The 87,005-nt window shown below is 48.5% G+C and carries 85 protein-coding genes, 1 tRNA gene and 1 pseudogene (1 of these 87 running past the window's edge); 41 read left to right on the top strand and 46 right to left on the bottom strand.

The genetic code is table 11. The features are described 5' to 3' along the window. The first annotated feature begins 307 nt into the window (after nucleotides 1-307). Nucleotides 308-808, top strand: coding sequence for an RNA recognition motif domain-containing protein (locus tag CWE09_RS13235; protein ID WP_126804530.1), 501 nt, complete (start codon nucleotides 308-310; stop codon nucleotides 806-808). 183 nt (nucleotides 809-991) lie between these two features. Then, a complete protein-coding gene (gene trmA, locus CWE09_RS13230) occupies nucleotides 992-2,092 on the top strand; it encodes a tRNA (uridine(54)-C5)-methyltransferase TrmA (protein ID WP_126804529.1) in 1,101 nt (366 codons plus the stop codon). On the opposite strand, the gene CWE09_RS13225 is transcribed toward trmA, so the two are convergent. The 3 genes from CWE09_RS13225 to efp all read right to left on the bottom strand — a co-directional run bounded on the left by CWE09_RS13225 (nucleotide 2,089) and on the right by efp (nucleotide 4,197). Continuing rightward, nucleotides 2,089-2,514, bottom strand: coding sequence for a MerC domain-containing protein (locus CWE09_RS13225; RefSeq protein WP_126804528.1), 426 nt, complete (start codon nucleotides 2,512-2,514; stop codon nucleotides 2,089-2,091). The genes trmA and CWE09_RS13225 overlap by 4 nt on opposite strands. An 81-nt stretch (nucleotides 2,515-2,595) precedes the next feature. After that, on the bottom strand, nucleotides 2,596-3,567 hold the full coding sequence (epmA, locus tag CWE09_RS13220) for an elongation factor P--(R)-beta-lysine ligase (RefSeq protein ID WP_126804527.1): 972 nt from the start codon (nucleotides 3,565-3,567) through the stop codon (nucleotides 2,596-2,598). Nucleotides 3,568-3,627: 60 nt separating this feature from the next. Then, nucleotides 3,628-4,197, bottom strand: a complete 570-nt coding sequence (gene efp / locus CWE09_RS13215; protein WP_126804526.1) for an elongation factor P — start codon at nucleotides 4,195-4,197, stop codon at nucleotides 3,628-3,630. Nucleotides 4,198-4,309: 112 nt separating this feature from the next. On the opposite strand from efp, the gene epmB reads away from it, so the two are divergent. Then, nucleotides 4,310-5,323, top strand: coding sequence for an EF-P beta-lysylation protein EpmB (gene epmB / locus CWE09_RS13210; RefSeq protein WP_241974376.1), 1,014 nt, complete (start codon nucleotides 4,310-4,312; stop codon nucleotides 5,321-5,323). On the opposite strand, the gene CWE09_RS13205 is transcribed toward epmB, so the two are convergent. From CWE09_RS13205 to CWE09_RS13185, 5 genes are all read right to left on the bottom strand, one after another. Beyond that, nucleotides 5,320-5,502 (bottom strand): hypothetical protein, encoded by a 183-nt coding sequence (locus CWE09_RS13205; protein WP_126804525.1) that lies wholly within the window; start codon nucleotides 5,500-5,502, stop codon nucleotides 5,320-5,322. The two genes, epmB and CWE09_RS13205, sit on opposite strands and share 4 nt — an antisense overlap. Before the next feature lie 98 nt (nucleotides 5,503-5,600). Next, nucleotides 5,601-6,116: a DUF3016 domain-containing protein gene (locus tag CWE09_RS13200; RefSeq protein WP_126804524.1), complete on the bottom strand. Its 516-nt coding sequence runs from the start codon at nucleotides 6,114-6,116 to the stop codon at nucleotides 5,601-5,603. 147 nt (nucleotides 6,117-6,263) lie between these two features. Beyond that, nucleotides 6,264-7,901 carry a chaperonin GroEL gene (gene groL, locus CWE09_RS13195; protein WP_126804523.1) on the bottom strand — a complete coding sequence of 546 codons (1,638 nt, stop codon included), beginning with the start codon at nucleotides 7,899-7,901 and terminating at the stop codon, nucleotides 6,264-6,266. Nucleotides 7,902-7,936: 35 nt separating this feature from the next. Beyond that, the gene (locus CWE09_RS13190; protein WP_126804522.1) at nucleotides 7,937-8,227 is read right to left on the bottom strand and encodes a co-chaperone GroES; all 291 of its coding nucleotides are present in this window, start codon (nucleotides 8,225-8,227) and stop codon (nucleotides 7,937-7,939) included. Nucleotides 8,228-8,354: 127 nt separating this feature from the next. Continuing rightward, complete coding sequence (locus CWE09_RS13185; protein WP_126804521.1) at nucleotides 8,355-8,897, bottom strand: FxsA family protein; 543 nt, start codon at nucleotides 8,895-8,897, stop codon at nucleotides 8,355-8,357. A gap of 84 nt (nucleotides 8,898-8,981) precedes the next feature. Between CWE09_RS13185 and cutA the strand changes: the two genes are divergently transcribed. From cutA to purD, 11 genes are all read left to right on the top strand, one after another. Further along, the gene (gene cutA / locus CWE09_RS13180) at nucleotides 8,982-9,305 is read left to right on the top strand and encodes a divalent-cation tolerance protein CutA (protein ID WP_126804520.1); all 324 of its coding nucleotides are present in this window, start codon (nucleotides 8,982-8,984) and stop codon (nucleotides 9,303-9,305) included. Then, complete coding sequence (locus CWE09_RS13175) at nucleotides 9,305-11,050, top strand: protein-disulfide reductase DsbD (RefSeq protein ID WP_126804519.1); 1,746 nt, start codon at nucleotides 9,305-9,307, stop codon at nucleotides 11,048-11,050. The genes cutA and CWE09_RS13175 overlap by 1 nt, the downstream gene beginning before the upstream one ends. A gap of 137 nt (nucleotides 11,051-11,187) precedes the next feature. Next, entirely contained in the window at nucleotides 11,188-11,640 is a 453-nt protein-coding gene (aroQ, locus tag CWE09_RS13170) for a type II 3-dehydroquinate dehydratase (protein ID WP_126804518.1), read from the top strand. A gap of 27 nt (nucleotides 11,641-11,667) precedes the next feature. Continuing rightward, a complete protein-coding gene (gene accB, locus CWE09_RS13165; RefSeq protein ID WP_126804517.1) occupies nucleotides 11,668-12,129 on the top strand; it encodes an acetyl-CoA carboxylase biotin carboxyl carrier protein in 462 nt (153 codons plus the stop codon). 21 nt (nucleotides 12,130-12,150) lie between these two features. Continuing rightward, nucleotides 12,151-13,494 carry an acetyl-CoA carboxylase biotin carboxylase subunit gene (gene accC, locus CWE09_RS13160; protein WP_126804516.1) on the top strand — a complete coding sequence of 448 codons (1,344 nt, stop codon included), beginning with the start codon at nucleotides 12,151-12,153 and terminating at the stop codon, nucleotides 13,492-13,494. A gap of 3 nt (nucleotides 13,495-13,497) precedes the next feature. Then, on the top strand, nucleotides 13,498-14,376 hold the full coding sequence (gene prmA, locus CWE09_RS13155; RefSeq protein WP_126804515.1) for a 50S ribosomal protein L11 methyltransferase: 879 nt from the start codon (nucleotides 13,498-13,500) through the stop codon (nucleotides 14,374-14,376). A 173-nt stretch (nucleotides 14,377-14,549) separates the two neighbouring features. Beyond that, complete coding sequence (gene dusB, locus CWE09_RS13150) at nucleotides 14,550-15,539, top strand: tRNA dihydrouridine synthase DusB (protein ID WP_126804514.1); 990 nt, start codon at nucleotides 14,550-14,552, stop codon at nucleotides 15,537-15,539. Next, on the top strand, nucleotides 15,532-15,828 hold the full coding sequence (fis, locus tag CWE09_RS13145) for a DNA-binding transcriptional regulator Fis (RefSeq protein WP_126804513.1): 297 nt from the start codon (nucleotides 15,532-15,534) through the stop codon (nucleotides 15,826-15,828). Before dusB ends, fis begins: the two co-directional genes overlap by 8 nt. 133 nt (nucleotides 15,829-15,961) lie before the next feature. Further along, nucleotides 15,962-17,533 (top strand): bifunctional phosphoribosylaminoimidazolecarboxamide formyltransferase/IMP cyclohydrolase, encoded by a 1,572-nt coding sequence (purH, locus tag CWE09_RS13140; RefSeq protein WP_126804512.1) that lies wholly within the window; start codon nucleotides 15,962-15,964, stop codon nucleotides 17,531-17,533. 53 nt (nucleotides 17,534-17,586) lie between these two features. Further along, nucleotides 17,587-18,522 (top strand): class I SAM-dependent methyltransferase, encoded by a 936-nt coding sequence (locus tag CWE09_RS13135; protein ID WP_126804511.1) that lies wholly within the window; start codon nucleotides 17,587-17,589, stop codon nucleotides 18,520-18,522. Nucleotides 18,523-18,532: 10 nt separating this feature from the next. Then, nucleotides 18,533-19,825 carry a phosphoribosylamine--glycine ligase gene (purD, locus tag CWE09_RS13130; RefSeq protein WP_126804510.1) on the top strand — a complete coding sequence of 431 codons (1,293 nt, stop codon included), beginning with the start codon at nucleotides 18,533-18,535 and terminating at the stop codon, nucleotides 19,823-19,825. A 34-nt stretch (nucleotides 19,826-19,859) separates the two neighbouring features. Here the strand turns inward: purD and CWE09_RS13125 are convergent, their stop codons facing one another. The 9 genes from CWE09_RS13125 to CWE09_RS13085 form a co-directional block, all read right to left on the bottom strand. After that, entirely contained in the window at nucleotides 19,860-20,225 is a 366-nt protein-coding gene (locus CWE09_RS13125) for a MaoP family protein (protein ID WP_126804509.1), read from the bottom strand. A gap of 93 nt (nucleotides 20,226-20,318) precedes the next feature. After that, nucleotides 20,319-21,833, bottom strand: coding sequence for a response regulator (locus CWE09_RS13120; protein WP_126804508.1), 1,515 nt, complete (start codon nucleotides 21,831-21,833; stop codon nucleotides 20,319-20,321). Nucleotides 21,834-21,913: 80 nt separating this feature from the next. Then, a complete protein-coding gene (locus CWE09_RS13115) occupies nucleotides 21,914-22,318 on the bottom strand; it encodes an OsmC family protein (RefSeq protein ID WP_126804507.1) in 405 nt (134 codons plus the stop codon). Between the two features lie 67 nt (nucleotides 22,319-22,385). Beyond that, nucleotides 22,386-23,282, bottom strand: coding sequence for a hypothetical protein (locus CWE09_RS13110; RefSeq protein WP_126804506.1), 897 nt, complete (start codon nucleotides 23,280-23,282; stop codon nucleotides 22,386-22,388). A 103-nt stretch (nucleotides 23,283-23,385) separates the two neighbouring features. Then, on the bottom strand, nucleotides 23,386-25,659 hold the full coding sequence (locus CWE09_RS13105; RefSeq protein ID WP_126804505.1) for a fimbria/pilus outer membrane usher protein: 2,274 nt from the start codon (nucleotides 25,657-25,659) through the stop codon (nucleotides 23,386-23,388). Further along, nucleotides 25,660-26,424, bottom strand: a complete 765-nt coding sequence (locus tag CWE09_RS13100; RefSeq protein WP_157982862.1) for a fimbria/pilus periplasmic chaperone — start codon at nucleotides 26,422-26,424, stop codon at nucleotides 25,660-25,662. A gap of 82 nt (nucleotides 26,425-26,506) precedes the next feature. After that, on the bottom strand, nucleotides 26,507-26,992 hold the full coding sequence (locus tag CWE09_RS13095; protein ID WP_126804503.1) for a hypothetical protein: 486 nt from the start codon (nucleotides 26,990-26,992) through the stop codon (nucleotides 26,507-26,509). A 202-nt stretch (nucleotides 26,993-27,194) separates the two neighbouring features. Beyond that, complete coding sequence (locus tag CWE09_RS13090) at nucleotides 27,195-27,692, bottom strand: hypothetical protein (RefSeq protein WP_126804502.1); 498 nt, start codon at nucleotides 27,690-27,692, stop codon at nucleotides 27,195-27,197. Nucleotides 27,693-27,845: 153 nt separating this feature from the next. Further along, nucleotides 27,846-28,517, bottom strand: a complete 672-nt coding sequence (locus CWE09_RS13085; RefSeq protein ID WP_126804501.1) for a response regulator transcription factor — start codon at nucleotides 28,515-28,517, stop codon at nucleotides 27,846-27,848. Between the two features lie 725 nt (nucleotides 28,518-29,242). Between CWE09_RS13085 and CWE09_RS14185 the strand changes: the two genes are divergently transcribed. Together CWE09_RS14185 and CWE09_RS13080 are read left to right on the top strand one after the other, a co-directional pair. After that, nucleotides 29,243-29,410 carry a hypothetical protein gene (locus CWE09_RS14185; protein WP_157982861.1) on the top strand — a complete coding sequence of 56 codons (168 nt, stop codon included), beginning with the start codon at nucleotides 29,243-29,245 and terminating at the stop codon, nucleotides 29,408-29,410. 63 nt (nucleotides 29,411-29,473) lie between these two features. Then, complete coding sequence (locus CWE09_RS13080; RefSeq protein ID WP_126804500.1) at nucleotides 29,474-30,082, top strand: DUF938 domain-containing protein; 609 nt, start codon at nucleotides 29,474-29,476, stop codon at nucleotides 30,080-30,082. On the opposite strand, the gene CWE09_RS13075 is transcribed toward CWE09_RS13080, so the two are convergent. Next, nucleotides 30,079-31,227, bottom strand: a complete 1,149-nt coding sequence (locus tag CWE09_RS13075; RefSeq protein ID WP_126804499.1) for a GNAT family N-acetyltransferase — start codon at nucleotides 31,225-31,227, stop codon at nucleotides 30,079-30,081. The genes CWE09_RS13080 and CWE09_RS13075 overlap by 4 nt on opposite strands. A 150-nt stretch (nucleotides 31,228-31,377) precedes the next feature. Between CWE09_RS13075 and CWE09_RS13070 the strand changes: the two genes are divergently transcribed. Further along, nucleotides 31,378-32,025, top strand: a complete 648-nt coding sequence (locus CWE09_RS13070; protein WP_241974375.1) for an SDR family oxidoreductase — start codon at nucleotides 31,378-31,380, stop codon at nucleotides 32,023-32,025. Between the two features lie 124 nt (nucleotides 32,026-32,149). Here CWE09_RS13070 and CWE09_RS13065 read toward each other — a convergent pair whose 3' ends face one another. Next, entirely contained in the window at nucleotides 32,150-33,358 is a 1,209-nt protein-coding gene (locus tag CWE09_RS13065; protein WP_126804498.1) for a glycerophosphodiester phosphodiesterase family protein, read from the bottom strand. A 186-nt stretch (nucleotides 33,359-33,544) separates the two neighbouring features. On the opposite strand from CWE09_RS13065, the gene CWE09_RS13060 reads away from it, so the two are divergent. After that, nucleotides 33,545-35,863 (top strand): TonB-dependent receptor, encoded by a 2,319-nt coding sequence (locus tag CWE09_RS13060; RefSeq protein WP_241974374.1) that lies wholly within the window; start codon nucleotides 33,545-33,547, stop codon nucleotides 35,861-35,863. A 63-nt stretch (nucleotides 35,864-35,926) separates the two neighbouring features. Here the strand turns inward: CWE09_RS13060 and CWE09_RS13055 are convergent, their stop codons facing one another. The 3 genes from CWE09_RS13055 to orn all read right to left on the bottom strand — a co-directional run bounded on the left by CWE09_RS13055 (nucleotide 35,927) and on the right by orn (nucleotide 38,427). Next, on the bottom strand, nucleotides 35,927-37,612 hold the full coding sequence (locus CWE09_RS13055; protein WP_126804496.1) for an alkaline phosphatase D family protein: 1,686 nt from the start codon (nucleotides 37,610-37,612) through the stop codon (nucleotides 35,927-35,929). A 109-nt stretch (nucleotides 37,613-37,721) separates the two neighbouring features. Then, nucleotides 37,722-37,797, bottom strand: a tRNA-Gly gene (locus tag CWE09_RS13050). A gap of 84 nt (nucleotides 37,798-37,881) precedes the next feature. Then, nucleotides 37,882-38,427, bottom strand: coding sequence for an oligoribonuclease (orn, locus tag CWE09_RS13045; RefSeq protein ID WP_126804495.1), 546 nt, complete (start codon nucleotides 38,425-38,427; stop codon nucleotides 37,882-37,884). Nucleotides 38,428-38,524: 97 nt separating this feature from the next. Between orn and rsgA the strand changes: the two genes are divergently transcribed. Genes rsgA through CWE09_RS13030 form a run of 3 tightly spaced genes read left to right on the top strand, consistent with a single transcriptional unit; the run spans nucleotide 38,525 to nucleotide 41,160 of the window. Then, the gene (gene rsgA / locus CWE09_RS13040; RefSeq protein WP_126804494.1) at nucleotides 38,525-39,550 is read left to right on the top strand and encodes a small ribosomal subunit biogenesis GTPase RsgA; all 1,026 of its coding nucleotides are present in this window, start codon (nucleotides 38,525-38,527) and stop codon (nucleotides 39,548-39,550) included. 10 nt (nucleotides 39,551-39,560) lie between these two features. Then, entirely contained in the window at nucleotides 39,561-40,430 is an 870-nt protein-coding gene (gene asd, locus CWE09_RS13035) for an archaetidylserine decarboxylase (protein ID WP_126804493.1), read from the top strand. A gap of 1 nt (nucleotide 40,431) precedes the next feature. Further along, a complete protein-coding gene (locus tag CWE09_RS13030) occupies nucleotides 40,432-41,160 on the top strand; it encodes a glycerophosphodiester phosphodiesterase (protein ID WP_126804492.1) in 729 nt (242 codons plus the stop codon). A gap of 12 nt (nucleotides 41,161-41,172) precedes the next feature. Here the strand turns inward: CWE09_RS13030 and CWE09_RS13025 are convergent, their stop codons facing one another. The 4 genes from CWE09_RS13025 to nudC all read right to left on the bottom strand — a co-directional run bounded on the left by CWE09_RS13025 (nucleotide 41,173) and on the right by nudC (nucleotide 47,439). Continuing rightward, nucleotides 41,173-44,316, bottom strand: a complete 3,144-nt coding sequence (locus CWE09_RS13025; RefSeq protein ID WP_126804491.1) for an efflux RND transporter permease subunit — start codon at nucleotides 44,314-44,316, stop codon at nucleotides 41,173-41,175. A 3-nt stretch (nucleotides 44,317-44,319) separates the two neighbouring features. Next, a complete protein-coding gene (locus CWE09_RS13020) occupies nucleotides 44,320-45,327 on the bottom strand; it encodes an efflux RND transporter periplasmic adaptor subunit (protein WP_241974373.1) in 1,008 nt (335 codons plus the stop codon). Between the two features lie 162 nt (nucleotides 45,328-45,489). Then, nucleotides 45,490-46,560: a uroporphyrinogen decarboxylase gene (gene hemE / locus CWE09_RS13015; RefSeq protein WP_126804489.1), complete on the bottom strand. Its 1,071-nt coding sequence runs from the start codon at nucleotides 46,558-46,560 to the stop codon at nucleotides 45,490-45,492. Nucleotides 46,561-46,632: 72 nt separating this feature from the next. Continuing rightward, entirely contained in the window at nucleotides 46,633-47,439 is an 807-nt protein-coding gene (gene nudC / locus CWE09_RS13010; RefSeq protein WP_126804488.1) for an NAD(+) diphosphatase, read from the bottom strand. A gap of 122 nt (nucleotides 47,440-47,561) precedes the next feature. Here nudC and rsd point away from each other — a divergent pair, with 122 nt between their 5' ends. Beyond that, nucleotides 47,562-48,038 (top strand): sigma D regulator, encoded by a 477-nt coding sequence (gene rsd, locus CWE09_RS13005; protein ID WP_126804487.1) that lies wholly within the window; start codon nucleotides 47,562-47,564, stop codon nucleotides 48,036-48,038. A gap of 73 nt (nucleotides 48,039-48,111) precedes the next feature. Here the strand turns inward: rsd and CWE09_RS13000 are convergent, their stop codons facing one another. After that, entirely contained in the window at nucleotides 48,112-48,837 is a 726-nt protein-coding gene (locus CWE09_RS13000) for a BamJ family beta-barrel-assembly machinery protein (protein WP_126804486.1), read from the bottom strand. 84 nt (nucleotides 48,838-48,921) lie between these two features. On the opposite strand from CWE09_RS13000, the gene CWE09_RS12995 reads away from it, so the two are divergent. The 3 genes from CWE09_RS12995 to CWE09_RS12985 are packed head-to-tail and all read left to right on the top strand — an operon-like array spanning nucleotide 48,922 to nucleotide 51,019. After that, complete coding sequence (locus CWE09_RS12995; RefSeq protein ID WP_126804485.1) at nucleotides 48,922-49,914, top strand: WD40 repeat domain-containing protein; 993 nt, start codon at nucleotides 48,922-48,924, stop codon at nucleotides 49,912-49,914. Further along, complete coding sequence (locus tag CWE09_RS12990; RefSeq protein WP_126804484.1) at nucleotides 49,911-50,126, top strand: SlyX family protein; 216 nt, start codon at nucleotides 49,911-49,913, stop codon at nucleotides 50,124-50,126. Before CWE09_RS12995 ends, CWE09_RS12990 begins: the two co-directional genes overlap by 4 nt. A gap of 11 nt (nucleotides 50,127-50,137) precedes the next feature. After that, complete coding sequence (locus tag CWE09_RS12985) at nucleotides 50,138-51,019, top strand: phosphoribulokinase (protein WP_126804483.1); 882 nt, start codon at nucleotides 50,138-50,140, stop codon at nucleotides 51,017-51,019. Here the strand turns inward: CWE09_RS12985 and CWE09_RS12980 are convergent. The 6 genes from CWE09_RS12980 to CWE09_RS12955 all read right to left on the bottom strand — a co-directional run bounded on the left by CWE09_RS12980 (nucleotide 51,016) and on the right by CWE09_RS12955 (nucleotide 57,175). Next, nucleotides 51,016-51,369, bottom strand: coding sequence for a DUF3802 family protein (locus tag CWE09_RS12980; protein WP_126804482.1), 354 nt, complete (start codon nucleotides 51,367-51,369; stop codon nucleotides 51,016-51,018). The two genes, CWE09_RS12985 and CWE09_RS12980, sit on opposite strands and share 4 nt — an antisense overlap. A 41-nt stretch (nucleotides 51,370-51,410) precedes the next feature. Continuing rightward, on the bottom strand, nucleotides 51,411-52,889 hold the full coding sequence (gene astD, locus CWE09_RS12975) for a succinylglutamate-semialdehyde dehydrogenase (protein ID WP_126804481.1): 1,479 nt from the start codon (nucleotides 52,887-52,889) through the stop codon (nucleotides 51,411-51,413). Nucleotides 52,890-52,900: 11 nt separating this feature from the next. Next, entirely contained in the window at nucleotides 52,901-53,935 is a 1,035-nt protein-coding gene (astA, locus tag CWE09_RS12970) for an arginine N-succinyltransferase (protein WP_126804480.1), read from the bottom strand. Beyond that, on the bottom strand, nucleotides 53,928-55,139 hold the full coding sequence (locus tag CWE09_RS12965) for an aspartate aminotransferase family protein (RefSeq protein WP_198679802.1): 1,212 nt from the start codon (nucleotides 55,137-55,139) through the stop codon (nucleotides 53,928-53,930). Before CWE09_RS12965 ends, astA begins: the two co-directional genes overlap by 8 nt. 194 nt (nucleotides 55,140-55,333) lie before the next feature. Continuing rightward, the gene (locus CWE09_RS12960) at nucleotides 55,334-56,518 is read right to left on the bottom strand and encodes an HDOD domain-containing protein (protein ID WP_126804478.1); all 1,185 of its coding nucleotides are present in this window, start codon (nucleotides 56,516-56,518) and stop codon (nucleotides 55,334-55,336) included. Nucleotides 56,519-56,524: 6 nt separating this feature from the next. Further along, nucleotides 56,525-57,175 (bottom strand): anthranilate synthase component II, encoded by a 651-nt coding sequence (locus CWE09_RS12955; RefSeq protein ID WP_126804477.1) that lies wholly within the window; start codon nucleotides 57,173-57,175, stop codon nucleotides 56,525-56,527. 227 nt (nucleotides 57,176-57,402) lie between these two features. Here CWE09_RS12955 and CWE09_RS12950 point away from each other — a divergent pair, with 227 nt between their 5' ends. After that, nucleotides 57,403-58,308, top strand: a complete 906-nt coding sequence (locus CWE09_RS12950) for a sensor domain-containing diguanylate cyclase (protein WP_198679796.1) — start codon at nucleotides 57,403-57,405, stop codon at nucleotides 58,306-58,308. Here the strand turns inward: CWE09_RS12950 and cydC are convergent. From cydC to CWE09_RS12930, 4 genes are read right to left on the bottom strand one after another with little or no spacing between them, the layout of a single operon-like run. After that, nucleotides 58,305-59,951, bottom strand: a complete 1,647-nt coding sequence (gene cydC, locus CWE09_RS12945) for a thiol reductant ABC exporter subunit CydC (RefSeq protein ID WP_126804475.1) — start codon at nucleotides 59,949-59,951, stop codon at nucleotides 58,305-58,307. The two genes, CWE09_RS12950 and cydC, sit on opposite strands and share 4 nt — an antisense overlap. After that, nucleotides 59,941-61,605, bottom strand: coding sequence for a thiol reductant ABC exporter subunit CydD (cydD, locus tag CWE09_RS12940; RefSeq protein WP_126804474.1), 1,665 nt, complete (start codon nucleotides 61,603-61,605; stop codon nucleotides 59,941-59,943). Before cydD ends, cydC begins: the two co-directional genes overlap by 11 nt. Next, nucleotides 61,606-62,613, bottom strand: a complete 1,008-nt coding sequence (gene cydB, locus CWE09_RS12935) for a cytochrome d ubiquinol oxidase subunit II (protein WP_126804473.1) — start codon at nucleotides 62,611-62,613, stop codon at nucleotides 61,606-61,608. Further along, on the bottom strand, nucleotides 62,606-64,009 hold the full coding sequence (locus CWE09_RS12930; protein WP_126804472.1) for a cytochrome ubiquinol oxidase subunit I: 1,404 nt from the start codon (nucleotides 64,007-64,009) through the stop codon (nucleotides 62,606-62,608). Before CWE09_RS12930 ends, cydB begins: the two co-directional genes overlap by 8 nt. A 323-nt stretch (nucleotides 64,010-64,332) precedes the next feature. Here CWE09_RS12930 and CWE09_RS12925 point away from each other — a divergent pair, with 323 nt between their 5' ends. Beyond that, nucleotides 64,333-65,214, top strand: coding sequence for an MBL fold metallo-hydrolase (locus CWE09_RS12925; protein ID WP_126804471.1), 882 nt, complete (start codon nucleotides 64,333-64,335; stop codon nucleotides 65,212-65,214). Nucleotides 65,215-65,271: 57 nt separating this feature from the next. Here CWE09_RS12925 and CWE09_RS12920 read toward each other — a convergent pair whose 3' ends face one another. Further along, entirely contained in the window at nucleotides 65,272-66,135 is an 864-nt protein-coding gene (locus CWE09_RS12920) for a TraB/GumN family protein (protein WP_126804470.1), read from the bottom strand. 121 nt (nucleotides 66,136-66,256) lie between these two features. On the opposite strand from CWE09_RS12920, the gene CWE09_RS12915 reads away from it, so the two are divergent. Beyond that, entirely contained in the window at nucleotides 66,257-67,057 is an 801-nt protein-coding gene (locus tag CWE09_RS12915; protein WP_126804469.1) for a TlpA disulfide reductase family protein, read from the top strand. Between the two features lie 26 nt (nucleotides 67,058-67,083). On the opposite strand, the gene trpS is transcribed toward CWE09_RS12915, so the two are convergent. Continuing rightward, nucleotides 67,084-68,091 carry a tryptophan--tRNA ligase gene (gene trpS / locus CWE09_RS12910; RefSeq protein ID WP_126804468.1) on the bottom strand — a complete coding sequence of 336 codons (1,008 nt, stop codon included), beginning with the start codon at nucleotides 68,089-68,091 and terminating at the stop codon, nucleotides 67,084-67,086. A 23-nt stretch (nucleotides 68,092-68,114) separates the two neighbouring features. After that, a complete protein-coding gene (gene rpe / locus CWE09_RS12905; protein WP_198679795.1) occupies nucleotides 68,115-68,789 on the bottom strand; it encodes a ribulose-phosphate 3-epimerase in 675 nt (224 codons plus the stop codon). A 131-nt stretch (nucleotides 68,790-68,920) separates the two neighbouring features. Between rpe and CWE09_RS12900 the strand changes: the two genes are divergently transcribed. Continuing rightward, a complete protein-coding gene (locus CWE09_RS12900) occupies nucleotides 68,921-69,232 on the top strand; it encodes a hypothetical protein (protein WP_126804467.1) in 312 nt (103 codons plus the stop codon). After that, on the top strand, nucleotides 69,229-69,447 hold the full coding sequence (locus tag CWE09_RS12895; protein ID WP_126804466.1) for a DUF2970 domain-containing protein: 219 nt from the start codon (nucleotides 69,229-69,231) through the stop codon (nucleotides 69,445-69,447). The genes CWE09_RS12900 and CWE09_RS12895 overlap by 4 nt, the downstream gene beginning before the upstream one ends. 22 nt (nucleotides 69,448-69,469) lie before the next feature. Here the strand turns inward: CWE09_RS12895 and prlC are convergent, their stop codons facing one another. Next, complete coding sequence (prlC, locus tag CWE09_RS12890) at nucleotides 69,470-71,515, bottom strand: oligopeptidase A (RefSeq protein ID WP_126804465.1); 2,046 nt, start codon at nucleotides 71,513-71,515, stop codon at nucleotides 69,470-69,472. Between the two features lie 127 nt (nucleotides 71,516-71,642). On the opposite strand from prlC, the gene CWE09_RS12885 reads away from it, so the two are divergent. The 8 genes from CWE09_RS12885 (at nucleotide 71,643) to CWE09_RS12850 (ending at nucleotide 81,442) form a co-directional block, all read left to right on the top strand. Next, on the top strand, nucleotides 71,643-73,916 hold the full coding sequence (locus CWE09_RS12885; protein WP_126804464.1) for a S9 family peptidase: 2,274 nt from the start codon (nucleotides 71,643-71,645) through the stop codon (nucleotides 73,914-73,916). Between the two features lie 252 nt (nucleotides 73,917-74,168). Then, nucleotides 74,169-75,314: an iron-containing alcohol dehydrogenase gene (locus CWE09_RS12880; RefSeq protein WP_126804463.1), complete on the top strand. Its 1,146-nt coding sequence runs from the start codon at nucleotides 74,169-74,171 to the stop codon at nucleotides 75,312-75,314. Nucleotides 75,315-75,332: 18 nt separating this feature from the next. After that, nucleotides 75,333-76,730: a hypothetical protein gene (locus tag CWE09_RS12875; protein ID WP_126804462.1), complete on the top strand. Its 1,398-nt coding sequence runs from the start codon at nucleotides 75,333-75,335 to the stop codon at nucleotides 76,728-76,730. Continuing rightward, nucleotides 76,717-78,093 carry a sigma-54 interaction domain-containing protein gene (locus CWE09_RS12870; protein WP_126804461.1) on the top strand — a complete coding sequence of 459 codons (1,377 nt, stop codon included), beginning with the start codon at nucleotides 76,717-76,719 and terminating at the stop codon, nucleotides 78,091-78,093. Before CWE09_RS12875 ends, CWE09_RS12870 begins: the two co-directional genes overlap by 14 nt. After that, on the top strand, nucleotides 78,093-79,547 hold the full coding sequence (locus CWE09_RS12865) for an NAD-dependent succinate-semialdehyde dehydrogenase (protein ID WP_126804460.1): 1,455 nt from the start codon (nucleotides 78,093-78,095) through the stop codon (nucleotides 79,545-79,547). Before CWE09_RS12870 ends, CWE09_RS12865 begins: the two co-directional genes overlap by 1 nt. Nucleotides 79,548-79,579: 32 nt before the next feature. Beyond that, nucleotides 79,580-80,608 (top strand): cyclase family protein, encoded by a 1,029-nt coding sequence (locus tag CWE09_RS12860; RefSeq protein WP_126804459.1) that lies wholly within the window; start codon nucleotides 79,580-79,582, stop codon nucleotides 80,606-80,608. A 138-nt stretch (nucleotides 80,609-80,746) separates the two neighbouring features. Next, on the top strand, nucleotides 80,747-80,947 hold the full coding sequence (locus CWE09_RS12855; protein WP_126804541.1) for a DUF2061 domain-containing protein: 201 nt from the start codon (nucleotides 80,747-80,749) through the stop codon (nucleotides 80,945-80,947). Between the two features lie 105 nt (nucleotides 80,948-81,052). Further along, entirely contained in the window at nucleotides 81,053-81,442 is a 390-nt protein-coding gene (locus tag CWE09_RS12850; protein WP_126804458.1) for an SEL1-like repeat protein, read from the top strand. 24 nt (nucleotides 81,443-81,466) lie between these two features. Here the strand turns inward: CWE09_RS12850 and CWE09_RS12845 are convergent. Together CWE09_RS12845 and CWE09_RS12840 are read right to left on the bottom strand one after the other, a co-directional pair. Next, nucleotides 81,467-82,271, bottom strand: a pseudogene (locus CWE09_RS12845) (NAD-dependent protein deacetylase). After that, nucleotides 82,272-82,928 carry a DsbA family oxidoreductase gene (locus CWE09_RS12840; protein WP_126804457.1) on the bottom strand — a complete coding sequence of 219 codons (657 nt, stop codon included), beginning with the start codon at nucleotides 82,926-82,928 and terminating at the stop codon, nucleotides 82,272-82,274. 145 nt (nucleotides 82,929-83,073) lie between these two features. Here CWE09_RS12840 and CWE09_RS12835 point away from each other — a divergent pair, with 145 nt between their 5' ends. Further along, nucleotides 83,074-83,745, top strand: a complete 672-nt coding sequence (locus tag CWE09_RS12835; protein WP_126804456.1) for a DNA-3-methyladenine glycosylase I — start codon at nucleotides 83,074-83,076, stop codon at nucleotides 83,743-83,745. On the opposite strand, the gene CWE09_RS12830 is transcribed toward CWE09_RS12835, so the two are convergent. From CWE09_RS12830 to gorA, 3 genes are all read right to left on the bottom strand, one after another. After that, on the bottom strand, nucleotides 83,746-84,042 hold the full coding sequence (locus CWE09_RS12830; protein WP_126804455.1) for a YciI-like protein: 297 nt from the start codon (nucleotides 84,040-84,042) through the stop codon (nucleotides 83,746-83,748). A 10-nt stretch (nucleotides 84,043-84,052) separates the two neighbouring features. Continuing rightward, the gene (locus tag CWE09_RS12825; RefSeq protein ID WP_126804454.1) at nucleotides 84,053-84,301 is read right to left on the bottom strand and encodes a DUF6868 family protein; all 249 of its coding nucleotides are present in this window, start codon (nucleotides 84,299-84,301) and stop codon (nucleotides 84,053-84,055) included. A 229-nt stretch (nucleotides 84,302-84,530) separates the two neighbouring features. Further along, nucleotides 84,531-85,886, bottom strand: coding sequence for a glutathione-disulfide reductase (gorA, locus tag CWE09_RS12820; protein WP_126804453.1), 1,356 nt, complete (start codon nucleotides 85,884-85,886; stop codon nucleotides 84,531-84,533). Nucleotides 85,887-85,973: 87 nt separating this feature from the next. Between gorA and CWE09_RS12815 the strand changes: the two genes are divergently transcribed. Both CWE09_RS12815 and CWE09_RS12810 read left to right on the top strand, forming a co-directional pair. After that, nucleotides 85,974-86,693: a M48 family metallopeptidase gene (locus tag CWE09_RS12815; protein WP_126804452.1), complete on the top strand. Its 720-nt coding sequence runs from the start codon at nucleotides 85,974-85,976 to the stop codon at nucleotides 86,691-86,693. 81 nt (nucleotides 86,694-86,774) lie between these two features. After that, a protein-coding gene (locus tag CWE09_RS12810; RefSeq protein ID WP_126804451.1) for a hypothetical protein crosses the window boundary here: on the top strand, nucleotides 86,775-87,005 show its 5' end (the start). The gene runs 759 nt beyond the window's last position; the window shows 231 of its 990 coding nt (coding positions 1-231); its start codon is at nucleotides 86,775-86,777; its stop codon lies off the right edge, out of view.

Here is an 87,005-nt window from a genome sequence, read left to right as displayed (position 1 = left end):
GTGTAAGTGTCAACGGCTTTTTGCAAAGTTTTCGCTATCGTTTTAACTTGTTAGCGAAGAGTTAACACCTACTTTTAATCTATTCCCGCTCTTCTCGAGCTGGGAGCGCCATTTTAGGGATTTATTTGCTCCCGTCAAGAGCTTCAACCGCATTTTTTTGTCCTCAAACAAAGTAAGTTACGATTGGTATGCTTTACTATACTTTGCTGCAACCCGATTTAATCGTTAAGATAGGTAAGTGCGTTATAGCTTTATTCATTTTTGCGCACTTTTTTTCAGACTCATATTTTACATAAAGGATTTTTTCATGACTCGTGTAACACCAGGCTTCCAAATTCTCATCGCTGCTGTAATTGCTTTTATATTTGGTCTTATTGCCTCATTCACATTAGGACAAGCAGAGCTTTCCTTCATAGTATCTTTTGTCGGCCTTGCTACCTTCCTCGGCGGTATACTTAGCCCCTGGATCGCTGGCTTGCTAGCTAATAGAAAGCCGAAACCCCGGACTAAAAAAGCAGCTAAAGCAACACCAGTACAAAATGCTGATGGTAGCGATGCCGTTACCTTATATGTAGGAAACCTTCCTTTTAAAACAAGTGAAGATTCGGTGCAGGATGCTTTCGAGCGTTATGGTGAGGTTTTTGCCGTACGTTTAGTTAAAGACCGCCGTACCGGTAAACGCAAGGGGTACGGTTTCGTAGAAATGGAGTCCGTAGGTGCAGATCTGGCATTAGCTAAATTAAACGATTCAGATTTCGAGGGTCGCACCCTTAAAGTACGAGCTGCAAACTCAGATCGTAAAGACTAACTTTATAATAAAATCAAAAAAGGGCCGGTCGTCATCGTGCGACCGGCCCTTCTTATTTCAGTATCTTGCAAATTCAGAAATTAATGCGTGGAGTTAACCTCACCTGTACAGTCGTCATAAACGGCTGCGCTCACGCGGCTGATGCGATAAAATGACAGGTAGAATCTTATTACCAGGAATTACATGGCCGACTCAGATACCACTCAAGCTTCATATGACGAACAGCTCGCAGACAAAGTAAATGCTTTGCAGCAAAAACTGGCTCCTTTCAACCCACCGGCACTGGATGTCTACCCGTCACCACCCATGCATTATCGTATGCGTGCTGAATTTCGGGTGTGGCATGAAGGAGATGACCTTTATTACATCATGTTTGATAAAAACACTCATGATAAATACCGTGTCGATCAGTTGCCAGCGGCAAACCAACTGATAAACCAACTTATGCCTGCACTATTGGAATACCTTAAACCTCGGGAAACTCTGAGACGCAAACTTTTCCAGGTCGATTTTTTAACCACAACAACTGATGAAGTGGTGATCTCACTGCTCTATCATCGTCAACTGGATGAAAGCTGGAAAACAGAGGCTGAAAAACTACGTCACGCGCTTGGTGATTATGCCAATATCAACCTCATTGGGCGAGCTCGCAAACAAAAAGAAGTCTTAGGTTCAGATACTCTGGTCGAGCGCATTCAGGTTAACCAGCGAAATTACGAATTCGAACAGGTGGAAAATAGCTTTACCCAACCTAACGCCTATACCAATAAGCGCATGCTGCACTGGGCGCATACTCTAACCTTAGGTTCACAAGGCGATTTATTAGAGCTGTATTGTGGTAACGGAAATTTCAGTCTGCCGCTGGCTGAGAATTTTAATCGCGTACTAGCCACGGAAATTAGTAAAAGTTCGGTGAACTCGGCAAACAACAACATTGCCCGCAACAAAATCGAGAATGTGACCGTGGTGCGTCTGGCAGCGGAAGAAGTCACCCAGGCAATAAATGGTGAACGGGAATTTCGCAGGTTGCAGGGAATAGATCTTACCGGGTATGACTGCCAGACCGTTCTGGTAGACCCACCTCGAGCAGGACTCGATGACGATACTTTACAAATGGTTAGCCAGTATAGATATATTCTCTATATATCCTGTAACCCCGATACCCTGGCCCGAAACCTGGAAGTACTATCACAGACCCATGATGTAGAACGGGCTGCGTTGTTTGATCAGTTTCCGTTTACAGAACATACCGAAGCTGGAGTTTATCTCCGACGCAAAACTTAAGCGCTTGTCTCTGGTGCCGGATCTGCACTGATTTTATCGTCAACTGCGCTGCACTCAGCGACTCTATGCACCCGGCACAGATGAAGATTCATAACATGTGCTGAAATAATGAGAACAGAACCCAATATAATCATGACATATTCAATTTCGTGACTAAAAGCATGTTTATTAAAATAAAGCAGGCCGCCAGCACTCAACATCACTAGTGGAATCAGGCTGCGATGGTGGCGCATCCCTATAACCACAGCGATACCACCAATCAAAAGGCTCACAGTCAGCACCATACGTTCTAGCCAAAGCATGCCTAGAAACGATAAACCCATTAGCGACAAGGTCGGCAGCAAGACCGGTACCAGTAAGCAATGCAACGCGCAAAAAAGCGCGAGCCAGATGCTGGTTTTATCGAATGGTTTATGATTCATATGCTGAGAGTACCTAAGATTTAAAACAAGAATACACTGTAATAATATAACATACGATACCTAAAAGCTAGTGCTCTCTCCTCAGGCCCGCAAAATTGGGAACGCCAGTACCTTGTCTATATGGGAAACCCCGGTATGCAGCATTAATAGACGATCCAACCCAAGCGCAACCCCAGCGCAGGCGGGCAATCCATGTTTCAGAGCTTCTAACAGCCGATTATCTACCACAGACTCTGGCAGGCCCAACTGCTGACGCCGGATATTATCCTGCTCAAAACGTAACGCCTGTTCCTTAAAATCAGTTAGTTCATCAAATCCATTAGCTAGCTCAATGCCCTTATAGTACAGCTCAAAACGCTTTGACACTCTGGGGTCTGCGTTATCTAGTCGAGCAAGAGCTGCCTGTGACGCTGGAAAATTATAAATAAAACAAGGCCTCAGTTGACCAATCACAGGTTCAATCAAGTGAGTCATTGCTAACTGAAGCAATACATCGGTATCCTTTTCGTCCGCTGCGATATGCTTAAAGCCTTGTACACACAGATAGCTGCGCAACTTTTGCAAGCCTTCATCCGTTAACGGGTCTATACCCAGGTTATTCATAAAAACCTGCTGATAACTAACCCTCTCGGCATTCTCAGTTTGCAAAATACATTGCAGCAACTCATCAATTTCGTGCATCAATTGCTGATCATCAAACCCTACCCGGTACCACTCCAGCAGACTAAATTCAGGATTGTGAAAACGCCCTATTTCGTCATCTCTGACTACTTTAGTTATTTGAAAAATACACCCCGAACCCGACGCGAGTAGGCGCTTCATAGCGTATTCAGGGGAGGTCTGTAGACAGAACTCAGTAGCCTGTGGCAAGCCAGGCCCCCTTAAACAAGTGGTCGCATTGGCTAGATAGGGATCGGTCACCCCTGCACGGCCCAGCAGGGGAGTTTCCACTTCCATCACTCCACGCTCAGCAAAGAAATTGCGAATAGTCTGTTGCATCAACGAGCGCTTTCGCATCATGGCAATATCGGCGCTGGGCTTCCAATCGGTCATTTTAATGCCCCCAATAAAAAAGCGGTGTCTAAAACACCGCTTTCAGTTTAATTATGCTTTCTACTTCTGTACGCGGGACACATACTCACCATTGCGCGTATCAACTTTAATAACTTCGCCTGTTTGTACAAATAACGGAACCCTGACTACAGCACCAGTGCTTAAGGTCGCAGGCTTCCCACCAGTGCCTTGCGTATCACCTTTCAGGCCAGGATCCGTTTCAGTAATTTCCAGCTCTACAAAATTAGGTGGCGTCACGTTAATAGGTTTTCCGTCCCAAATAGTCAAAGTACAGGTATTTTGCTCAACCAACCACTTCTCAGCATCGCCGATCGCGGCTTTATCAGCAGGAATCTGTTCAAAAGTTTCGTTATTCATAAAGTGCCAGAATTCGCCGTCATTGTACAAATAGTCCAGATCGATATCGATCACATCGGCCGCTTCTACCGACTCTCCGGACTTAAATGTTTTTTCCACCACTTTACCGCTGATCAACTTACGAATTTTAACACGGTTAAAGGCCTGCCCTTTGCCTGGTTTTACCATTTCATTTTCGACAATGCTACACGGCTCTCCGTCCTGCATGATCTTCAGACCGCCTTTAAATTCGTTAGTACTATAAGTTGCCATTTTTTCCTCTCACATTTGAGATCATATACATTTTGTCCCAATAATAAACCAAAGCGGCGCCTATTTCAGGTAAAATAACGGCTAAACTCACGTATTCTTTGATGGCCGCATTTTGTCCTTAATTCAGCAGCTTGAAACACAAGATAACTGGCAACGCCAACTGGCACAGGCGTACAAAGATCCCTGGCAACTGGCCAGTGACCTGCAACTGCCCGAGTCGTGGGTAAAAGAGCATGCTCCGGCACGCCAACTCTTTGCATTACGTGTACCTAAAGCTTTTGCTGCGCTCATGCAGCCCGGCAACCCCGATGACCCTTTGCTACGCCAGGTTTGGCCTCATAGTGATGAGTTTAAAGAAACCGAAGGATACACTGCAGATCCATTATTGGAAGATAATGCCCAGGCTGGCCCTGGTCTGTTACATAAGTACTCATCCAGAGTCCTTATTATTCTGCGCGGCGGTTGCGCAGTGAATTGCCGTTATTGCTTCCGCCGCCATTTTCCTTATCAGGAACATAAGGTAGATCAGCAAGCGTTAGCGAAAATCTGCGAGTACATACGTTTGCACCCGCAAATTAATGAAGTCATTTTAAGTGGCGGCGACCCGCTGATGGCGTCTGACAATCAGTTAGATAAAGTAATAACAGAAATTGAATCTCTACCCCAAGTAACGCGCTTGCGCATTCATTCCCGTTTACCCGTAGTTATTCCGGATCGTCTTACTCAGAAACTTTCCAACCGTCTAGCCGCCAGCCGTCTGCAGTGCCTGCTCGTTATTCATGCTAACCATCCGCAGGAAATCAGTAACAACTTACAAGTTCAACTTGCTTCCTGGCGACAACAAGGTATTTGGTTATTAAATCAAAGTGTGTTGTTAAAAGGAGTAAACGACAGTGCGGATTGCTTAGCCGCCTTAAGTGAGCAGTTATTTGAAAGCAATGTGATGCCATACTACCTGCACCAGTTGGATAAGGTGGCTGGGGCAGCGCACTTTGCTGTCAGTGATGCCAAAGCCAACCTGATAATGGCGGAATTACTAAAACGCTTACCTGGCTTTCTGGTGCCCAAGCTAGTTCGTGAAATAGCTGGAGAAAGCAGTAAAACGCCTATCAATTTACAGCTTTAAGCTGTGGTATTGATGTTATTTCCGACCGCAGCACTGGGTGCTGCATTGCCGACGCTGGTCTCTACAGCAGCAGCTTCCAGTAACTGTAACGTTGCCTGGCCATCTGCTTTCTGTTGATTACTCGCCATCTGAAGGCCTTTGATTTCAAGCGCTTGCTGGCCATTCATTGATACTTCCATGAACCCTCCTACGTGTTAAACCACGTATTCAAGTGAGTGAATAAGGTACTTAATTATAAATAGACCTCGGCCTTTTATCGCCCACAGCCGGCAAAACTTTAATCTTGCAGATAATCAGCAAAGGTAGAACGGAACCAGCGCTCTATCATTTCACTTTCAAAACGAACATGCTCACGATCCTGTGAGGCAATTATCCGGCCATGATCCATGTGGCCACGCCCACGAAGGGATTCTGTACCTTCCTCAAGAACACTACCATCGCTCGCCTGGAGCTGGTATTCCAGGCTCATACGCGGCTGATGCAAAGAGCGAATTACACGCACTCGTTGCAACCCGGCACCTGTACGCATCGGTTCCACACGACCAGCCAGATCAACATCTGTAACTTTGATAACAAGAACCTGGTCCTCAGGAAGCCATTCCGCCAACTGATTAAATTTACTTTCTAACGCGTTTAAAGTACGTTCTCTAAAACGATTCCGATGCTCATCTGCTTCTTGTAAGTCAGTATAAGACTCCGGGTTTTCCCAGGTTAAATCAAGCTCCGCGCTGAGCGCAGAAAAAGGATAAATCAGCATCCCTGCCATTACACCAAGTAATAATTTGGAACGCATATTAACCTCCCAGCTCAAGTTTCAAAAAGTGTTGCTTATTAACACTATAGGATTAGCCGCAAATTACATCAATAAAACTGTAAATTCTGTTAAAAAAAAAGCCGCACTGTGAAGTGCGGCTTCTTGTTTGTTAAGCAGACAGCAGGATTACATCATGCCGCCCATGCCCATGTCTCCACCAGGCATGCCACCACCGGCAGGCTCATCTTGCGGGATATCCGCAATCATAGCTTCGGTAGTAATCATCAATGCGGCAATAGAAGCTGCGAACTGCAGTGCTGAACGGGTCACCTTAGTTGGATCCAGGATGCCCATTTCCAGCATGTCACCATAAGTGTCATTACCAGCATTGTAACCATAGTTACCTGTGCCTTCTTTGACCTTATTAGTCACAACAGAGGCTTCTGCACCAGCGTTGGTCGCGATTTGACGTAACGGAGACTCCATCGCACGTAAGGCTACTTTAATGCCTACGTTCTGGTCTTCGTTGTCGCCACGCAGGTCTGCCAGCATGCTTGCTGCACGAACCAGAGCAACACCACCACCAGGTACAACGCCTTCTTCAACCGCAGCGCGTGTTGCATGCAGAGCATCTTCAACACGTGCTTTTTTCTCTTTCATTTCCATTTCGGTGGCAGCGCCAACCTTAATGACAGCAACACCGCCAGCTAACTTAGCCAGACGTTCCTGCAATTTTTCGCGGTCATAATCAGAGGACGTGTCTTCAATCTGCTTACGAATCTGCTCAACACGCGCTTCAATAGTCGCTTCATCGCCAGCACCGCCAACGATAGTAGTGTTGTCTTTATTGATCACAACACGCTTAGCACTACCTAAATCTTCCAGCTGCGCTTTTTCCAGTTCCATACCAACTTCTTCAGAAATAACGGTAGAACCGGTCAGTACTGCGATGTCCTGCAGCATAGCTTTACGACGGTCACCAAAACCTGGTGCTTTCACAGCTGCAACTTTAACGATGCCGCGCATGTTGTTGACTACCAGTGTCGCTAAGGCTTCGCCTTCTACATCTTCAGCGATAAGCAACAATGGCTTACCTGACTTAGCCACGGCTTCTAAAGTTGGCAGCAGCTCACGGATGTTAGAGATTTTCTTATCTACTAACAGGATATGCGGGCTTTCCAATTCAACCTGACCAGCTTCCTGGTTGTTCATGAAGTAAGGAGACAGGTAACCACGGTCAAACTGCATGCCTTCAACCACATCCAATTCGTCCTGCAGGCCCTGGCCTTCTTCTACAGTGATAACGCCTTCCTGACCTACTTTGTCCATTGCCTGAGCAATGATTTCACCGATAGTTTTATCGGAGTTGGCAGAAATAGTACCTACCTGAGCGATCGCTTTACTGTCAGCGCAAGGCTGAGAGATTTTTTTCAGTTCTTCAACGGCCGCGATGACTGCTTTATCGATACCGCGCTTCAGATCCATTGGGTTCATGCCCGCTGCAACTGATTTCAGACCTTCTGAAACAATAGACTGCGCCAGCACTGTTGCTGTAGTTGTACCGTCACCCGCTTCATCGTTGGCTTTAGACGCAACTTCTTTAACCATTTGCGCGCCCATATTTTCGAACTTATCTTCCAGTTCGATTTCTTTAGCTACGCTGACACCATCTTTAGTGATGGTTGGAGCGCCAAATGATTTGTCCAGCACTACGTTGCGGCCTTTAGGGCCCAAAGTAACTTTTACTGCGTCGGCCAGAACATTTACGCCTTTCATCATTTTTTGACGTGCTGTGTTACCAAACTTAACTTCTTTAGCTGCCATGATTCTTATTCCTTACTTAATTCGGTTAACCAAAATTACTCTACGATAGCCAGAATGTCTGATTCACTCATGATCAGTACTTCTTCACCATCCAGTTTCTCGGTTTTCACGCCGTAACCTTCGCTGAACAACACTTTGTCGCCAACTTTAACGTCCAGAGGCTTCACTTCACCGTTATCCAGAATACGGCCATTACCAACGGCTACAATTTCACCACGTGTAGACTTCTCGGCTGCTGACCCTGTCAACACGATGCCGCCCGCTGATTTACTTTCCGCTTCAGCACGCTTAATAATCACGCGATCATGCAAAGGACGAAGTTTCATTTTGTAAGTACTCCCATACTCTTATGTTGATATAACGAAAGACCTGAAATCAGGCCGGTGTTAAATTTCAGATGTATGCAAAATGGGGCCTGCGTGCAGGAATCCAAGGGGCATACGAAAAAAAAATCTATTTTTCATCGTCTTTATCAGACAATTGCGAATTCGTCTCATGTTTACGTTCGTACTCACCGTCAATCACAGTGCCGTCTTTATCCTGCTGTCCCGGCTGACGCCCAAACGGAGACTGCTGTCCGCTCTGACGGCGCTGTTGAAACTGAAAGTGAGCAAAACCACCTGCACCGGGCTGTCCACCGCGCACTAGCAGTTTTTTCATCAGTGCTCTGGCGATCGGTGCACGCGTAACAGGAAGCAACAACAGCAGGCCTACAGCATCAGTCACAAAACCTGGTGTTATAAGTACAATACCCGCCACAAATATAAGAATGCCATTTGCCATTTCGATGCCGGGCATTTCACCACTGGCCATGCGCTGCTGCGCCCGCATCCAGTTCTGCATACCCTGCTGGCGAACCAGAGAAGCCCCCGCGACCGCTGTCAGGATTATTAAAAATAATGTAGTCCAGCCACCCAGCCAGCTACCAATTTGCAGCAGCACGGCGATTTCAATGATCGGCAGAACGATAAATAGTAGTAATAATATTCGAAACATATAAAAATCCTGACTTGGTGTTATTAAACAGATGGGGCATCATATCCCTGGTTTCAACCGGTAACGAAAAACAGGTAGCAATATATGAGTAGCGACACGCAACTGGTTTTATGCACGGTTCCGGATCAGGATACCGCCAGTCAGCTTGCCCGCCTGGTGGTGGAACAAAAGCTGGCCGCCTGTGTCAATATAGTGCCGCAACTGGTATCTGTATATGAATGGGAAGGTAAAATTGAGCAGGACAATGAAGTACTGCTGTTAATTAAAACACAGGCGCCTTGTTTCGAAGCTCTGCAGAACCTACTTCAGCAAGCACACCCATATGATGTTCCAGAGATTATTGCGCTCGATATCAACGCAGGTTTGCCCGCGTATCTCAACTGGATAAAGGACGTAACTGAAAACTAATGAAGTATTTACGCCCCCTGTTACTGACCTGGCTGTTTCTATTCGCTGCAGGCAGTCACGCACAAAATTTCAATCCGGGTAATGTCACTAGTAACAGTGACTTTCTGCCTGTCGACCAGGCCTTTCAGTTTGATTACGAGCAGCAGGACGACCTCCTGATCATACGCTGGCAGATTGAAGAAGGTTACTATCTGTATCAGCACCGTTTCTTTTATGAACCTGAATACAAAATAGCAGAAGTTCAGCCGTTACCCCGGGCTGATGAATATAGCGATGAATTTTTTGGCGATGTTTTTATTTACCGGGATTCAGTGGAAATCACTATCCAACTGGCATCAGTCAATCAGGGCGACACTTTATACATACGCTATCAGGGCTGTGCCGATGCGGGCTTATGTTATGCCCCTACCGTAAAAACCGTTTACCTCAATCAGGTCGGCGATGGCGTTAGTGAGCGTGAGCCGGGGCAATTACAGGACTTCTCTGAAGCGCAGAGTTTTGACAGTGGCGGGCTTTTTTCCATTTTGCAGGGTGACAACCTAATCTGGGCCCTGGCGCTGTTTTTCATTTTGGGTGTAGGCCTGGCTTTTACCCCCTGCGTTTTCCCCATGTATCCGATAGTTGCCGCCATTATCGGTGGCCAGAAAGGAAAGCTCACAGCAAGCCGTGGCTTCTTACTTTCTTTTGTTTATGTGCAGGGCATGGCCGTTACTTATACCGCACTGGGTATCCTGGTTGCTCTGGCGGGTATGCAATACCAGGCGTATATGCAACACCCAGCCATTCTGCTTACCCTGGCCATCATTTTTGTGGTACTGGCGCTGGGCATGTTTGGCCTTTATACCCTGCAACTACCGGCCAGCGTGCAAAATAGGATCAATACCTTAAGTCAAAAACAGAAAGGCGGTGCCTACCCCGGCGTATTTGCCATGGGCGCACTGTCTGGAGTGATAGCTTCTCCTTGCACTACAGCGCCGTTATCCGGTGCATTGCTGTTTATCGCTCAGTCAGGCGATGTTTTCACCGGCGGTATAATTCTCTATGCACTCAGTATCGGCATGGGGATTCCGTTGATGATCATCGGTGCTTCGGGGGGCAAACTGCTTCCTAAGGCTGGCCCCTGGATGAATAGCGTCAAACTGATCTTCGGTCTGCTGCTTTTAGCCGTCGCGCTGTTTTTACTAGAACGACTCATTCCCATGTATTGGGCTGCTGCGCTTTGGATTGCGTTCTTCCTGTTTAGCGTGATTTTAATTATACGGAGTCTGTGGCCGCACCTGAGAAACCCTGGCCGCATGCTAACCGCCGTCATACTGGGCGCCCTGCTTACAGCAGGCATCCTCTGGCAGAAACCTTATCTGGATGGTTCTTATGCCAATCATCTTGAATTTGAACCTGTGACTGATCTTGCTGAAGTTCAGCAAGTAGTCGCAGAAGCCACAGACAATGGTCAGTGGGTCATGCTGGACTTATATGCAGACTGGTGTGTAGCCTGTAAAGAGCTGGAAATTTACACTTTCAGTGACCCGCAGGTACAACAACAATTAGCAGACATGCGTCTTATCCAGGCCGATGTCACCCGCACTAATAGCATTAACACCGAATTACTTAGCGAATATCAGGTATTAGGTTTGCCTACTATTTTATTCTTCAACCCTGAAGGGGAAGAAGTCAGCCAACAGAGAGTCACTGGCTTTATGAATGCAGCCGACTTTACGGAGCACCTGAAAAAACTGAGTAATTAATAGATTTTGCAGCGAAATGCAGTGATAAGACCAGTATTTTACTGCCATTTTAAATTTAAGCCTTATAATGGCAATAATTAATCTATTGGTGGGCACGTTTTTAGGTTCTCACCTGTTTCGCGGCAGATAGCATCAATATGGCTAAAGAAAAGCGAGTTTTAGTACTACACGGCCCTAACCTGAACATGCTGGGGCAACGTGAACCAGAGATATATGGTACAGACACTCTGGATGACATTAACCAACGCCTTACTGCGCAAGCAAAAGAAGCGGGGGTCGCTTTAACCTGCCTGCAAAGCAACGCAGAGCATGCGCTTATTGATGCCGTGCAACAGTCCCGTGGCCAGTATGACTTCATTGTCATAAACCCGGCAGCTTTAACCCACACCAGTATTGCGCTGCGTGATGCTTTTCAGGCTGTTAAAGTGCCTTTCATTGAAGTTCATTTGTCTAACGTACATGCCCGCGAGGCTTTCCGTCAGCATTCTTATCTGTCAGATTGCGCACAAGGTGTTATCTGCGGACTGGGCGCTGCTGGATACGAATTTGCGCTTGCAGCTGCTATTCAGCAGCTGCAGGCTTCCCGTTAAATTTTAACCAGAGTAAAGATACGAGCTATGGATATTCGCAAAATAAAAAAACTGATAGAGCTAGTTGAAGAGTCCGGTATTGCCGAGCTGGAAATCACCGAAGGTGAAGAGTCTGTGCGCATCAACCGCCACAGCCCTGCGCCCGCACCGGCATATCACTACCCACCACCTGCGGCGCCAGCGCCAGCTGCACCAGCAGCTCCTGCCAGTACATCTGCCAGCAACGAAAGTGCACCTGCTGCAGCTGAGGAAACCGGACATATCGTTCGTTCTCCTATGGTGGGTACTTTTTATGAGTCACCAGCACCGGGCTCTAAAGCTTTTGTTCAGGTCGGTCAGCAGGTTAATGTTGGCGACACACTGTGTATCGTCGAAGCTATGAAAATGATGAACCAGATAGAAGCAGATGCCAGCGGCGTCGTGAAAAAGATACTGGTTGATAATGAAGCGCCGGTTGAATTTGATCAGCCTCTTTTCCTAATTGAATAATCGATTTAAGCAGGCCTTCTTATGTTAGATAAAGTTGTTATAGCCAACCGAGGCGAGATTGCCCTGCGCATATTGCGTGCGTGTAAAGAGCTGGGCATTAAAACCGTCGCCGTCCATTCTACGGTTGATAAAAACCTGAAACATGTGCTGCTGGCAGATGAGTCCATTTGCATTGGCCCACCTTCAGCGACTGACAGTTACCTTAATATTCCTCGCATCATCAGCGCTGCTGAAGTTACCGATGCTGCCGCTATTCATCCCGGTTATGGTTTCTTAGCCGAAAATGCTGACTTTGCCGAGCAGGTCGAAAACTCAGGCTTTATTTTTGTCGGTCCAACGCCGGAGCTGATCCGCATGATGGGCGATAAAGTGTCTGCCATCGAAGCCATGAAAAAAGCCGGTGTACCTTGCGTACCAGGCTCCGGGGGCCCTCTCGACGACAACGACGAGAAGAACCTGAAAATAGCCAAACGCATTGGCTACCCAATCATTGTCAAAGCTGCTGGCGGTGGTGGTGGTCGTGGTATGCGCATGGTGCGCGAAGAAAAAGACTTACTGAGCTCTATCGTTGCTACGCAAAATGAAGCCCGGGCTGCATTTGGCAACCCCGTTGTCTACATGGAAAAGTTTCTCGAGAATCCACGCCATATCGAAATTCAGGTGTTGGCGGATGGTCAGGGCAACGCTGTACATTTGGGAGAGCGAGACTGCTCAATGCAGCGTCGGCACCAAAAAGTGGTGGAAGAAGCACCCGCACCAGGTATTACCCCTGAAATGCGTAAGAGCATTGGCGAGCGTTGTGCGCGCGCCTGTGTTGAACTGGGTTATCGCGGCGCTGGTACCTTTGAGTTTCTGTATGAAAACGGTGAGTTCTATTTCATTGAAATGAACACGCGTATTCAGGTAGAGCACCCTGTTACTGAAATGGTAACGGGCATCGATCTGGTTAAAGAACAATTGCGTATTGCTGCCGGCCGGCCACTCTCCTTTAGCCAGGAAGATGTTGTCGTTCGCGGTCATGCCATTGAATGTCGTATCAACGCTGAAGATCCGGAGCGCTTTGTGCCTTCGCCTGGCACTATTACCCGTTTCCACCCACCAGGTGGCATGGGTGTGCGTTGGGACTCCCATATTTATGCAGACTACCGGGTACCACCCAACTACGACTCCATGATAGGTAAACTTATCACCTATGGTGACAATCGTGACGTTGCCATTGCCCGCATGCGCAACGCCCTCAGTGAACTGATCATTGAAGGCATTAAAACCAATACGCCACTGCAAAAGAAGATCATGGCCGATGAAAACTTCCAGCATGGTGGTACTAATATCCATTATCTGGAGAAGAAACTGGGTCTTTCCTAAAACATGGCCTGGATTCAATTAACGCTGTCCAGCAATGAAGCACACGCCCGCCAGTTGGGCGATGTGCTTATGGCTAATGGTGCGCAGGCGGTTACCTACCGGGATGGAAAAGATGCACCTATCTTTGAACCTGGCCCTGGCGAAGTACAACTCTGGGAACATACCCTGGTTACCGGGCTCTTTGATGCTGCGCATAATATGCCAGCCCTTATCAAACGGCTACGCCAGGTCCGCTACTTAGGTGCCGACTTCAACTACAAAACCGACCCATTAGAAGATAAAGACTGGGAACGGGAATGGATGGATAACTTCAAACCTATCCAGTTTGCCGACAATTTGTGGGTAGTTCCGTCCTGGCATGAAGCACCAGACCCCAATGCAGCGAACATACTGCTTGATCCGGGAATGGCCTTTGGTACCGGTACTCACCCAACAACGGCTTTATGTCTGCAGTGGCTGGCGGAACAAGACTTAAGCGGAAAAACCATCGTTGATTTTGGTTGTGGTTCAGGCATTTTAGGCATTGCAGCGCTAAAACTCGGTGCAGCACGTTGCGTCGGTATTGATATTGATCGCCAGGCCTTGATCGCGACCCGGGACAACGCCGAACGTAATGGTGTTGCCGATCGTTTTGAAGTGTATTTACCTACCGAACAACCTTCATTGGCCGCTGACTTAGTGGTCGCAAATGTACTGGCGGGCCCTTTACAGGAACTCTCTGACGTTATTCTTGCTTACGTCGGTGACTCTGCATTGATTGCCATGTCAGGCATTCTGGAACGTCAGGCTGAACAAGTGATACAAGCTTACCAACCTACCATAAACTTTGCTCCGCAACGGCAAAGCGAAGAGTGGGTTCTGCTGCATGGTCAACGACAATAAAGCGACAGCACTTACAGCTTGTTAACATAGCCTTTGCCCGACAAGGGCTGTAGAGAATTAAAGTCAAGGGCGAAAAGTGAAAAAAAAAGATAATTTTGTTCACTTTATCGCCTTTTCTTTATCCCCCAAATTCCATAAAATTCTCTCCCCTTTCGCTGCACAGTTTTTGACCGATGCGGATTGGACCATATACCTTAAGCAACAATGTGATTTTAGCGCCGATGGCTGGTGTGACTGATGCTCCTTTTCGCAACCTCTGTGTGCGTCTTGGCGCTGGCATGGCCGTATCGGAAATGTTGTCGAGCAATCCCAGAGTCTGGGACACTGCAAAGTCACAACATCGCATGCTACATCAGCAGGATATTGGCATCAGGGCTGTCCAGATTGCAGGCTCCGATCCACAACTGATGGCAGACGCGGCTATACACAATGTAATGCAAGGCGCCCAAATCATCGACATTAATATGGGCTGTCCAGCGAAGAAGGTGAATAAAAAGCTAGCTGGATCCGCGCTTTTACGGGATCCACAGCTGGTTACTGAAATTTTACATGCAGTAGTTGCAGCCGTTTCAGTACCCGTTACGTTAAAGATCCGGACCGGTTGGTCCCCTGAACAACGTAACGGTGTTGAAATAGCACAGATAGCGGAGCAGGCAGGCATACAGTCGCTGGCCGTACATGGCAGAACCAGAACATGCATGTACAAAGGTCAGGCCGAGTACGAAACGATCCGGTCTATTGTCCGGGCCGTGTCTATTCCGGTTGTGGCTAACGGCGATATCAGAACGCCTCAGCAGGCACGTGACGTTCTGGAGTACACCGGGGCCAGTGCCATTATGATTGGCCGCGGTGCGCAAGGAAATCCATGGCTGTTTCGGGAAATTGTACATTTTTTAGAAACTGGCCAGCAAATGGAAGCTCCGCCGATGAGCGAGGTCGCAGAAGTCATGCGCCAGCACTTGCAGCAACTGCATAATTTTTACGGTGACTTTAAGGGTTTGCGTATAGCCCGAAAACACATTGGTTGGTATTTACAGGCCATTGAAGATCCTTTGAGTTTCAGAGCTTTCTTTAATTCGCTGGAAAGTGCCTCGGCCCAAACCGATGCTTTGGACCAATATTTTGTAAACTTACAAGAGAGAAAAGAGCGCTACTATGTTTGATCAGAACGTAAATCGTGATGCAGTAAACACGCCCCTGATGACTCCGGGCCCAAACGCTAACCCTAAACCCTTGCGTAACTCCGTAAAGCAGGCACTAAACAACTTTCTGACTCAGTTAGAAGGTGAAGATCCGCAAGAGCTTTACGAACTGGTATTGTCTGAAGTGGAAGCGCCTTTATTGGAAGAAGTTATGACCTTCACCCGTGGCAACCAGACTCGCGCTGCCACCATGTTGGGTATCAATCGCGGTACTTTACGCAAAAAGTTAAAAAAATACGGTATGAACTAATATGCCACCCAGGCCCCGCCATTCAGCGGGGCTTTTTTTTACCTGCCATTCTATTCAGGCTACAGTTAGCGTATAATTTCCCCCCTTCCAGACGAACATTAATGTCCTCAAATTTAATACGAGAGTTTTTGCCATGAGCCAGAGTCGCCCAATCCGTCGTGCCTTATTAAGTGTTTCAGATAAAACCGGTATTCTTGAGTTTGCCAAAGCGCTGGCAGCGCAGAATGTGGAGCTGCTTTCCACCGGAGGCACAGCACGACTGTTGCAAGAGAATGGTCTCCAGGTAACTGAAGTATCTGAACATACAGGTCACCCGGAAATCATGGATGGCCGGGTGAAGACACTGCACCCTAAAGTTCACGGTGGCATTCTCGGCCGTCGCGATACCGACTCTGCGGTTATGCAGGAACATAATATTAAACCCATTGATCTTGTCGTAGTAAACCTTTATCCCTTTAAAGCGACGGTAGAAAAACAGGGCTGTACCTTACCTGACGCTATTGAAAACATAGATATCGGCGGCCCCACTATGGTTCGCGCGGCGGCTAAAAACCATAACGACGTGGGCATCGTGGTTAATGCTAATGACTACCCCCGGGTGATAGAAGAAATGACCGCCAATAACGGCAGCCTGACGCAACAAACCCGCTTTGATCTGGCGGTAGCCGCTTTCGAGCACACTGCCGAATACGATGGCATGATCGCTAATTATTTAGGACAACGAGTGTCTGGCGCTGAACCTCAGCGTTTCTCACGCACTCTGAATCTCCAATTTGAGAAAAAAGAAGACCTGCGTTACGGTGAAAACAGTCATCAAGAGGCTGCCTTTTATACCGAGAAAGGAGTGACCGCTGCTTCTGTTGCTACCTCGACCCAGTTACAGGGCAAAGCGCTTTCGTTCAACAATATTGCCGACACCGACGCGGCACTTGAGTGCGTAAAATCATTCTCTCAGCCAGCCTGCGTCATTGTAAAACATGCCAACCCTTGCGGTGTGGCCGTTGGTGAAACTATTATGCAGGCTTACGAGCGCGCTTTTAGTACCGACCCGACTTCAGCCTTTGGCGGCATCATCGCATTCAACCGAGAATTGGATGAAGCCACTGCCAACGCCATCATCACCCGCCAGTTCGTAGAAGTTATTATCGCCCCGGGTGCTAGCCGTAAGGCACAAACCATAGTAGGCAGTAAGAAGAATGTGCGTTTACTGACAACTGGCGACTGGCAACAAACCACACCGCAAATGGATTACAAACGCGTACAAGGTGGTATTCTGGTACAGGATAGTGATAGCGCCGTTGTCACCGAATCTGAACTCAAGGTGGTCAGTAAAAAACAGCCTACGGCCAAACAACTGGAAGACCTGCTATTTTGCTGGAAAGTAGCCAAATTTGTTAAATCTAACGCCATTGTATATGCCAGAGACGGCATGACCGTAGGTGTAGGCGCTGGCCAGATGAGCCGCGTCTACAGTGCTAAAATTGCAGGAATTAAAGCTGCTGACGAAAACCTTGAGGTTGCCGGCTCAGTTATGGCATCAGATGCCTTTTTCCCTTTCCGTGATGGCATTGATGCCGCTGCGGAAGCCGGAATCAGCGCTATAATTCAGCCTGGTGGCTCCATTCGTGATGAAGAAATCATCGCCGCCGCAGACGAGCACGATATGGCGATGGTCTTCACCGCGATACGCCACTTCCGTCATTAATATCAATTTACTGCTACGCTTATGCTTTTAGCAGCGAAAAGAGGATGTTAACGATGAATACATGGCTTATCACTTCAGCCCTGGCAGCCAGCCTAATGGCAGGCGCTGCCTATGCTCTGCCGCAAACAGCGGCAGAGGAAGCTCTGGAGCAGCAGGAAGCAGAAGAAGAAATACTGACTGACCCTGATCACGAGCTTCTGCTAGACGAAGGACACGAACCTTTTATCAATGTCGATGAGCCTCCGACCTTGCAACAGGCTGTGGATGCGGCGTCACGGGACCCTGACAATCGTGCTCGTGATGAATTTCGTAATCCTGCAGAAACGCTCGAGTTCTTTGACGTTCAGCCGCATATGACGGTTGTCGAAATATGGCCAGGGGCTGGCTGGTATACCGAAATACTGGCCCCGTATCTATATGCTACAGGAACTTACTATGCCGCCCATTTCCCGGAAGACACTGAATCAGCTTATTTTAGTGAGGCTCGAGGCCGTTATGCCCAATTTCTGCAAAGCAGTGCCATATACGAAAATGTGCAGGTAACCTCTTTCATGCCAGGCAGTGAACATGAAATAGCACCGGAAGGTTCAGCAGACCGGGTTCTGACATTTCGTAACTTACATAACTGGTACATGCGCGATGGTGAAGAAGGCATGGAAAATGCCTTTGATGCTTTTTATGCAGCACTTCGTCCAGGTGGCATTTTAGGTGTAGTAGATCATCGTTTGCCTGAAGACCGGGATGACGATGAAGTAAGTACTAGTGGTTACATGAAACAAAGCTGGGCCGTGAAATACGCTGAAGAGGCTGGTTTCGAACTGGTTGCCAGTAGTGAAATAAATGCCAACCCTGCTGACACCGCGGATTACGCTGATGGTGTGTGGACTCTGCCACCAACCATGCGCCGGGGCGATGAAGATGCCCAGCGTTATCTGGACATTGGCGAAAGCGACCGGTTTACCCTGAAATTCCGAAAACCTGAAGAGTAGAGAGAACTAAATGAAAGTATTGATCATTGGCGGCGGTGGCCGCGAACATGCATTAGCCTGGAAAGTGACTCAATCCTCGCGCGTAAGCCAGGTTTATGTTGCACCAGGTAATGCTGGAACCGCCTTAGAGCCCATGATAGAAAACATTGCCGTCAACGCTGACGATATTCCTAATCTGCTTTCCTTTGCCCAGGCAAAGGATATTGATTTAACTATTGTCGGCCCCGAAGCACCTTTAGTAGAGGGCATCGTCAATACTTTCCAGGCGCAGGGTCTGGCCATTTTTGGACCTAGTCAGGGAGCGGCTCAACTGGAGGGTTCGAAGAAATTCTGTAAAGATTTTTTACAGCGTCATCACATTCCAACAGCAGCCTATGAAACTTTTACGGATATCCCTCCTGCTAAAGAATATGTGCGCCAGCACACTATGCCCATAGTTATTAAAGCAGATGGACTAGCTGCGGGAAAAGGCGTCATTATCGCTGAAACGCTGGAGCAGGCCGATGAAGCTATTGACGATATGCTGGCGGGTAATAAGTTTGGCAGTGCTGGCGCTCAGGTCGTAATTGAAGAGTTTTTATTCGGCGAAGAAGCCAGCTTTATTGCCATGGTCGATGGCGACACTATATTGCCTTTTGCTTCCAGCCAGGACCACAAAGCCCGTGACGACGGAGACATCGGACCCAATACAGGCGGTATGGGCGCCTACTCACCGGCTCCGGTTCTGACTCCCGAAATCAATGACTGGGTAATGCAACATATTATGCGCCCAACGGTTGAAGGCATGCGCACAGAAGGTAATACCTATGTGGGTTTCCTCTACGCCGGGCTGATGATTGCCGAGGATGGGAGCGCCAAGGTGCTCGAATACAATTGCCGTTTTGGCGACCCTGAAACTCAGCCTATTATGATGCGTTTGCAATCCGATCTGGTTGAGCTATGTCTGGACGCACTATCTGGCCGCTTAGGCCAGACACCTATTGAATTTGATTCACGAGCCGCGGTTGGCGTGGTTCTGGCAGCAGGCGGTTATCCCGAGTCTTATCAAAAAGGAGACCCTATCGAAGGATTAGATGAGGTCGAAAATAGTCTGCAGGCAAAGGTTTTCCATGCGGGTACTCAGTTAGACAGCAACCTGGTTAAGACCAATGGTGGCCGTGTCTTATGCTGCACCGCTTTGGGTGATGATGTGACCAGTGCCCAACATGCGGCCTATGCCCTGGTTGATAAAATAACCTGGCCCAATCTTTATTATCGACGGGACATTGGACACCGGGCCATCACCCGGGAACAAAACTCCTGATCATGTACAAAGAAGCCGGCAAACGCCGGCTTCTTTAATCCTCAAGCACCAGGTCATCATCTTCAGTAGAGCTGGAGTAATAATCCTCATCCGCTATTTTACTACGCCCATACATACTGCCTACTTTAGGGCGATTAATGCGGCTTTGATATTTAACCCAAGCCTTCTCAACAGCTGTAGTCGCTGCTTGTTCGCCCCGGGCCACTGCGAGCAAACTTATATCTTCGTCACTTTCTGCTACCAGTTCGCCAGCAAGCATGGCGCTGATTAAACACCCATAATGCAGTAAAGCATCGCTTTCCCGAATAGAGAAATCACCTGACCGCGCAAAACCATAGGGGTAGTTGCGAAAGTCATTGAAAGGTTTTCTTAATAAAATATCGCGGTTTAAAGCGGCCATGATGTCCTCACCAAAATCAGTCTGATTACAATACAAACGATATAGAGGTGAGTCTTGATTTTGTCAACACATTTCGCTTCGTAAAAGCTATTTTTAACTCTCAACGTTACCAGTCAAGATAACTTCATGGCCAAGAAACTGCCGCACATCCAGGTGTCTCATGCATGCCTGCAGGTTGTTACTCATCTTTTGATTATCAGGCTGTAAGCTGACGCCTCTGGTAAAAGTCATAGCCGCTAAATCAGCTCGCCCCGACTTAAATAACATTTTACCTAACTGATTGGATAAAAATGCCCGTTGCACTGGTTTCTTTAAAGTGAATTCAAGCACTTTTTGCAATAATAGCTGGTTGGTAGCAGCGCGACTCGTAGAGCCCTGACGCTCAATTGCGAGAGCACACTGGTACACAGTGGGTACAGAAGCTTTGCCTTCCTCCAGCCATTTCACTATATAGCGCAGGATGTAAACGAACGGCGAATTGTCCCCGCCTTCCATGTCATCCATGATTAATCCGCTTGTTTCCTGCTCCCGGAGCTTTCCGCACTGCAGGGCTTGCACCAACGCTGGCAACAGCTCCTGGAATAATTCTAAGTCCCTCGTTTGACAATCCTGCTGTAACAGCTGAGCGTGAAACTCCAGATGTTTTTCCAGGTGAATATACGATTCATTATCCGTTTCCTGAAACAATTCAAGACAAAGGTTTTTCACAATGGCAACAGAATAGAAATAGGCTTTGTGTGATCGTTTCGGCGCACGTTTCTGCTTATTCGCCAAATAACCCAGAGCCTTCAACCAATTACCACTATTGGTCAGCAACGCTGCTTTATACTCACATTCAAACAAAGACAAGTCAGAATCTTTCAAGTGGGCAGGCATAAAAGACTCGGGGTCACTGTGCGACGTCACCGCCAGCTGATTTACCACCGCCAGGCTGGCGCTAAAGTAAGGGTCCTTTTCATCGTAGGTCGAAAAAAGCTGCTTACACTTTTCGTACTGCCCCAGTGCCGCCAATGCCCTTACTCGTATATAAGGTGCCCAACTCAGTTCTTTAACTGACTGCACCCTGCGTAATAAGTGACTATAGGAGCCTTGCTGAACATTCAGCATAAACTCAATCAACAAGGCCTGCTCTTCTAGTTCTGCCGGGCACCCCTGCTTGCAAAGCTGCAGGCTTTTATAGGCAGCAGCCCACTTCTGCTTATCAATCATATAGAAAACAGACGAGAAGTAATCACGGTTACGCCGCGCAAACTTAACGATAGTCGCCACATGAGCCAGGCTTACCGGTTTATTATAGAAGTTACTTACGGTAAACCGGAGTGGCGCCTGCCGACGAGCCTGCTCTATGGTATTGGAGACAAAAACAACCTGGGTTTTCGCCGAAATCCGGTGGCTCCACTCCAGATAACTTAATAACTCAGTCCCCGTCACTGAAACACCCAGATCATAGCCCAGAATCAGAATATCAGCAGCCACTACAGCATCGCCTTCAAGCAGCGAATTGCCGTTAGTGTAGGTCTGAATTGATGCTGAGGTATCAACTGAACGAAAAAAGTCCCGTAGCACGCCTAGCGTTTCCGGGTTGTCCTCTATAATTATTATATCCATTAATTCCGTTTACCTGACTAAACGCCAATAGATGCTTTATTTAGTATACCTGTACCTAACAGAATTTAAACCAATTCAAATTAGCTACTTTTTACTTCATAGCTGTGACTGATTTCCACAGAGTGCCCGAGCATAATGGAAACTGAACAATACTTTTCTGCTGAGAGTTTTACCGCCCTCTCCACATGAGACTCGCCGACATTAGCGCCGCTAACTATGAAATGCAGGTGAATAGCGGTAAACACAGCGGGTACCGAATCCGCACGCTGCGCTTTGATCTCCACTTCACAACCATTAACGGCCTGGCGGGCTTTTTCTAAAATATTAACCACATCCACAGAAGAGCAACTGGCTGTAGACAGTAATACCATTTCCATTGGGCTTGGGGCCTTTCCGCCACTATTACCATCCATAACGACCTGATGACCGCTATCAGAAGTACCTAAAAAAGTTAAATCCCCACACCAACGAACTTTACCCTGCATGCAATTTCTCCGATTGGAAATGACCTATAATATTAACATAACAGATTGTTAAAAATTAGTAATAAGTTTATTCCTGAGCATAAGCATTTATAGTAATAACGTCACTATACTCTCCGGCGAGCGCAAAATCAGAAACATAGGGGACCGACACCTGCATAGGAACCCGCCAGTTATTGCCCTGGCGAGGTAAGTGCACCATGCCTACACCGGTCAAATCAACTGATTGCCAGTTGACCCTGAGTTGATAGGGAATAGTCGCGCTGTAGCGCTCAGTATGACGCAGCAGGCCAAGGTTCTGACTACTAATTTCCAGTGAAACGTCAGTGTTGCTATTCAACACGACATCAAACTCTCGTGTCAGACCGCTATGCAAAACCCCTAATCCAACCCGAAAATATGAGTTTTTCCCTCCACTCCAACCACCGTTGAGCGAATCCAAATGCAGTGAAACACGAGGTTCAACTACAAATTCAAGCGCAGTAGATTCCCTTAACAAAGGCATATGAGAAATTCGCCGGCTACCTGGCTCGCTTTCAATTAAACCGCGGTAAACTCCGGGTACGGCTTGTCTGGCATTCGCCACCCGCAACCAGAAAGAATGCTGTTCCTGTTGCCCCGGCAACGGCAGCAACCAACCATCGCCTTGTCGTGGGATCAGTAACGGATTGCGCCTCGCATCATAAGGTGTGACTTCAAGTCGCTCAAAACCACTATCAATCCACCAGGAAGATCCATCCCCTGGGCCTATCAACATATAGTCGACACAGTCTACCAGTGCCCCGCTCAACCTTAATTCAGCGGGAAGCCACGCGGCGACCTCATTTCCAGCGGTAAACTCAGTTCGCGTTTCATGAACCGTTATCAACCAGCTTCCCGAACACTCGTTGTCTTTTGTTGCTCCAGCGTCTGATACCATCAGCAATAATATTGCCAATGCCAGGTATGCTTTATATCGGACTATCATTGTAATCACCTCGCCATCTCAGCAGGAGTTAATTCGCCAACCCGATAAAGGGTGTCCGCGTCCTCCGGAATATGCAGACGGTAGTTCACCTCGGGCTGTTGAGTCAGTTGGATTGTATAGTTCCCTGGGCGCAGCCCTTCTGCAATAAAACGCCCCCACTATTGGTAAAAATAGTCATACTTAACTCTTCTCCAGACAGACGCGCTGCCTGCAACTGTATAGGCTCACCTTGCGCATCTTTGAGAACCCCCAGCACCGAATAATAAGCATCTGAGCCTACTGTAATTAAAGTTCCGGTTACCGCTCCGGCGCCAGCATGATGCTGGCCACTTCCCCAGTCATAACCTATGGGCGCGTCTGGTACGTTCACCATCAGGTTGTTGCCTCTATGACGTGGCCTTGCAGTGAGTAAAGCCCCGGCAAAAGGTTTAGCTATAGCTTCTGGTCCATAGGGCGTTTCATTAACGAGTACCGGCGCCTTTTGCAATGATTCATGCGATGAAACTATCGTAAAGGGTCCTGTGCCAGCCCGTCCCCAGCCAAAGTGACCATCAGCCCAACCCATTGCAGTATTAAACTGTGCTCCTGCGTATCCTGAGTCACCACTATTGGTATTTTCATACTGACTAAAGACCCCCATACGAGCTCGGTTTGCAATATAGTCGGCGCGGCCATAGGTGGTACTTGATAACGGGTTTTCCACGTGAGCGAGACTGAATGCGGAAGCTCCAGTGACTTCCCGGGACACTTTAGCGATAGCAAGCTGAGCCTGTTCATCATAAGAGTCATAGGTCGCTCGATACCGCATCCCGGAATGGGGCCTGAATATGTTAATATCTATGCTCAGGAAGCCTTCATACTCATCGCTATCGGTCATTAAAAAGTTACTTCGCCGCACACCTCCGCCGACACGTACTCCACGCCATCGGTAAACCGCTCTGACTTCACCTTCACGACGAACCAGGTCATCACGAGACCGATTATCCTGATAACTAAAACGAAGCTCAATATTGTCTCCCATATAGGCACTGTAACTTGCCAGCACCCGACTTCCGTCCAGCATCCGGTTATTCAGCCAGGGGGTGTTATTAAATGTTTCATAATTATCGTAGGCGAGTCGCAAGTTAGGCGCGCCTGAACGATGAGCTCCAAAAACCCGGTGCTGCCATTCTCCGCTTGCTGCATTCCCGGTTACTCCTTCGGCTTCACTTTGCGAATATCGAAAACTAAAGCTACCAAATGGAGTGCCCAATACCGTGCTCAGCCCAACCACGTTTCCAAGTTCATGGTGCTGCGCGTTCGCTCCCAGGGTTAACCATCGGGTCATGCCTCGATCAATGGCGGCACTTACCAGGGAGTCCTCACTGTAAACAATTCCCTCGTCAGGCGAAAATTCAGATCGATAACCGCCAGCCAGCGAGAAATTGACAATCCCGGGGTCCAATAGCTGCGCATTATAAAACTGCGTAAAACGCTGAACTTCGTATTCGCCAGAGGCATAAAACAAAAAAACCTCTATTTCATTACTGCCCTGATTTAACGGCAGGTCAGTTAGATCATAACGACCCGGTGCCAAACGCAAACGCTGCAATCCGCGGCCATTAATATAAATCTCGATATCGGCTCGCTCACGAACCACCAGTTGCTGACGGGTACCCGGTGAAATACGCCGGGTCGGCTGCAGTTCATAATAGGCGGTGTCAATTGAGAAACCTCCCAACGGACTGCCGGCGAGATGCCCTCTGGGTTGCGTAGTAATATCACCCACGGCCAGGCGCAAAGGTACCGCTGGCATATCATGAAAGGCGGTTACTTCGCCACGATACAGGTTGGTGGTCTCCGTTGATGATATATAGTCACCGGTTGCAGACCAGATAAGATTCAAGCCCCTAACCCCGCCCAGGTTTAACGACCCCAGCCAGTCAGCATTGGCCCGTTTATCCTCGGTGTTTAATTCTTGTTCAGCAGCCACATTAAAATTATTCAAAAAAGCCCAGGATGCGGGGGCAACCATGTTCCCTCGCACCGGCTGGCGGGTGTTAAGGCTGATATCAGAAGTTCCAAACACGTCTGAGCTCAGGCGAGCTACCAGATCCATAGTTCTGGGCCTGAACGAAATTTCAATACCAAATTCCTGTAGCTCTTCCGCCGATAGCATACTCATATTTTTTAGTCGCTCACGCAGGCCACTCTCCAGCCGATACTGCAAAGACTCAGCAAGGCCAGCCCCATCTACAGCCACAACCTCACTCCCAACCATTTCGATGAGAACGAACCCAACCTCATGCTCATCATAAATCAGAGGAACCTCAAAAATAGCTGACTGGGCCACAGGTGAAAAAGCCAGCAAGAACAGTAACGCAACAGTAGAGCGCATTTATTCTGTACTTACAAAACGTACCGACGCTAATTTACCCTCGACTTCCAATCCCAGACCCTCCACCGGAATTCTGCTTTCTCCCCCTGGTAGTAAATAACGTACGAAAACACCTCTCGAAAACTCGCTCCAGGGTAATGATAATGTTTCCCCGTGCTCAGAGGTGACTTCCAGCCGACCCAATGACAAGTCCTGCATGCCATCGCCGTGATTCGTCAGCACTATGACTCCGTCCTCATTGGCAACATCAAAATAACCTGGGTCAAAACGTGTTTCATCGTGCAAAGGCGTGAAATCGATAGTACTGCTGATACGAGGCTCCACCCCCACAGGTGAAACAAACACCGGAGCATGTACATGCATGACAAAGCGTACCCCGGACCCTTCCAGAGGCCCCAGGTCAACTGGCAGTTGGCGGAATATAATTCGATAACCAGCAGACTGATTGAGTTGTGTTTCACCCAGGTAACGCACTCGAAACACCTGAAATTCACCCGGCTCTATGTATGCCTGGGGCGGCATAATAAGAAAGTCGTCCTCTGCAGGTTCGGTCTCGTTATAATAACCATCCTCAAATAAACGACGGGCAGCAGTTACTTCAATGGTTAGTGGTCTCTCATTAGTATTCTGCAAGCGAAAAACACCGGCGGATCCCCTACCCACCTCATCCAAAGTTAAACTGATAGGAAATAACTCGTAAGCCCATAAGGGTTGAGTCAAAGAGATAATAAACAGAAAGGCTAAATATTTTATTGTTTTTAACATAACCAACCTCGGATCCAAAAAGGCGGCCTGCGCAGGCCGCCATAACTTATATCTGGAGTACATATAACTTAAGCAATCCAACTTATTGAGGTGCAACACTTATATCGATAACGCCGGTATAAGTATCCGCAGGCTCAAAACCGTTGGTAAGAGGCTGAATTTCCAGGTCTGAATAAACATGGTTACCGGCCATGTCATTGCCCGCAGGCTGACTCAATGTAGCACCTGTGAAAGGTGGTACAGATACAGGGCCACCGACACCTACAACCTGTCCGTCATAAGTAATTTCATGGCCGCTGGAAGCGCCTATCAGGCCATCACCACCAGTAGAGTAAGTGACATCAGCAAAACCAAGACCATCGTTACACCAGATACCTACACCCGCTACCTTCTGGAAAGGTGCGCCAGCCGCAAGGTCTAATGCGCCCGGGGCTAACAGGTCATTCAGGTTCAATGTACATACAGCGGGGATTGAGCCGCTAAAGGTTACTGTGTCACTGGTTTGTGCTACGGCTGAAGAGCCAGCAACTAATGCTGCTACTCCCAGCGCAAGTGTTAATTTTTTCATGATTGTATTCCTTAACAGATAAATAAGTGATTGTTCGTTTTACTGTCTCTTGTTGCAGTCAACTAACTGCCCCGTAAGGATAGAAAGCAACCATCAATTATTAATCGAACAAGAGTGGTAAATTAGAGAACAACTCAGTACTAATTTCGGGTTAAAAAAAAGCGGCCAACGCTGGTCGCTTTTAATTCATAACTATCGATTTTTACTGTGGTGCGACACTGATATCAATGACACCAGTATAAGTATCTGCAGCTTCAAAACCGTTCGTGTTTGGGCGAATTTCCAGGTCCGAATAAACATGATTGCCAGCCATGTTGTTACCCGCGATCTGACTTACCGTAGCACCGTTAATAGGGGGTACATATACAGAACCACCAATGCCCTGCACACGTCCTTCGTATTGAATGGTGTCGCCAGTAACAAGGCCAATCAGTCCATGGCCACCGCCAGGAGTATTGGTTGTATAGGTGACGTCAGCAAAACCAAGGCCGTCGTTACACCAAATACCAACGCCTGCTACTTTCTGGAAAGCTGCGCCAGCTGAGAGGTCTAATGCACCGGGAGCCAGCAGGTCATTTAAATTAAGCGTGCACATGGCAGGTATGGAGCCACTGAAGGTTACTGTGTCACTGGTTTGAGCCAACGCAGAAGAACCAGCAACTAATGCTGAAACTGCCAAAGCTAATGTTAATTTTTTCATGGTCGTATTCCTTAATTGTGATGCCAATAATTATTTGTTTACAGCAGCGTTCTACGCCGTCAGACTACTCAAATATTTTATGCAACAGACTAAGGTTTAGTTATCAGACCGACAGGGTAAAATTTAAAGCCCTGCGGTATTAGTTCAGGGTTATCAACTTGCGAGCGATAGTCCTGCAGGTCTCTTTAACCTCCGATTAACCGCAGCTAATATTTCATGCCTGGAATTAATATCGAGCTTGCGATAAAGACTGGTTACATGACACTTCACTGTATGTTTGCTAATAAAAAGTTTATTGCCAATTTCACAGTTTTTATCGCCTTCTATTAAAGCCATACACACTTGTTGCTCACGCTTACTAAGGTTATACGCCGCAGCTAACTCATACACTACCTGTTCCTGTGTGGTGCTGCTTGCCTGATAATCCCTAACAGCTTGTTCGACAATACGCCGCGGAAACCAGGACTCATGGCGGGAAAGACTTTCCAGTGCTTTTAGCGTTACCTCCGGCTTTTCTTCTCCTTTAATAACGCCATTGAAACCAATTTTTAAAAAGTGTAATAAGCCGTTATCCGGCAAAACTCCTGTATTAACCAGCACAAAGCTGCAACTACTCAGAGCGGGGCTCGGGTTGTAAGGCAAATACTGCGGCAACCCGACCGACTTGCAGTCAATATAGATGACTGTCCTTTCTTCCAGTTCAAGTTTTGCCAGCTCTGCCAAGCTACTGCAGTACAGATGCTTACGTAAAGGGGCCACGAGTTGCAGCAGTGACACCCACTGTGTTCTCCACTTTTTATCTAACGAAACAATTATATAGGTCATATGTAGTTCCACTCTTTGAATCTAGTTGACCAATAGGTGGCGTAACCACCAGGTATGAATTTATGACATTTTAATGCGAAGCAACGCTGATAATTATAGTATCTGAATACTCACCCACCGGTTCTATTCCGCTCCCCTGTGGCCGCACTCGTAAAAAATTAACTCTCGGCACAGCCCTTTGCTCCACTACCCAGGGCCCAGCACTAGCCAGACTTCCCCCCTGAATGCCAGTTAAGTCAGTAAGGTAATCTATTACAGTACCTGTTGAGTTTCTTAACCCCCCGTTTTGCGAGTGATAAGTTACCATAGTACTTCGCTGTGCTGCGTTACAGTGTAATTGGATAGCGGCAACTATCTGGGGAGGAGCATTTGCTCGAAGTGCCAGGTTCATAGGCCGGGCGGCGGGATGACTGGCGTTGACTCCCAACCGACAGTTTGGCTCTATAATCCCGCTAAAACTTAACGTTTGTCGCTCCACTCTGCTATCTTGCGCTAGCGAAGGAGGAACAAATATTAAGATGCCTAAACTAAAGACCGTCTTAAATGCTGCCATAAGCCTTGCCCTGATATGTTTCATAAGTTGACCCACAGAGTATAAATGTTAGTTTTGGGCATAAGATCAGACCTTATTCTGAAATTCAGCGCCTAAAAGGTACTAATTTCAGGCTATAGCAAGGCTAGATCGCTTATCCAGTGCGATTAGGTACCCGCGGTTTCATAACCCAGTGTTGTTCATTATAGTCGCGCTTTTTACCGCTGCATTTTTTATAAATGCGCTCGACTTACCGGCTGAATCTATGGATATAAGTATCGATGAAATTCGTAGTATTGCAGACTTTCTTGATGGCGACTTAGCTGAGGAGTTCGTACACATGCAGGAAGCTTTTTTGTAGCAGGCACCAGTATACTGTTAGTATCCACCTTATTCATGCCACGTTCTAAGAATCCAAAAATATATGCTGTTGCCGTTTTCACAAGCCTGCGAAAATAATAAGTCGCCTATTCTGGATGTTTTGCAACCCGCTTTTTCTGACTCTTCCCGAGTATTAGAAGTCGGCAGCGGTACCGGCCAGCATGCTGTTTATTTTGCTCAGCATATGCCTCACCTGACCTGGCAATGCAGCGATCAGGCAAGGTATCTGGAAGGTTTGCAGCAACGGATTGAGCAGGCAGCCTTGCCTAATTTACCACCTCCTATTGAACTGGATATTACAAACAACAGTTATAACCAACCGCCAGTCGATGCGATATTTAGTGCCAACACCCTACACATTATGAGCTGGCCAACAGTGCAACAGTTCTTTCAACGACTACCTGATTTTTGCAACCTGAATTCAGGTAATACTAAAGCAGCTTTGTGTATTTACGGACCTTTTAATTACAACGGCGCCTTTACCAGCGACAGTAATCAGGCTTTTGACCGGTCGTTGCGTGCCCGCGATCCGCAAATGGGCATTCGTGATATTGAAGACATCCAGCCACTGGCCAAAGCTCAGGGCTTTCATCTGCATAAAGACCACAGTATGCCCGCTAATAATCGTTTATTGCACTTCCTGCGTGATTAACTTTTACGAAAAGGTAATTGCTGCTCAGCCTGAGCCCGGTACTGAGCTAGCATTTGCCGTTCACGTGTGCAGAAACCTTCAATCGCCGGAGTCAAAGGCGATTCTGTAAAGCGATAAACGCCATGTCGCACAATCGGTTCAAAGCCCCGTTTTAATTTATGCTCTCCCTGAGCCCCCGCATCAAAAAAAGAAAGCCCTCGTTCAATACAGAACTCAATACCCGCATAATAGCAGGTCTCAAAATGTAGAAAATCAAATTCCTGCTGGCATCCCCAGTAGCGCCCATACAAAGTATTGTCGGAGTAAAAGTACAACGCAGCAGCCACCATTTTCTGCTCACAAAAAGCTGCGGTAACCATAATGCTATCTGCCAAAGCCTCGCCCAGGCGCATGAAGCTATCGGGGGTCAGGTAACCATGGTGCCCTGACCGCTTCAAATAAGTAAGCTGATAAAGTTGTGCGAACTCGAGCCAGAACTGCCGGTCCAGTTCACCTCCCAGTAATACTCTAACCTCAACGCCTTGTGCTATAACTGCGTGGCGCTCTTTACGGATCTGCTTACGTTTACGTGAGGTCAGCTGAGCCAAAAAATCATCAAAGCTGGAATAATCGTGATTAAGCCATTGAAACTGAACATCATCCCGCTGCCACCAACCGCGCTGTATAAACTCCCCTTTCAGATCATCTTCCAGGTACAGGCACTGGCAGTTAGAAACCCCATAGGCAATCGCCAGTTCATCCAGCTTCTTTTCAATCGTTGGTAACACCTGCTCTGCCTTCCAGCCCGCCGCCAGCCCCAGGCGTGCCCCTGAACTGGGGGTAAACGGAATAGCACAAACCAGCTTGGGGTAATAATCCAGATTATAGCGCTCATAGGCCTCTGCAAAGGCCCAGTCAAAGAAGTATTCGCCATAAGAGTGAGACTTAAGAAACCAGGGGATCGCAGCTATCAGTTGTGTTCTCTGATACACCAACCCGTAACGCGGCACCCAGCCACTGAGCGCACCTATACTGCCACCTCGCTCCAATGCGTCAAAGAATGCATGACGAATAAAAGGATACGGGATCGGGAAAAGCGCATCCCACTCCTCGGCGGAAACTTCACTTATACTGCTGACAAAGTCTACTGTAAGGTTTTCAGTCATTACTACCTGGTTTCATTTCACTATGCGTTAAGAATACTTGATTGAGCTACCTAATGTCTTTAAATAGTCGATTGGTACGATTCATAAACTGCATCCATACTTTCTCTTTAAACAGCTATGCTTATCATCATATATTTGACGTAAGGAGTTATGATGCAAGTAAGTGTAATTGGAGCCAATGGCAAAATCGGTAAACAACTGGTCGCTAAGCTGCACCAGGACCCTCAGCACGATGTTGTTGCCCTGGTACGCAAACAGGAGCAACTGGACAAATTAGGTGAGCAGGGCATTAACGCCTGCCTCCTGGACCTCACCGCTTCTGTAGCAGATATTGCAGCAGCCTTAAGCGGCAGTGACGCGGTGGTATTTGCAGCAGGTTCAGGCGCCAGCACTGAAGACGATATGACTTTGCGTATCGACCTGGATGGCGCCGTGAAGTCGATAGAAGCTGCACAACAGGCGGGCATCAAACGTTTTGTGATGGTCAGTGCCATGCAGGCACACAACCGTGAAAACTGGCATCCTGATTTAGTGCCTTACTTTGTCGCCAAACATTACGCGGACCGCGAACTTATCCGTTCCGGCCTGGCTTATACCATAGTGCGCCCCGGCGCTTTAGTGGACGAAGAAGCTACCGGCAAAGTTAGCATCGCCGGCGATTTAGAACCCGGCAGCATTACGCGAGCCGATGTCGCCAGCGTTGTGCATCAACTTATCGACAAACCCAATACCGCAGGCAAGGCCTTTGATCTGATCAACGGAGACAGCCCCATCGAAGAAGCCATCAACAAACTTTAAAATAACCGGGGTCAGAGCTAAAATTCACCACCACGAAAAAGAGATAACTCATTGTTATTAAGTTATTTTTAAAAAGAAAACCGGTGGTTAAAAAATGGTGAGTTTTAGCGCTGACCCCATCTTTTTATTCATTGCAGTGGCTAAAAAACGAAGTGGTTGCGGGCCAGTCGGAAAATACGCCCAGTACACCTACATCATTGGCTAATACATCCAGTAGCTGCAACACCATAGCATCGCTATTAGTAAGTTGCTGAATACTCAGATAATACCAGCCTCCCCCCTGATCCAGGGGCCCGGAACGCTCAAGTGTCCAGGTAATGATTTCAAGCCCTGCTGCCTTTGCTTTGCGGGCATATTCAGAAGGTACCACCTGACCATCCCTCTCTGTCACCAACATCCACAAAGGTGGTCCGATAATATTCACGCCCTGCTCTTTTAATTCACTCATCGATGGCCGCCAGCTGTCTGCTTGTCCAGGATCAAAATCCTGCAGCGTATAACGACCATCCAGCCATACAGCCTGACGGGCAAAGTCAGGTGCAGTTTCTATCCAGCACAAGATGTCCTCCAAATGAAAAGACTGCAGATACACTCGCTCCGGGCTCACGCCTGCCGCAGTGTACTCCTCGATTATCTTATCCGCGAAGTCTTCCCGACTAAAACCAGAGAACGGCATAGTAAGTTCAGGCTCCTTGAGCTCCGGAGTCATTTTCAAACCATAGCTATCAATCAAAGCAATGCTATCGGCATGCGTCATGACCTGCTCACAGTGGCCATACAGCTCAGTTCTCCATTCCGGCGTGCCTTGTATATAGTCTTCTACGTTAGTAGCTTGCGGGTCAACACCATCCATACGCGCACACAGCTGCTGATACTGCTGCAAACTGATGTCACTGGCACAACAGCTTGCGGTTGCTGGCTTACCTTCGCTTGCCGGAGTAAATGGTTGAGAGCAGGCTGGGGCTATTTCTGGGCGTAACAGAATATCCGTAGTCTGATGCAAATCACACTGCGCATGCCGACAGACCAGTTCGTGATCTTTAGTAAAAGTGACATCGCACTCGATAATGCCGGCACCTGAACGCACGGCGGCCAAATAAGATGCTTTTGAATGTTCGGGATAAAATAAAGGTGCACCGCGGTGGGCAATGGAAAAATTCTGCGCCTCAAGCTCGCTCAAATCGCAATTTTCTAAACGCTGTTGCAGTGCGCCTGGCGGCAATTGGTCGAGTAAATAAAATGGTCGGTCGCCAAACTGGATCGCCACATCTCTGGCTACTGTAGCCTCGCTCGCGGTGCTTAGCATAAGGCCTATATAAAGCGCGACTATCATTTCTTTTCTCCCTTTTTAAATAACCACTTACTTTACCTCAGCTATATGACTTTTTTGCGACTAGCTGAGTAAATCTGAAGTTTAATAAAACCGTCAATAAAAGTTCACCGAATTGCCGCGAAGCATTTCTATTCTCGTAGGGCTTTCCACTATCAGGATCAACTCGGAACCCATATGAAAATAAAAATGAAAAGACTCTCCTGTCTGATTGCCGCGGCTTTAACCTCCACCAGCGTCTGGGCATTGGAAGAAGATACTGAGATAGAACGTATAACGGTAACCACGCAAAAGCGAACACAATCGATTCAGGATGTGCCAGCTACAATTAGCGCCTATACCGGCGACTTTTTGCAGGAACTGGGCATTATGGAGCTGGATGTGGTCTCGGATATCACGCCGGGCCTGGTGATTCAGGAGCAAAGCCCCAACAATCCGGGTTTTGTCATTCGCGGCATTACCTCTGACAGTGGCTCCGCTCAGGCAGCCCCCAGAGTTTCGGTTTATTATAACGGCGCTGACATTTCCCGGTCTCGGGGCTCTTATTTTGAGCTTTTTGATATAGAACGGGTGGAAGTGGTGCGTGGTCCGCAATCGACACTCTTTGGCACCGCAGCGGCGGTTGGCGCCCTGGCGGTGTCGACCCGCAAACCTGAAGAAGATTTTTCTGCAGAAATACGACTGGGCGGCGGTGATTACAGTGCCCGTAATACGGAAGGTTTTATTACCGGTGGTAATTCACTGGCTCAGGGGCGGCTCGCCTTCAGCCACCGTGAACGTGACGGTTATATTCGCAATATTGCCGGAACAGATGCTGCGCAAAACCCGCAAGGTACAAGACAGCACGATATGAACGGTATTCAGCGAACCGGTATTCGTCCTTCATTACGCCTCACACCAACGCCTGATTTAACCCTGGACCTGGTCTATACATACGAGAAAAATGAAGACACAGGGACCTCTTTTAAGAACGGATTATTCGCACCTACAGGCGGCGATACCAGTCCTTATAGCTTCGTTGAAATGACCGGCAGTCCTTTTTCCGCAGAAGTGCTTGGTCGCGACAAGTTAGGCCTCGACCGCACGGTTGAAGATATCAATCTGACCGTGAACTGGGAATTATCCGATAACCTGACATTCACCTCCATTACAGCGCACCGCAGTTTTGACTCGCTGGAAGTCTTTGATGCCGATGGCACACAGGCCTGGTTCCTTGAGTTTGGAGAAGATGCGCAGGGCGATCAATTCAGCCAGGAGCTCCGCTTTAGCCATATCGGTGACCGCACTGCTACCCTGTTTGGCGTAAGTTACTTCACCGAAGACGGTTTTCAGCGAGTTCCTTTCAGTACTGAAGAGTCTATTTTTCTAAATTGCGTAGGCCAACTTGGCTCAGGGCTCCCCTGCATTAATGCAGATGGTTCAGTCAACCTGTTAACACCAACATTAACCGGCGGTGCCTTTGACATGCTGCCGTACCAGGCTGAATTCACTAATTTTGGTGAAAACGAAGCTTACTCTGCCTTTGTTGATGTCGCCTACCAGGTCACTGATCGCCTGGAACTGACTTCTGGTATTCGCTATGTGACAGAAGACCGTACCAGTGGTTTCAGTTCCCAGATTGGTAATTCAGTGTTAGCAGGTGTGCCTCTGCTACCGCTTATCAGCACCGAAGGGCAACAACTCACCGCCAATAACAGCTTTGATGCCTGGCTGCCTCGCTTTAATGCGCTCTATCAGCTAACCGACCATACCAATTGGTATGCCACCATAGGTAAAGGAAGACGCTCTGAAGTCATGGATGTCTCACCGGGGCTGGACGCCGGAGGCAACCTGATAACAAATGTCAGCGAGGTGCCTGCAGAAATCATCTGGAATTATGAAACCGGTCTTAAAGGCACTTTATGGAATAACAAAATCAATTACACAGCTTCTATTTTTTATCAGGATTATTCGGATTTTCAGGTTACTTTGCAGGACGAAGCTGGAAATTTTTATACCGACAATGCAGGCTCGGCCTCTAATGTAGGTGTAGAAGCGGATATCAGAGCCCGGGTAAGTAATAACTTACAGCTGTTTACAAATATGGCCTATATAGACGCTGGCATTGACGACAACAGCAGCAATGGCGACCTGGCCGGGAATCGCTTCCGGCTGCAGCCTGAATGGACTTTCAGTGCCGGAGCTTTTTATAACCGACCACTGAATGGTACCTACAACCTGACCAGCTCTGTGGTGTATAGCTTCCGTTCAGATGTGTTCTTTGAGCCGGAAAATGAGCCTGTAGTGGGTCTCGATATACGCCAGGGTCCGGTGCAATTGACCAGTGCTCGTATTGGCATCGAAAACACGCGCCACGACTGGACGTTAAAACTCTTTGCCAACAACCTGTTTGATAAATCTTATCTGGTAGATGCGGGCAATACAGGTGCCAGCTTCGGTAATCCTTCATTCATTGCCGGGCCACCGCGCATGATAGGGGCCGAGTTCAGCAAGCGCTTTGGCATGTAAAACAACATAAAGCACAGAAAAACGGCGCCTTCACGGTGCCGTTTTTCTTTTTAAAGCCCTGTATTAAGCTCTATGCGTCACTTTGTGCCGCCCAACAACTTCATAGTCCTCGCTCAGAATGTTATCGATAAAGACCCATTCCACTTCCATGTCTTGATGAGTTATGGTCAGATTCATAAAGCCACGCTGATGCAGATTACAATACTGCAGGTCATCGATTAACAGTGTAAAAGCCTCTGCTACACTTGGTGCTCGTTCGTCATCCAGTTGCAGATAATGCTCAATACCTGGTGAACTGACACTTGATGTCGCAAATTCAACTCCCACCTGTTTCCCCTGAGCATTGAGTAGATTGTTGTGCCAGGCATTATGAGTATCGCCCGACAACACAACCAAAGATTTGCCGGCCTCGTCAGCCGCCTGATACAAAGACTCCCGAGCTGTGGGGTAACCGTCCCAGGCGTCCAGATTATAGGGCATCTGCTGCTCTAGCCGAGCTCTTTCCGCAGGTTCCAGCGCCTCTCCGGCAAGCTGTCGTCGTTTTAATGGCAGCAGGTTTTCAAGTAGTTTCGGAGCTTTAGTGAGGTCACTATTACCCAGCAACTCCGCCGGCAAATGCATTCGGCTCATCAATACCTGCTGCCCTAAAATTTGCCAGCGGCTGTTCGAGTTTCGCAGCTTTTCACCTAACCAGTGCAGTTGATCACGGCCCAGCATATCCCGGTCACTGTGCCAGTCCTGCATAAAACGGGGCATATCCAGTTGTTGGGTTTCTGCGTCCAGGTAATCTGCATATTCAAGCTGTCGGGCACGCTTTATAATCCGGGCGTCCAGCATATGCAGACTGAACAGGTCTCCGAAATCAAAACTACGGTAGATGTGGGCCGACTGCTCACCCTGAGGAGGTCTTATTGGCATCCACTCATAATAAGCCTGAACCGCAGCTGCCCGGCGCTGGTAAAAGTCACCTTTTGACGGGTCATGATTTTCAGCACCGCTTTTCCAGGTGTCATTGGCAATTTCATGGTCGTCCCATACCGCAATGCAAGGTGCTGCTGCATGCATTGCCTGCAGCCCTTTATCACTGCGATATAAAGCATAACGTTTTCGGTAGTCGTTTAAGGTCAGCAATTCACCCTGATTATCCGCCGCAAAAGCACGCCCGATTTCCTTGGACTTTTCAGTAGCATAGCCGCCGGCACCATATTCATAAATATAGTCCCCTAAGTGCACCACTATATCCAAATCAGGATCTTTAGCGGCTTCTGAGTAGGCATTGAAATAACCCGCAGGGTAATTAGAACAGGAAAATACAGCCATTTTCAGGCTTGTTAAACTGCCTTGGGGAAGCGTGCTGGCCACACCAGCTGGAGAGTACTGATTCTTGCCTTTGAATCTATAGTAATAGCGCTGACCTGGCTGCAACCGCTGAACATCTATTTTCACCGTGTAATCACGATGCTTGAAAGTGGTAATGTTGCCGTAGCGCACTATGTTCTTGAATTCGGAATCGCTGGCCAGCTGCCATTCTATAGTTACGGCAGCGACATCATTCTCGGGCTCAGCCCGGGTCCAGAGTATGACCGCGTCTGTCTGGGGGTCACCACTGGCCACCCCATGTTCAAAACTGACATCGGTAACAGGCATATCCGCAGCCATGCTTCGAGTGGTCAAAGAAGCGGATACCGCCACCGCGCACATAGCGGACGTTGATACCTTTAAAAAATCACGACGAGAAAAATGAGTCATTGCATGCAAGTCCCAGATAAAGAATAAAAAGGGAGTCTAAACTTGCAAGATGACAATATTAAGGCATAAAAAAAGCCTGAGCATCTTTCGATGTTCAGGCTTTTAAATTTGGAGCGAGTAACGAGGCTCGAACTCGTGACCTCGACCTTGGCAAGGTCGCGCTCTACCAACTGAGCTATACTCGCAAAAGTGCGTTGAGGCTTTGTCTCAACTGCGAGGCGCATTTTACTCAACCTGAGGCGGTTTGCAAGCCCCTTTTAGTTGTTTTTTTATAAATTCAGCAAAGTTGTTCGATAATGCGCCAGTTCATCGATGGATTCTTTAATATCCGCCAGTGCGGTGTGCGCATTTTGCTTTTTAAAGCCTTTAATAGCTTCAGGCTTCCAACGCTTCGCCAGTTCTTTTAAAGTACTGACATCCAGATTACGGTAATGAAAATAAGCTTCCAGTGCTGGCATGTAACGCGCCAGAAACCGACGGTCCTGACAAATGCTGTTGCCACACATAGGTGAAGTGTTTTCAGCTACATGCTCGCGCAAAAACTCTATCGTTGCCGCTTCCGCCTCTGCGGCTGATACACCTTCTTCCTTAATGCGCTTCACCAGGCCTGACTGGGTGTGAGTACGGGTATTCCAGTCATCCATATCAGCCAGTGTCTTATCGCTTTGCTTTATGGCAAGAACAGGTCCTTCCGCAATTACATTTAAATCCTTGTCAGTGACGATGGTGGCTATTTCTATGATCACATCACTGTCCGGCAGCAAGCCTGTCATTTCCAAATCTATCCAAATCAAACGTTGTGAGTTTTCACTCATGTATAGCTCCTTTGCCGGCTTTGAAAGCACAAGCGAGATTTTGACAATTGTTGTATGATAGCAAGCAAGAAACTTGTTAACCAATTAAAGGTATACGGTGGGTCGCCACAATAAACTCAACAAAGGCCAACAACGACGTGTGCGCAGCAATATGCACAAACGCCTTGCCAAGCGCGAAGTGAAGCAGGAGCTGACATGGTCGGCCGAACAGCTGGGTAATATGGAGCCTGGCATTATTATCAGTCGCTTCGGCCAGCACGCGGATGTTGAAAGCGCTGATGGCGAAGTCTTGCGCTGCAATATTCGTCGCACTGCAGGCAGCCTGATCACGGGTGATATCGTGGCCTGGCGTCGTGCGCCGGAAACTGAGCAGGGTCTGCAAGGCGTTATTGAAGCAGTAGAAGACCGACGTAGCGTATTAACCCGACCCGATATATACGATGGCATTAAACCTGTGGCAGCTAACATTGACCAGATATTTGTGGTGACCTCTCCTCTGCCCGCTTTTTCTGCGCAAATACTGGATCGCTATATTGTAGCCTGCGAAGACATTGCGATTACGCCCGTTATTGTGCTCAATAAAACAGACTTAATTGCGCCGGAAGGCGCTGCTACTGACTACATTAATGAACGCTTGCAGTTATACCAGGATATTGGTTATCAGGTTGCCAGAGTCAGCGCCACCGAAGAGGCTGGTCTGGACCAGCTAACTGCGCTCATGGCGAATAATACCTCTATTTTTGTCGGTCAGTCCGGGGTAGGTAAGTCATCTTTAGTGAATGCTATTCTGCCAGACGCCGATATAGTCACCGGTGATGTTTCAAGCAACTCAGGGCTGGGCCAGCACACGACCACTGTGGCCCGTTTGCACCGCTTACCTAACAATGCCGCTTTAATTGACTCTCCCGGTATCCGCGAATTTGGTTTGTGGCACATAGAAGCCGAACGCGTCACCTGGGGATTTCGCGAATTCCGCCCCTATATTGGCCTGTGTAAATTTCGCGACTGCAGTCATCGTAATGACCCCGGCTGCGCATTGCAGGAAGCCGTTGAGCAGGGCAAGCTAGATCGCGAAAGGCTGCAAAACTACCATCGCATTATAGATTCACTAGAAAAAGCATGAGAGCTTATCCATGACCAAACTCGATCAGTTTAAAATTAAATCTCAGTACCTGTTACCCAAACACTTTGTTTCACGGGCCATGGGTAAGTTTGCATCCGCAGAGGCTGGCTGGGCAACTCAGGCCTTTATGCGTTGGTTTATCAATCGTTATAAAGTGGATATGAGCGAAGCGCTGCATGAAGACCCTCGCGATTATGCAACTTTCAATGAATTCTTTACTCGCCCCTTAAAAGCAGAGATGCGCCCCCTGCAGGCAGATAAGGATGAGCTGGCGCATCCCGTCGACGGCACTGTCAGTCAACTGGGCGCCATCCAGGGCGATACGCTGATCCAGGCTAAACGTCATGACTACAGTCTGAAAGCTCTGTTAGGTGGTTTCGAGGAAGACGCTGAACTTTTCAATGACGGTCAGTTCGCTACCATTTACCTGGCTCCCAAGGATTACCACCGCATTCACATGCCGCTGGACGGGACCCTGCGTAAAATGACCTACGTGCCGGGCGACCTTTTTTCCGTCAACCCGCTAACCACTGAAAATATACCTAATCTGTTTGCCCGTAATGAGCGGGTGGTCTGTTTATTTGACAGTCCGCAGGGACCTTTTGCCATGGTTCTGGTTGGCGCTACTATAGTAGCTAGTATTGAAACCGTCTGGGCGGGCACAGTGACACCTCCTACAGGACCCAGAATACACAGCTGGAGTTACCCCGCGGAAGGCTTAAATGCCGTCAATATCGATAAAGGCGACGAAATGGGTCGCTTTAAACTAGGTTCTACCGTCGTTATGGCGTTCCCTAAAGACATGATGTTCTTTGATGAAGCTTTAAAATCCGGAGACCGCACCATGATGCGTACCGTTTTAGGTCAGTTAATCGACTGATATGCTGATCATCGCCCATCGAGGAGCAAGTGCTGAAGCTCCGGAAAATACCCTGACAGCTATCGGCCGGGCAATAGATGCTCAGGCCGATGGCATTGAAATTGATATTTACCAGGTAGATGGTGAAATATTTGTTTTCCATGACCGTTATCTGGAGCGACTGACTGCACACCCCGGACGTCTGCAAGACTTAACCGCAGGTCAGATACGGACCCTCAAGGTCTTCGGCCAACAACCGGTGCCCACCTTAGAGGAAGTGCTGACTTTTATTAATGGTCAGTGCATGCTGAATATAGAAATAAAAGGTGAAGTCGACCCAGACAAGCTTTGTCACATGCTCGATCTGGCGCTCAACAGATACCACTTCCAACAGCCTCAGCTAATTGTATCTTCATTCAATCATCATTGGCTGAAGCACATGAAAAGCCAGTGCCCCTGGTTGCAGCTGGGAGCCTTAAGCGCCAATTGCATGCTCGATTATGCAGCCTTTGCTACTGCGCTAAACGCATACTCTGTGCATGCCTGCGTGGACTTCGTCAATCAACAACTGGTCGACGATGCGCACCAGCGCGGCATGCCCATTTATGTGTATACCGTAGATCAGGCTCAGGACATTGAATGGCTCAAAAAAATGGGGGTGGATGGTATTTTCACCAATCACCCCCAGTATGCTCGTAATGTGCTTTCAGGCTTGCCAGTGAGCCAGAACGAAATGCTCTGGCATCATTAAAGACGGTTTAATTTAGTCTGCGCCTTTAGCTTCCTGCAATGCCATATCTTCCGCACGTAAATCCGGATAGTCTTCTTCCATTTTCGCCAGACGTTTCGAAAGAAGTTTAGGTGACCCCGTATTTTTCGCCATCGCCATATAAAGTGCGGGCACAATAAAGAGCGTCATAAAGGCCGAGAAAGCTACACCTGAGAATATAACGGCACCTATTACCGAACGGCTCTCAGAGCCAGGCCCTACAGCCAGTACCAGTGGCAGTGAACTCATCAGGGTTGTAAACGCCGTCATGATAATAGGGCGCAAGCGTAACCGGGATGCTTTCACCACGGCTTCTTCAAATTTCATGCCCGCATCTCTTAGCTGGTTTGCAAACTCAACTATCAGAATACCATTTTTAGCCGCTAAACCTATCAGCATAATGATACCAATCTGACTATAGATATTGATGGTCATACCACCAACCCAAAGCCCGAACAGTGCACCGAATATAGCCAGAGGTACCGTCAGAATGATAACAAAGGGATGAATAAAGCTTTCAAACTGCGCCGCTAATACCAGGAATGTAATGGCCAGCGCCAGCATAAATATAAAGTAAATAGCGTTACCGCCTTCCTTATATAGCTGTGACTCCCCCCGATAGTCGTAAGCGGCTTCTTCCGGCAATTCGGTATGTACCACATTCTCCAGAAATGCCAGCGCTTCGCCCAAGGGGTAACCATCGGCCAGGTTAGCATCTATGGTAATAGCACGTAGTCGATTATAACGATTTAGTTGAGGTGCCGTAGCCCCTTCTCTGACAGTGACCAGGTTTGACATAGGCACCAGCTCACCAGAGCTTTGCGAGCGAACGTAAATGTTATTTATATCGGAGGGCGTTTGGTAATCCTCGCGTTCACCTTCGATAATAACATCGTACTCTTCGCCTCTGTCTGAGTAAGTGGTCACCCGCCGTTGCCCCATAATGCTTTCCAGGGTACGTCCAATGTCACCAATAGAAACACCCAGATCAGCAGCGCGATCATGATCAATATTGATTGATAGCTGAGGGACTGTTTCGCGGTAATTACTATCTACCTGCCGGAAACCTTCATTTTCCTCTGCACGAGCAACAACGATGTCACGCCATTCCGCCAATTGGTCAAAATCGTGCCCTTGCAAGACAAAACGAACCGGGCGGCCACCACCGCCACCGCCGCCTAATGAGCTGCGCATGTTGGCATAAGCAATCACATCCGGAATTTGATCCAGTTTTTCAGTCATTTCGTCCATTAAATCAAACGAACTCCAGTCCCTTTCGTGATGCGGTACGGTCCCGACAATAGCAACACCCGCACTGGTTCCCCAGCCCGGACTGCGCACGATAAGTCGATTAATTTTTCCTTCATCGACGTAAGGCAGCAAAACTTCTTCCACTTTGCGCATGTTACGGCTATTGGATTCATAGGTGGCACCTTCAGCACCGCGCACAATAACAAAGAAGTTGCCACGGTCTTCCGCAGGAACATACTCCTGACCCAACTCATTAAAAATCAGATAACTGCCAGCGCCAGCGAGTAAAACCACTACGAACGCAAGGCTAGGGAAAGAAACAGTACGCCGTAAGCCGCCTTCATAACCCCTCTCCAGTTTAGCAAAACCGGCATCCAGCTTGCGCCGCAACCAACCACCGCTGGCGCCGCCTTTTTTCAGGATTTTAGAAGATAGCATTGGCGATAGTGAAAGCGCCGTGATACTTGAAAAGGCCACTGCAGCAGAGAGCGCTATGGCAAATTCCGAGAACAGCAGTCCCAGATTGCCCTCCAGGAACATCAGCGGCATAAAGACTGAAATCAGAACCATGGTAGTGGCTACAACCGCAAAGCCAACTTCCCTGGCTCCCCGGTAAGCCGCCAGCAATGGCGGATCGCCCATTTCTACACGGCGATAGATATTTTCCATGACAACAATAGAGTCATCCACCACCAGACCAATGGCAAGCACCAGCGCTAACAGGGTTAACAAATTAATCGAATAGCCCATAGCGCTGAGTACAATATAAGAAGACAGCAGCGCTACTGGTACTGTAATAGCAGGGATCAGGGTAACCCGCAGGTTACCGAGGAAAAGGTAAATAATAATCACAACCATCGACATCGCAATGAACAGAGTATTATAAACTTCATTTACAGAGTCTCTGATAAATGTCGACGTATCATAGCTTTTTACCAGTGTCATACTGGCCGGTAAAGTTTGTCTGATACGCTCAACTTCACGATCCGCATTCTCTACCACTTCCAGCGTATTGGCCTCAGCCTGGCGCTGTATGCCAATACCAATCATGTTGACACCATTAGAGCGGTAATCTGACTGGTCATTCTCAGCTTCTAACGAAACCCGGGCCACCTCACCAAGTCGTACCAGATAACCATCATCGCCACTACGTATGGTTAACCCCTGAAAGTCCTGAGGGCTTAGATAGGAACGAGACACCCGCACATCAAATTCGCGGTCATGAGACTCCAGAGTGCCGGCAGGCAGCTCAACATTCTCCGCACGCAGACGGTTTTCGATATCCGTGACTGTTACGTTACGCGCTGCCATAGCGTCGCGGTCCAGCCAGAGCTTCATCGCATAACGACGCTCACCACCGAATCTCACCCGGGCAGCACCATCAACAATGGCTAACCGTTCCAGCATAAAACGCCGGGCATAATCGGTCAGCTGCTCACTAGTCATGTTTTCACTGCGCAAGTTGTACCAGACGACCGTATCTTCGTCGGCACCTGCTTTGGTGATTTCGGGCGGGTCTACCTGATCCGGTAAACGCCGGGTTATTCGCTGTACCCGTTCCCGGATATCATTAGCAGCAGAATCGATATCCCGTCCGGTATCGAACTCTATAGTAACTCGTGAACTGCCGTTGCGGCTGCGTGAATCTATGGTTTTAATACCATCAATACCACTAATGCCACGCTCAATACGCTGAGTGACTTCGCGCTCCATAATTTCAGCGCTAGCCCCTGGATAATAGGTATTAATAGAAACCACAGGGGGTTCTATATTAGGGTACTCGCGCATTGGCAAGGACAAAAATGCAACGATACCGAACAGAATAAGAAGAACATTAAGTACGGTCGCAAAAACCGGTCGTTTTACGGAGATATCGGACAAAAACATGGATTACTGCTCCCGTGGTGACACAGGTAAACCATCACGCAGACGAACCACGCCTTCCCGCACGATAATATCTCCTTCACTCAACCCGCTTAGAATTTCTACCCAGCCTGGTTGGCGACGGCCAATTTCTACTTCTATACGATCCACCCGGCTCTCTTCATTCAGGCGAAATACATGAAACTCATTACGAATAGGAATAACCGAAGCTTCCGGCACCATAAGCGTGGTGTCCACCTGACGCTCCAATTTTACCCGCATCAACATGCCTGGGCGTAATTCGCGGCCTTCATTCGGGATTTCCGCGCGAACCTGAATAGAACGGGTAATAGGATCGACTCGTGACGCCAGGCTAACAATCTGACCATTGAATTCGCGATCCGGATAGGCTGTAGAGAGACCCGCAATCCGCTGGCCCTGTGCCAGACTCGGTAAATACACTTCAGGAACACTGAAGTCGACATAAATAGGGGAGATATTGTCTAAAGTTGTAATCACATCACCGGGACGTACTAAAGAACCGCGACTTACCTGACGGATGCCTAAACGACCTTCAAAAGGCGCATGTATGGTCATTTCCTCTAAGCGGGTACGGGCCACTTCAAGTTCAGCAGAGGTCTGTTCAACACGTACTTCCTGTTCGTCAATCATGCTTCGTGACGCCGCGTTCTCCTGAGCCAGTTCGCGTAAACGGTTCAATTGACGTGTGTTTTCAGCCAGACGGAATTCAAGCTCCTGCACTCTGGCCCGTTCTTCGCGATCATTCAGGACAACCAGCAAGTCGCCTTCGGCAACGTCATCACCATCATTGAAGTGGATTTCACGAACGTTCTGCGACACCCGGGCCATAATATCTACGGACTCTTTTGCCTGAGCAGTACCTAGACCTTCTATAATGTCACGAAATTCAACCATCCCCACTTCGTGCACTACCACAGGGGCAGTCATGTCGCGTTGAGATGGCTCATCCTCTTCTCCCTGAAAAAAGAATAAATACCCAACAAATACTGCCATTACTATGACAACCACGCTTAGTGGCGTAAAAAAGTGACGCTTTGCCATACTGCCCTCTAGCTCAAGTTACATTCAGTCCTGATATATGCCGCCCCATTGTAGCGCAACGCGAAAGTCACGCTGCACTTCTCAACGCTTTTTAAGGGAAACTGGTCGCAAAAATCAATTATTATGATAGCCGGCGCTAAGTTCCTGAACCGCTTTAATAAAGGCCCCGGCGTGTTCTGGATTGACGCCCGGATGTATACCATGACCCAGATTAAATACATGCCCGCTGCCACTTCCATAACTATCCAGAATAATTTGCACTTCCTGACGAATACGCTCTGGAGAAGCATATAAAACAGAGGGATCCATGTTGCCCTGCAAAGCTACTTTTTGCCCTACCCGAGTTCGGGCATCGCCCAAATCCGTCGTCCAGTCAATCCCTAAAGCGTCACATCCTGTTGCTGCCATGGCTTCCAGCCATTGTCCGCCATTCTTAGTGAACAAGGTTACAGGCACATGACGGCCATCGGCTTCGCGAGTCAGGCCTTCAACTATCTGACGCATGTAACTTAATGAAAACTCACGATAATCACGTGGTGACAAGACTCCACCCCAGGTGTCGAAAATCATCACTGACTGAGCACCTGCAGCTATCTGCGCATTTAAATAAGAAGTCACCGATTGTGCAAGTTTATGCAGTAATAAATGCAGCGCTTCCGGTTCTGCAAAAGCCATTTCTTTGATTAAAGCAAAGTTCTTGGTGCTTCCACCTTCCACCATATAAGTAGCTAAAGTCCAGGGGCTGCCTGAAAAACCGATCAAAGGCACTTCACCTTTTAACTCCCGACGAATAGTGCGCACTGCATCCATCACATAACGCAGCTCATCTTCAGGGTCCGGTACTGGTAGCTTCTGAATATCCGAAAAGCTACGCAATGGAAACTCAAACCTAGGCCCTTCACCGGCTTCAAAGTAAAGTCCCAGCCCCATCGCATCGGGAATCGTCAGAATATCTGAAAATAAGATCGCAGCATCCAGTGGAAAACGACGCAAGGGCTGCAAAGTAACTTCACAAGCCAGCTCTGGATTGCGGCACAGGGTCATGAAGTCGCCTGCTTCTTTGCGGATTTCACGGTATTCTGGTAAATATCTACCGGCCTGTCGCATCATCCATATAGGCGTGCGATCAACCGGCTGGTGGGCCAGGGCACGCAGATAACGATCGTTTTTCAGGGCATTGCTCATGCATTCTATTCCTCTAATTAATTCAGTCTCGATTCTATCAAGGCTCGCGTCTAACCGTAAGTACCCAGCCAATTATATGCGCTGTGCTTTTATCACTTCTTCAATCAGGGTGGCAGCAATAGTTCCGGAAGGCGGTGTCTGCGGTAAATTACGCAAAGAAAACCATCCTCCTTCCAATAGTTCAATACCATCGAGTTTTATCTCGCCAGCTGCATGCTCGGCAATAAAACCCGCCATTAACGAATGCGGGAAAGGCCAGGGCTGACTGGTAACATAAGTCACGTTCTTAATATCAATGCCAGCTTCTTCAAATACTTCACGGTGCACCGTCTGCTCCAGTGACTCGCCACTTTCGACAAACCCAGCGAGGACAGAATAAAGTCCCTCTGGGTGACGACTGCCCCGTGCCAGCAAAATTTCCCCAGGCCGATGCACCGCCACTATGATGCAAGGTGAAATACGCGGATAAGTGCGGTAGTCGCAGACAGTGCAATACACAGCCAGTTCATCCAACACTTCCTGCAATGGTTCACCGCAATGGCTACAAAAATTGTGCGTTTTAATAAAGTGCGCAATCTGACAGGCTCGGCCAGCAAGGGCAAAGAGTTGGCTATCTAACTTCGCCAGAAGTGTACGCAATGGCTGAAAACTATATCCAGGGAGTTCCGGGCTATCCGGCATCACCAGCAGATATACCTTCTTTCCTTCATATTCGCCGATTTGCGCAATATATTCACTGGCATCACAAAAACTTGCCATTTGCGCCCCACTGGCGCATGGTAAAATCTCGCCTTCGTCGGCTTGCATAACATTTTTACTATGCACAAGTAACCATATTGATTCATTTTTTAGGCTTGTTTCCGGACGCGGGTAAATCATGAGCGTTTCCTTGTAAATATAGTAAAAGCAGTTGACCCCGGCCTTTAGGACAAAGTAAATTAAAAGCTTATTTGGTCAACTTTTTCGATCAAATGGAAACGAAAACCGACCAAGGAGTTAATATGTTAAGCCGTAATGAACACGCTCAGAAACGCTGGGGCGGACACCATCAGGCACTTGATCACTGGCTGGAAGAACGCCAGGAGCTGCTTATTTTATACTGTCAGATGGCTGGGCTTCCACCTTATGGCCGTGATTCAGAAAGCTTACCCACCGCGGACCAGATTAAACACTTCTGTGAGATTCTGGTTGACTATGTTTCAACCGGTCATTTTGAGATATACAGTCATCTGATTGAGAATGCCAAAATCAGCGACGAAAAAGCTTACGCACTGTCACAACAAGTCTACCCGCTTATTAGTGTAACGACAGAACAAGCGTTGAACTTTAACGATAACTACGCAGAAATCAATGACGACGATGCCTTACCTAAGTTTGATCAGGATCTTTCAACGCTTGGTGAAGCTTTGGAAATGCGAATGGAATTGGAAGATAAGCTACTCAATATGCTGGAAGAACAGCAAGCTCTGCTTGGTTAGTAGCAAGAACTTTAACAACTAATTAAAACGGCGCCTACCTGCAGGCGCCGTTTTTGATGCTTGTTTTGGATGATTATAAGCCTTCCGGACTTTCGTCGAGAATCTCAAGCAACTCAACTTCGAAGATCAAAGTAGAATGAGGAGGAATAGAGCCACCGCCCACTTCACGATCACCATAAGCCAGGTCAGAAGGAATGACAAAACGATAATGAGCACCTTCAGACATCAGTTGAAGACCTTCCGTCCATCCACTAATAACACGATCCAGCGGGAAAGACGCCGGTTCACCACGGTCATAAGAGCTGTCGAAAACTTCACCCGATACTAAAGTACCGCGGTAATGCACCTGAACAAAATCACTGGCTTCCGGTCTTTCACCGTCGCCTTCACGAATTACTTCGTACTGCAGACCTGAGTCAGTAACCTGCACACCTTCTCGCTCAGCATTCTCAGCCAGGTAAGCTTCACCCTCACTGCGAGCTGCGCCCTCACGAACTTCCATAACCCGAGTACGTAATTCGGTCAGTAATTCACCTGTCGTTTCTTCATCCATTTGTGAATTATCATTCACCGCGTCAATAAAAGCAGCAATTACAATGTCACGGTCCAGCATGATTTCAGACTCTTCCTGCATGTCCAGGTTCTCTTTCACATACTGGCCAACCGAAGTACCCAGGGCATAGGCCTGACGGTCATCGTCTGACGCCTGTTCGATATCCTGCACCTGATAAGGTTCACTACAACCAACAATTGCGAGTGCCAATGCAGAGACGGCAAACGACTTAAACATAATGTTCATAAGGCTTATTCCAAAATTAGTATGACTGTGTAACAGTTAAATGAGTAAACTAGCTTAGTGTACACATAAAGGAAAGCATGACCAATGGCAAAATTATGGCGCACTTTATGTCTTAGTATTGGGCTTATCAGTTTTTTACAGGCCTGTACGCCGTCGGCTGAACATGTCAGTCGTCATGAGCGGGCTGAATCCCGCATTCAGGCAGCAGCGATATCTCACGATGGTCAATTTTCATTGCTTGCCAGCAGCGAGCATGGGCTATTGTTATATTCTGCGGACAATCAGCTGATTCATAACTGGCAGCAGGACGATCAGGGTATTGCACAGATCAGGGCGGTGGATATTTCCGCGGATAATCAAGTGGCGGTGGCGGCCAGTGGCGAAACCCTCGCGCTGTGGAATACAACCAGTGGCGAAGTGATGGGCTACTGGCGTAATGACGAGTCTCGAATACGGGATATTGCCGTTTCCAATCAAGGGCGGGTGATCGCTCTCGGCCGCGGTGACGGCGTTATCGTGGTATTTGAGCCGATAAGTGGACGTCGTATAGAGTTTTTTGGTCATAGCGAACGTATTAATAGTATAGATATCTCTCCAAATGGCCGCTATGTTTTAAGTGGTGCCGATGACCACAAAAGCATACTCTGGGACACCCAGAGCGGGCAGGTTATACATGAGTTTCCGGCTGAGGCGCGTATTACTCAGGTACGATTAAACCCCGACGGCAGTCAGGCCTTTACCGCTACCGGGCAACAGGCAGATATCTGGGACTTAACGTCAGGACAACTCGTCACCAGCCTGCAACACCATAATCGATACAAAGTATTTATAAGCGCTGCATTTTCTGGCGATGGACAATATATAGTTACCGGCTCGCCCTCCCGCCACGTCGAAATCTGGCGAACTACAGATGGAAAGCGTCTGGCCGCCACTCAAGTTTCAGGCCGGGAAGGTGATTATCCGCCTCGTGCGGCTGTCATTGCGGTCGCTTTTATTGGACAATCAGGGCACATCATTACTGAAAACAGTGCTGGCTTCGGTGAACGCTGGCAGCTAGGGACTTTATTTGAACCATGAACGAACAAACGCTTAGCCAAAGACTTGAGAAACTGGAAAGCCAGGTCGCTTTTCAGGAAGATACTATTGATCAGTTGAATAAATTAATAGCGGAACAGAATCAGGAGCTGGCATTATTTAAAAGGCACCTTAAATTACTGGCGCAACGAATTGATCAGGCTCCGGATCATAGTGATGAACAGGTCGTTGACGAGCCACCGCCACATTATTAAAGGAAGACCTCATGTCAGTACAGCACCCTATAATAGCCGTGACAGGCTCATCAGGAGCAGGGACCAGCACCACAGGGCAGGCGTTGCGCCACATTTTCCGCAATCTGGATGTTAATGCTGCTTTCGTAGAAGGTGACAGCTTTCACCGCTTCTCCCGCCCGGAAATGGATCTGGCTATCCGCAGAGCCCAGGAACAAGGTAAACATATCAGTTATTTTGGCCCTGAAGCTAATGACTTCGAACAACTGGAAAAGTTATTTTCCGACTATAGTGAAACAGGTCAGGGCTCAAGTCGCCGTTATCTGCACAGCTTTGATGACGCGGTTCCTTACAATCAAATGCCAGGTACTTTTACGCCCTGGGAACCGCTGGAAGAAAAAACTGATGCGCTTTTTTACGAAGGTTTGCATGGTGGTGTAGCTGGAAGTGATTTCGACGTCGCCCGCCATGTCGACTTACTGATAGGCATGGTGCCTATCGTAAACCTGGAATGGATTCAGAAACTACTGCGCGACACTTCTGAAAGAGGTCACTCCCGGGAGGCAGTAACGCAAAGCATTGTGCGCAGCATGGAAGACTATATACACCATATAGTACCGCAGTTTTCACGCACTCATATTAATTTCCAGCGTGTACCGACAGTAGACACTTCCAATCCTTTCAGTGCAAAAGATATTCCTTCCCTGGATGAAAGTTTCGTGGTGATTCGATTTCGAGGCATGAAAAAAGTCGACTTCCCCTATCTGCTGCAAATGATAAACGGTTCTTTTATGTCCCGTATCAATACGCTGGTAGTGCCAGGCGGCAAAATGGCGCTGGCTATGGAGCTGATACTGACTCCATTAATTGCTGAACTTATTGAGAAACGCAACAGTGCTTCTCAGCGCTATTAGCTAGCTACTTTACGCTGTAACCGGTCATCCAGCAGATTCTTCACTAACCCGGTAAACTCATTAATAAACTCCTGCTGCCGAGGGCTGGGGTGCGTATTTAGTACGGACGCCAGCACTTCTTCTAAGTCATAGAGGATCGCATCGGCTTCACGCACAATATCAAGACGCACATCTTTATCCATATCATGCTGCTGACAAACACGCATAATACTGTCTGACAGCGATTCCTCGAGCTGCTCACGCACTGTAAAAGGAGCCTGCTCAGAAGCAGGCACCTTTTCTTCAAATACATCGAGCTGTTCAGTTAAATACTGAACCAGTTCAATGTAGCCATCCGTTTCTACAATCATCTGTCCACTCATTTATAAATAAAAGGCTATCTAAGCTCTTTTTAAAATGAAAGTCCCGGAGCCAGCTTTTGCGGAAGCTCAACTTTATCAGCTTCCACAGACGCAACCGGATAAGCACAGTAGTCAGCCGCATAGTAAGCACTTGCTCTATGGTTGCCACTGGCACCAATCCCACCAAAAGGTGCTGCGCTGCTGGCACCAGTAATGGGCTTATTCCAGTTCACTATACCTGCCCGGATACGTAATAAAAAGTCATCGTACACAGCTTTATCATCTGCCAATAAACCTGCCGACAAGCCAAAGCTGGTATTGTTAGCTTCTGCTATAGCCGCATCCAGCTCATTATAACGGTAGACTTTAAGCAAAGGCCCAAAGTGTTCTTCGTCGGGCAATGAGACATCAGTAACATCAATAATGCCTGGCGTCACAAAGCCTTTATCAGCCTCATGCTGTTTCATTCCGACCAGCACCTGACCGCCAAGTTCCACTATTTGTTGCTGTGCAGCCACCATACCAGCCGCCGCTTTGGCTGAAATCATCGCGCCCATAAAGGTTGCAGGTTCCGCTTCGTAGTCAGCAACTTCAATTTGCTTGGTCACTTCTACTAAACGCTGCAGAATTGCGTCGCCATTAGCACTATTCTCAATAAATAACCGACGTGCACAAGTGCAACGCTGGCCGCTGGTAATAAAAGCCGACTGCACAATATCATGCACTGCAGCATCAACATCAGCCACATCTTTAACGATTAATGGGTTATTACCGCCCATTTCCAGTGCCAGAATTTTATCAGGCCGCCCGCCAAACTGTTCGTGCAGCAATTTTCCTGTAGTTGAAGAGCCAGTGAAGAACAGGCCATCCATTTGCGGATGTGCAGACAGGGCTTTGCCAGTAGCAACAAGCCCTTGCACCAGATTCAGAACACCGTCTGGAATACCAGCCTGCTGCCACAGCTGCATAGTTTTTTGAGCCACGAGTGGCGTCATTTCACTCGGTTTAAAAACGACGGTATTACCAGCCAGTAAAGCCGGCACTATATGTCCATTTGGCAGGTGACCAGGGAAATTATAAGGGCCGAAAACTGCAACAACACCATGCGGACGATGGCGAATAAAAGCTTTAGCGCCTGGCATCGGATTTTCTACTGTTCCCGTGCGCTCGTGATAAGCACGCTCAGAAATAGCGACCTTGCCTGTCATTGCACCGACCTCTGTACGAGCTTCCCAGACCGGCTTACCGGTATCCTGGGCGATAGTCAGTGCCAACTCTTCTTTATTCTCTTCCAGCAACTCAGAAAACCGCTTAGCAATTGCCAATCGCTCTTCAAATGGTCGGCGCGCCCAGGCAGGGAAAGCTGCACGAGCAGCCATTATGGCCTGGTCCACCTGGCCTTCAGTAGCTGCTTTACCTTCCCACACAGGCTGATTACGAGCCGGGTCAATAGAAGAAAAGGACTCGCCTTCACCCACCTGCCACTTACCGTTAATCCAGTGTGTAGTATTAGAATCTGTTGCTGACATATTCAATCTCCTTACAGAGGTGCAATTCGTATCTGGTCGCCGTTGCTAACCTGCAGCGCTGCTGCGGTTTCAACGTCGACTATGACTTCATCATCCTGAACACTCACATTGCCCTGACAGGCACGAAAGTTTTCCAGTTGCTGGTTACATAATAAATAATTTTCAGGGTCCTGCGGGACGCCTGTTTTAACGGTGCGCAGGCAACTGTTACGTACCGTACGCAACTGGCTTAATTCCCCTTCCACTGTGGGACCGCCATCAAAAATATCCACATAATTACGAAAACGCAGTCCTTCAGACTGCAGCAGTTTTAACGCGGGCAAAGTGTTAGGATGTACCTTACCTACAACTTCCTGCGCCGCTTTATCCAGCATATTCACGTAAATTGGGAAACGCGGCATAAGCTCTGCCACAAAGGTTTTATCGCCAATTCCGGTTAAATAATCGGCACGCGGAAAGTCCATGGTGAAGAAGTGTCTTTCCAGCCAGTCCCAGAACGGAGAACGTCCATTCTCATCAGACACACCTCGCATTTCTGCGAAAACATTGGTCGAGAATCTCTTTTTAAACTCAGTCATAAATAACAGGCGGAATTTTGACAAAGCCCTTCCATTGCGCCCTTTGCGGTACTTTTCACGCAAGAACAAGGTGCAAAGCTCAGATACCCCGGTGTAGTCATTACACAGCGTTAGTGTTTCCAGCGCATTATAAACACCGTGCTTCGGTGAATGATGCACTACTTTACCCAGATGATAATGATAAAAAGCTTCCGATAAGCCTACGGCGGCTTCGATGCCACTGACACCAGCAATAGAGCCATCACTGGTATCTTCCATGACAAATAAATAACCCTCTTCACCAGGTTGTTTAATACTACTGGCGACAAAGGCGCGCTGCGCACGCGAAATACGCCGGCGCAGCAATTCTTCATCAACCGGTAATGACGTAAAGCCATGACCTGATTCAATAGCACACTGATATAAAGCATCATAATCCGCCTCGGTGATCGGGCGGATAATCAGTGGCCCCTGCTTCCCTTTAGCCATGACTGGCAACCACCTGAGCTACTGCTTTTTCAAACCGTTGCAGACCTTCTTCAATATCTTCCTGCGGAATTACCAGCGACGGCGTAAAACGAACCACATCGGCACCAGCAATTAAAACCATCAGACCATGCTCCGCAGAAGCCAGTAAAAACTCTCGTGATTTACCTTTAAACTTATCGTTCAACGCCGCGCCTAACAACAGACCCTGACCACGAACTTCACTGAATACGTCATACTTAGCATTAATAGCCTGCAGCTTTTCACGGAACATTTGCTCTCGTTGCTTAACACCGTTCAACACTTCGGGTGTATTAACCACATCCATCACTGCTTCTGAAACGGCGCAGGCTAAAGGATTGCCACCATAAGTACTGCCGTGAGTACCCGGTTTAAGGTGTGCTGCAATAGCACTGGTGGTGAGCATAGCGCCAATTGGGAAACCACCGCCCAGAGCTTTCGCTGACGTCAGAATGTCCGGTGTCACACCACTTTGTTCATAGGCATACAGGGTTCCGGTACGACCGAAACCAGTCTGGACTTCATCAAAAATAAGCAGGGCATTGTGCTTGTCACAAAGGTTACGTACTCCCGCTAAAAATTCTTTCTCGCCAGGAACCACACCGCCTTCACCTTGCAGCGGCTCTATCATTACTGCACAGGTTTGGTCTGAAATAACAGCTTCCAGGCTCGACAGATCATTGTATTCTACGTGTTCAATAGCGCCAGGCTTAGGTCCAAAACCGTCAGAATACGCGGCCTGACCGCCTACGGTCACAGTAAAGAAGGTGCGTCCATGGAAACCTTTCTGAAAAGCAATAATCTGCTGTTTCTCAACACCATGTTCTTCCAGTGCCCAACGGCGCGCCAGTTTAAGAGCCGCTTCATTGGCTTCTGCGCCCGAGTTAGCAAAATAAACACGTTCTGCAAAAGTAGCCTGAGTCAGCTTCTTCGCGAGGCGCAAAGCCGGCTCGTTGGTCATCACATTAGCCAGGTGCCAGATTTTGTTGCCTTGCTCGGTGAGCGCATCAACCATAGCCGGGTGGCAGTGGCCTAAACAATTAACCGCAATACCACCAGCGAAATCGACATATTCGCGGTCGTCCTGGTCCCATACACGAGAGCCCTTACCTTTTACCGGAATAAAAGCGGATGGATTGTAATTAGGTACCATGACCTCATCGAATAACGCGCGTGAAACAGGCATTGCCTCAGACATATCAATACACTCCTGGGTAATCTTAAGAATCGGAATTCAGGTTGCTTAGTATGCCAGAAATAAGGCCCTTTGTCTGCGTCAGTACCCTGCTCAGGGTGCAGCTGTAAGTAGACTTTCAGAAGAACTGCATAAGTATCCGACTAGCCTCAATAGAGGTGGATACTTACGCATAAAATTATTTATTAACTTTCACGACCGCGACTTAAAATCAGCTTTTTCAGATGTAATTTACGCAATTCGAGGATGGTTTTACCGCTTAACCGGACATTGGCGAACATTTTTTTACCGTCTTCCAGTGTCGCCAGATTCGCTGCATGCAACAAACGAAACTCACTATAAGTATTTGCCTGCGTCAGAATTCGCGCGTAACCGGTAGTATCTTTAATACTACGAGCCGCAGCAAATTCTTCGTAAATTGCATCTAACGGCAAACGCTGGAAGGCAAAACCCTTAAACAGATTACCGGTTACCTCACGTTCCTTTTGTAGCATTAAGTCACGCAAAAACTGCTGATCCGGCTTAATTTCTAATAACGCATTGTAGCGGCGCGAATGAGGGTCTTTACGGAAGGTATCAAACATTCGTGAGCGCACATCGTCAAACACCAACAGAAAAAGTCTGGCCAGCACGACTTTGCCCATTTCATGAAAAATGCCAGCGGCAAAAGCTACCGCGGGATCCAGCTTGCCATCTAATTCAGCTAAACGCTGTGTCAGAATGCCGGTGCCTAATACATGTTGCCAGAGTTTCCGTCGTAACAGACTAAAAGGTGGCTCGGCAGGCGGAAGCCAACTTTGCATAGCAAGCGCTGGCACAATGACACATAAATCCACAGCACCGACAAAATTAAGGGCACCCCGGAAATTGGTTATTTTTGCCCGTTTAGAATCATTAGGGTCCGCAAAAGGTGGCATATTGACAATTTTAACCAGCCCGATCTGCAACCAGTCGAGGTTGGTCGCTAACTGCTCCACCTGACGTGATGTGGTGGACGGAGCATGAATAGCATCAAGCAGTTTAGGTGTACTTGCCGGAATACCTAACACGCGCTCGCAGATATATTCATGATCCTGAAGACGTTTTTCTATTTCTTTATACACGCGCGCATGCAACAGTTTCTCGACTTCTTCACGCTGACGGTCCTGAACTGCATTTTTACGTGCTTTCTCAGCCCGCTGGTGCTGTTCAACAGCCAACAATTCGCGGGTTTCATAATCTTCGTCTTCTTCCAACCCTTCTTCTGCCATATATTGGCCACGGGCGAAATTCAGACTTATCAAATAATTGATAAACCGGCGGTTAAGTAAAGACAGGCGATCATCCGTACCATTCTGGGTAGACACCCGAAACTGTTTATACTGCGACAATGTGTACTAACTCCTATTACACCCTAACTGCTGCAAACTACCCTGGTATTCAGGTATTATGGAAAGGTCTGTCACCGCTATTCCTGCTGACTGACAAAACCGGCGCAAAACAAAATGGCCGTGCTCGGTTACCACAGACTCCGGATGAAACTGAACACCAAATACAGGCAAATGGGCATGACGAATCGCCATAATATCTGTAGTTGGGTTATCGTCCACCCAGGCATCGATCTTGAGCTCTGCAGGAAAGTCTTTTCGCGACAATACCAGTGAATGATACCGGGTCACTGCGAAACGCTCCGGCAGACCACTAAACAGACCCTGCCCATTGTTCCGGATAACTGATCGTTTGCCATGCATAACCTGTGCAGCACGTTCTACTTTCGCGCCAAATACCTGGCCTATGGCCTGATGACCCAGGCAAACCCCCAGCACAGGTAGTCGGGAAGCAAAGTATTCAATAGCAGGTAACGTGATTCCAGCGCTATCCGGAGTTCCAGGGCCTGGCGATATAATCAGGCCCGTTGGCTGCATTGCCTGTATAGCATCGAGACTAATTTCATCGTTGCGAAACACTTTAACCTGCTGCCCGAGCTCGCAAAAATAACGCATCAGATTATGCGTGAACGAATCATAATTATCGATCATTACCAGCATTTATTCACACCGCAACCCGCTTCTCAGGCAATCAGATTTTGGGGCTGCATATTACCATAGGCATAACGAATGTGTGCAAGGATATGAGATCAACTTACCTTTGCGTAAAAACAAATTTGTGCCTGTTAAGTAATCACAAGCACACTAATGGCGTATTGTCGCAAACGATTTACCTATATAGTATACCTCTCTTGCGTTAAGCGGATTCTCTCAGTTGAATGATGTATATGGATAATTTTCAAACCTACGCGTTGTTTCTTGAAACAATCCCTGATGCTGCAATAATTATCGATAGCAGTAGTATTATACAACTCAGTAATAAAAACGCAGCCCGCATGTTCGGTTACCCAACCTCTGATTTACTGCAGCAGCCTCTGGATATACTGCTACCGCTACCACGCCGACAAAGCCATCACCAGCAAGTTAGTAATTTTTTTGAACATCCGGCTCAACGCAAAATGGGCCAGGACCTGGTGCTTACCGGGCAGCGTTCCAGCGGCGAAATATTTGCCATCGATATAATGATCAGTAAAATTCGCCTGGACGAAAAAGACTACGCAGTGGCTATCATTCGTGATGATTCGAAACGCCAGAATGCAGAAGAGCAAATTCGCCTGGAACTGGAAAAGCAGCGTCACCACGCGCAAACAGACTCATTAACTGGCCTGCCCAATCGCCGTGCTTTTTCCACCGCTCTTGATAACCATCTCACTCAACTTGAATACCACAATATTGCTTTTTCGCTGGCTTATCTGGATTTGGATAATTTCAAAGAGGTGAACGATACGGAAGGGCATCAGATTGGCGATTTGCTGTTGCAAAAATTTGGCCATTTTCTTAATCAATTATGCCGTAGCCGGGATCTAATCGCCCGTATTGGGGGCGACGAATTTGCCATTATCCTTGCCGAGAGCAACGAAAAACAAACACTGATTGCGCTACAACGAATATGCGACCAGGTAGTCAAATTATTTACACGAGAAAAATGGCCAGTAACGGTTTCTGTCGGTTGGGTGTATTGCTCTGAACGCGGCCAGATTGGGGCTTCTTCAGACCTTATGATGGCAGCCGATAAAGCCATGTACCAGGCAAAGCAACAGGGCAAGAATAATATTGCCCGTGGCTACTATTAACCAAGTTGCAGGCGCTGATATTCGACCGGTAATAAATCAGTCTGATGCGCAATCATAAAGACAGTACGCTTTTGCAACCAGGGTAAAATGTTGCGACTAATTCGTTTTTCGCTGTCAGCATCAATAGCGCGAAAAGGTTCATCAAGAATCAGCAGCGGTGCGCTTTTTAATAACGCCCGCGCCAGTGCCAGACGTCGGGCCTGACCACCGGATAGCCGACAGCCACCATCGCCAGTCCAGCTTTGCAGACCTTCCGGCAAACTCTTTACCAACACGTCCAGCTCTACAGCCTGTAAAACCTGCCATAACTCTTCGGTGCTGGCGTCTGCATTGCCAAGCCGTAAATTATGCTCGATGCTCGACGACAATAAGGCACTTTCCTGTGTCAGGTAAGCAACTTGCTGGTACCAGTTTGCATAATCTTCAACCGGTCTGCCATCGACCAGTACACGGCCTTCCTGAGCTACCGCAAGACCCGCGGCAAGATGCGCCAGGCTACTTTTGCCAACACCGGAAGGACCACTTACAACCTGAATACTGCCCGCTGCAAAATGCAGCGACAGGTTTTGCCATATGCGTCGCTGCTGATAGTGGACACTTACTTTTTCGAAAGTCAGAGCGACCGGGGTTTCTACTAAGATTTCAGTCACACGCCTGGCTTGTGTCTCCCGCTGAATACTGAGCACCTGTGTATTTAGCCGCCCAGCCGCACCCACCACGCGGCCCCATACAGCACCGGCCTGAGGCAACGCCAGCAATACTTCCGGAAGCGCCAGCAATGCCAGCGGTAATAATACCGCAACCGGCGCCGTCAGGGCTTCCTGCTGAAAAGCTATTAACGCACTGAACGCCAGCAATAACATGCACAGCTGGCTGCCCCCTTCCAGCCAGGCCTGAGCCAGCCCTTGCTGCTTTTGCACCTGCTCATGCTCTGTTGCCATGCGCTCTGCGCAAGCTATTAAGCTATGCTCATGCGTGGCCTGTACCTGCCAGGCCAGCATTTCGGCTTGCCCCTCTATATGCTCTAAAGCCAAAGTACGTAAACGCTCACTTTCACCTAGCTCCCGATTCGCCACACTGCTTAATTGCTGACTTAACAGGGTTAACAAACACAGGCTACCGCTCAGCAGTAAGACAAAAAGAATCAGAGCAGTCCATGGCAACCACAGAGCCACCAGCAGACACAAAATTACCAGGCTGAACCCGGCAACCAGTGTTGGTGCCAGAATTCTGAGGTGGAGGCTATCTAATGCCTCCACATCCTGAGTCAGCCGTTGCAGTATATGCGCAGCCCGATAACGTCTTGTACTCAGAGGCTGTCGTCGTGCTAGTCCAGAAAACAACTGCACACGCCATTGCGACTGCATACGCAGCACCAGGTCATGGTTGCGCAACCGTTCCAGATAGCGGCTCAGAGTTCGTAATAAAGCGAAAAAACGTATTGCGCCACCCGGCGTATAAATATCAAATGCCACCAAGGCCACCGCCGCACTGGTAATAAACCAGCCTGACACACCCAGCAAACCAATACCTGCCAGGGCGGTTAATAACATTAGCAATAAGCCCGACCCTAATCGCCAGGGTTGCTGATACAGCGGCGCCAACCAGGGATAAAGCTGCTGCCAGTCAGATCTATTCCACATTCAGACTCTCCGGCAGACGGGTTACGCTATCAGCCATCGGCAGCAGGCTTTGATCATGGGTAACCACCAGCAAAGTATGACCAGCTGCACGCAATTGCTGCAATGCCCTCTGCACCGATGCACTGGTTTCGGTATCCAGCGCCGCCGTTGGTTCGTCCATAATAATAATATCTGTCGGCTGCAGAAAAACCCGGGCTAGCGCCAGTCGTTGTGCTTCTCCACCGGAAAGACCTGTGCCCTGCTCACCTATTTCAGTTTGTAAACCGCTCTCCAAAGTCTCTACTAAATCCAGTAAGGCGACCTGCTTTAATGCCTCTAGCATCGCTGGCTCGGAGGCCTCCGGTGTAACCAACCGCAGGTTGTCAGCTAAACTACCCTGAACAATAAATGGACGCTGGGGTAGATAGGCAATGGGCATACTACCCGGAGCTTTTCCCAATAAGTGAATGTAGCCCTGCTGAGGTTGCAAAAAGCCCAGTAGCAACTGAATCAGGGTGCTTTTACCGCTGCCTGACGGCCCCTGAATGACATGAATCTGACCTTTTGCAAAAGCATGATTTAGCGATTCAAACACCGGCTGCGACATGCCAGGGTAACTAAAACTCATCTGCCTGATTTGAATAGACTGACTATTTTCGATTACCTCGGAGGAGGAGGGAGGGTTTGTCACTTCCACTGAGGGTTCAGCCGCTAACAAAGCAGCAGCACCCAGCGCACTGGCACGATCATGGTAATGCTGAGAGAGAGTACGCAGGGGCTGAAAAAACTCGGGTGCCAGTAATAATACCGTAAGCCCGCTAAATAAAGTCATCTCCGATGCCGGCCCAAAAGTGAAATAACCCAACAACGAAAAGCCGACATAAATAGCGACCGCTGCTATAGCTACCGCCGCAAAAAACTCCAGCACTGCCGACGATAAAAAAGCCACACGGAGTGTTTTCATATTTGCCTGACGACAGGTATTGCTGGCCCAGCTGACATCCTCAATTGCTTCATCGGTTGCGGTGAACAACTGCAGGTTGGTCAGGTTCCTGACCCTGTCCACAAAAAGACCCGCCAGCTTCTGAGTCGTCTCAAAGTGACGTTGATTCAGTTGTTCAGCGCCCATACCAACCAAAGCCATGAATGCAGGAATAATAGGCGCCGCAAACAACAAAAATAAAGCAGCGACCCAATCCAGACTGGCCACCACAATCAGAATCAACAGGGGAACCACTGCTGCGATCCAGAGCTGTGGCAGGAAGCGAGCAAAATAACCATAGAGGCCGTTGACAGGTTCAAGCATCAGGTTTGCAGTACTGGCTTTATCGGTTAACTGCTGGCGTCCGGCTAAAGGCTGCTGCCAGGCTTTTAGTAAACGAGAGCGGGCCTCTCGCTGGGCGAGCCGTCCGCAATCTGCTGCTAGTTGCTGTTGCCACGCAGCAAACAAGGTACGCAACAAAACAAGAACTACCAGTACTAAAATCACCGCCCAGGTATCCGCCACCTTTTGCTCTTCTATCAGTACCTGTTGCAACCACCAGGCGAACAATGTGAACTGGGCAATAACACTAACCCCGTGCAACAGACCCGCCAGTCGTGTTCGCTGCAGAAGCCTCGCGAGAGGTTTCTGCAGCGACTTCAGGTAATGCTTCGCTGGGCTGCTTTGAGCCACTTAGTGGTAACCCTCACCCGCTTTAACCTTGCCGCGGAATACCCAATAAGTCCAGGCCGTATAAGCCAGCACAAAAGGAATTACGAAGATCAGACCAATTAACAAAAACAGTTGTGACTCATGCGCCGACGAAGCATCCCAAAGGGTATAGGTAGGCGGTACCACATAAGGAAATTTACTGGCCAGCAGACCTAAATAAGTAAATAAAAACATGCCCATAGTGGCGACAAAAGGTGTCCCATTACGCCGTTGACGTACCGAACTCCAGATACGCCAGATACAAACTAACGCCAGCACGGGCAAGAGCCAGATTACCGACACCTGAGAGAACCAGCGTTCGGCCACAAAGGGATCAATAAAGGGAGTCCATACGCTGATTAGAGCAAACACCACTAACACAGCCAACAGCAACCATGGGGTGATTTTATAAGCCCAATCCTGAATATAACCTTCAGATTTCATAATCAGCCAGGTTGCCCCTAACAGAGCATAACCGGCCACCAGACCCAGGCCAGTCAGCACAGTGAAAGGTGTCAGCCAGTCGAATGCGCCACCAGAATAGATCATGTTTTCAGTGGCAAAGCCCTGAATATAGGTACCTACCACGGCGCCCTGAGCAAAAGCAGCGACGGTCGAACCTATCGCAAAAGCCCAGTTCCACAAATAGCGTGACGTTTTGGCTTTAAAACGAAATTCGAAGGCTATACCGCGGAAAATAAGGCCCGCTAACATCAAAAACACACCAATATACAAAGCGGGCAAAAACACCGAGTAGACCAGAGGGAAAGCCGCTAATAAGCCGGCTCCTCCGAGCACTAGCCAGGTTTCGTTGCCATCCCAGACCGGCGCTACTGAGTTCATCATCACGTCTCGGGCTTCGTCACCTGGGGCAAAGGGAAATAATATTCCTAAGCCAAGATCAAAACCGTCCATAAGCACATACATCATAATGCCAAATGCTATAATGCCCGCCCAGATATAGACCAGATCAAAGCCTGCTTCATTCATGATTTTCAACTCCTTCTTCCCACGCGGCATCCGCGCCAGATAATGGCCGCTTCGGACGTTGCAGATGATCTTTCTTATCAGCTTCCGGTTCAGCCCCAACACGCAGAACGCGCATCAGATAATAGATACCGGCCGCAAATACCAGGGAATAAACCAGGATATAACCAATTAAGGTGAATAACGCCATACCTCCGGTGAGCGAAGGGGTAACACCTTCCGCATGCGTCATGACCTCATACACCAGCCAGGGAGCACGCCCCGTTTCCGTGACTAGCCAACCGGCAAGTACCGCAATGAAAGGGGTCACGGCCATCAGCCTGAGCCCGTTTAAGAACCAGGGCGAAGTCGCATAACGGCCTCCTTTGCGCATAAACAGACCAGCAACAGCAAAGACCACCATCAACATGCCCACAGCAACCATAATACGGAAGGCCCAGAATACAATACCTACCACAGGCTGCTCTTCCACGGGTACTTCATTTAAACCAGGCACTTCGCCGTCCCAATCGTGCTTCAGAATCAAGCTGGCTAATTTAGGAATTCCCACTTCAAAATGGTTAGTCTGATTTTCCTTGTCCGGGATAGCAAAAAGCAATAAAGGCACACCCCGGCTGGTTTCCCAGTTACCTTCCATAGCAGCTACTTTCATAGGTTGATGTTCAAGCGTGTTCAAACCATGAATGTCGCCCATCACGACCTGCGCTGGAGCAATAAAAAGCAACAACCAGAGAGTCATGGACAGGGCTTTTTTATGAATTTCAACATCCCGTTTGCAAAGCAGGTACCAGGCGCTAACACCTGCTACTACAAAACCACCGGTCAGGAATGAAGCCAGTCCCATGTGGAAAAACCGCACCCAGAAGGAAGGGTTGAAAATAGCTTCCGACCAACTTGTCACATAAAAGAGTCCCTCACGAATCTCTACACCGGCCGGCGTATGCATCCAACTATTGGCGGACAGGATCCAGAATGAAGAAATAAAAGTACCAATTGCCACCATCATTGCTGAGAAGAAATGGACGCCCTGCGGAACTTTATCGCGACCGAACAAAAGCACGCCGAGAAAAGCGGCTTCTAAGAAAAAGGCAGTCAGCACCTCGTAACTGAGGACCGGCCCCAGAAAATTAGCGGTGGCATAAGAAAAATTACTCCAATTCGTACCGAACTGGAATGACATGACAATGCCGGACACCACGCCCATACCGAAAACTACGGCAAAAACCTGCAGCCAGAACTTAGACAAACGCTCCCAGTCTTTATTGCCAGTTTTATAAAAGAGGCCTTCAAGAACGGCTATATAGGAAGCTAAACCTATAGTAAAAACCGGGAAAATGGCGTGAAAAGATACAACAAACGCAAACTGGATTCGCGAAAGTAAAATGGGATCGAGTTCCATCAGCTACTCCTCATAGCTCATAGTGAGTACACCTACTATACTCTTGTAGTAACCTGGCGTCCTGATACCAATTGTCGCACTCGCCATACTTTTATTAGGGCAAGCATAATAGTAGAACAACTACAGTTTAGAAGACAACGTCTATAATTTCAGCGTGACTCACTAGTTTTTATCAATACCGCTCTTAATCGATTCAACTATTGATTTTAATCATGATCGCAATCGATTTATCAGACACAGTATAACTTGATAAATAACCAAATAGAATATATATATAACAATACGAATTAAGCAACCAGTTAATCTATGTCTCAGGAGGCATTATGACCACCCATAACTTACCTGCACCTATAGTCAAAGCGTTCTTAGATGAGGACAGCGAAACCTTTAGCTATGTAGTCTATGACAAACCCAAGGGGAAAGGGGTGGTGATAGACCCTGTGCTCGATTTCGATTATAAGTCGGGCCGCACAAAAACTGACAGTGCTCAGAACATAGTGAATTTTGTCCATGAAGAAGGGCTTACTATCGAGTGGATCTTAGAAACTCATGCTCACGCCGACCATTTGTCTGCTGCCCCCTATCTGTGCCAGCAGCTGAACGCCAAAGTAGGTATTGGTGAGCACATCAAAGATGTGCAGAAGATATTCAAAGAAACTTTTAACCTTGAAAAAGAGTTTCTTCCCAATGGAGCACATTTTGATCGCTTATTTGCTGATGGCGAAGAGTTTAAAGTCGGTCAACTGAGCTTCCGGGTTTTGCACACACCGGGTCATACGCCCGCAGATCTCGCTTATGTAGTCAATGAACAGGCCCTTTTTGTCGGTGATACTATGTTCCTGCCTGATGTAGGTACTGCGCGCTGCGATTTCCCCGGCGGCAGCTCGAAAACCTTGTACCGCTCTATTAAGAAACTATTAGCTATGCCAGATGATACTAAGATGTACATCTGCCATGACTATCCACCAGAAGGGCGCTCGCACGAGTTTCTTACCACAGTTGCCCGACAGCGAGCCAATAATATTCACGTGCGCGATGAAGTTTCTGAAGCGGAGTTCGTTGCAATGCGAGATGCCCGTGATGCAACGTTAGAGATGCCACGCCTGATACTGCCATCTATTCAGGTCAACATTCGTGCTGGGAAAATGCCTCCAGTAGAAAGTAATGGCAAAATCTACCTTAAAGTCCCGCTAAACCAGTTATAACAGAAGACAATAAAACGGCGGACTTCTGCGCCCGCCGTTTTATTTATTGCTCTATATTTATTGCGCTATTGCCTCAACTTCATATCCAGCTTCACGCAATAAGTTAACCAGCCCCTGATCGCCCGGCAAATGCCCGGCACCTACCGCTATAAAGGCAGAGCTTTCATGCATCTGCTCACGCAAAGGCGCAACCCAGTTGCGGTTACGTTCATCAATAAACATTTCCATATAGTGATTGAACTGAGGATCATCCATCATGATTTCCATCAGTGCGTCCAGATCCTGTTCCGCGTAGGCCTGAACCATCGACTCCATCAAAGCTTCGCCGGTTTCGCTATCACTGATCATTTCCCATAACCAATCGACCTGCTCCTGCAAAGGAATTTCATCAAACAGCCCCATCTGAAAATCAACATCTTCCAGCGCTACAATAGGTATTTCCTGCTCATCAGCCTGCTCCATGAAATAAACTTCATAAGAGGTAGTGTCGGCGCAGGGCAAGCCTCCGATCATAACCATAGAATTCAGCGCCATCGGTTTAAGCCCACCCAGCTGGGCGACACCCGCACCTAAATTTTCCCGAAAATAGGCATCTATGGTTTCAAGCTGCTCTTCACTCAGATAACGGTCCAGGTAAGGACCCTCTTCGTTTACCATGAGAGCCTGCAGCCTCTGCATGGTGCCAGGAGCGCTAATATCCAGCTCCATTACCAATGTTTCACTTTGCTCAAATGCGTCTTCAATGGCGTCGTTCATGATAAAACGGTCTTCACAGATTACGTGAATAGTGCCAAATAGATAAGAAGGCTGAGTCAGCTCATTACCGCTTACTTTCCACAATAGTGACGCCTGTGCAGGTCCTGCGCTCAGTACAAGCAGCATCATCATAGATGTTGCCAGCTTTATTAATCTATTCATCATCTTTTCCTTGTATACTTATTTTTAAAATCAGTACTCACATGAGCTAAAGGCTTAGCTTACTATAGTCCTTGCCAGCTTCAGCAGGTAAGCTATGTAAAAATCATAACAACACGGAGACTTTATGTCTGTCACTGCAGGACCCTTTGCCTTCGCTACCCAACACCTTATCTTCCTGTTCAGCTGCGTTCTGGCGCTGGCAATTGCCTGGTGGCTTGGTAGACGTCAGAACGTCGGAGCGGCAGATGCTGTGTTCAGAATTATAGCGGTCGCACTAATCAGTGCCCGACTCGTTTTTGTAATAATTTATTACGATAGCTATTTCAGTGCTCCGTGGCAGATATTTAACGTACGTGACGGGGGGTTCAATCTGATCGCGGGCTTTATTGCAGGTATAGCCTGGGGCCTTTACGAACTGCGCCGCTATCCTCTGGCTCGTAAGGCTATCGCGACGGCCAGCCTTGGTGGTGTTACGGCGGGGGTTTTACTCTCTTTACTGTTTCAGTATCAGATACAACAAACCGAATTTCCTCAGGCCTCTCTTTATAACCTACAACAGGAATCGGTTAATCTTAGCCAGGATTTTGCCGGGCAACCTGTAGTTATTAACCTTTGGGCGAGCTGGTGTCCGCCTTGCGTGCGCGAAATGCCCTTGCTGGAGGATGCGGCGGCAAAATGGCCAGAAGTGGCCTTCTTAACGATTAATCAGGGCGAAGATTCAGAGTTGGTAGAAAACTTTTTGCAGGAGCAGGGGCTCAACCTGCCCCACGTGTTGCTCGATAAAAACTCGGAAATAAGTGATGCGATAGGCTCTTACGCGCTGCCTACCACGCTGTTCTTTGACTCTGAGGGGCGACTCAATACAACCCACATCGGTGAATTCAGTGCGGCAACTCTGGAAAATGCGGTGCGTAAGTTAGACTGAGCACCGCATTTTAATAGGTGTCAGCCTTATCTGGATGGCACCACAAATCCCACAGTGTCATATACCTGCGCAAGAGTAGCTGCTGCTGACTCACGAGCTTTGTCGGCGCCATTACGCATGATTTCATCCAGCGCAGCCCGGTCCTCGCGCAACTCAAAATATCGCTGCTGCACAGGTTCCAGCATAGCCACTACCGCATCCGCCACATCGCCTTTTAAATGACCATACATTTTGCCTTCATATTCAGGTACTAAGTCAACAATACTGCGTCCGGTAGCACCTGATAATAAAGTCAGTAAATTAGATACCCCTGGTTTTTCTTCAGGGTCAAAATAAATGCGTGCCTGCTCGTCAGAATCGGTTACCGCACGTTTTATTTTTTTCGCTATTTTCTTTGGTTCTTCCAGCAAACCAATGAAATTATTGGCATTATCATCTGACTTAGACATTTTCTTTAGCGGATCCTGCAGGCTCATAATGCGTGCGCCGTGTTCAGGAATAAAAGGGTCCGGCACCACAAAAGTCTCACCATAGATATTATTAAAACGAGTGGCGATATCCCGCGCCAGCTCCAGATGCTGCTTCTGATCGTTGCCAACAGGTACCTGATTCGCATTGTACAAAAGAATATCAGCGGCCATAAGCACAGGATAAGTAAATAACCCCGCATTCATATTGGCTTCACTTTTCGCTGATTTATCTTTGTATTGGGTCATGCGATTAAGCTCACCCATCTGCGTATAACAGTTTAAAATCCAGGCTAGCTGAGTATGCTCGGGCACATGAGACTGCAGGAAAATAGTACTTTTGGCTGGATCCAGACCACAGGCAATATACAAAGCAAGACCGTCCAGAGAAGCCTGACGTAATGCTTTAGCGTCCTGCCGTACGGTAATAGCGTGCAGATCGACCAGCATAAATTTGCAGTCATGTGAGTCCTGCATGGTCACCCACTGGCGCAGTGCCCCCATGTAATTACCGATAGTAAGCTGACCGGATGGCTGACACCCACTGAGTACGACTGGCTTGTTCATGTGTTTTTATACCTTATATAAATTTATTTCAGTTGTTCGCGCATGGCCTGAATGACTTGTTTGTAATCGGGCTGACCAAAAATAGCAGAACCAGCAACAAACATATCAGCCCCAGCATCTGCAATGTCACGAATGTTATCGACTTTTACACCGCCATCAACTTCTAAGCGTATCGAACGACCACTAACATCAATGCGCTTACGTACTTCCCGTAATTTATCCAGCGTAGTAGGAATAAAGGACTGACCACCAAAACCAGGATTCACTGACATGAGTAAAATAACGTCCACTTTATCCATCACATAATCCAGATAATGCAGGGGCGTGGCGGGATTAAAAACCAATCCGGCCTGACAGCCCTGATCTTTAATTAGCTGCAAAGTGCGGTCGATATGGGTGGAGGCTTCCGGATGAAAGGTAATAATAGAAGCACCCGCTTTAGCGAAATCAGGAATAATTCGGTCTACCGGCTCAACCATAAGATGAACGTCTATAGGCGCAGTTACCCCATGCTTACGCAAAGCATCACAAATCATGGGGCCTATGGTCAGGTTAGGCACAAAATGATTATCCATCACATCAAAGTGAACTACATCAGCACCAGCGGCCAGCACATTATCCACTTCCTCTCCAAGGCGAGCAAAGTCGGCGGATAAAATCGAAGGGGCAATCAAGTAATCATTATTCTGCATGGTCATATATCCAGAGTCCTGCACAAAAGTGGCGATAGTTTATCAGTAGCAGGGCTTTCATTCACCTGTAGATCTGTTTTTACATTGGTGTTAAATTAACCAATGTAAAACTTTCAACCTTATAAATGGGTCCGACTATGAAAAATGTACCTCTGATGTTGATGCTTGGCACCGTGCTGGTCTTCGGCTCAGTAGTAGTCGGTACGCAAACCTCTGCTCATTTAATGGCTTCCGCAGATCAACCTTGCGTTCATCTGGATGGGGTTACGTCCTCACCCTCATCAGATTACGATTGTAAGCAGCTGGATTTAGCTCCAGGAGAGAAAGGAGATGGCCTAAGTTGGCCACGCTGGCTCGCTAGTAGCCGCTCCTTCCAATTCCATTATCTGGATTTGATTGAATTGATGTTTTCAGCAAAGCAAACCGATAATCAATATACCAACAAATGAGTGAACCTGAGAAAAAGCGCCCCAACCTGTTACAGGTATTTTTTAGCGTAGTAGCCGCCTTCTTTGGTGTGCAAACCGAAAAGGCGCGCTTACGTGATTTTTCTCACGGTAGTCCGGCCCCCTATATCATAGTGGGCATCGTCCTTATCGTACTGATGTTACTGAGTGTGGGCTTTGTCGTTCGTACTGTACTGAAAGTCAGCGGCGCCATCTGACGCCGCTACTGATTTTTCAGTTTCAGGCCGCTATACCTGAATGACGCAATAAAGCGGATATATCCGGTTCGCGACCACGAAATTTTTTGAACAACTGCATCGCATCATCACTACCGCCTCGCTCCAAAATGGCGTGTAAGAAGTCCTGCCCAACCTGCTGATTAAAAATGCCTTCTTCTTCAAAGCGAGAAAAGGCGTCTGCAGACAAAACTTCAGCCCACTTGTAGCTATAATACCCAGCTGCATAACCCCCAGCAAAAATATGCCCAAAGCCATGCTGAAAACGGTTATAAGAAGGTGGTGGGAATACCGACACCTGCTCCCGCACCTGATCCAGAATACGTTGAATCTGTGCCCCTTCAGCAGGGTCGAATTCAGCATGCAGACGCATATCAAAAAGCGAGAACTCAAGCTGACGTGCCATTTGCATGGCCGACTGGAAATTACGCGCGGCCAGCATACGCTGCAGCAAATCCTGAGGTAAGGTCTCGCCGCTTTCATAATGCTTAGAAATAAAGCTTAAGGCTTCTTCTTCCCAACACCAGTTTTCTAAAAACTGGCTCGGTAGCTCCACTGCATCCCAGGCCACACCGTTAATACCTGAAACTCCAGCTACCTCAATCTGAGTCAGCATATGGTGCAGGCCGTGACCGAATTCATGGAATAAGGTAATGACTTCGTCATGGGTGAAAAGCGCTGGCTTATCGCCCACTGGCTTATTAAAGTTGCAAGTCAGGTAGGCAATAGGTTTTTGCAGCTGCCCATCAGGTAACCGACGACGTACTGCACATTCGGCCATCCAGGCACCACCCTGCTTTTTCGCCCGTGCATACAAATCCAGATAAAAACTGGCCCGATGCTCACCCTCACTGTCGAAAATCTCAAAATAACGCACCTGTGGATGCCAGGTATCTACTCCCTGTTTTTCTTCAATGCGTACAGAGAACAGACGTTTAGCGACTTCAAACAGACCCTCTACAACCTGTTGTTCCGGAAAGTAAGGCCGTAAGACTTCATCCGAAATTGAATAGGTCTGTTGCTTTAGTTTCTCGCTGTAATACCCCATGTCCCAGGCTGCTAAGTCATCTACGCCATGCTCTTGCTTTGCAAATGCTTTGACTTCTTCCACTTCGCTGCGGGCTGCCGGCAATGAACGCTGCGCTAAATCATTCAGGAAATCCAGCACCTGTTTAGGTGACTCTGCCATTTTAGTGTCTAATGACAACTCAGCAAAATTAGCAAAGCCAAGCAGGTTGGCCAATTCATGGCGCAACGCCAGGGTTTCATCCATGACCTCGCTGTTATCAAACTTACCGGCTTCCGGGCCCTGATCTGACGCCCGGGTAGTGAAGGCTTTATACATTTCTTCACGCAAAGCGCGATCGTCGGCATACATCATCACCGGCAGGTAGCTAGGGATATCCAGAGTAAATACCCAGCCTTCTAACTCTTTTTCTTTAGCCAGCTCAGCCGCGCCTGCGATAGCGCTTTCCGGCAGGCCTGATAATTGCTTCTCTTCAGTTACCTGTTTAAACCAGCTATTGGAAGCATCCAGCAACTGATTGCTAAAGGTTGAACTTAAATCCGACAGGCGGCTTTGGATCTCGCCGTAGCGCTTTTTATCATCCGCGTCTAACGCTACACCGGACAATACAAAGTCACGCAAGGTGTCAGTAATAACACGCTGCTGGGCTTTGTTCAGCTGGGCAAATTCGTCGCTGTTATGCAATTTTTGATAGGCCTCGTACAGCCCCTGGTGTTGACCAACCCAGGTGCTGTATTCTGACAGCAAAGGCAAACAGGCGTCATGAGCTTCACGCAACTTATCTTCACTGACCACAGAATTCATGTGCGATACGGGCGACCAGATGCGGCTTAATTTATCGTCCGCCTGATCTAAAGGCTCAACCAGGGACGCCCAGTCCGGGTTCGCCTGGGCAGCCACCTTCTCAATCACCTCACGACTTTCAGCGATGGCCTGCTCAACAGCAGGCTGAATATGTTCCGGTTTGATACGGGAAAACGGGGGGTGTACAAAATCCTCAAGTAACGGGTTCTCTGCTGACATATATAGCCTTCTTAATCGGTTACTAAATACTGAATCAATGCAGATCAAATGAGGTCGCATACTGCCTTTTTCAATGCCTGACAAAAAGCGCTACACTGCAGCTACCAGTCACAAACTAATAACACTAATGAAACTACTCAAACCTATGACACTGGCTGCCATGTTCGGCCTTCTGCTCGGCGGCTGTGCCAGCTCCCCGCAAGACACTCAAAGCGAGCCTACTTTCAGCCTGCAGGAACTGTATCAGGACAACCTTTTTGCCGTGCAGTCTTTTACCAGCAGCCGCTGGCTGCAGGATGGCAGTGGTTATACCACACTGGAAAGCAGTGACGACGATGATGGCCAGCATATAGTGCGCTATCACCCCCGAACCGAAGAGCGCGAAGTATTAGTCAGTGCCGAACAGCTCACCCCGCAAGGCGAGGAAAAGGCTTTATCCATTGCTGACTACCAATGGTCAGAAGATGGCAACAAAGTATTGATTTTCACCAACACCCGCCGCTCCTGGCGTACTCACACGCTGGGCGACTACTGGGTCCTGGATCGCAACACCGACCAGCTACTGCAATTAGGCCAGGGCTTTCCTGAGTCGACCCTGCAATTTGCCAAATTTGATCCTGCCGGTGAACGGGTTGCTTATGTCATGCAGAACGACATTTATGTACAAAACCTGCAGACCCAGGAGATTAAAGCGCTCACCTACGACGGCAGTGATACCCTGATTAACGGTACTTTCGATTGGGTTAACGAAGAAGAATTTTATCTGCGTGACGGTTTCCGCTGGAGCCCGGATGGTCAGCATATCGCCTATTGGCAGGTAGACACTTCCGACGTACCCATGTTTACCCTGATTGATAATGTCTCAGAGCTGTATCCCACGACAACACAATTCCCTTACCCTAAAGTGGGTGAAACCAACTCTGCGTTACGTATCGGTGTATTACCTGCTGATGGCGGTGATACGCAATGGATGAATATTCCGGGCGAACCGCGGGATCATTACCTGGTGCGCATGGAATGGGCGGGTAATAGCCATGAACTACTGATTCAGCAAATGAACCGGCTTCAGAATACTATGCACCTGTGGCTGACCGAAGCCGATACCGGTGCCGCCCACCAGCTACTTACCGAGCAAAGCGATGCCTGGGTTGAGCAGGTCGATGATGTCCAGTTCTTCAATGCAGGTAACAGTTTTACCTGGCTCAGCGAACGTAACGGATATCGTCAACTCTACCGCATTGACCGTGAAACCCACGGCACCGGAATCACTCCGCTGACATATGGTGAACACCGCCAGTATGATGTTATCGATGTGAAGCAAATACTTATCGACGACCAGGGAGCAGGTTGGGTGTATTACCTTGCAGCCCCGGATAACCCGCTACAGCAAGTGTTAATGCGTGCTTCCTTAACCGGTGACGCAGTGGAACGGCTGACGCCGGAAGACTGGCCGGGAAGCCATGACTATCAGATATCAGAAGACGCTGAGTTTGCTATTCACCATGTTTCCCGTCTGGGCCAGGCACCACAGACCCGCATGCTGAGCTTGCCAGATCACCAGGCAATTGCTGATCTGGAACTCAATACGCCGCTGCAAAACACACTGGACGAGCGCATCACCAGTGATACCGAGTTTTTCCGGGTTACCGCCCGCGATGGACTGGAAATGGATGCTTATATCATGCGCCCGGCCGACTTTGACGAACGCCGTGAATATCCGCTGGTGATGTACGTCTATGGCGAACCCTGGGGCCAGACCGTCGCCGATCGCTGGCTGGGCCATAGCTGGTTATGGCATGAATACCTGACGCAACAAGGCTACATTGTGGTCTCCGTGGATAACCGCGGCACGCGCTCGCCGCGCGGACAGGAATGGCGTCATTCTATCTATAAGCAACTCGGTGTAGTCACCGTCCGTGACCAGGCCGACGCGCTGGATGAAATATTATCACGCTGGTCCTATATAGATGGCGACCGGGTAGCTATCTGGGGCCATAGTGGCGGCGGTTCGCAAACCCTCAATGCCCTGTTCCGTTACCCGGATAGATTCCATGTCGGCATTGCCCTGGCACCAGTTCCGGATTTACGTTTATACGACACTATTTATCAGGAACGTTATTCAGGCCTGTTACCTGAAGAAGCGGATAGTTACGAGGAAACGTCAGCCGTCACCCACGCCGCTAACCTGGAAGGCGAGCTTTTACTGGTACACGGTACAGCCGATGATAATGTGCATTATCAGGGCACGGAACGGCTCAAAGATGAATTAATCCGGCATCAAAAGCAGTTTCGTTTTATGGCCTATCCGAACCGGACCCATGGTATCAGTGAGGGCGAAGGCACCTCCCTGCATTTACGTACCCTAATGACTGAGTTCTTAAGCGAAAAACTAGCCCACTAAAAACACTCAGAGCCCCGGCTATCTGCCGGGGCTCACTTTCCACCATGCAACTCAACCCTTCAGTACGCCTCAATATTTCAAATGCATACCCATAAACTGATGATAAACGTCATCAAAACCACCCTTGCTTGATGACTTAAATCATCAATACATTCCATGCGTTCACTTATATCTCATTAAAATCAATAAGATAGCGGATCAAGGATGCTGGCACAGATGTTGCTATACTGTTAGTAATTAACAGGAGATATCATGAGCATAGCAACTTTTAAAAGCGCCCACCGACTGATAACGGGCGCTCAGTCGTCTCAGCAAACCGCGACTGAATTAGCCAAACTGGGAGTTTCCAATCCTTTTATAGTGACTGACAAAGGGGTTCGCCAGTCAGGCACCCTTGACTTGATCACTGCCCAGTTCAAACATAATGTCACTATCTACGACGAGGTCCCCGCAGAACCTGAAGTCAGTGTAGTAGAACACTGTGCAGAAGCTTTTAACCAGGGCAAACATGATGGTGTGTTAGCCGTTGGTGGCGGCAGTGCTATGGATATCGCCAAGGTTATCGCCGTGTTCGCAGGACAAAACAAACCGCTGCTTGAGTTTTTTGGCGAAAACAACGCTCCGACCCGAAAGCTTCCCTTAATCACCTTGCCGACCACCGCAGGCACAGGTTCTGAAGTCACCAATATAGCCATACTCGCCGATACTGAAAACCAGATTAAAAAAGGCATAGTCAGCGATCAGTTATTGCCCGATGTAGCCATAGTTTCACCGGAAATGACTCTCAGCTGCCCCCGCTCAGTAACGGCTGCCAGCGGCGTGGATGCCCTGGTGCATGCTATCGAAGCTTACCTGTCTAATTTCGCCAGCCCTGTTACCGATGCCTTAGCGATTAAAGCCATGAGCATGATTCGGGTTGCACTGCCCAAAGTGGTCGCCAACCCCCACCATTTGCAAGCCAGAGAAGAGATGGCTACCGGCAGCTTGCTGGCGGGCCTGGCTTTTGGCAATGCGGGCGTAGGCGCCGTACATGCACTGGCTTACCCTCTGGGAGGTCGCTACCACATGGCTCACGGAGTCAGTAATGCCTTAATGCTGCCTTATGTCATGGAATGGAACAAACTGGCCTGCGCACAACGTTTTGTCGATATAGCCTCGGCACTAGGTCTTTATATTGAGGCAAAAACCGAAAATCAGATTGCATCCGAGGTGGTCAGCTACCTGCACCAATTGTGCAGCGATGTAGGCATACCTCAGGGGTTGAGATCTTTTGATATTCCACGCAGTGCCATACCCGAACTGGCGGCTGAAGCGATCAAAGTAGAGCGCCTGTTGCGCAATAACCCCCGCGTACTGAGCCAAAGTGATATCGAAAAAATTTACCAGGCTGCTTACTGAAGCGGATAAGGAAAACAGATGAAACCCTGGCAAAAACGCGGGACCGGCGAAGAAGCCCCTTATATACCTCTGGGGCCATTTAAACTACGTCTGCCTTTTGTACATTATCGTTTTGAATGGCCTGATTATTTCCAGGGTCTGTTGATGTGTGCCGTAGATCTGGCCGCCATTCCCTTAATGATCGAGTTACTGGGCATGCCATTTGAGGCAGCCATCGCTATTGTTATTCTAAACGGCCTTTTGTATCTACTGCATCATCTACTTGGCGACCCTGTTGTGCCCGGCTGGATCACTCCGGCCATTCCCCTGTTGATGCTGTATGTCTCAGCATTCCCTGAAGGCGAAGCCAGGGTACACGCCCTGATCGCTTTTCAGATGATGCTCGGCATCCTCGCTATTACCCTGGGGTATACCGGGCTGGCCGGCAAGGTAGTGCGCTTAATTCCTTCCGCTATCAAAGCGGGCATCATTATGGGGGCGGGTCTTGCCGCCGTTTATGTGGTCTTTGCTGAAGGCGGACGTTTTGAACAGTACCCCTTCACTATCAGCATTGCAGTAGGGGTCGCTTTCTACCTGATTTTCTCCCGCCATTTTGCCTGGTTGCAAAGCCGCTCTCGGCTCTGGGCAAATCTCGGCAAGCTCGGTATTTTTCCTATCATTGCACTCGCCATTGTCATTGCGCCTCTGTTCAAAGAAGCCCCCTGGCCAGATATCGAATGGGGCTTCACTCAGCCTGATTTCATGCTGATGTTTCAGGAATACACTATTTTTGGGCTGGGTTTTCCACCCTGGATCATGTACCTGACCGCCATTCCTACGGTACTGGCCGCCTATATAGTGCTCTTCGGTGATGTTTTACAAAGTAAGGCGCTACTCAAAGAAGCCGATAACCAGCGACCGGATGAAAAAGTAGACTACAACCCCAACCGCGCACATCTCATATTTGGCGGCCGTAACTTAGGCATGAGTATTTTTGGTCCCGATGTGGTGATGTGCGGGCCTTTATGGGCTGCCATGCAGGTCGTTATCGTCGAGCGTTATAAACAGGGCAAAGCGGCAATGAACTCTATTTTTGGCGGTTCCGGCTCTTTTCGCTGGGGTACCAATACCGGCCTTTTACTACTGCCTATAGTGACTTTAGTGCAGCCAATTCTGGCGGTAGCGCTGGCCTTAACACTAATAATTCAAGGTTATGTCAGTGTGCGCATTGGCATTATGCAGGCCACCAGTCAACGCGACCTGGGCATCGCAGGCATCATTGCAGCGGTGCTGGTGGTGAAAGGAGCCACATGGGCTTTTGCCGTTGGTGTGCTGCTGTGCCTGCTGATATACGGTAAGGCCTTTTTCCGCGGCGAAACCGATGACACTTTTGTCAAAGACCATGAGTCAGGAAACAATGACAATGAAAAAGATTAATTTTAAGCAGCTGCAAAAAGTGCTGGATGCACTGCAGGATGGCGTTTATATCACCGATGGGAACGGCAGGACAGTAACCGTCAATAAAGCCTATGAACGTATCACTGGTATCCAGAAACATAAGGTGGCCGGACGCCACATGGCCGACCTGGTGAAAGCGGGCTTTATATCAAAATCGGCATCTCTTGAAGTCATTCGTGAGCGCCAGCCTGTTACGCTGGTGCAGACCATTCATGATAAGCGCAAAATTTTTGTCAGTGCCACTCCCATGTTTGATGACCATGGAGAGTTAACCCAGGTCATCACCAGCGTGCGTGATATTACCGAACTGGTGCGAGCCAAACATGCCGAAGAACAGCTGCAGCAAATGCTGAGTATGCGTAAGCTCTACGCCGGAGTTCCGCAGCAGACCGATGACAACTTATTAATCAGTCCGGCAACACACGACTGTTATCAGCTGGCTGCACGGGTAGCCCGACGCAACGTAAAACTACTGATCCAGGGAGAAACCGGAACCGGCAAAACGCACCTGGCCCGTTTTGTTCACCAGCAAAGCGAACGGGCAGCGCAGCCCTTTATGGAGCTGAACTGCGCCGCTATGCCCGAAGGTTTGCTGGAAAGCGAGCTCTTTGGTTATGTTGGCGGGGCTTTTACCGGCGCCTCTAAGCAGGGCAAAAAAGGCCTGCTTGAAGTCGCTCGCGGCGGCACTTTGTTACTCGATGAAGTCGGCGACTTGCCGCTGGCGTTGCAGGCCAAACTTCTCAAAGTGGTGGATGAAAATCAGTTTCTTCCCGTAGGTGGCACTGAATTCATTAAACTCGACGTGCGTCTGATTTGCGCCACCCATTACAACCTGCATGACCGGGTTGAACAGGGGTTATTCCGCGAAGACTTGTTTTACCGCCTGAGTGTGGTGCCCTTACAACTGCCGCCTTTACGGCAGCGTCAGGAAGACATCATTGCCCTGCTACAACACTACTTACCCAGATTTAACCAGCAGCATGAGCAAAAGTGCCAATGGCAACCTGAAACTCTGGAACTGCTCAGTCAGTACACCTGGCCAGGTAATATCCGCGAGCTGATCAACCTGACCGAACGCCTGGTTGTCAGTTGTGCGCAGCCTAATATCGACATAAGCGATTTGCCTGCTTACATTACAGGCGCCAGCCATTCGGTCACTCCGCCTAGCTATAGCAGCTTACCCCAGCAGGTGGCCTCGCTGGAGCGGCGACTGATAGAAGCTGCCTTAGCCGAACAGGGTACCACCCGGGCAGCCGCAGCCGCACTTGGCATCGACCAGTCCACTTTAGTTAAGAAAAAGCAACGCTGGCAACAGCAAAAAAACACTGGGAGTAGCCAATAATGTCAGTTTTTAATGCCTCTTTTTTTCGCCAGCAATGCTATATCAATGGTCACTGGGTCGACGCCAGTGATCAGCAGGTGGCAGATGTCGTGGATCCTGCCAGCGCTGAGATCATTGCTCAGGTGCCGATGTTGCCCGCTAAGGATCTGGAAGGCTGCATTGTCAGTGCTGAACAGGCCGGTCAGCAATGGAAACAACAAAGTGCAACGCAACGCTCCCAGTTACTCAAAAAATGGCACCAGCTAATACTTGAGAATCAGGCTGGATTGGCTGAGCTCATGACCCGGGAACAAGGCAAACCACTCAGTGAAGCCATTGGCGAAATCGCTTACGCCGCCAGTTATATTGAATGGTTTGCAGAAGAGGCGGTGCGCATGCACGGCGATACTCTGACAGGGCCGGGTCAGCATAAACGCGGTCTGGTTATTCGCCAGCCCGTTGGCCTCTGTGCCGCTATTACTCCGTGGAATTTCCCGGCTGCTATGTTAACCCGAAAAATAGCCCCGGCGCTGGCGGCAGGCTGCAGCATTATTGTCAAACCCGCCCTGGAAACGCCGCTTAGCGCCTTAGCCCTGGCAGCTCTGGCCGATGAAGCCGGGATACCCGCCGGCGTGCTTAATGTGGTAACCGGAGACGGCCCAGCGTTGGGTAAAGTCCTGACCCAGAATGAACGGGTACGCAAACTCAGTTTCACGGGTTCTACCCAGACCGGTTCGTTGCTGATGGCCGCCAGCGCCCGGCATGTGCAAAAAATATCACTGGAACTAGGCGGCAACGCGCCCTTTATTGTGTTTGCCGATGCCGATCTTGAACGCGCCGTACAGGGTGCCATCGACAGTAAATTCCGCAATGCCGGGCAAACCTGTGTCTGTGCCAATCGCATTTATGTGCATGAAAGCCTGTACGATGCTTTCCTGCAACGCTTCCAACAAGCCACACAGCAGTTGATAGTCGGCAATGGGCTTCTGCCGGAAAGCCAGATTGGACCTTTGATTAACCAGCAGGCAGTGCACAAAGTCAATCAACAGATTGAAGATGCTTTGGCTAAAGGCGCCCGCCTGGTGTGTGGCGGCCCGGCCAGTGCCTCAGATGGCCTTTGGTTCACTCCTACGATTCTGGCCGATGCCACATCCGCAATGCGTTGTGCCCATGAAGAAACCTTTGGCCCTATGGCTCCCGTGTTTAAGTTCACAGATGAGCATGAGGTTATCAGCCAGGCAAACGCGACACCTTTCGGTCTGGCCGCTTATTTTTACACACAGAATATAGATCGTATGTGGCGGGTAGCTGAGCAGTTAGAAGTCGGCATGGTCGGCGTTAATACCGGCATCATATCGTCTGCCAGCGCTCCTTTTGGTGGCATCAAGTCCTCAGGAACAGGTCGCGAAGGTTCCCGATTCGGGCTCGATGAATACACCGAGCTTAAATACATCTGCCTCGAGTTAGAGGCATAACGACAACAAACAATAAACAAAGAGGAATCATTATGTTTATACGCAAAAAAGTACTCCTAACCGGCCTGCTGAGCAGCAGTCTTCTTATGGCTCCGGCTCTGGCACATACCCCTATAGAAGGACTACTTGCAGATGCGCCGAGTAACTGGGGCAAATGGGGCGAGGATGATCAGGTTGGAGCCCTCAACTATCTGGACTCTGATCAGGTCATGCGCGGCATACAAGCCGTGCAAAGCGGTCAGACCTATACTCTGCAATTGCCCATGACACATGGCGTAGGCCCGGTTTTCCCGGGGCGGGTACCCACCATGCATTTTATGTCACAGGACGAAGGCCTGTATTCAACAGACAAATTAGAAGCCTTGCCAGGCGGCGTTAAATATTCAGACGACGCCGTGTTCATGTATCTGCAGGGAACGACCCATGTCGATGCGCTGGGACACGCCTGGTATGGTGATAAAGTCTATAATAACAATTCCGCAGACAGCACTGTGCATGGCCACGACGCAGTGGACGTTGGTGTCTTAGGAGAAAAAGGCGTAGTCGGACATGGGGTGCTGCTCGATGTAGGTCGTTATGCGGGTAATGAAGTCAATCGCCTGGCCCCCGGAAGTTGCATTCACTTAGATGACCTGCTGAATACGGCCGAAGCTCAGGACGTCAGCCTGCAAAAGCGCGATATATTGCTTATCCGGACCGGATCTATGGGCCGTTATTACAGTGACCAACCGGATGCTGAATGGGACGCCATGACCGAGCCCGGACTGTGTTATAGCGAAGAGCTGGTGCAGTGGATTTACGACATGGAAATCCCTTTTATCGCTGCGGACAACCTGGCGGTAGAGCTAGTCCCCCAGGAAATCGATGGTCAGGATTACGTAATTCCGCTACATGGCGTACTCATGCGCGATTTGGGCGTGGTACTCAGTGAGCTTTACTGGCTGGATGACCTGGCCGACAGCAGTGCCGCAGACGGCCAATACAACTTCTTATTTACCGCCGCGCCGTTGAAAATGAAGCGCGGCTCAGGATCACCGGTGAATCCTATCGCCATTAAATAATAGATGATTGCAAACCGGGCGGTTGAAACTGCCCGGTTAAACCCATTAACCTAATCGGAAAAGTTCGCTGGCAAATAACAATAATGAGAACTATTATCAAAGGGTAGGTTTCACTCAGGAGGTACCGTGATGCATTATCTGAACAAAACGTTTTCATTCGCCGTCGTGCACTTTACGGTTGCCTTTCTGGTAACCTGGTTAATTACTGGAAGCTGGGTACTGGGTGGCGTCATTGCTATGGTAGAACCTGCGGTCAATACAGTCGCTTATTTTTTCCACGAAAAAGCCTGGGGCAGAATTGACCGCCGCCGTGCCGCCGAAGCTGCAGCCATTAGCTAAGCGTGCCTGCAGGGTCTTTACTTACATAGCTTTAACACTCTCTTTATTGATTTAGTCCCTGTAGCAGACCACTCTATAGATAAGACTATTTCCCGAGAGTGACCCATGAAAACTCATTACCTAACACCTCTTATTTTTTGTTGCGCTCTTTTTCCTGCGCAGGCTACTGATATCGACAGTGCCTATACAGCTTACAAAAAAGGGCATTACGAACAGGCCTACCTGAAATTCGACCAATTGCTTGCTGAGCAGAATCCCGACGCGGCCATGCAGATGGGCTTAATGACCTTAAAAGAGAAAGGTTGTGAGCACGACCCGGCAAAAGCTCTCGCCTTATTTGAAAAAGCCGCCGAATGGGGCCACCCGGAAGGCATGGCCATGGTCACTGAAATAAAACCCCGTCTTAATCAGCTGCAGCTTGAACGAGCTAAAACTTACCAGCAAGAAATTGATGAGCGCGAACAGCAGCCCCAACCGCTAGCCGACCTGGAGTGAAGTAAACTCTCACTGCAAGCTGTTTTACAAGGATAGATGCTGCAACGTTTCGCTAATGCCTAAATCCAGTTTCAGGCTGGCTAAGGCGTCGCCGCGGGTATGACCATAATTCAGCAGAGCAATAGGTTGCTGCCGACTGGCCGCCTGACGACAGAAACGAAAACCGGAAAAAACCATTAACGAAGAGCCTATCACCAGCAGGCCGCCACTTTCCTGCAAAGCATGATTCGCACGATTTACCCGCTCTTGTGGCACATTGTCGCCGAAATACACCACATCGGGTTTTAAAATCCCACCGCATTGAGGGCAATTTGCGACGGCAAAAGCAGTAAAATCAACATCCAGATCCGCATCACCATCGGGTGCCGCGGTAGCTTCTAATTGACTGAAGTCAGGATTTAACACAGCACATCGCTGATGCATCTGCAGGCGGCTCTCCTGATAATCACAACTCATGCAAATCAATTACCGAATGGGTTCCTGCCTGCTGATGCAGGCCATCCACATTTTGCGTTATCACCGTTCCAATCAGCCCCCGTTGCTGTAACTCAGTAATCGCCAGATGCGCGTTATTAGCCGCTGCCTTTTGCATCACCGGCCAGCCCGCCAGGCTGCGCGCCCAGTAACGCTGGCGTACTTCATGGCTGCCCATAAAATCACGATGCTGCACCGGCGGTCTGCGTTTCCAGTCACCCCGGTTGTCCCGATAGTCTGGAATTCCGGAATCAGTGCTCAAGCCGGCACCAGTCAACAGCGTCACAGGCCCGTGCTGAAGCAAAAAATCAGCCAGTAACTGCGCACCTAATGGGTTTGAGTTGGCAAAATACATCTAGCCCCTTTCCTCTGTCTCCCGACTGATCTGTTGCAACGTCTGAGCCAGAACTTCACTTTCCTGAGCACCATTGATGACATATTTTTGATTAATAATAAAAGCTGGCACCGCAGTAATACCTGCTTGTTGATAACGCTGTTCGTCAGCCCGCACTTCAGCCTGGTACTGACCACTGGTTAGTATCTGATTAGCCTCAGCTGAATCTAACCCCGCTTTCTCCACACAGTTGAGCAATACGGAATGCTTGCTGACATCCTCAGCGTTACCAAAATAGGCCTCAAACAAAACCTGTTTCAGCGCAGTTTGTTTACCGAACTGATGCGCCCACTTTAACAACCGATGCGCGTCAAAGGTATTGCAGGTATAACGCTGCTGCATCTTGTCAAAATTAAGTCCTAGCTGAACTGCTATTTCCATCATCTGTGCCTGAGCCTGCTCCATCTCTTGCTCACTACGCCCATATTTTTTGCTCAGCGCTGGCAAGATAGGCTCCGCCACCTGGTTCGGATCCGGGTTCAACTCAAAAGCATGCCATTCCACAGAGGCCTCTACTTCACCCTGCAGACTTTGCAGCGCCTTTTCCAGGCGCGCATAACCAATCGCACACCAGGGACAGGCAATGTCCGATACAATATCAATATGCACTGACGTCATAAGATTCCTTTTCATAGGTCACAGATCAAGTCCTCAGTTATACGTTATTTGTTGCGCTTAAGACCAATTTAACGGCGTGCTATTGCACCGCTTATTGGCAATGACTAAGCTAGCCTTTCCTATTTAATAAAGAGGCAGCCAGCCCATGAAATTCGCTGACTTTTACCAGCGCGCCGTTGAACGTAAAGGCAGCGAGGCCGCTGTAAACGAAAACCTGCCTGCAGTTGCCAGTCAGCCAGAACTTTGCGCGCGGCCTGATGACAGGTATTTATCCAGCATCACCCGCTGTGTATTTCGTGCTGGGTTCGTATGGCGCATTGTTGACCATAAATGGCCAGGCTTTGAAGAAGCTTTTAGTGGCTTCGTGCCCCGTTACTGGCAGCAGGTTCCGCCTGAGCGTATTGAAGCGCTGAGTAACGACCCGCGTATCATACGCAACATGCAAAAAATAAATACAGTGCCAATGAATGCGCGCATGATTGTTGAGGCCAGCGAGGAATACGGCAGTTTTGGTGCTTTCCTGGCGCAATGGCCATCCAGCGATCAGGCCGGGCTCCTGCTGTTTTTAAAGAAGAACGGAGCCCGCTTAGGCGGGGCTTCAGCTCAATACTTTCTGCGCATGGCTGGCTGGGACGGCTTTATCCTTTCCGCCGACGTCACCACGGCCTTGCAGAATTACAATCTACTGGACGCCACCCCGGGAACACAAAAGTCGTTTAAACAAGCGCAGCAGGTTTTTAATAACTGGCATGAGGAAACGCAGCTACCATACAGCCACCTGTCACGAATTCTATCCATGACACTGGACGCCCGTTAACTATAAAACCGGGTTTTCCAGGCAGCTTCCTACCACTACATGCCAGGGCTCAACCGTCCACCGAGTCACCAGTTTATTTTTAACATAGGGGTCTGCCGCAGCAAACGCCTCAACGACCTCAGCGCTGTCCGCTTTAAAAACCAGGTAAGCCCCGTCAATGGGGTCGCCTTTAGCGCCCGCCAGTAACAAAAACCCCTGCTCAACGTAGTCATTCGCCAACTTCAGGTGCTCGTCCCGGTATTGTTCACGACGGTCCAGGTAATCAGCCACTACCTGGTAGGTCAGCAAGTAATACATAACTATTCCTTTACGTAATAATATGCAGTGCCAGCCATGGCATCAGCACAAATAACGACAACATCAGTTTATAGATGGCCAAAGATACATAATGGGCCATATGAAACTGGTCCCGGCTCAGTGGAATAAAAGCAGTATGCGTTTTATACACAAAGTCACCAGCGAACTTAATCATAGATGACCAGAACAACAGCAGAATAAGGTTCAAGAACAGAGTCCAGCCCAATAAGCTTCGTAATAGTTCCAGAGTGAAATCCATGATGCACCTCGATTATCTGTTAACTTATATAGTATCGGGTTTTACCAATTGTTCCAGTGCTGGCTTATTTAACTTTAGAGGTAGAGGGTTGTAATTAAGGATCTAAGTGGAAATGGAGATTTATCGGCTATATTCAAGTTTTCCTTTTTCTGAATGCAACGAATACAAGCCAAGTGTTTACGTAACTAAGCTGGCTAATCATTCGCCAGCTTAGTGTTTCCCGGAGCCGCTACCTGAGCGTAACAAACTCTTCCGCACTGGTGGGGTGCAGCGCCACAGTAGCATCGAAGTCCGCTTTAGTAGCGCCCATTTTCATAGCCACTGCAAAACCCTGAATAATTTCATCCATACCTTCGCCAATGCCATGCAAACCAATAACCTTCTCGTCTTTGCCCACACATACCAGCTTAAAGTCGCTTAAAGCACGGTGGGGTGTCACTGCATTGTACATAGCGGCAAAGTTAGAAGCGTAAACCGTTACATTTTCTTTGCCATGCTCAGCAACCGCTTCCACTTCGGTCAAACCAATAGTGCCTATCGGAGGATGGCTGAAGACTATCGTTGGGATCAGGCTATAGTCCATATGCGCATCCGGCATATCTTTGTTGAACAAACGTTCAGACAATAACCGACCTGCTTTAATGGCAACCGGCGTTAACGCGGCTTCACCGGTAATATCACCCACCGCGTAAATGCCTTTCACATTGGTATTCTGATATTTGTCGGTTTTAATAAAGCCTTGTTCATCCGCTTCTACGCCCGCCGCCTGCAGGTTAATTTTATCTGTTGTTGGTTCACGACCAATGGCCCAGACCAGGCAGTCGACATCTTCAATGCATTCGTCATTCAAAGTAGTAATGCAAAGCGTGCCGTCTTCCTGCTTATCCACTTTCTTAATTTCGCTGTACTTATGCAGTGTCGGCCCGTCCTGCTCCATGCGTACTAACAGGCAGTCGATAATGTCACGGTCAAAGTCGCGCAACGGACGATCCTGACGCACCATCAGGTGGGAATCTGTGCCCAGAGCATGGAAGACTCCTGCCAGTTCTACTGCTATGTAACCTGCGCCTACCACGACCGCTTTTTTCGGTTGTTCCTTAAGAGCAAAGAAACCATCCGAATCAATGCCGTGCTCAGCACCTGGAATATTTGGAATCGTTGGCCGACCACCTACAGCTATAGTGATGTGATCTGCGGTAATGGTTTCACCGTTCACTTCAACGGTATTGGCATCCACAAAGGTGGCAAAACCTTCGATATACTCAACGCCATTGCCTTCAAAGCCACGCTTGTAACCACCGTGTATACGCTCAATATAGGCTTCACGATTTTTGACCATGGTTTCCCAGCTGTAACCTGTCTGCTCAATTTCAAAACCATAGGAAGGTGCATATTTCAAAGCTTCGGCGATGTGCGCGCCATACCACATGACTTTTTTCGGTACGCAACCTACATTCACGCAAGTGCCACCCACCGCCTTAGCTTCTATTACAGCGGCTTTAGCCCCACGAATCGCAGCCCGGTTAGCAGAGGCAATACCACCGCTACCTGCACCAATACTAAGGTAATCGAAATGTCTGCTCATGAATCTATCCTGTTCAGGTCAAAAAAGAAGTTATACCATGATCGCACTGCTAGTTGAGGCGTGCAAATCAGGTTTTGAAGTACTATTGTGAATTACACTATTTCTCGTAGCCGTCGGCGCACCACTATCGGCATAAAAATAGAACAGGGTGAGGTACGTGTTATGGCGCCGACTGGATTAGCCAGTCAGCGCATTGCTGATTTTGTAGCCAGTAAACACAACTGGATCCAGCAGCATGTCACTGCGCAACAAGCTCGTTTAAGCCCCCTGCCTAAGCGCCAGTGGCAACATGGCGAACACCTTTATTGGTTGGGGCAAAAACTACAATTACAAGTGCGACCAGGACAACGCAGTACCATTGATTACGACGCAACCACCCTAAGTCTTAATATTCGCCTGTCGCGTCGGGTAACCCGTTGCGAGGACAAAGTGCGACAGCTGGTGACCCAGTGGTATAAAGAACAGGCACAGTTATGGCTGGATACCACTTTACCGCAGCTAGCGGCCTACCAGGAATTAACTCCTGGCAGCTGGCGAGTCAGTAGTTATCGCGGCAAGTGGGGGGCCTGCTCACACTCAGGCCACTTAAGTTTCAGCTGGCGCCTTTTTGCCGCCCCGGAATGGGTAGTACGTTACGTGGTACATCACGAGCTCTGTCACCTGGCTCATTTTGATCACTCTAAGGCTTTCTGGCAACTTTTGCATGCCCATGATGCTAATCTGAAAGCAGCAGAAAGCTGGCTGAAGCATCATGGCATAACCTTGCTGCACGATGACTATTTTAGCTATGTAAAAGAAACCGAATAATCTAGACAAGGACCCTGCATCATTCTACATTGGTGCACAAAGGGTATATATTTTGTATACCATCATACGGAGTGTGAATACATGCGCCTAAGCAGCCCGCTGCTTTTGCTTCTTGGACTGTTTTTGTTGTCCCCTGTGGTGGCAGAAGAAAAACAACTAGAAGAACAGGAAGAAGAACAGAAAGAACCGGATAACGACCACATAATGCTGGACAGCCTGGAACAGGGGGTTACCTCTACGGTAGACGCCACAGCCCGCTGGTTTGACCGGTTTTTCGGCGACTCGCGCGCTTTTGAAGATGAATACAGTACT

It is taken from the genome of Aliidiomarina minuta, assembly GCF_003987145.1.
Taxonomy (GTDB): Bacteria; Pseudomonadota; Gammaproteobacteria; order Enterobacterales; family Alteromonadaceae; genus Aliidiomarina; species Aliidiomarina minuta.
Note: the sequence above shows the minus strand (reverse complement) of the source record. Positions and strands in the feature narration are given on the sequence as shown.

Coding starts and splice junctions, on each gene's coding strand:
- rpe (WP_198679795.1), bottom strand. CDS start 68,789: ATGACCATGCAGAATAATGATTACTTGATTGCCCCTTCGATTTTATCC.
- cydC (WP_126804475.1), bottom strand. CDS start 59,951: ATGTGGAATAGATCTGACTGGCAGCAGCTTTATCCCTGGTTGGCGCCG.
- CWE09_RS13080 (WP_126804500.1), top strand. CDS start 29,474: ATGCTGTTGCCGTTTTCACAAGCCTGCGAAAATAATAAGTCGCCTATT.
- CWE09_RS12875 (WP_126804462.1), top strand. CDS start 75,333: ATGAAACCCTGGCAAAAACGCGGGACCGGCGAAGAAGCCCCTTATATA.
- CWE09_RS13030 (WP_126804492.1), top strand. CDS start 40,432: ATGCTGATCATCGCCCATCGAGGAGCAAGTGCTGAAGCTCCGGAAAAT.
- CWE09_RS12980 (WP_126804482.1), bottom strand. CDS start 51,369: ATGATTGTAGAAACGGATGGCTACATTGAACTGGTTCAGTATTTAACT.
- CWE09_RS13205 (WP_126804525.1), bottom strand. CDS start 5,502: ATGGAAGTATCAATGAATGGCCAGCAAGCGCTTGAAATCAAAGGCCTT.
- CWE09_RS12830 (WP_126804455.1), bottom strand. CDS start 84,042: ATGTATTACTTGCTGACCTACCAGGTAGTGGCTGATTACCTGGACCGT.
- CWE09_RS12840 (WP_126804457.1), bottom strand. CDS start 82,928: ATGACGTCAGTGCATATTGATATTGTATCGGACATTGCCTGTCCCTGG.
- aroQ (WP_126804518.1), top strand. CDS start 11,188: ATGGCTAAAGAAAAGCGAGTTTTAGTACTACACGGCCCTAACCTGAAC.
- CWE09_RS12985 (WP_126804483.1), top strand. CDS start 50,138: ATGTCAGTACAGCACCCTATAATAGCCGTGACAGGCTCATCAGGAGCA.
- orn (WP_126804495.1), bottom strand. CDS start 38,427: ATGAGTGAAAACTCACAACGTTTGATTTGGATAGATTTGGAAATGACA.
- CWE09_RS12850 (WP_126804458.1), top strand. CDS start 81,053: ATGAAAACTCATTACCTAACACCTCTTATTTTTTGTTGCGCTCTTTTT.
- CWE09_RS13175 (WP_126804519.1), top strand. CDS start 9,305: ATGAAGTATTTACGCCCCCTGTTACTGACCTGGCTGTTTCTATTCGCT.
- trmA (WP_126804529.1), top strand. CDS start 992: ATGGCCGACTCAGATACCACTCAAGCTTCATATGACGAACAGCTCGCA.
- CWE09_RS12915 (WP_126804469.1), top strand. CDS start 66,257: ATGTCTGTCACTGCAGGACCCTTTGCCTTCGCTACCCAACACCTTATC.
- hemE (WP_126804489.1), bottom strand. CDS start 46,560: ATGAGCAATGCCCTGAAAAACGATCGTTATCTGCGTGCCCTGGCCCAC.
- CWE09_RS12870 (WP_126804461.1), top strand. CDS start 76,717: ATGAAAAAGATTAATTTTAAGCAGCTGCAAAAAGTGCTGGATGCACTG.
- CWE09_RS13020 (WP_241974373.1), bottom strand. CDS start 45,327: ATGGCAGTATTTGTTGGGTATTTATTCTTTTTTCAGGGAGAAGAGGAT.
- CWE09_RS12920 (WP_126804470.1), bottom strand. CDS start 66,135: ATGATGAATAGATTAATAAAGCTGGCAACATCTATGATGATGCTGCTT.
- CWE09_RS13105 (WP_126804505.1), bottom strand. CDS start 25,659: ATGCGCTCTACTGTTGCGTTACTGTTCTTGCTGGCTTTTTCACCTGTG.
- CWE09_RS13090 (WP_126804502.1), bottom strand. CDS start 27,692: ATGAAAAAATTAACATTAGCTTTGGCAGTTTCAGCATTAGTTGCTGGT.
- cydB (WP_126804473.1), bottom strand. CDS start 62,613: ATGAATGAAGCAGGCTTTGATCTGGTCTATATCTGGGCGGGCATTATA.
- CWE09_RS12835 (WP_126804456.1), top strand. CDS start 83,074: ATGAAATTCGCTGACTTTTACCAGCGCGCCGTTGAACGTAAAGGCAGC.
- CWE09_RS13060 (WP_241974374.1), top strand. CDS start 33,545: ATGAAAAGACTCTCCTGTCTGATTGCCGCGGCTTTAACCTCCACCAGC.
- CWE09_RS13115 (WP_126804507.1), bottom strand. CDS start 22,318: ATGCAGGGTAAAGTTCGTTGGTGTGGGGATTTAACTTTTTTAGGTACT.
- CWE09_RS13125 (WP_126804509.1), bottom strand. CDS start 20,225: ATGGCCGCTTTAAACCGCGATATTTTATTAAGAAAACCTTTCAATGAC.
- CWE09_RS13135 (WP_126804511.1), top strand. CDS start 17,587: ATGAATACATGGCTTATCACTTCAGCCCTGGCAGCCAGCCTAATGGCA.
- purD (WP_126804510.1), top strand. CDS start 18,533: ATGAAAGTATTGATCATTGGCGGCGGTGGCCGCGAACATGCATTAGCC.
- CWE09_RS13110 (WP_126804506.1), bottom strand. CDS start 23,282: ATGATAGTCCGATATAAAGCATACCTGGCATTGGCAATATTATTGCTG.
- trpS (WP_126804468.1), bottom strand. CDS start 68,091: ATGAACAAGCCAGTCGTACTCAGTGGGTGTCAGCCATCCGGTCAGCTT.
- CWE09_RS12995 (WP_126804485.1), top strand. CDS start 48,922: ATGGCAAAATTATGGCGCACTTTATGTCTTAGTATTGGGCTTATCAGT.
- CWE09_RS12900 (WP_126804467.1), top strand. CDS start 68,921: ATGAAAAATGTACCTCTGATGTTGATGCTTGGCACCGTGCTGGTCTTC.
- CWE09_RS13070 (WP_241974375.1), top strand. CDS start 31,378: ATGATGCAAGTAAGTGTAATTGGAGCCAATGGCAAAATCGGTAAACAA.
- astD (WP_126804481.1), bottom strand. CDS start 52,889: ATGTCAGCAACAGATTCTAATACTACACACTGGATTAACGGTAAGTGG.
- rsd (WP_126804487.1), top strand. CDS start 47,562: ATGTTAAGCCGTAATGAACACGCTCAGAAACGCTGGGGCGGACACCAT.
- CWE09_RS13120 (WP_126804508.1), bottom strand. CDS start 21,833: ATGGATATAATAATTATAGAGGACAACCCGGAAACGCTAGGCGTGCTA.
- prlC (WP_126804465.1), bottom strand. CDS start 71,515: ATGTCAGCAGAGAACCCGTTACTTGAGGATTTTGTACACCCCCCGTTT.
- accB (WP_126804517.1), top strand. CDS start 11,668: ATGGATATTCGCAAAATAAAAAAACTGATAGAGCTAGTTGAAGAGTCC.
- CWE09_RS13190 (WP_126804522.1), bottom strand. CDS start 8,227: ATGAAACTTCGTCCTTTGCATGATCGCGTGATTATTAAGCGTGCTGAA.
- astA (WP_126804480.1), bottom strand. CDS start 53,935: ATGGCTAAAGGGAAGCAGGGGCCACTGATTATCCGCCCGATCACCGAG.
- CWE09_RS13235 (WP_126804530.1), top strand. CDS start 308: ATGACTCGTGTAACACCAGGCTTCCAAATTCTCATCGCTGCTGTAATT.
- CWE09_RS12895 (WP_126804466.1), top strand. CDS start 69,229: ATGAGTGAACCTGAGAAAAAGCGCCCCAACCTGTTACAGGTATTTTTT.
- CWE09_RS12865 (WP_126804460.1), top strand. CDS start 78,093: ATGTCAGTTTTTAATGCCTCTTTTTTTCGCCAGCAATGCTATATCAAT.
- dusB (WP_126804514.1), top strand. CDS start 14,550: ATGCGGATTGGACCATATACCTTAAGCAACAATGTGATTTTAGCGCCG.
- gorA (WP_126804453.1), bottom strand. CDS start 85,886: ATGAGCAGACATTTCGATTACCTTAGTATTGGTGCAGGTAGCGGTGGT.
- CWE09_RS13025 (WP_126804491.1), bottom strand. CDS start 44,316: ATGTTTTTGTCCGATATCTCCGTAAAACGACCGGTTTTTGCGACCGTA.
- groL (WP_126804523.1), bottom strand. CDS start 7,901: ATGGCAGCTAAAGAAGTTAAGTTTGGTAACACAGCACGTCAAAAAATG.
- accC (WP_126804516.1), top strand. CDS start 12,151: ATGTTAGATAAAGTTGTTATAGCCAACCGAGGCGAGATTGCCCTGCGC.
- fis (WP_126804513.1), top strand. CDS start 15,532: ATGTTTGATCAGAACGTAAATCGTGATGCAGTAAACACGCCCCTGATG.
- CWE09_RS13225 (WP_126804528.1), bottom strand. CDS start 2,514: ATGAATCATAAACCATTCGATAAAACCAGCATCTGGCTCGCGCTTTTT.
- CWE09_RS12825 (WP_126804454.1), bottom strand. CDS start 84,301: ATGGATTTCACTCTGGAACTATTACGAAGCTTATTGGGCTGGACTCTG.
- CWE09_RS13185 (WP_126804521.1), bottom strand. CDS start 8,897: ATGTTTCGAATATTATTACTACTATTTATCGTTCTGCCGATCATTGAA.
- cutA (WP_126804520.1), top strand. CDS start 8,982: ATGAGTAGCGACACGCAACTGGTTTTATGCACGGTTCCGGATCAGGAT.
- CWE09_RS12930 (WP_126804472.1), bottom strand. CDS start 64,009: ATGGAACTCGATCCCATTTTACTTTCGCGAATCCAGTTTGCGTTTGTT.
- asd (WP_126804493.1), top strand. CDS start 39,561: ATGACCAAACTCGATCAGTTTAAAATTAAATCTCAGTACCTGTTACCC.
- CWE09_RS12880 (WP_126804463.1), top strand. CDS start 74,169: ATGAGCATAGCAACTTTTAAAAGCGCCCACCGACTGATAACGGGCGCT.
- CWE09_RS13100 (WP_157982862.1), bottom strand. CDS start 26,424: ATGTTAAAAACAATAAAATATTTAGCCTTTCTGTTTATTATCTCTTTG.
- CWE09_RS13095 (WP_126804503.1), bottom strand. CDS start 26,992: ATGAAAAAATTAACACTTGCGCTGGGAGTAGCAGCATTAGTTGCTGGC.
- CWE09_RS13065 (WP_126804498.1), bottom strand. CDS start 33,358: ATGATAGTCGCGCTTTATATAGGCCTTATGCTAAGCACCGCGAGCGAG.
- epmA (WP_126804527.1), bottom strand. CDS start 3,567: ATGACCGATTGGAAGCCCAGCGCCGATATTGCCATGATGCGAAAGCGC.
- prmA (WP_126804515.1), top strand. CDS start 13,498: ATGGCCTGGATTCAATTAACGCTGTCCAGCAATGAAGCACACGCCCGC.
- CWE09_RS13085 (WP_126804501.1), bottom strand. CDS start 28,517: ATGACCTATATAATTGTTTCGTTAGATAAAAAGTGGAGAACACAGTGG.
- CWE09_RS12955 (WP_126804477.1), bottom strand. CDS start 57,175: ATGCTGGTAATGATCGATAATTATGATTCGTTCACGCATAATCTGATG.
- CWE09_RS12860 (WP_126804459.1), top strand. CDS start 79,580: ATGTTTATACGCAAAAAAGTACTCCTAACCGGCCTGCTGAGCAGCAGT.
- CWE09_RS13075 (WP_126804499.1), bottom strand. CDS start 31,227: ATGACTGAAAACCTTACAGTAGACTTTGTCAGCAGTATAAGTGAAGTT.
- CWE09_RS12990 (WP_126804484.1), top strand. CDS start 49,911: ATGAACGAACAAACGCTTAGCCAAAGACTTGAGAAACTGGAAAGCCAG.
- CWE09_RS13200 (WP_126804524.1), bottom strand. CDS start 6,116: ATGCGTTCCAAATTATTACTTGGTGTAATGGCAGGGATGCTGATTTAT.
- nudC (WP_126804488.1), bottom strand. CDS start 47,439: ATGATTTACCCGCGTCCGGAAACAAGCCTAAAAAATGAATCAATATGG.
- efp (WP_126804526.1), bottom strand. CDS start 4,197: ATGGCAACTTATAGTACTAACGAATTTAAAGGCGGTCTGAAGATCATG.
- CWE09_RS12965 (WP_198679802.1), bottom strand. CDS start 55,139: ATGCCTGTTTCACGCGCGTTATTCGATGAGGTCATGGTACCTAATTAC.
- CWE09_RS13055 (WP_126804496.1), bottom strand. CDS start 37,612: ATGACTCATTTTTCTCGTCGTGATTTTTTAAAGGTATCAACGTCCGCT.
- CWE09_RS12925 (WP_126804471.1), top strand. CDS start 64,333: ATGACCACCCATAACTTACCTGCACCTATAGTCAAAGCGTTCTTAGAT.
- CWE09_RS12950 (WP_198679796.1), top strand. CDS start 57,403: ATGGATAATTTTCAAACCTACGCGTTGTTTCTTGAAACAATCCCTGAT.
- CWE09_RS12885 (WP_126804464.1), top strand. CDS start 71,643: ATGAAACTACTCAAACCTATGACACTGGCTGCCATGTTCGGCCTTCTG.
- CWE09_RS13000 (WP_126804486.1), bottom strand. CDS start 48,837: ATGAACATTATGTTTAAGTCGTTTGCCGTCTCTGCATTGGCACTCGCA.
- purH (WP_126804512.1), top strand. CDS start 15,962: ATGAGCCAGAGTCGCCCAATCCGTCGTGCCTTATTAAGTGTTTCAGAT.